Consider the following 115,343-nt stretch of genomic DNA (forward strand, 5'->3'; position numbering starts at 1 on the left):
TACGGTACGAGAACCCGCGCCCCGTCCACGCCGGAGGTCCCAGTGAGCGCGCAGCACGACGGCCCGTACGGACCCCTGATCCCCATGCCCGACCTCACGACAGAGGCCCTCCGGGCCGCTGTCGCGAAGATCGCCCCGAGCCGGATCCCAGCTCTCACCCAGCACCTGTTCGAAGCGACGACGAACGCGCAGCAGACCCAGAGTCTGGCCCCGCTTCGGGCGTTCGTTCACTCGTGGGCGGTGTTCGTGGCGATCGAGCGCCATCCAGAGCGCGCCGCTCGCCTGCGGGAGCTGGAGCGGCTCGTGGATGCGGGCGAACAGGATCCGACGAAGGCGATCGCCGAGATCCGCCGCCTCCGGGGGGCGGCCGAGGCCGAGGCCGGTCTGTGACCGACTGGACGTGGGACTACAACCCCGGCGAGGAGTACATCACCGAAGGGCTGCCGCCCGGCGTGGTGGCGGAGGTGGAGCGACTGGCCACCGAACTCGCCGCGCTGGGTCGAGGCGCGACCACGGTAGGCAGGCCCACCGACCGTGAGGGCGGCCTGAGGGAGTTCGACATCCTCGCCGGCCGGGGCTTCATCTCCTTTCTCGCCGTGCCCCGCCAGGAGTGCGTCTACGTCTGCAACGTCACCTGGTACGGCTGAGGTCACGACACCTCGCCCCGGCTGCGCGCGTTGACGTACGCCGTCACCGCACTCAGCCGCTCGGCCGCCGTGGCCTCCCGTACCGCGTCCGGTACGCAGTCCCACTCCCGGCCCCCGCCGATCGGCCTGAGCTGTACGTACGGGCCCACGTGCCCCATGACCGTGCCCAGCCTCCCTGTACGGATGTCGACGGCGTACGACCCCACGGCGGCGCTCACCCCTCCCCCGGCAGCGCGGCGGCCAGCAGCCGGGCCGTTTCGGCGGTACAGCGGCCCAGTTCGATGAGCGCCGGCCGGTCGGTCGGGTCGGCGTACGAGAGCGGGTCGATTCCGAGGGAGGGGAGAATTACTCCCGCGCGGGCGAGCGCGGCCCGCAATTCGGTGACCGCGGATTCGGCGACTTCGAGCTTTGGTGCATTTCCGTTTTTCATGCCTCCAGCGTGGGGATTTCTCCCTACCATCGACAGGGGCGCACGCACTACAACGACGGGGCAGCACAAAGGAGTTAACCCATGGGGAACGGTTCGCGGCAGGCCGCGTGGGAATTCTTCGGGGCGGAACTGAAACGACGGCGCGAGGTGGCCGGGCTGACGCAGGCGGAGCTGGGCCTGCGGGTCTTCGTATCCGGCGGCTACATCGGCCAGTTCGAGCAGGCGATCAGGAAGCCGCAGCGTGATGTGGCCGAACGGATCGACGAGGCGCTGCAAACCGACGGTATTTTCGAGCGGATGTGGCGGAAGCTCATCAACGACTCGCGGTACGCGGAGTATTTCGCGGCGGTTGCGGAGCTGGAGGCGCTGGCGGCGAAGATCTGCGAGTTCGCCCCGGCGGTCGTGCCTGGGCTTCTGCAGACGGCCACATACGCGCGAGCCATCACGAGGGCGTTCAACCCGTTCGCCTCCAGCTCACATATTGAGGAGAAGGTGTCGGCCCGTATGGACCGCGCGCATGTCCTCAACAGCACTACACGGCCCATGCTTTGGGCGATCCTGCATGAGCACGTACTACGCGTCCCGGTTGGCGGACCTGCAGAGATGGCAGAGCAACTGGACCACATCGCAGCGCTCGCACACGACGGCACGGTACTGATGCAGGTGCTTCCGTTCTCAGCCGGAGCGTGCGCCGTGATGACCGGAATGATGACGCTCATGGAGTTCGAGGACGCACCGCCAACTCTCTATACAGAGACGGAGTTTTCGGGGAACCTGCTGGACGATCCGGCCCTGGTTAAGCGGGCACAAGAAGCCTACGATCTACTCAGGGCCGCCGCACTGTCGCCGGAGGTGTCCCTGGCCCTGATCGAATCGGCGGCGGAGGACTACAGACGATGCACGAGTACGACCTGAGCACCGCTCAGTGGCGCAAGAGCAGCTACAGCAACGGCGACGGTGGCAGCTGCGTCGAGGTCGCGTACGACTTCGCGGGCTCGGCCCAGTGGCGGAAGAGCACGTACAGCGACGGCACCGGCGGCGACTGCGTCGAGGTGCTCGACAACATCCCCGGCGTCGTCCCCGTCCGGGACAGCAAGAACCCCCACGGCCCCGCCCTGATCGTCACCGCCACCGCCTGGGCCGCCTTCGTCGCCGGCATCAAGCGCTGAACCGCACTACCCCCGGTGCGTTCCGCATGCCCGTAGGGGCTTGGCCTCCCTGCCACCGCGGTGCTGCCCCGGCGCGGGTGCGACCGCGCCCTCGGCTGACGCGATTCACATGATGCGGCCGCTGCGGGGCCCCGGTTACTCCCCCGGGAGTACGGGCCGGGCGGCGGCCAGCAGCAGCCTGGCCGTGTCGTCGGCGCACAGTTGCAGCGCGGTCCCGACGGTGGCGAGCACCTCGCGCTCGGCGGGGCTGTACGGGCCGTCGGCGAGGGCGATACGGGCGCCCTGGAGCAGGATCGACTCGCGTCCGGCGGGGGCGAGATGCGGGGCGAGCGGTTCGAGCGCCTCGTGGAGTTCGATGGCGAGGGCGGCTCCGCACGGTTCGGGCGACGCGTCGTACATCCCGGGCAGCCGCCCGGTGTCCGCGGCGAGCGCCTCGATCAGCATGGTGAGCTGGTCCTCGGTGCAGTCCTCGAACCCGGCGGAGCGGACGGTGAGGACGGCTGCCTCCCGGACCGTACGCGAGGACGTGCCGCCGGCCGCGAGTACAGCGAGCGCGACGGTGTGCACGGCGTCGCGGAGCATCGCGGAGAAGCGGGTGGTGGTGGGGTGGTCCAGGGTGTCGGCGCCGAAGTGGGCGTGACAGGCGGCGCACTCGACGACGGGTCCGGCGTGGCCGCGCGGCAGCAGGGGAACGCCGAGGAGGGTGAAGCGCCTGCGGCCGGTGCGCCGCCGGTAGTTGCGGTCGCCTCCGCAGTCGGGGCAGAAGAACTCGCCGTCGCCGACGGTGGTCCAGGTGGTCCGGATGCCCGAGATACGCAGTTTTCGGCCGCTTGGCCCCCGTTCTGGCAGCACATTCCACCTCCATACAGCTCCGGACACCCTTGTCGCGTTGACGTGATGTTAGCCACATCCGTGATGTGACGTCAGCACTGTGGCGGCAGGTTCCTCCGCCGGGGCGCAGACATGGCCGAACCCCGCCCTCCGTGATCGGGGGGCGGGGTCCTGGAGTTGACCTTGAAGCGGGAGGTCAGCGGCGATCAGCGACCGGCGCGGTTGACCGCCGAGACGACCGCCTTCAGCGAGGCACGTGTCGTGTTCGCGTCGATGCCGATGCCCCACAGGACGCGGCCGTCGATGGCGCACTCGATGTACGAGGCCGCCTGGGCGCTCGCGCCCTCGCTCATGGTGTGCTCGGTGTAGTCCAGCAGGCGGGCGTCCACGCCGACCGCGGCCAGCGCGTCGAAGAAGGCCGAGATCGGACCGTTGCCGGTACCGGTCAGCACGGTCTCGGTGCCGTCCACGACCGCCTCGACGGTCAGCGTGTCCGTACCGTCCTTGTCGGTCGTGGTCTGGCCGGAGCGCAGCTGGATCCTGCCCCACGCGTTGTCGGGGTTGGGCAGGTACTCGTCCTGGAAGACGGACCAGATCGCCTTCGGCGTGACCTCGCCGCCCTCGGCGTCGGTCTTGGCCTGAATGATCTTCGAGAACTCGATCTGCATCCGGCGCGGCAGATCCAGCTTGTGGTCGTTCTTCAGGACGTACGCGATACCGCCCTTGCCGGACTGCGAGTTGACCCGGATGACCGCCTCGTACGAGCGGCCGACGTCCTTGGGGTCGATCGGCAGATACGGAACGGCCCACTCGATGTCGTCGACGGTGACGCCCGGGCCCTGGGCGGCCGCGTCGGCCTCCATGGCGTCGAAGCCCTTCTTGATGGCGTCCTGGTGGGAGCCGGAGAAGGCCGTGTAGACCAGGTCGCCCGCGTAGGGGTGGCGCGGGTGGACCTCCATCTGGTTGCAGTACTCGCTCGTCCGGCGGATCTCGTCGATCTGCGAGAAGTCGATCTGCGGGTCGACGCCCTGCGAGAACAGGTTCATGCCCAGGGTCACCAGGTCGACGTTGCCGGTGCGCTCGCCCTGGCCGAACAGGCAGCCCTCGATCCGGTCCGCGCCGGCCATGACCGCCAGTTCGGCGGCGGCGACGGCGGTGCCGCGGTCGTTGTGCGGGTGGACGGACAGGCACACGTACTCGCGGCGCGAGAGGTTCCGGGACATCCACTCGAACCGGTCCGCGTGCGTGGACGGCGTGGAACGCTCCACGGTGGCCGGCAGGTTCAGGATGATCTCGCGGCCCTCCTCGGGCTGCCAGACGTCCATGACCGCCTCGCAGACCTCCAGCGCGAAGTCCAGCTCGGTGTCGGTGAAGATCTCCGGGCTGTACTGGTAGCCGAAGGTGGTCTCGGGGCCCAGGATCTTGTCCGCGTACTCCATCACCGGCCGGGTGCCGTCCACGGCGATCTGCTTGACCTGGTCCTTCGAGCCGCGGAAGACGACCCGGCGGAAGGTGGGCGCGGTGGCGTTGTACAGGTGCACGGTGGCGCGCCGCGCACCGACCAGCGATTCGACGGTGCGCTCGATCAGCTCTTCGCGGGCCTGGGTCAGGACGGAGATGGTCACGTCCTCGGGGATCGCGCCCTGTTCGATGATGGAGCGTACGAAGTTGAAGTCGGTCTCACCGGAGGAGGGGAAGCCGACCTCGATCTCCTTGTAGCCCATGCGCACCAGCAGGTCGAACATCTCGCGCTTGCGGGCGGGGCTCATCGGGTCGATCAGGGCCTGGTTGCCGTCGCGCAGGTCGGTGGAGAGCCAGCGGGGCGCCTTGGTGATGCGGCTGTCCGGCCAGGTGCGGTCGGGGATGTCCACGGCCTCGTACTGGGCGTACTTGTGGACCGGCATCCCGGAGGGCTTCTGGGTGTGGGTCGCGGTGGTGATGGGCGTGGCGCGACCGACAGACGTTTCAGACATTGCGTGGGCTCCTCGTGTGTCCGCTGGGACGGCCGACGGTCGTGAAACCGCAACACCGGACTCCGCGGGGAGGGGGTCGGCCTACGACTACAGACCCTCGCCGCGGCAGCTAAGGAGAAGCAGCCCGAAACGCATGATGTGCCGCAGCCTAGCCGAGCCGCGCTGTCGGCGCGGGGCCGTATCAGTATGCGGGATCACATACAGGTAACGGCCAAAAGGTGACCTATCACTCCATTTGGCTAATCGCTGTCGCAGCTAGTGACAGCGGCATGACCCAGTGCCACATTACGAGCCATGACCTCCCACAGGTTCCACCACCCTGTCTTCTGCACGATCGTGCCGCCCCACCTCCTCGACAAGCTGGCGCGGGCCGACGATCCCGCGCTCGCCGGGCCCGCCCGGCGCACCCTGGTGGCGGACGCCGCCCAGCGCACCAGGCGCCGGCTGACCACCGTCGTGGGCGCCCCGGCCGTGGCCCCGCCGCCCGAGGCCGCCGCCGACGAGCCGCGGCGTTCCATCCACGACGCCGACCACGGGCGCGACCTGCCGGGCCGCAAGGTGCGCGGGGAGGGCGAGGCGCCCGGCCAGGACGCCACCGTCAACCGTGCGTACAACGGTCTCGGCGCGACCTTCGACCTCTTCCTCAAGGCGTACGCGCGCAACTCCATCGACGGCAACGGCCTGCCGCTGGTCGCGACCGTCCACTACGACGAGAGCTACGGCAACGCCTTCTGGGACGGCGAGCAGATGGTCTTCGGCGACGGAGACGGCGAGATCTTCCTCGACTTCACGCTGCCGGTGGACGTCATCGGGCATGAGCTGGCGCACGGCGTCACCCAGTACACGGCGAACCTCACCTACTTCGGGCAGCCGGGCGCGCTCAACGAGTCGGTGTCCGACGTCTTCGGCTCGCTGATCAAGCAGTACACGCTGGACCAGACCGCCACCGAGGCGGACTGGCTGATCGGCGCGGGGCTGCTCGCCGAGCGCGTGAGCGGGGTCGCGCTGCGCTCGATGAAGGCGCCCGGCACGGCGTACGACGACGACGTACTCGGCAAGGATCCGCAGCCCGCGACCATGGACGAGTACGTCCGCACCGGCCGCGACAACGGCGGGGTCCACATCAACTCCGGCATCCCCAACCACGCCTTCTACCTGCTCGCCACCGAGCTCGGCGGCCGGGCCTGGGAGCGGGCGGGGCAGATCTGGTACGACGTGCTGACCGGCGGCGAGCTGCAGGTGGACGCGAGCTTCGCCGAGTTCGCCCGGCTCACGGTCGCCGCGGCGGACACCCGCTACGGGGAGGGCGAGGAGCAGGAGGCGCTGCGCAAGGCCTGGTCTCAGGTGGGTGTCCCGCTCGCCGTGGCGGGATAAGCATGGAGCCATGCGTATCGAGGTAAGGCGTACAGGGGGCTTCGCCGGCATCGAGCGCCGTGCCGAGGTGGACACCTCGGGGCGGCCCGACGCGGACGAGTGGCATGCCCTGGCCGAGGAGGCGGTCTCCGACGGCCGGGCGGTGCCACCGGCTGGGGTGCCGGACGGGTTCTCGTACCAGATCACGGTCGACGGCCGCACAGTCCACTGCGCGGACCCGCGGCTCACGGAGGCGCAGCGGAAGCTGATCACGCGGGTACTGAAAGAGGGTGCCTGACGGGGGCGCGCGGTGTTTGGATGGCCGCCGTGACTCTTGATCAGCTTGCGCGGCTTCAGATGCTCGAACAGTTCTACGACGCCGTCCCGCGGTCCGGCGCGCGGTCCGAGGACTTCGGACCGCTGACCCTCTTCGTACGGGAAGGCCCAGGCTGGCCGTTCTACGCGCGGCCCACGCTCGGGCATCCGGAGGTGGCGACCGCGGCGGACGTGGACCGCGTCCGCGCGCGGCAGCGGGAGCTGTCCATACCCGAGGCTTTCGAGTGGGTGCACGAGACGACTCCCGGACTGCGCAAGGCGGTCGAGGAGTCGGGGCTGACCGTCCACGCGCACCCGCTGATGGTGCTGGCCGATGACGCGCCCGCCCCTGTCGCCGCCCGCGTCGCGGAGTCGTCCGTGTCCGTACGTGTGCTGGGCGCCGAGGACCCGTTCCTGCAGGCCGCGCTGACCGTCCCGCACCTCGCCTTCGCCGTGCCGGGCACCGCAGTCGGCCCCGCGGGCCCGGCGGAGCTGGCCGCGGAGGCGCTGGCACGTGCGGGGGACGGCTCGGTGGAGCAGCTCGCCGGGCGGATCGGGGACGGGCTGACGGTGGTGGCCGCGGCGGTGGAGGACGGCGTGGTGCTCTGCGCCGGCCAGCACAACCCGGTCGGCGGCGTCACCGAGATCGTGGGCGTGGGCACCCTCCCGTCCGCCCGCCGCCGGGGCCTGGCCCTGGCTGTGACGGCGGCGCTGGTGGCGGACGCGCGGGCGCGGGGCATCGGCACGGTGTTCCTGTCGGCGGGCGACGAGGACGTGGCCCGCATCTACGCCCGCCTCGGCTTCCGCCCGGTGGCGACGGCCCTGATCGCGGAACCGGCGGAGTAGGCGGGTGGAGTAGGCCGCCTGGCGAACGCCGGCCTGCACGGGCACAAGTACGCCCTTGACGCGACTGTCGCCGAAGTCGCCCTCCGGCAGGCCGGGCCAGTCGCCATGCTGGCCTCGGACCTCGACGACATGTCGAAGCTCTGCGGCGGCCGGGTCCGGCTCGTCGCCCTCTGAGAGACGCCCGAACGAGAGGTTCTGGCGGCACTCTTGACACTCCGTCAGACTGCTCGCGACCATCCCGGGATGACGCCACGCCCCCGCCCTCCGCCCGGCCTCCGCTGCCGCCCTTTCCCGAGGACTTCCTCTGGGGCGTGTCCACCTCCGCCCATCAGATCGAGGGCGCGGTCGACGAGGACGGCCGCGGGCCCTCGTCCTGGGACGCGTTCACCGCGCAACCCGGCCGGGTCAAGGACGGCAGTACGGCGGCCGTCGCCACCGACCACTACCGCCGCTACCGCGAGGACGTCGCGCTCATCCACGGCCTCGGCGTCGGCGCGTACCGCTTCTCCGTCTCCTGGTCCCGGGTGGTCCCGGCCGGGACCGGGCCGGTCAACCAGGCAGGGCTCGACTTCTACGACCGTCTCGTCGACGAGCTGTGCGCGTACGGCATCCGCCCGGCCCCCACCCTGTTCCACTGGGACACCCCGCAGGAACTGGAAGAGTCCGGCGGCTGGCTGGTCCGCGACACGGCGTACCGCTTCGCGGAGTACGCGGACGCCGTCGCCGCCCGGCTCGCCGACCGCGTCGGCCTGTGGATCACCATCAACGAACCAGCCGAAGTCACCCTGCTCGGTTACGCGCTGGGCGAGCACGCGCCGGGCCGCCGACTACTCTTCGACGCCCTGCCCGCCGCCCATCACCAGCTCCTCGGCCACGGCCTGGCCGTGCAGGCGCTGCGCGCCCACGGGGCCACGCGGATCGGCATCGCGAACTCTCACAGCCCGGTGCGCGCCGCCTCTCCCGCGACGGCGGACAGGGAGGCCGCGGACCTCTACGACATGCTCACCAACCGGATGTTCGCCGACCCGGTGCTGCTCGGCCGCTACCCCGACGACGGACTCGCGGCCCTGCTGCCGGGCCCGGTCGACGCCGACCTGAAGGTGATCTCCGAGCCGCTCGACCGGTACGGGATCAACTACTACCAGCCAATGCTGATCGGCGCGCCGAACGCCGAGGCCGGCGAGTTCGCGGGGATCGGCCTGCCCGCCGAACTCCCCTTCTCGATCCGGGAGATCGAGGGCCGGCCGCGTACCGCCTTCGGCTGGCCGGTCGCCCCCGAGGGCCTGGCCGAGCAGCTCACCCTGCTCCGGCAGCGGTACGGCGACCGGCTGCCGCCCGTGGTCGTCACCGAGAACGGCTGCAGTTACGACGGCATCGACGACCAGGAGCGGATCACCTACCTCGACGGGCACCTGCGGGCCCTGCACGGGGCGATGGCGGCGGGCGCCGATGTCCGCGGCTATTTCGTCTGGTCCCTGCTGGACAACTTCGAGTGGGCCGAAGGCTATGCGCAGCGCTTCGGGCTGGTCCACGTCGACTACGACACGCTCGTCCGCACGCCGAAGGCCTCGTACCACTGGCTGCGCGAGGCGCTGCGTGGCCTCCGCGACTGAGGACGGTGCGGCGGCCGCGCGTGATGCCGGCGCCCTCGCGGAGCCCACCGAACGGGTCGGCCGGGGCTGGACCGCTGCCCTCTCCCTCGCCAACGGCGGGATCTGGGTGGGCTGGTTCGGGCCGATCCAGATCCTCCTCGCGCTCCAGGCCGCGGAACTCCACCCGGCCGGAATGTCCAAGGAGACCCTGCTGGCCTGGGTGACGGGCGTCGGCGCGGCCGTCTCGCTCGTCGCGAACCCGTTCTTCGGCGCCCTGTCCGACCGCACGGCCGGCCGCTTCGGCCGCCGTACGCCGTGGATCGCGGCCGGCACGGTGGGCGGCGCGGCCGGGTTGGTGCTGCTGTCCGGCGCGGACAGCGTCGCCGCCCTGCTGGGCGGCTGGTGCCTGGTGCAGCTCGCGCTGAACGCCGCGTTCGCCGCCGTGACGGCCGCCGTTCCGGACCGGGTGCCGTACGGCCGGCGCGGCTGGGTCGGCGGCTGGCTCGGGCTTGCCCAGATGCTGGGAGTGGTGGCCGGGACGGGCCTGGCGACCGCCGCCGGGGGGATTACGGCGGGCTATCTGGCGTGCGCGGCCTTCACGGTGCTGGCCGCCGTCCCGTATCTCCTCCTGGGGAGGGACCTGCCGCTCGCGCGGCGGCCGCCGTTCACCTGGCGCGGCTTCGCCAGGGGATTCTGGATCAGACCGCGGGCGTACCCCGATCTGGGCTGGGCCTGGCTGACCCGTTTCCTGATAAACCTGGGCAACGCGGTGGCGCTGCTGTATCTGCTGTACTACCTGCGCGACGTACTGCACTACGGCGGCGAGGACGGCAAGCCGGAGGACGGGGTACTGACCCTGACCGCCGTCAACGCGGTGATGGTGCTGGTCACGGTCGTCGTGGGCGGGATCTGGTCGGACCGTACGGGCCGCCGCAAGCCGTTCGTGCTGTGGTCGGGCGTACTGATCGCCGCCGCCACCGGGCTGCTGGCGTTCTGGCAGACCTGGGCGGGCGCGGTGACCGCGGCGGTGCTGCTCGGCATCGGCTTCGGGGTCTTCACCGCGGTGGACTTCGCGCTGATGACCCAGGTGCTGCCGGCCGCGGCGGACCGGGGCAAGGACCTCGGCGTGATCAACATCGCCAACGCGCTCCCCCAGGTCCTGGCCCCGGCGATCGCCGCCCCGATCGTCACGCACCTGGGCGGCTACTCCGTGCTGTACACGGTGGCGGCACTACTGGGCCTGGCGGGCGCGGTGCTGGTGCACCGCATCCACGGCGTGGACTAGGGGGTGTCCCCTAGGCCCGGGACCGTTTCCCCCGTGCCCACTCTCGCACCGCTCGGCCCCAAGGGGCCTCACCGGCTTCGAGCGGCCGCGCCGACCCCCGGCCGACGGTGACCGTCTCGCTCAGAAACCGAACTTGCGCAGCTGCTTCGCGACCACGTCCCCGTGCCACCCTCGCACCGCTCGGCCCCAGGTGGCCTCACCGGCTTCGAGCGGCCGCGCCGACCCCCGGCCGACGGTGACCGTCTCGCTCAGAAACCGAACTTGCGCAGCTGCTTCGCGACCACGTCCCCGTGCCACCCTCGCACCGCTCGGCCCCAGGTGGCCTCACCGGCTTCGAGCGGCCGCGCCGGCCCCCGGCCGGCGGTGACCGTCTCGCTCAGAAGCCGAGCTTGCGCAGCTGCTTCGGGTCCCGCTGCCAGTCCTTGGCGACCTTGACGTGCAGGTCGAGGAAGACGGGCGTACCGAGGAGTGCCTCGATGTGCTTGCGCGACTTCATCCCGACCTCCTTCAGCCGGGAGCCCTTCGGGCCGATGATGATGCCCTTCTGGCTGGGGCGCTCGATGTAGACGTTGGCGTGGATGTCCAGCAGCGGCCTGTCGGCCGGGCGGTTCTCGCGCGGGAGCATCTCCTCCACGACGACAGCGATGGAGTGCGGCAGCTCGTCCCGTACGCCTTCGAGCGCGGCCTCGCGGATCAGCTCGGCGACCATGACCATCTCGGGCTCGTCGGTGAGGTCGCCCTCCGGGTAGAGCGGCGGGCTCTCCGGGAGCAGCGGGGCGATCAGGTCGGCCAGCAGGGAGATCTGCTTGTCGCCGACGGCTGAGACCGGGACGATCTCAGCCCACTCGAAGCCCAGCTCGCCGGCCAGCCGGTCGATGGCGATGAGCTGCTCGGCGAGCTGCTTGGAGTCGACGAGGTCGGTCTTGGTGACGATCGCGATCTTGGGGGTCTTCTTGATCCCCGCAAGCTCCTTGGCGATGAACTTGTCACCCGGGCCGAGCTTCTGGTCGGCCGGCAGGCAGAAGCCGATGACGTCGACCTCGGCCCAGGTGGTCCGTACGACGTCGTTGAGCCGCTCGCCGAGCAGCGTGCGCGGCTTGTGCAGGCCGGGGGTGTCGACCAGCACTAGCTGCGCGTCGGGCCGGTGCACGATGCCGCGCACGGTGTGCCGGGTGGTCTGCGGACGGGTGGAGGTGATCGCGACCTTCGTCCCCACCAGTGCGTTGGTCAGGGTCGACTTGCCCGCGTTGGGCCGGCCGACGAAGCACGCGAAGCCCGCGCGGTGCGTGGTCGCGTCGGGCTCGGGTGTGGACGAGGAAGGAGCGCTCATGCGCCCCATTCTCCCCGATCCCCGGACGGCCGCCGACCAGCGGGCCCGCGGGGCGCCCCGGCGCGAGGGCAGGGCGGCGCGAAGCAGGACGCGCCCCCGCAGCTCGCCCCCGCCCGACTGCGCGCGCAGCGCCCTGGCGTAGGCACGGGTTCCGGTTGCCGTCAGGACACCGCTGCCCGGCGGCGGCGCCTGCGCCGCGACGCTTCCAGGCAGGCTCCCGTCGCTACGGCCGCGTACAGCACGCCGAGGGCGCCGCCCGCCAGCTCCACCCAGTCGACGGCCCGGCCGGCCGTGACCGCCCTGGTTTGCGCGGCGGCCATCCAGAGGCCCGTGCCGATGACGACCGCGCCGGCCGCCCGGTGCGCGATCCGGGCCGGGCCCTGGTGGCCGTACGCCTTCAGCAGCTCGTGCGCGGCGAATCCGACGAGTGCGAACGGCCAGATACCGATCGCCCGTATCTCGCCGCCGGTAGCGGGCTCCATCAGGCCGGCCACGCCGGCCACCGTGCCGCCGACCAGCATCACCCAGGCTGCGATCCGGTCGAAGCCCATCAGCCCGCGGTGACCGTGACCTTGAGGCCGCCGTCCGGGCCGGCCAGCAGTACCGGGGTGTCCGGGCCGCCCAGGTCCCGGACCGCCGCGCGGTCGGCGTCCGACGGCGTGTCCGCGTCGGTCACCACCGCCGCGGCCTCCAGCGACTCGGCGCCGCTCGCCACCGCCATCGCGACCGCGGTCTGCAACGCGCTTAGCTTCAGCGAGTCCAGCTCGACGGTCCCGGCGACGTACGTACGCCCCGTCCCGTCGCGCACCGCCGCGCCCTCGGGCACGCCGTTACGGGCGCGGGCGCTGCGCGCCAGCGTGATGATCTTGCGGTCCTCGGGGCCGATCTCGGTGCTCTGGGTCATGTGCCGAGCATAAGGAGCGGCCAGCCGTGATCCACCAGACACCCCACCCCTAACCCGCCAGGGGATACATCGCGCCGCGCCGCCCCTCCGGCGAGCACAGCCACTCCAGCTTCGCCGCCGTGTCCACCTGCGGCAGCGGGGTGTGCAGCACGATCGTGAGATAGGGGCGGGCCGGTACGCGCAGCTGCGTGGACTCCACGAACAGCGGGCCCACCAGCGGGTGCTCCATCTCCTTGGCCAGCTGGCCGCCGGGCGCGATGTCCCGCCCCGCCCACAACTCCGCGAACTCGGGGCTGCGTTCCTTCGCCTCCGCGATGACCGACTGGAAGCCCTCGTCGTCGGGGCACTCCGAACAGGCCGCCCGGAACTGGGCCACGACCTGGCTCGCCACCTGCTGCCAGCTCTTCGCACGGGCGCGGTAGAGCGGATCGGTGAAGAACGCGATCAGGCAGTTCTGCGAGATCTCGGTCCGCATCCCGAGGGCCAGCGAGGCCGCGTCGTTGTACAGCACGGTGTTCCAGTACGCGTCCATGATGTGCGCCGGGAATGGCATCCATGCGTCGATCAACCGGTGCAGGCCCGCGCACATGTCCGCGTCGCCCGGACATCCCCTGAGCGCGGGGCCTGCGCCTACGGGCGGTCCAGGCGCAGGCGTTCCGCCTTCGGCAGGCCCGCCACCACCAGGTCGTACGAGTCCTCGATCATCTCCCGGACCATCCGGTCCGGCAGCGATCCGTCCAGCGTCACCGTGTTCCAGTGCCGCTTGTTCAGGTGGTAGCCCGGCACGATCGCCGGGTGCTCGGCGCGCAGCTGTACCGCGAGGTCCGGCTCGCACTTGAGGGAGACCGTCAGCGGCTGCTCCTCCAGCGCGCTGAGGGCGAACATCTTCCCGCACACCTTGAACACGGAGTGTTCCGGCGTGAACGGGAACTCCTCGGCCGTGCCGTTCAGTTCGAGGCAGAACGCCCTGAGCTCACCCGGGGTCATCCGGCCGGCTCCACCAGCACCGTGACGATCTTGTTGCGGCGGCCGGCCGGGGACTCCGCGGTCAGCCGAAGCGATCGGCCGTCGGGGAGTTCGACCGCCGCCGACGCGCCCGCGATCGGGACCTTGCCCAGCGCCTTCGCCAGCAGACCGCCGACCGTCTCCACATCCTCGTCGTCGAGTTCGTCCAGGCCGTACAGCTCGCCGAGGTCGCCGATGTCGAGGCGCGCGGTGACCCGGTAGCGCTCGTCGCCCAGCTCCTCCACGGGCGGGAGTTCACGGTCGTACTCGTCCGTGATCTCGCCGACGATCTCCTCGAGGATGTCCTCGATCGTGACGATGCCGGCGGTGCCGCCGTACTCGTCGATGACGACGGCGACGTGGTTGCGGTCCTGCTGCATCTCGCGCAGCAGATCGCCCGCGTTCTTGGTGTCCGGGACGAACGCGGCCGGCCGCATCGCCGTGGAGACGGCCTCGGCCTCGGCGTCGCGGTTGATGTGCGTCCTGCGCACCAGGTCCTTGAGGTAGACGATGCCGACGACGTCGTCCTCGTTCTCCCCGGTGACGGGGATCCGCGAGAAGCCGGACCGCAGCGCGAGGGTCAGCGCCTGCCGGATCGTCTTGTAGCGCTCGATGCAGACCAGGTCGGTGCGGGGGACCATGACTTCGCGGACGAGCGTGTCGCCCAGCTCGAAGACGGAGTGCACCATGCGTCGCTCGTCGTCCTCGATCAGCGACTCCTGCTCGGCGAGGTCGACCATCGCCCGCAGCTCGGCCTCGCTGGCGAAGGGGCCCTTACGGAAACCCTTGCCGGGCGTCAGGGCGTTGCCGAGAAGGATCAGCAGCTGCGGGACCGGGCCCATGATCCTCGCGAGCGGCAGCAGTACGTGCGCGGCCGCCGTGGCGGTGTTCATCGGGTGCTGGCGGCCGATGGTGCGCGGGGAGACCCCCACCGCCACGTAACTGACGAGGACCATCACACCGATGGCGACGAGCAGCGCCGTCCAGGTCTCCTCGAACTCCTCGAGGCAGGCGTACGTGACCAGCACGCCCGCCGCCATCTCGCTCGCGACCCGCACCAGCAGCGCGACGTTGAGGTAGCGGGTCGGGTCGGCCGCGACCTGCGCGAGCTTCGCCGCGCCGCGCCGCCCGGACCGCACCGCCTCCTCGGCCCGGAAGCTGGAGACGCGGGCGATGCCCGCCTCCGCACACGCCGCCAGCCAGGCGACGACGACCAGCGCGACCGCGCCCAGGATGAGTTGGACGCTCACGAGACGGTGGGCGCCGGGGAGGGCCCGGTCAGGCCGTGCTCGGCCCGCCAGCCGTCGACGATCGCCGCCTGCAGGCCGAACATCTCGGCCTTCTCGTCCGGCTCCTCGTGGTCGTAACCGAGGAGGTGCAGCACCCCGTGGACGGTCAGGAGCTGGAGCTCCTCGTCCATGGAGTGCTGCGTCGCCGCTTCCTCGCCCTGCTTCTTGGCGACCTCCGGGCAGAGCACGATGTCACCGAGGAGCCCCTGCGGGGGCTCCTCGTCGTCCTTGGCCGGCGGGCGCAGCTCGTCCATCGGGAAGGACATGACGTCCGTCGGGCCTGGCAGGTCCATCCACTGGATGTGCAGCTGCTCCATGGCGGCCTCGTCCACGACGATCACCGACAGCTCGGAGAGGGGGTGGATACGCATCCGCGTGAGCGCGTAGCGGGCGATGTCGAGGATCGCCTGCTCGTCGACCTCGGTCCCGGACTCGTTGTTGACGTCGATCGACATGGTGCCGGCTTGTCTGCTCTCGTTGGATGTCACAGCCCGTTGAGGGTGTCGAACTGCTCGTACGCGTCGACGATACGGCCGACGAGCTTGTGCCGGACCACATCATGGGACGTGAGCCGGGAGAAGTGCACATCCTCGACGCCTTCCAGGATCCCCTGGACCTGGCGCAGACCGCTCTTCGTGCCGCCCGGCAGGTCGACCTGGGTGACGTCACCCGTGACGACGATCTTCGAGTCGAAGCCCAGCCGGGTGAGGAACATCTTCATCTGCTCGGCGCTGGTGTTCTGCGCCTCGTCGAGGATGATGAACGCGTCGTTGAGCGTATTGTGCGTCAGCAGGTAGTCCTCGGTGACATAGAGCGAGTCGGCGGCAGCCACTTGGATGCACACCGCCTCCTCACGGCCCGCGGGTTCGATGCTGTCGATGAAGCGCATCGGCCGACCACCGCCCCCGGCCTCCCGGTACTTCTCAAGTTTGCGCGAAAGCCGGAAGGGCTCCATGCCCGCAGGCAGCCGGATGTCGAGAACATGCGCGTCACGCCGGTAGTGGACGTCATGGCCGTGGGCCTTCCCGGGCGTCCGGCCTTCCGCCGCCCTGCGGCGGCTGTACGCGACGCCTCCCAGTGACTGGACCAGCGCGATGACGTCGTCACGGAGCAGGATCGATGTCGTCGTGTACTGGATGCGGCATGTTCGGCCGGCCTGGGCCACTGGTCCTCCGTCCGAGTCAAGGAGACCCTGGAGCAAGGCCAGCCGAACCTCCGCGGCGTTGTGGAGGTAGTCGTCCGGCACGAACTTTGAGCATGACCTCGTACCGAGCAAGTCCAGAGCCCGCAGCGTGCGCGTGACCGGATTCTCCAGCGTGACGACATCGCCGGGTGCCCTCACCCGGTTGAGGGTGTAGTTCACCCGGTCCTTCCACCGCACGGAGACGCCGGGCAGTGCTGTTTCCAGCGCGGAGGCGAGTTCCAGGTCATCGGTGGCGAACGAGGGCGTGGTGCTGCCCGTCAAACAGCCATCGCCGAGCAGCAGGCCCAGCGCGTAGGGGTCCATGGGGACTTCGCGCCCCGGGAAGCACACCGGCTTGCTCAGCAGCGGCAGCTCGTACCTGCGGGCGTGGGCGGCACGGAGGTTCCCGATCATTTCGTTGGTCTCGAGGACCCGCCAGGGCTTGTCACGACGGCGATCCGATGCCGTCCTGACCGTCCACAGGTGGTCGCCACAGCAGAGCGTCGAAGACCCGTCCTGGGCCGTGACGCGGTAGATGTCCTTCTCGCCTTGCGGGTAAACGCCCAGGACGGGCGTTGGCTCGCCGTTCGATCCGACGACCAGGTCGCCGACCTCCAGGTCTCCGATGGGACGGAAGCCGTCCGGCGTCAGCACCTTGGTAAAGACAGGCTGCGCACGGCCTCGCATGTACGCCAGCGGCGCGACCTCGATCGTGCCCGACGCCATCAGACGCGGGATCGAGTCGGGGTCGACCATGTCGTGCAGCGCGTCGTAGAGCGGCCGCAGATACGGGTCGATCTTCTCGTAGAGCGTGCCGGGCAGGAAGCCGAGCCGCTCCCCCGCCTCGACGGCGGGCCGGGTCAGGATGATCCGGGTGACCTGCTTGGACTGCAGGGCCTGGACCGCCTTGGCCATGGCGAGATAGGTCTTTCCGGTACCGGCGGGCCCGATGCCGAAGACGATCGTGTGCTTGTCGATCGCGTCGACGTACCGCTTCTGGTTCAGGGTCTTGGGGCGGATGGTGCGGCCACGGCTGGAGAGGATGTTCTGCGTGAGCACCTCGGCGGGTGTCTCGTCCGGGCCGTTTCCGTTCTCGCTCGCCTTGAGCATGGCGATCGAGCGTTCCACTGCGTCCTCCGTCATCGGCTGTCCGGTGCGGAGCACCAGCATCATCTCGTCGAACAGGCGCTGGATCAGGGCCACTTCGGCCGCTTCACCGGCCGCGCTGACCTGGTTTCCCCGGACGTGGATGTCGGTGGCCGGGAACGCCTTCTCGATCACGCGCAACAGGGCGTCACCCGAGCCGAGGACCGTCACCATGGGGTGCTTGGCGGGGACGGTGAAGTGGGCTCGTGCCTGCCCCTGCGCGGGGCTGTGGTCTGTGGGTGTCTGAGTCATGGGCCGGCTCTGTGGCCTGCACATACCTCCCGTTGCAGGGTTCTCGCTGCTCGGGAACCTCTGGAATACCAAGAGTACGACGCGCCACGGACAAGACCGAGGGGTTTTACCGGCGGGGGATGGTTGCGCGATGTGCCGGCAGCCGATTACGCGGAGTGGCGGCGTGCGATTACGCGGGGTGTCGGAAGCCGATCGTCGGCACCGCCCGGCGCAGCGGCCACGGCCGGCCGTCCGCGGGCAGCAGGTCCTCCAGGAAGACATAGCGCCGCAGCGCCTCCGGGTCCCCGCCCGGCAGCGAGCGCACCTGCTGCCACCAACCGGCCACCTCGGCCCAGCCGGGCGCCGACAGCGAGCCGCCGAACTCCTGCACCGACAGCGCGGCGGTGAGCCCCGCGAAGGCCAGCCGGTCGGCGAGCGGCCAGCCGGCCAGCGTCCCGGTCAGGAACCCGGCGACGAAGACGTCCCCCGCGCCCGTGGGGTCGAGGGCCTCCACCAGGATCGCGGGCACCTCGGCGGTCTCGCCGCTCGCCCCGTCCACGGCGTACGCGCCCTCCGCACCCAGCGTGACCACGGCCAGCGGCACCTTGTCGGCCAGCGCCCGGGCGGCGGCGCGCGGGCAGTCGGTGCGGGTGTAGCGCATCGCCTCCTCCGCGTTGGGCAGGAACGCCTCGCAGTGCTGGAGGTCGGCGAGGCCCGCGAGGTCCCAGCGACCGGTCTCGTCCCAGCCGACATCGGCGAAGACCCGGGCGCCGCGCCGGGCGGCGGAGGCGATCCACTCCTCATGGCGGCCGGGCACGAGCGAGGCGACCGCGGCCCGCGCACGGGGCGGGCAGTCCGGGAAGGGGCCGGAGCCGGGCGGCGGCGGGGCCTCGTGGCCGTGCGAGACCATGGTGCGCTCGCCCTCGTACGCCATGGAGACGGTGACCGGCGAGTGCCAGCCGGGGACGACGCGCGAGCGGGCCAGGTCGATGCCCTCGCCCTGCTCCAGGGCGTCCCAGCAGTATTCGCCGTAGTGGTCGTCACCGAAGGCCGCGGCCAGCGAGGTGTGCAGCCCCAGCCGGGACAGGGCGGTGGCCATGTTCGCGACTCCGCCGGGGCTGGAGCCCATGCCGCGCGCCCAGGACTCGGTGCCGCGGACGGGGGCGCTGTCGAGGCCGGTGAAGATGATGTCGAGGAAGACCGTGCCGGTCAGGAAGACGTCGCAGTCGGGGTCCTCCGGCGCGCGCAGCCCGCCGAGGGGGTCGAGGGCGGCGCGGTCGAGAGCGGCGCGGTCCGACTCCTGTCCATCGCGAGTGATCACGGCGTGCTCCCCGTTCCTGGTGGAGAAAATGGCCAGTTTTACCCTCGCGCAACCGGCCCAAACAAATTGTGACTCATGTCACGCCCTGGCCTCTCTTTTCCTCAACTCCACGCGCTTGATACAACTTGGGCCGCGTTCCTGTCATCGGCAGCCGCTCCTCCCCCCTTTTTCCGGGTTTCCCGGGATTCGCCCGTTCATCACGCATGCCCTCAGGAACGTCCGGTGTTCTCGCGCCCGCACTCGCGTCCCCCGTCGCACTCGCGCCCGCACGCGGCCTGGCCGCTGGTCGCCGTCTTCACCGCCGGCTACCTCGCCGCGTACCTCCTCCCCACCGTCGTCGGCCGCCTCGACGACAGCCTCGGGCTCACCCCTTCCCAGGCCGGCCTCGTCGGCTCCACCCTGCTGCTGTGTTCGGCCACGGCGGGCTTCACGCTCCCCTCGCGGGTGGAGCGGTACGGGCCCCGGCACCTGGCCCGCCTCGGCCTGCTGCTGGCGATGGCCGGATACGGGAGCGCCGCGCTGACCTGCTGTCCCGGCCGCTGGCCCGACCACTGTCCCGGCCGCTGGCCCGACACCGTACGGCTCCGGAGACGGCTGCGGCTCCGTCGGCGGCCGGTCAGCCGAAGTCGTACGCCTCCACCTCGGCGAGGTAACGCGCCCGGCGTTCCTCGTCGTGGTCGAGGAACGCCGCCAGGAAGGAGTTGCGGGCCAGCGCGCGCAGTTCCTCGTTGCCGAGCCCGAGTGCCTCGTGGACGGCGTAGAACGTCTCGCCGACGTACCCGCCGAAGTAGGCGGGGTCGTCGGAGTTGACGGTGACCAGCAGGCCGGCCTCCATCATCGACCGCAGCGGATGCTCCTCCAGCGTGTCGATGGCGCGCAGCCGTACGTTCGACACCGGGCAGAGCGTGAGCGGCACCCGGTCCCGCACCAGCCGCTCCACCAGCTCCGGGTCCTCCATCGAGCGCAGCCCGTGGTCGATCCGTTCGACACCGAGCACGTCCAGGGCCTGCCAGATGTACGCGGGCGGCCCCTCCTCCCCCGCGTGTGCGACCCGCCGCAGCCCGAGGGCGGCAGCGGACTCGTACACCTCGTGGAACTTCGACGGCGGGTGGCCGGCCTCCGCCGAGTCCAGGCCGACGCCCGCGATCCGGTGCAGATACGGCCTCGCGGCGTCCAGCGTGCTCGTCGCGGATTCGGCGGACTCGTCACGCAGGAAGCACATGATCAGCTGGGTGGAGACGCCGTACTTCTCCTCGGCGCTGTCCAGCGCGCGGGCCAGGCCCTCGATCACCGTGCCGATGGGGATACCGCGGCCGGTGTGGGCCTGCGGGTCGAAGAAGATCTCTGCGTGCCGTACGCCCTGTTCGGCGGCGCGCGCCAGATAGGCGTCGGCGAGTTCGGTGAAGTCGCGTTCCGTCCGCAGTACGGCGATCAACTCGTAGTACAGGTCGAGGAATGACTGCAGGTCGTCGAAGAGATACGCCTTGCGCAGCTCCGCGCTGTCGGCGTACGGCAGCACAACGCCGTTGCGCCGTGCCAGCGCGAAAGCGTGCTCCGGTTCGAGCGTGCCTTCGATGTGGAGGTGGAGTTCTGCCTTGGGGATGGGCACGGGGGTCTCGCTCACTGGTGGCGTTTGGGGAGGGGGACGCGAAGCAGGTCGCGGGCGACGGTCAGTTCCCCCTCGAAGCCCGCGACGCGCGCCTGCCCCTCGAAGAGGTCAGGGTCGCTGTACCGCTGCGAGAAGTGTGTCAGTACCAGATGCCGTACGCCCGCGTCCCGGGCCGTCCGCGCGGCCTGCCCCACGGTCAGATGCCCGTGGTCGACGGCCAGTTGTTCGTCCTCGTCGAGGAACGTCGACTCGATGACCAGCATGTCGCAGCCCTCGGCGAGTTCGTGGACGCCCGGACAGAGCCGGGTGTCCATGACGAACGCGAAGCGCTGCCCCGGCCGCACCTCGCTCACCTGCTCCAGGGTGACGCCGTCCAGCACGCCCTCCCGCTGCAGCCGTCCGACGGCCGGACCCTTGATGCCGAACGCGGCGAGCCGCTCGGGCAGCATGCGGCGCCCGTCGGGCTCGGTCAGCCGGTAGCCGAAGGACTCGACCGGGTGCGAGAGCATGCGCGCTTCGAGGGTGTACGCGGGTGTGGCGGCCAGCACCCCGTCGGCGGCCACCGGCACCTCGTCCAGCAGCACGGTCTCGCGGTAGGCGGTCGCGTACCGCAGCCGCTCGAAGAAGTGCTGCCCGCTCGCCGGGTAGTGCGCGGCGACAGGATGCGGAACCTGGTCGAGGTTGATGCGCTGGATGACGCCGGCGAGACCGAGGGAGTGGTCGCCGTGGAAGTGGGTGACGCAGATCCGGTTGATGTCGTGCGCGGCGACCCCGGCGCGCAGCATCTGACGCTGGGTACCCTCGCCCGGATCGAAGAGGATGCCCTCGCCGTCCCAGCGCAGCAGGTAGCCGTTGTGGTTGCGGTGCCTGGTGGGGACCTGGCTCGCGGTGCCGAGCACCACCAGTTCTCGTACGGACAAGGTGCTTATCCAGGGGGCCAGTTGAGGCCGCGGCCGCCGAGCAGGTGGGCGTGCGCGTGGAAGACGGTCTGGCCCGCGCCCGTGCCGGTGTTGAAGACGATACGGAAGCCGGTGCCGTCGACCTTCTCCTGCGCGGCGACCTCACCGGCGGCGACCAGCAGGTCGGCGGCGATCTGCGGCTCGGCGGCGGCAAGCGAGGCGGCGTCCGGGTAGTGCACCCGGGGGACGATCAGGACGTGCGTCGGTGCCTGCGGATTGATGTCGCGGAACGCGACGGTGGTCTCGGTCTCCCGCACCAGGGTCGCCGGCACCTCCCCCGTGACGACCTTGCAGAACAGGCAGTCCGCCTGCGGTTCACCCGCCATGCCCGGGCCTCCTCGGAGCGTCGATCAGGCTGTGTCGAATCAGGCTGCGTCGATCATTGCGGCCCATGCTATCCGGCCCACTCCCCTCAGCGCGGTTCGCATACGGTGAGCCCATGCCCCGCAGCGATCACGCCACCCGGCGCCTCGTCGTCGACGACACCACCTATCTGTGGTCGCTGCGCCACAGCCACCCGGCCGGCAACGGGTACGGCGACCACTGCCGGGAGTCGCTCTCGCTGCGCCGCGAGGGCTCGCGGCACCGGCTGCTGCTCGTGTTCCGCAACGGACCGGGCCGGATGGTCTCCAACGGGTGCTGGTACGGCGGCTCGGTGGGCGACACCCAGGGCTATCTGCTGAACCTTCACACACCGGGGGTCGTCCGCAGGTTCGTGGACGAGGTGGCGGCCCGCGGCCTGTGGGACGGCATCCGGGACGCCGAACTCGACGGCCGGCCGCTCTTCTTCGCGCTCCGCGCGCAGGACGAGCCTGCCCCACCCGTCGGCACGGCCTGGTTCGGTCGATGCCGTACGCTCGGCCGACGCGGGCGGCGGCGGCCTGCATCCGGTCCCCCTACCAGGTGGGGCGGGTGGGCCGTGCCCCGTCCGCGGTCGGACAGGGTCAGGACCAGCGGCCCGTACGTCCCAGCAGCAGCGCGGTCGCCGCCGTGCCGGCCGTGGAGGTGCGCAGTACGCTACGGCCCAGGCGGTACGGCTTCGCGCCGGCCTGCGCGAAGGCCGCCAGCTCCTCCGGGGACACCCCGCCCTCGGGGCCCACGACCAGCACGATCGAACCCTGCTCGGGCAGGACGGCGGTGGCCAGCGGCTCGCTGCCCTCCTCGTGCAGGACCGCCGCGAAGTCCGCGGTGGCCAGGAGCGCCGCCACCTGCCTGGTCGTCATCGCGTCCGACACCTCGGGAAAGCGCACCCGCCGCGACTGCTTGCCCGCCTCGCGGACCGCACTGCGCCACTTGGCCAGGGACTTGGCGCCCCGGTCGCCCTTCCACTGGGTGATGCAGCGCGATGCCTGCCACGGCACGACCGCGTCAACGCCCGTCTCCGTCATCGTCTCGACGGCCAGCTCGCCGCGATCGCCCTTGGGCAGGGCCTGGACGACGGTGATGTGCGGTTCCGGGCCGGGCTCCTCACGGATCTCGTGCAGATCCATCACGACGAGCCGGTCCTTGCCCTCGGCGGCCCGGACGATGCCCTCTGCCCACCGGCCGCGGCCGTCCGTCAGGACGACTTCCTCCCCGGCGCGTAGCCGCTTCACCGAGACGGCGTGCCGCCCTTCGGGCCCGTCCAGTACGAACTCCGGTCCGCCCGGGACCTGATCGACTACGAACACGGGGGCGGTCATGACGCCCTCCGCAGCATCAACGCGGCCTGTGCCTCGGCCAGTTCGGCGGCGAGCACCTCCACCAGCTGCCCGGCGGGCAGCTCGCGCGCCATCCGGTGCCCCTGCCCCGCCCACAGCGCCATGCCCTGCGCGTCGCCCGCCTTGGCGGCGGCCTTGCGCAGCCCGGTGGTGAGGTGGTGCACCTGGGGGTAGGCGGCCGGCGCGTACGGGCCGTGCTCGCGCATGAACCGGTTCACCAGACCGCGGGCGGGCCGGCCGGAGAAGGCCCGGGTGAGTTCCGTCCGTACGAACAACGGGTTGGTCAGGGCCTGTTTGTGCAGCACATTCGCTCCGGACTCGGGACAGACGAGAAACGCCGTGCCCAGCTGCGCGGCCTCCGCGCCCGCCGCCAGCACGGCCGCGATCTGCGCGCCGCGCATCAGCGCGCCCGCGGCGATGATCGGCAGCTGTACGCTCTCGCGCACCAGCGACACCAGGGACAGCAGCCCGAAGCCGGACCCGTCCGCCTGCGGGTCGTCCCGGTGCGTCGACTGATGGCCGCCGGCCTCGATGCCCTGCACGCAGAGCGCCGCGGCGCCCTGCCACTGGGCGGTCTTCGCCTCCTCGGCGGAGGTCACGGTGACCACGGTGACGGTGCCGGCCGCGGCGAACGCGTCGAGCACGGCGCGGGCCGGGCAGCCGAAGGTGAAGGACACCACCGGTACGGGGTCCTCGAGGAGGGTGGCCAGCTTGGCGTCGTAGCCGTCCTCGCTGTCCGCGCACGAGTCGGTGTCACCGAGCGGGGTCTCGTACCAGGACGCCTCGCCGGCCAGCTGGTTGCGGTAGACCTCGATGGCGGCGGGGTCCGCGTTGTTGGGCTGCGGCATGAACAGGTTGACGCCGTAGGGCTGGTTGGTGAGCCCGCGCAGCTGTTTGATCTCCTGGTACATGCCGTCCGCGGTTTTGTAACCGGCTGCCAGGAAACCGAGTCCGCCCGCTTCGGACACGGCGGCGGCGAGCTGAGGACAGGAGGCGCCGCCCGCCATGGGGGCCTGCACGATCGGATACCGGCAGAGATCGGTCAGTGCGGAGGACATGACGGCATCGTGCCACGTCCCCCGCACAGCTCCGAATCGAGCATTTCGCCTGGCATAGTCCAGTGCTCAGCGCCCGTTGAACGCGTCCTTCAGGCGCGAGAACAACCCCTGCTGCCCAGGCTGACTGTGCCGTCCCGGGGGCCACCCCCCGGACCCCCGGCCGGAAAGACGGCCAGCGCCTACCTCCCGTTGAACGCGTCCTTCAGGCGCGAGAACAACCCCTGCTGCCCAGGCTGGAACTGGCCGAGAGGCCGTTCCTCGCCGCGCAGTACGGCCAGCTGGCGCAGCAGGTCCTCCTGTTGCGGGTCCAGCTTGCCCGGGGTGGTCACCTCGACGTGCACGATCAGGTCGCCGCGCCCGCCGCCGCGCAGATGCGTGACGCCGCGCTGGTGCAGCGGGATCGACTGGCCGGACTGCGTGCCCGGCCGGATGTCGATCTCCTCCAGCCCGTCCAGCGTTTCGAGCGGGCACTTCGTGCCCAGCGCCGCCGCCGTCATCGGGATGGTCACCGTGCAGTGCAGATCGTCGCCGCGGCGCTGGAAGACCGGGTGCGGCAGCTCGTGGATCTCGACGTACAGGTCGCCGGCGGGGCCGCCGCCGGGGCCGACCTCGCCCTCGCCCGCGAGCTGGATGCGGGTGCCGTTGTCGACACCGGCCGGGATCTTCACGGTGAGCGTGCGGCGGGAGCGGACGCGCCCGTCGCCCGCGCACTCGGGGCACGGGGTCGGCACGACCGTACCGAAGCCCTGGCACTGCGGGCACGGCCGCGAGGTCATGACCTGGCCCAGGAAGGACCGGGTGACCTGCGAGACCTCGCCGCGGCCGCGGCACATGTCACAGGTCTGCGCGGAGGTGCCGGGGGCCGCGCCCTCGCCCGAGCAGGTCGTACAGACGACCGCCGTGTCGACCTGGATGTCCTTGGTCGTGCCGAAGGCCGCCTCGTCCAGCTCGACCTCGAGCCGGATCATCGCGTCCTGGCCGCGCCGGGTGCGGGACCGCGGGCCGCGCTGGGACGCCGTACCGAAGAAGGCGTCCATGATGTCGGAGAAGTTGCCGAAGCCACCCGCTCCGAAGCCGCCCGCGCCACCGCCGCCGGCGGCGGACAGCGGGTCGCCGCCGAGGTCGTAGACCTGCTTCTTCTGCGGGTCCGACAGCACCTCGTAGGCCGCGTTGATCTCCTTGAAACGCTCCTGCGTCTTGGGATCAGGGTTCACATCCGGGTGCAGCTCGCGCGCGAGCCGGCGGAACGCCTTCTTGATCTCGTCCTGCGAAGCGTCCCGGCGCACGCCGAGTACGGCGTAGTAGTCCGTGGCCACTTACGACTCCGCCAGGATCTGTCCGACGTAACGTGCCACTGCGCGTACCGCTCCCATCGTTCCGGGGTAGTCCATGCGGGTCGGTCCGACCACGCCGAGTTTGGCGACTGCCTCGTCGCCCGAACCGTAGCCGACGGCGACGACCGATGTGGACGTCAGCCCTTCATGGGCGTTCTCATGCCCGATACGTACGGTCATTCCCGAGTCCTTGGCCTCGCCGAGCAGCCTGAGGAGCACAACCTGCTCCTCCAGCGCCTCCAGCACCGGCCGGATCGTCAGGGGAAAATCGTGTCCGAAGCGGGTGAGATTGGCGGTTCCGCCGATCATCAGCCGCTCCTCCGTCTCCTCGACGAGTGTTTCGAGGAGCGTCGCGAGTACGGTCGAGACCGTCCCGCGGTCCTCCTGCTCGAAGGAGTCCGGCAGGTCCTGCACCAGCTGGGGCACATCCGCGAAGCGGCGGCCCACGACCCGGCTGTTGAGCCGGGCCCGCAGATCGGCCAGTGACATTTCGCCGAACGGCGCCGGGCAGTCGACCAGGCGCTGCTCGACCCGTCCGGTGTCGGTGATCAGGACCAGCATCAGCCGGGCCGGCGCCAGCGCCAGCAGTTCCACGTGCCGCACCGTCGAGCGGGTCAGCGAGGGGTACTGGACGACGGCGACCTGCCGGGTCAGCTGGGCCAGCAGCCGCACGGTCCGGCCGACGACGTCGTCGAGGTCGACGGCGCCGTCCAGGAAGTTCTGGATGGCCCGCCGCTCGGGCGAGGACAGCGGCTTGACGCCGGCCAGCTTGTCGACGAAGAGCCGGTAGCCCTTGTCGGTCGGGATCCGTCCGGCACTGGTGTGCGGCTGGGCGATGTAGCCCTCGTCCTCCAGGGCCGCCATGTCGTTGCGCACCGTGGCCGGCGAGACGCCGAGGGCGTGCCGCTCGGTGAGCGCCTTGGAGCCGACGGGCTCCTCGGTGCCGACATAGTCCTGGACGATGGCGCGCAGCACCTCGAGTCTGCGTTCGCTGAGCATCCGCGCACACCTCCAGCTGTGGTCCTCGGTCGGACAGTCCCGGGCTTGGCACTCGCTGTGTTCGAGTGCCAGCGTTCTCCCGGCCAGTGTACGGCGGGTGGATACACCGCTAGCAAGGGCGGCCCGTCACGCTACCGTGCGACGCCCCTGCTCAGCAGGCGCGGGTGGGCGCCGTTCGACTAGCGTCGCGGTATGGACGTCAGTTGGGAAGAGCTGGGCTGGGAGCGGCTTGCGGCGGGGGTCGGGCGGCGCCGTATGCCGGGCTGGGACTGCACGATCGGTCTGGTGGCGGGGGACGACGCGGCGCTCATGGTGGACGCGGGTTCGTCCCTGCGCGAGGGCGCCGAACTACGTACTCAGGCACAGCGGCTGCTGGGCCGCAGGGTGACGCACCTCGCACTCACCCATCCCCATTTCGACCATGTGCTGGGGGCGGCCGTGTTCTCCGGGGTGGAGGTGTACGGCGCGGTCGGGCTGGACTCCGTACTCGCTGCGGAGCGCGACGAGATCTGCGCGACGGCGGTACGGGAGGGGCTGCCGCGCGCCGAGGCCGTGGAGGCTGCGGATCTGCTGGTGCGGCCGCAGCACGCGGTGTGCGGCGAGTGGACGCTCGAACTGGGCGGTCTGCAGGTGCTGCTCGCGAATGTCGGCCCCGGTCACAGCGGCCACGACCTGGTGGTGCTGGTGCCGGGCGCTCCGGACACTCCCGGCACTCCTGGCTCGCGGGAGATCGTGTTCTGCAGCGACCTGGTGGAGGAGTCGGGTGAGCCCCAGGCGGGCCCGGACGCGGTGCCGTCGCGTTGGCCGGCCGCGCTGGACCGGTTGTTGGACCTGGGCGGCGAGGACGCGATGTACGTACCGGGGCACGGTTCGGTGGTGGATGCCCGTTTCGTCCGTGCCCAGCGTGATGCGCTGGCGGCGCGTTTCGGCGTGTCGCCGCGCTGACCCTCCCCTTCTTCCTACTGTCTGTCGAATGCGCAGCCGACAGACAGGGCGACAGTACGGGCCCGACCTGACCCCGCCGTGGAAGAAGACCGCCCCCGCCCCCGAGGTCCCGGCCGAGGCGGGTCTCGTCGTCGAGGAGGCCACGACAGGCTTCTGCGGGGCGGTGATCCGGTGCGAGAAGACCGCCCAGGGGCCGACGGTCACCCTGGAGGACCGCTTCGGCAAACACCGGGTCTTCCCGATGGAACCGCGCGGCTTCCTGTTGGAGGGCCGTACGGTCACGCTCGTCCGCCCCTCGTCGGCCGCCCCGCGCACGCCTGCCCGTACCGCCTCCGGGTCGATCGCCGTCCCAGGGGCACGGGCGAGGGTGGCGCGAGCGGGCCGTATCTACGTGGAAGGCCGCCACGACGCCGAACTGGTGGAGCGGGTCTGGGGCGACGACCTGCGCATCGAGGGCGTGGTGGTGGAGTACCTGGAGGGCATCGACGACCTCCCGGCGATCGTCGCCGACTTCGCCCCAGGGCCGGACGCCCGCCTCGGTGTCCTGGTGGACCACCTGGTCCCGGGCTCGAAGGAGTCCCGTATCGCGGCGCAGGTCACGGACGCGGACCTGCTGGTCGTCGGGCACCCGTACATCGACGTGTGGGAGGCGGTGAAGCCGTCCTCGGTGGGCATCCCCCGCTGGCCGAAGGTCCCGCGAGGCGAGGACTGGAAGACGGGCATCTGCCGGGCACTGGGCTGGCCGCAGAACACGGGCGCGGCGTGGCAGCGCATCCTGTCGTCGGTACACAGCTACCGGGACGTGGAGCCTGCGCTGCTGGGCCGGGTGGAAGAACTGATCGACTTCGTCACGACGCCGGCCGACTAGTCCACGAGGTCGCGGACCACTCCGTCCGCCAGCAGCCGGCCCCGGAGGGTGAGGACCGCGCGGCCCTCGGCGTACGGGCCGGGTTCCAGGAGGCCGTCGGCCAGGGCGCGGCGCGCCGCCGCCAGGCCCGCCGGGGCCAGCAGGGACAGCGGGCAGCCCTCGCGGAGCCGCAGCTCCAGCAGGATGCGTTCCACGCGGCGGTCCTCCGCCGGGAGGACCTCGCGGCCGGCGCCCGGGGAGCGGCCCTCCGCCAGCGCCGCCGCGTACGCGCCCGGGTGCTTGACGTTCCACCACCGCACGCCGCCCACATGGCTGTGCGCGCCAGGCCCCGCGCCCCACCAGTCCGCGCCGCGCCAGTACAGCTCGTTGTGCAGGCAGCGGCCGACGTCGGAGGTGGCCCAGTTCGACACCTCGTACCACTCGAAGCCCGCCGCGGACAGCGCCTCGTCCGCGATCAGATAGCGGTCGGCGTGCACGTCGTCGTCGGTCATCGGCACCTCGCCGCGCCGGATGCGGCGCGCCAGCTGCGTCCCCTCCTCAACGATCAGCGCGTACGCGCTGACGTGGTCGGGGCCCGCCCCGATCGCCGCGTCCAGGGACGCCCGCCAGTCGTCGTCGCTCTCACCCGGCGTCCCGTAGATCAGGTCGAGGTTCACATGGTCGAAGCCAGCGGCCCGCGCCTCGGCGACGCACGCCTCCGGCCGCCCGGGGGTGTGCGTGCGGTCAAGGATCTTCAGTACGTGCTGCTTCGCGCTCTGCATGCCGAAGGACACCCGGTTGAAGCCGCCGGCCCGCAACCGGGCCAGGTACGCGGGGTCGACCGACTCCGGGTTGGCCTCGGTCGTGATCTCCGCGTCGGCGGCGAGTCCGAACTCGTCGCGGATCGCCGCCAGCATCGCCACGAGGTCGTCTGCCGCCAGCAGGGTCGGCGTGCCGCCTCCGACGAAGACCGTCCGTACTTCCCGCGGGTCGTCGCCGAGCACCTTGCGGGCGAGGCGGACCTCGTCGACGAGCGTGTCGGCGTAGTTGTCGCGGGACGCCAGCACGCCGCCCGAGCCACGCAGCTCGGTCGCGGTGTACGTGTTGAAGTCGCAGTAGCCGCAGCGCGTGGCGCAGTACGGCACATGCAGGTAGAAACCGAGCGGCCGGTCCCTCGCCCCCTCCAGGGCATGCCGCGGCAGCGCCCCGTCGTGGGGCACGGGCTCACCGTCGGGCAGTGCAGAAGGCATGCCCCTATTGTCCAGCACGCGAGGGAGCGCCCCTACCGCGCGCGGGCGGGGTCGTGGGGACCCCACCCGCGGCAGGCGGGTCACGCCTCGCGCGTGCCCGCGTACATCTCGTCGATCAGGTGCTTGTACTCGCGCTCGACGACCGGCCGCTTCAGCTTCAGGCTGGGCGTCAGCTCGCCGTGCTCGATGTCCAGATCGCGCGGCAGCAGCTTGAACTTCTTGATCGTCTGCCAGCGCTGCAGGCTCTCGTTGAGCCGCTTCACATAGCTCGCGATGAGCGCCTCCGCCTCCGGGTGGGCCACCACCTCGGCGTATGACTTGCCGTCCAGGCCGTGGTCCTTGGCCCAGCCCAGGATGGCCGCCTCGTCGAGAGCGATCAGCGCGGTGCAGAAGTTACGGTCCGCGCCGTGCACCAGGATGTTGGAGACGAACGGGCACACCGCCTTGAACTGGCCCTCGACCTCGGCCGGCGAGATGTACTTGCCGCCCGACGTCTTGATCAGGTCCTTCTTGCGGTCGGTGATCCGCAGGTAGCCGTCCGCCGACAGCTCGCCGATGTCGCCGGTGTGGAACCAGCCGTCGGACTCCAGGACTTCGGCGGTCTTCTCGGGCAGCCGGTGGTAGCCCTCCATGATGCCGGGGCCGCGCAGCAGGATCTCGCCGTCGTCCGCGATCCGCACCTCGGTGCCGGGCAGCGGCTTGCCGACCGTACCGGTGCGGTAGGCCTCGCCCGGGTTGACGAAGGACGCGGCGCTGGACTCCGTCAGGCCGTAGCCCTCCAGGATGTGGATGCCGGCGCCGGAGAAGAAGTAGCCGATGTCGGGCGCGAGCGCGGCGGAGCCGGAGACGGCGGCGCGCAGCCGGCCGCCGAAGGCGTCGCGGAGCTTGGAGTAGACGAGGGCGTCGGCGACCTTGTGCTTGGTGCTGAGCCCGAAGGGGGCGGTGGCCGTGCCGGTGCGGCGGAAGTTGTCCTGGGAGACCTTCGCGTACTCGCGAGCGACCTCGGCGGCCCACAGGAAGATCTTGTACTTGGCGCCGCCGGCGGCCCGTGCCTTGGCCGCGACCCCGTTGTAGACCTTCTCGAAGATGCGCGGCACGGCCGCCATGTACGTCGGCTGCACCACCGGAAGGTTCTCGATGATCTTGTCGACCCGGCCGTCGACGGCGGTGACGTGTCCGACCTCGATCTGCCCGGAGGTCAGCACCTTGCCGAAGACGTGCGCGAGCGGCAGCCAGAGGTACTGGACGTCGTCCTTGGTGGCCAGGCCGGTCGCCGCGATGGCCTTCGCCATGTACGACCAGTTGTCGTGCGGCAGCCGCACGCCCTTGGGCTTGCCGGTGGTGCCCGAGGTGTAGATGAGGGTGGCGAGCTGGTCGGCGGTGATGGCCTTGACCCGGTCCCGGACGGCTTCCGGGTGCTTCGCCAGGTACTCGGTGCCGCGCGCCTCCAGATCGGCGAGCGAGAGCACCCACCCCTCCGGGTCGCCCTCGGCCGGCTCGGCGCCGGCCGGGTCGATCACGACGACGTGGGCGAGCTTCGGCAGGTCGGCCCGCTTCTCGCGCGCCTTGGCCAGCTGGCCGGCGTCCTCCGCGATCAGCACCCGGCTGTCGGAGTCCGAGAGGATGTACGCGGACTCCTCGGCGTTGGTGCTGGGGTAGACCGTGGTGGTCGCGGCGCCGGCGCACATCACGCCCAGGTCCGCGAGGATCCACTCGACCCGCGTGTTGGAGGCGAGCGCGATGCGCTCCTCCGGCTGGACGCCCAGGTCGATGAGGCCGGCGGCGATGGCGAACACGCGCTCGGCGGCCTGCCCCCAACTCAGCGACTTCCAGTCGTCGGGCCCCTGCGCGGAGGCGGCCGGCACCGGATAGCGGTAGGCCTCGGCGTCGGGCGTCGCCGCCACGCGCTCGAGGAAGAGGGTCGCCACGGAGGGCGGCCGGGTCTCGATCAAGGTCTGGGTGTCGCTCACGAAATCCTCCGGGCCCGCGACAGTGCATACGACTGGCTGGTGCAGGTTGTTTAACTGGCGAGTAACCTTCGAGCGTGATCAGAGTAGAGCGCACATGGCCGTCGCGTAAGAGGCTGCGGGACGCCGCTTGATAACGAACGGGCCCCTGCGCAGCGGCGCAGAGACCCGTTCGATGTAACGGCCAGGTATCCCCCCGGCCACTCCTGTTACTTGCTGTCGCTTCCCGCGTACTGCCTGCGTTACTTCTTGCGTTACTTCTTGCGCTACTTCTTGCCCTTGCCGCCGCCGGAGTCGTCACTGGAGAGCACCGCGATGAAGGCATCCTGCGGCACCTCCACGGAGCCGACCATCTTCATCCGCTTCTTGCCTTCCTTCTGCTTCTCCAGCAGCTTCCGCTTACGGGAGATGTCACCGCCGTAGCACTTGGCGAGGACGTCCTTGCGGATGGCGCGGATCGTCTCGCGGGCGATGACCCGCGAGCCGATGGCGGCCTGGATGGGCACCTCGAAGGCCTGGCGCGGGATGAGTTCCCTGAGCTTGGCGACAAGCCGCACGCCGTACGCGTACGCCGCGTCCTTGTGCGTGATGGCGGAGAAGGCGTCGACCTTGTCGCCGTGCAGCAGGATGTCGACCTTGACGAGCTGGGCGGTCTGCTCACCGGTGGGCTCGTAGTCGAGCGAGGCGTAACCACGGGTCTTGGACTTCAGCTGGTCGAAGAAGTCGAAGACGATCTCCGCGAGGGGGAGGGTGTAGCGGATCTCGACGCGGTCCTCGGAGAGGTAGTCCATGCCCAGCAGCACACCGCGGCGGGTCTGGCACAGCTCCATGATCGAGCCGATGAACTCGCTGGGCGCGAGGATCGTGGCCCGCACGACCGGCTCGTACACCTCGGAGATCTTGCCCTCGGGGAACTCGCTCGGGTTGGTGACGACGTGCTCGCTCCTGTCCTCCATGGTCACGCGGTAGACCACGTTGGGAGCGGTGGCGATCAGGTCGAGCCCGAACTCGCGCTCCAGGCGCTCCCGGATCACGTCGAGGTGCAGGAGGCCGAGGAAGCCCACGCGGAAGCCGAAGCCGAGCGCGGCCGAGGTCTCCGGCTCGTACACCAGGGCGGCGTCGTTGAGCTGCAGCTTGTCCAGGGCCTCGCGCAGGTCCGGATAGTCCGAACCGTCCAGCGGGTAGAGGCCGGAGAACACCATCGGCTTGGGGTCCTTGTAACCGCCGAGCGCTTCGGTGGCACCCTTGCTCAGGGTGGTGATGGTGTCACCGACCTTGGACTGCCTGACGTCCTTCACACCCGTGATGATGTAGCCGACCTCGCCGACGCCGACGCCGTCGGAGGGCGTCATCTCCGGCGCGGAGACGCCGATCTCCAGCAGCTCATGGGTGGCGCCGGTGGACATCATGCGGATGCGCTCGCGCTTGTTGAGCTGGCCGTCGACAACTCGTACGTACGTCACGACGCCGCGGTAGGAGTCGTACACCGAGTCGAAGATCATCGCGCGGGCGGGGGCGTCCTGGACGCCGACCGGGGCCGGGACGTCGCGGACCACGCGGTCCAGCAGGGCCTCCACGCCGAGACCGGTCTTGGCGGAGACCTTGAGCACGTCGGAGGGGTCGCAGCCGATGAGGTTCGCCAGCTCCTCGGAGAACTTCTCGGGCTGCGCGGCCGGGAGGTCGATCTTGTTCAGCACCGGCACGATGGCGAGATCGTTCTCCATCGCCAGGTAGAGGTTGGCGAGGGTCTGCGCCTCGATGCCCTGGGCGGCGTCGACCAGCAGGACCGTGCCCTCGCAGGCCGCGAGCGAGCGGGACACCTCGTACGTGAAGTCCACGTGGCCAGGGGTGTCGATCATGTTGAGGATGTGGGTCTTGCCCTCACCCTCACCCGTGGTGGGCGCCCAGGGCAGACGTACCGCCTGGGACTTGATCGTGATGCCGCGCTCGCGCTCGATGTCCATACGGTCGAGGTACTGAGCGCGCATCTGCCGCTGGTCGACCACACCGGTCAGCTGAAGCATCCGGTCGGCAAGCGTGGACTTGCCGTGGTCGATGTGCGCGATGATGCAGAAATTGCGGATCAGCGCCGGGTCGGTACGGCTCGGCTCGGGCACGTGGGTAGGAGTCGCGGGCACGCAGGGTCCTGATTCTTGAGACGCCGGGCGTCTCGTCTCGGGCGATGTCGGATCGATACGTAGGCTCCATGGTCCCACGGCTGCGGTCCTGAGCCCGGTTTGGGCCGGTAGCGGGGCTACTGGTACCGTGGGCAGCTGTGCCTCGTGCCCTCTCAGTACGAGGCACTCATCGAAATCCAACGAACCTGAGAAGGCTCTTTCGTGGCGAACATCAAGTCCCAGATCAAGCGGAACAAGACGAACGAGAAGGCGCGCCTGCGCAACAAGGCCGTCAAGTCCTCGCTCAAGACCGCGATCCGCAAGGCCCGTGAGGCCGCTGCCGCAGGCGACGTCGAGAAGGCCACTGTGGCCGCTCGCGCGGCCTCGCAGAAGCTCGACAAGGCTGTCAGCAAGGGCGTCATCCACAAGAACGCCGCTGCCAACAAGAAGTCGGCCCTCGCCAAGCGCGTCGGCAGCCTCGCCGCCTGAACGACTGTGATCGACGGGGCTCTCTGAGCCCCACCAGTCCGCCCGGACCCAGCGGCCCCTCTACCGCTCCGGAACGACACCCCGTGCCGCACACGGCCTGCGTTCGCCACGCGGGTGCGGCACACCAAGCACCGAGCCGAGGCCCCGCTTCCGTCCTTCCCCAGGACGTGAGGCGGGGCCTTCGGCGTACGCAGGTATCCGCGCCGGGGCCGGGGCCCGCGGGGCGCTGGTGCGGAGGGTTCGCGCGGCGCCGAAGTGGGGCGGGGGCCCCCGGCGCCGGGCGGGGCCGGGCACGCGCGGCGCTGGGCGCTGGCGCTGGCGCAGGGCCGGGGGCACGCGCGGGGCGCCGGGCCGGGGCACGCGCGGCGCCGGGGCCGGCGCTCGGCGCCGGCTGGGGCGGGGCCCGCGTGGTTGGGGCGGGGCCCGCGTGGTTGGGGGGACCAGCGCTGCGGGCCGCACGCACCGGCCGGGGGCTCAGCGGCCGGCTCGGGCTGCTCTTGCCACTGCCACTACCGCCTTTTCCAGCGCGTACTCGGGGTCGTCTCCCCCGCCCTTCACACCCGCGTCCGCCTCGGCGACAGCCGTGAGGGCCGCTGCCACCCCGTCCGCCGACCAGCCGCGCATCTGCTGCCGGACCCGGTCGATCTTCCACGGCGGCATGCCAAGATCCCGGGCGAGATCGCCGGGCCGGGCGCCGCGGGGGGCCGACGCGAGTTTGCCGATGGCCCGTACGCCCTGGGCCAGCGCGCTTGTGATCAGGACAGGGGCCACCCCGGTGGCCAGCGACCAGCGCAGCGCCTCCAGGGCCTCCGCCGCCCGGCCCTCGACCGCGCGGTCGGCCACCGTGAAGCTGGAGGCTTCGGCCCGGCCGGTGTAGTAGCGGCCGACGACAGCCTCGTCGATCGTGCCCTCGACGTCCGCCACCAGCTGGGTGACCGCACTGGCCAGCTCCCGCAGATCGCTGCCGATCGCGTCGACCAGCGTCTGGCTCGCCTCGGGCGTCGCGGACCTTCCGAGCGCGCGGAACTCCGACCGTACGAACGCCAGCCGGTCCGCCGGCTTGGTCATCTTGGGGCAGGCGACCTCGCGCGCCCCCGCTTTGCGTGCCGCGTCCAGCAGCCCCTTCCCCTTGGCGCCGCCGGCGTGCAGCAGGACGAGGGTGATCTCCTCGGCGGGCGCGCCGAGGTAGGACTTCACGTCCTTGATCGTGTCTGCCGAGAGGTCCTGCGCGTTGCGGACGATGACGACCTTGCGCTCCGCGAAGAGCGACGGGCTGGTCAGCTCGGCCAGGGAGCCGGGCTGCAGCTGGTCGGGGGTGAGGTCGCGCACGTCGGTGTCCGCGTCCGCCGCGCGGGCGGCCGCCACCACCTGCTGAACGGCGCGGTCCAGCAGCAGGTCTTCCTGCCCCACGGCGAGGGTGAGGGGAGCGAGCGGATCGTCGGTCGAATTCTTCCTGGTGGCCATCGCGGACCAGCATCCCACGCCGCACTGACAGTCCCGGGCAGTCCTTGCCGTAGCGGAGAATGGTCCGGTGAATGACGCGAGACATGTACTGGTGCTGCCCGACCGCGATGCCGCGGAGGAGGTCGCCGAGGAGCTGGCCGGCCGCTTCGGGCTCCCCGAACAGCCTCAGCTCGTGCGCGACGCACTGGCCGGCGAGGACGATGCCGAGGACGCGCAGTGGCTGGTCGTGGTGGAGGACCCGGCGGGCCGGCTCGACTCAGCGGCGCTGGACGCGTTCGCCGCGGAGCACGAGGGATGGCTCGAGGCGCCTTAGCTTAGCCGGTCCGGCGGGTGGGAGGCGGGTCAGCCGGCCGATACCTCCGGCACGCGGTCGAGCGTGATCCCGAAGTGGTCCCGGTACGCGGCCAGCACACCGGCATCGCCGCGCACCGCCTCCTCGGTGCGCTCACCGGCGACCGTCGTCACCAGCGTGCGGCCGCTGAGCGTGATCCGGCCCTCGTCGGTGAGCCGGGAGCAGACGAGGGACTGCGTGAAGTGGGAGGCGGGCGAGGTGCGGTGGTACCAGGCGCCCGCCTCGAAATCCGCGAGCGCGCACGGTCGTTGGTCGAGTCGGTACTGCGGCTTGCCGTCGCGCAGCACGTCGAAATCCCCGTCGGCCGCCTCGACGATACGGAACGTCCCGCCCGGATCCTCCTGGTCCCCGCGTTCCCCGATCGCCAGCGGATAGTGGCTGTGGTCGCCGAACCCCACGTCGGCGAGCCAGACGCCGTCGTCCGGGTCCGGTGCCACGACCCGCAGGGCGAGATGGTCGTACGGGATTCCCAGCCGGCCGTCCGGAGTGTGCACGCGGGCCTGCAGCCGGGTCACCCGGTAGCCGAGCGCCTCCAGCAACACCGCGAACGCTCCGTTGAGTTCGTAGCAGAAGCCGCCCCGCCGACCGTCCACGATCTTGTCGAGAAGCGGCTTCTCCTCCAGAACGATGTCCTCCCCGAGGTGGATCGAGAGATTCTCGAAGGGCACGGTTCGCAGGTGACGCAGCTGGAGATCGCGCAGCGCCGCGGCGTCGGGGTGCGCGGGGCGCTCGGCGCCGATCCGCCGGAGGTAGGCCTCGGTCCGTCTGGTGTCCATGTCTCAGTGTCCCCGGTCATCCCTCCGTCCACCATGATCCATCGGTCCTGGGACCAGCGCCCGAGGCGGCCCGCACCGGACGCCCCCTAGCGTGCCCGGCATGACGACTTACGCGCCGGCGCGCAGCCGGGACCAGCGCAGGCAGGACGTCCACGAACGGCTGGCGAAGGACGAGGACGCCTGGGTCGCCACCGCGGCCGCGGACGGCGACCCGTGTCTCGTTCCGCTGTCGTTCGTCTGGCACGCGGGCACCCTGCTGATGTGCACCCGGCGGACCAACCCGACGGCACGGAACCTGACACCGAGCGGCCCGGTGCGCGTCACCCTCGGGCACACCCGTGACGTCGTGCTGGTCGAGGGTACGGCGGAGACCGTGGCCGGCAGGGAGCTGCCCGCCGAAGCCGCCGACGCGTTCGCGGCGAAGCTCCGCTGGGATCCGCGCGACCGGGAGCCCTGGGTGTACGTACGGATCACGCCGCACGTGGTCAAGGCCTGGCAGGAGGAGAACGAGCTGGCCGGGCGGGAGTTGATGCGCGACGGGGTCTGGCTCGACTGATCCGACGGCCCGAGGTCAGCGCCCGCAGACCCGGCCCCGCCCCCGTCACCGCGATCGCCCCGTCGGTGTCCGTGCGCAGTACCGCCGCCCCCTGGACGCGCAGCGCGGCGATCGTACGGGGTGAGGGATGGCCGTACGTGTTGTCCTCGCCCACCGGGATCAGCGCCAGCCGCGGCCGGGCCCGCCGCAGCAGCCCGGGGTCCTGATGGGCCGAGCCGTGGTGGGCGACCTTGAGGACATCCACGGCCGGCAGCGCCGGATGCGCCCGCAACAGGGCCTGCTGCGCGGGAGGTTCGAGGTCGCCCAGGAGCAGCAGGGTGAGCCCCGCGATGCGGACGAGCAGGGTGACGCTGGTGTCGTTCGGCCCCTCGGGCACCGGCTCGGGCGGGGCCGGCGGCCACAGCACCCGCCAGTCGAGCGGCCCGGCCCGGCGGCGCTCCCCCGGGCCCGCGCGGATGACGGGAACACGCGCGGCGGCGGCGGTCCTGCGGACGAACGCGGCCTGGTCGGGTGGTTCGTCCCGCACCGTTGTCTGGATCACGCCGACGCTGCGCCCGCGCAACACGCCGGGGAGGCCCGCCACATGGTCGGCGTGGAAATGGGTGAGCAGCAGCAGCGGAACGCGGGTGATGCCCAGAGTCCGCAGACAGCGGTCGACGAGGACCGGGTCCGGCCCCGCGTCGACCACGACGGCGGTCCCGTCCCCCGCCGCGAGCACAGAAGCATCCCCCTGCCCGACGTCGCACATCGCGTACCGCCAGCCCGGCGGCGGCCAGCCGGTGATCACCCGGGTGAGCGGCGCGGGCCGTAGTACCGCGAGGACGAGCAGCAGCGCGGCCGCGACGCAGAGCCAGGGGCTGCGCGGCAGCCACCGGGCCACCAGAACCCCGACGGCGGTCATCGCGGCCAGCAGCAGCCCGCCCTGCCAGCCGCCCGGCCACTGGGCCTCCGCGCCGGGCAGCGCCGCCCCGGTACGGGCGACCTTCGCGATCCACCCGGCCGGCCAGCCGGCGCACCAGGCCAGGGCCTCGGCGGTCGGCATCGCCACCGGAGCGGCCGCCAGGGCGGCGAACCCGAGCACGGTCGCGGGCCCCGCGGCCAGTTCGGCGAGCAGGTTGCAGGGGATGGCGACCAGGCTCACCCGGGCGGCCAGCACCACGACGACCGGCGCGCACACCGCTTGTGCGGCCGACGCCGCGGCCAGCACTTCGGCCGCCCTCGGTGGCATCCCGCGCCGCTGGAGGGCGGCGCTCCACCGGGGGGCGAGGGTGAGCAGCGCGCCGGTGGCCAGTACGGAGAGCAGAAAGCCGTAACTGCGCGCCAGCCAGGGGTCGTACAGGACGAGCAGGAGTACGGCACCGGCCAGGGCGGGGATCAGCGATCTGCGGCGGCCCGTGCCGATGGCGAGCAGGGTGATCGCCCCGCAGGCCGCGGCCCGCACCACGCTCGGCTCCGGCCTGCAGACGACGACGAACGCCAGGGTCAGTGCGCCGCCGCAGAGCGCGGTGGCACGCAGCGAGATGCCCAGACGCGGTGCGAGCCCCCGCCGTTCGGCCCGCAGAGCGGTACCGGGCGGCCCGATGAGCAGGGCGAGCACGATGGTGAGGTTGGATCCGGAAACGGCGAGCAGGTGCACCAGGTCGGTGGCCTTGAAGGCTTCCTGAAGGTCGGGCGGGACGCGGGAGGTGTCACCGACGACGAGCCCCGGCAGCAGCGCCCGGGCATCGGGGGCGAGTCCGTCAGTAGCCTCCCGCAGACCTGCCCGCAGACCTCCGGCCGTGCGTTGGAGCCGGGTGGGCGGCGAGACGACGTCGGGCGGTACGCCTGGCGGTGCCCGCAGCACGGCCGCGATGCGGGCACTGCCGGGGAGAGGAGGCGCGAGCCGGGCCGCCACCCGCAGCCCGGTGGACGGCAGCACCCGCCGCCAGGCCGGCGCGTCCGCGATCACCATGACCGGCGTACGGGTGGCGGTGACCGTGCCGTCCGGCCCTGTGACGCGGGTGACTTCGGCATCCAGGACGACGGCCGCCGGAGCGGCGCCGCTGCCCGGTGCCCGGGGCCGGATGGGGCGCGGATCGGAGGTCACCGTCACCTCGGCGACCACATGCGCATGCCGGTCCGCGAGCCCCGGCACCGGCCCCCGGCGCAGGTCTGCGGTGTGCAGCGCCGCAGCCGTCGCGGCGGCCGCGCCGCACAGCAGAACCGCGGCGGCCGAGGTGACATTCAGCCGCCACCCGCCGATACCCACCCCGCCGCGCCGAGCATCGGCGGCACGCTCCGGTGAACGCCCGACTCTGCCCACGCGGATCCGCCGCAGCCGGCTGCCCGCCCATGCGGCACCGCCCCCGCCCGTCGCAGACGCGCCCGCAGACACCCGGCCGGGATGCCCGTCGGCGAAGGACCGCCCCGCGGAAGCGGCCACGGGACCGTCCCGAAGATGGGTTGGCTGCGCACCGCCCATCCCCTGTACACCCCGGAGCGCGCCGACCGTCCGCCCGCCGCGCGAGGACCGCCCCGCACCCACAGCCAACCGGCCGCCCCCGCCGCGGGAGGGCCCCGCAGCACCCAGCACCCGTACGCCCCGAGGCGCGCCGACCGTCCGCCCGCCGGACGAGGACCGTCCCACACCCACGGCCAGCTGGCCGCTCCCGAGACGGGGAGGCCCCGCACCCAGCGTCCGTACGCCCGGCAGCGCGCCGACCGACGGTCCGCCGGACCACGACCTCCCGGCACCCACCGGGCCGCCCCGGCGACGGGAGAGCCCCGCAGCACGCAGGGCTCTTGCACCCCGCAACGCGCCGGACGAAAACCGCCTCGAGCCCTGCACCCCGAGGCGGCTGCCGCGGTGGGTTGGGCGCGCGTTGCGCAGCAGGGGGGCGGCCAGTAGTGCGGCCGCCGCTGCCAGGGAGGTGAGTACGGCCGTCGTCGTCCAGTGTGTGGGGGCGGTCGTTGCCAGGGCCGCCGCTGCCCAGGCGGCCAGGGCCGGCGGTACCAGGCGCAGATCCGCTGGGCCTTCCTGGCGCGGGTGCGAGGCGCCGAGCCGGTGACCGGATGCTGCGTGCACGACCGGACGGCGCAGAACACTGCTCGGGACCGGGTCCGCGGCCCGGTTCCGGTTCCGGTTCATGGCTGTACCAGCTTGTGAAGATCCGCGAACCGGCCGTCGCCGATCCCTTCCACCTGGCGCAGCTCTTCGACCGAGCGGAAGCCGCCGTGCTCGGTGCGGTAGTCGATGATGTGCTGCGCCAGCACCGGACCGACGCCCGGCAGCGTGTCGAGCTGCTCCACCGAGGCCGAGTTGAGGCTGACCGGCCCGGCGGCGGGCGCTCCGCCTCCCGGCCCCACGGCAGGTGGCGGCTGCGGTCCTCCGACCACCACCTGCTCGCCGTCGGTGAGCACCCGGGCCCGGTTGAGCCCCGTGGTGTCCGTGCCGGCCCGGACACCCCCGGCGGCCCGAAGTGCGTCGGCGACCCGGGAACCGGCCGGCAGCCGCTGGATGCCCGGTGCGCGGACCTTGCCGCTCACGTCCACGACGATGCGCCCGGCCGACGGGGTCGGCGCGGCCCCCGGCGACGGCGCAGGCCGTGGGAGCGCCGCCGGTCCCGCCTCCACGCGCTCGGGGGCGCGCACCGGTTCCGGCCGCCCCACCCAGAAGTGCTGGGCGGCGAAGACCGCGGCCGCCACGAGGACGACGGCCAGCGCGGCGAGGGTCCTCGGTTCGAGGCCGCACCGCACCTGCATCCACAGCGGAAGCCGCTCCCGCACGGCAAGCCGCACCCGAGCCCGCCGCCCCGCATCGCCCGGCCGGACCGCAGGCATCGGCGGCGCCGCCCGAGTGCCCCGCGACGCCCCGGCCGCCCGAAGCGCAGCCACCGGTAACGGAGTGCTCGGCGTGGTCCCACTCCGCGGCCGGGCCCGCGCCGCCGACGCCCGCGCAGCCGACGCCCGCGGGGCGCCGTCCAGCAGAGCTTCCGCGCGGCGGCGCGTGGCCGCCGCGGCCCGGGTGGTGTGCCGGCGCCGCTCACTGCGGCGGCGGCGGGCCCGGCCGTCCGAAGCGGGGGCGCGGCCCGGGCCACTGGTTACGGTGTGTGATCGGAGAGCCATGCCACAAGACAGTAGGCATCTCCGCCCAATCCTGCCGGGCAGGCTCAATTCCGGTGGACAACAGGGCAGTTGTGGATAACTCGACCACCCTCGCGGCACCCCACAGCCCTCAGCGAGGCGAGATCACGGCTCCCAGCAGCCCCGGCCCCGTGTGCGCCCCGATCACCGCGCCCACCTCGCTCACATGCAGATCGACGAGGCCCGGTACGCGCTCACCCAGCCGTGCCGCCAACCGCTCCGCGCGCTCGGGGGCCGCCAGGTGATGCACGGCGATGTCCACGCTGCTCGCCCCCGCCCGCTCGACCGCGATCTCTTCCAGCCTGGCGATCGCCTTCGACGCCGTGCGCACCTTCTCCAGCATCTCGATCCGGCCGCCATCGAGCGTGAGCAGCGGCTTGACCGCCAGCGCGGACCCCAGCAGCGCCTGCGCGGCGCCGATCCGGCCGCCGCGCCGCAGGTAGTCGAGGGTGTCCACGTAGAAGTACGCGGAGGTGCCCGCGGCGCGCTTCTCCGCGGCCGCCACCGCCTCGTCGACCGTGCCGCCCGCCTCCGCGGTCTCCGCGGCCGCGAGCGCGCAGAAGCCCAGCGCCATAGCGACCATGCCGGTGTCCACCACCCGCACCGGCACGGGGGCGGTCCGGGCGGCGAGCACCGCGGCGTCGTAGGTGCCGGAGAACTCGGCCGACAGGTGGAGTGAGACGATGCCGGTCGCACCCGCCTCCGCCGCGGCCCTGTATGCCTGTACGAAGACCTCGTGGCTCGGCCGCGACGTGGTGACGGACCGGCGCTTCTGCAGGGCCACGGCCAGCGAGCGGGCCGAGATCTCGGTGCCCTCCTCGAGGGCCTCACCGCCGAGTACAACGGTCAGCGGCACGGAGGTGATGCCGTGCCGCTCCATCGTCTGCGGCGGCAGGTAGGCCGTGGAATCGGTGACGATCGCGACATGGCGGGACATGAGCGGGAGGTTACCCGCCACGACGGCCGGACGGCAGTGCGGCCCCGCCCCAACCGGTCAGTAACGGTCCAGAAGGATCAGGAAGACCCCGGAAACGGCGAGTAACGGTCAAGTGGTGCTCTCCGGACGCGCCGTCTTCTGCCACGGGTACTCGGTCTGCCGCAGCGGGTCCGGCCCGGTCAGCGCCTGCGGGTCGGCCAGCGTCGGCGTAACGGGCGGGGGCGCGGGCGCCGTTGCGGCCCCAGCTCCCGCCCCAGACGCGGCCCCGGCCCCAGCCCCAGCCCCAGGAGCAGGAGCAGGAGCAGGAGCAGGATCCTCCGGCCAGGTCTGCGCCCCGGCCGCCGCCCGCACGTCCGCCTCCGCCGGTGACGGCTCCGGCCAGGAGCCCTTCGACCAGTCCCGCAGCGCCCCCGACTCCACCTCGATCTGCGCGCTGAGCGCCGTCAGGTCGTCGTCCGCGAACTGCCGCGCCCGGTCCCTCGCCGCCCACCGAAGCGAGTCCGCGGCATGCACGATCCGCTCCGTGCGCTCGCGCAGATCGGACATCCGCTCGGCGACCCGCGCCCGGTCCGGTTCCCGCTCCAGGTGCTTGAGTTCGTCGTCCAGCTCGTGTCCATGTGCGCTGAGCCGCTGGAAGAGACCGATCGACTCCGACAGCGAGGCGTCCTGCCGTACGCCCTCGTTCAGGGCGTTCTGGGTGGATCTCATCGACGTACGCAGCGAGAGCCGCAGCTGTGCGAGCTCCCCCGCCAGACCGCCCTGCCCATAGCTCTTCGCCCGCAGCGTCGTCTCCTCGACCGTGCGGCGCGCCTGGCTGATCGTCCGGTCCACACCGCGCTTGGCGGCCCCGACCGCCTTGACGCTCATATACACCCCCAGGCCGACGAAGGCTACGAAGAGCAGCGTCAGGATGAGGATCGCGTGTTCCATGAGCGCCCCTTCGATTCGGTTTCCGTCCCCTCTACCGTAAACGGAACGGGCAGGTTGGGGGTTCCATCAGAACCCCCAACCTGCCCGTAGGGGAAAGCACCTACCGCAAACCGAAGCAGGAACGTGCGCAGGAAACTCACACAGGAACCTACGCAGGAACCTACGCAGGAACGATGTTCACCAGCTTCGGCGCCCGCACGATCACCTTGCGGATCCCCGCGCCACCCAGCGCCGCGACCACGGCCTCGTCGGCCACCGCCAGCCGCTCCAGCTCGTCGTCACCGATGCTCGGCGACACCTCCAGCCGCGCCCTGACCTTGCCCTTGACCTGCACGACACAGGTCACCGTCTCGTCCACGACATACGCCGGGTCGGCCACCGGGAAGTCCTGGTGGACCACCGAGCCGGTGTGGCCCAGCTTGCGCCACAGCTCCTCGGCGATGTGCGGGGCCAGCGGGGCGATCAGCAGCACCAGCTGCTCGGCGACCCCACGGGACAGCGGACCGCCGACCTTGGTCAGGTGGTTGTTCAGCTCGGTGATCTTGGCGATGGCCGTATTGAAGCGCAGCCCCGCCAGGTCCTGGCCGGCCCCGTCGATCGCCTTGTGCAGCGCACGCAGCGTCGCCTCGTCCGGCTCGGTGTCGACGACGGTGACCTCGCCGGTCGCCTCATCGACGACATTGCGCCACAGCCGCTGCAGCAGCCGGTACTGGCCGACCACGGCCCGGGTGTCCCACGGCCGGGAGACGTCCAGCGGGCCCATCGCCATCTCGTACAGCCGCAGCGTGTCCGCGCCATATTCGGCGCAGATCTCGTCCGGGGTGACGGCGTTCTTCAGGGACTTGCCCATCTTGCCCAGCTCGCGCTTGACCGGCCCGCTCTCGAAGTAGAACTTCCCGTCGCGCTCCTCGACCTCGGTCGCGGTGACCGGGAAGCCGCGGGCGTCCCGGTAGACGAACGCCTGGATCATGCCCTGGTTGTACAGCTTGTGGAACGGCTCGGCCGAGGAGACGTGCCCCAGGTCGAACAGCACCTTGGACCAGAACCGCGCGTACAGCAGGTGCAGTACGGCGTGCTCGGCACCGCCGACGTACAGGTCGACGCCGCCGTGCGGCTGCCCCTCGCGCGGTCCCATCCAGTACCGCTCGATGTCGGGGCCGACCAGCTTCTCGCTGTTGTGCGGGTCCAGGTAGCGCAGCTCGTACCAGCACGAACCGGCCCAGTTCGGCATGGTGTTGGTCTCGCGGCGGTAGCGCCGCACGCCCGCGCCGTCGCCCAGGTCCAGCTCGACGTCGACCCAGTCCTCATTGCGGGACAGCGGGGTCTCCGGCGACGTGTCGGCGTCGTCCGCGTCGAAGGTGCGCGGCGAGTAGTCGTCGACCTCCGGCAGCTCCAGCGGCAGCATCGACTCGGGCAGGGCGTGCGCGACGCCGTCCTCGTCGTACACGATCGGGAAGGGCTCGCCCCAGTAGCGCTGCCGGCTGAACAGCCAGTCGCGCAGCCGGAAGTTGACCGTCCCTTCGCCGATGCCGCGCGCCACCAGCCACTCGGTGATCTTCGCCTTGGCCTCGGCGACCTCCAGGCCGTTCAGCGAGATGTCGTCGTTGGCGGAGTTGATCGCCGGGCCCTGCCCGGTGAAGGCCTCGCCCTCCCAGCCCTCCGGCGGCTGGACGGTACGAATGATGGGCAGCTCGAAGGCCTCCGCGAACTCCCAGTCACGCTCGTCCTGGCCGGGGACAGCCATGATGGCGCCGGTGCCGTAGCCCATCAGGACGTAGTCGGCGACGAAGACCGGGATCCGGCCGCCGGTGACCGGGTTCAGGGCGTAGGCGCCGGTGAAGACACCGGTCTTGTCCTTGTGTTCGGTCTGCCGCTCGACATCGCTCTTCGTCTGGGCCTGCTTGCGGTACGCGGCAGCGGCCTCGGCCGGGGTGGCGGCGCCGCCGGTCCAGGCCTCCTTGGTGTCCGTCGGCCACTCGGCCGGCAGGATGGAGTCGATCAGACCGTGTTCGGGTGCCAGCACCATGTAGGTGGCGCCGAACAAGGTGTCGGGGCGGGTGGTGAACACCGTGATCTGCCCGGCGTCGTCGCCCTCGTGGCCCTCGACCGGGCTGTGGCCCTCGACCGAGAAGTGGACGCGCGCGCCCTCGCTCCGCCCGATCCAGTTGCGCTGCTGCAGCTTGATGGCCTCGGGCCAGTCCAGCGCCTCCAGGTCGTCCAGCAGCCGGTCCGCGTAGGCGGTGATGCGCATGTTCCACTGGCGCAGCTTGGCCTTGAAGACGGGGAAGTTGCCGCGCTCGGAGCGACCGTCCGAGGTGACCTCCTCGTTGGCCAGTACGGTGCCCAGGCCCGGGCACCAGTTGACCGGCGCGTCGGAGGCGTACGCCAGCCGGTACTCGCCCAGAACGTCGGCACGCTCGAGGGCGCTCAGCTCACTCCACGCGCGCCCGCTCCACACGCGCCCACCGGGAACAGCGCGCTCGCCACTCTCGAACTGCGCCACCAGCTCGTCGATCGGCCGCGCGCGCTTCGCCTCCTCGTCGTACCAGGAGTTGAAGATCTGCACGAAGATCCACTGGGTCCACTTGTAGTAGTCCGGGTCGATCGTCGCGAAGGACCGGCGCTTGTCGTGGCCCAGGCCCAGCCGCCGCAGCTGGACCTTCATGTTCTCGATGTTGGCCTCGGTGGACACCCGCGGATGGGTACCGGTCTGTACGGCGTACTGCTCGGCCGGCAGGCCGAAGGCGTCGAAGCCCAGCGTGTGCAGGACGTTGTGACCGGTCATCCGCTGGTGGCGGGCGAAGACGTCGGTGGCGATGTACCCCAGCGGGTGGCCGACGTGCAGGCCCGCGCCCGAGGGGTACGGGAACATGTCCATGATGAACTTCTTGGGCCGCGCGGCGACCTCTGCGTCACCCGCCAGGTCGCCACTGGGGTTGGGCGCCTCGTACGTGCCCTCGGCGTCCCAGAAGTCCTGCCAGCGTGCCTCGATGTCGGCGGCCATGGCCGCCGTGTAGCGGTGCGCTGCGGCCACCTCTGTAGCAGCGGAATTCATCTCGCTCATGATCCTTAAAGCTCCATCGATCGTCTCTGCCGGCGGGCCGTGACCACAACCGAGCTGCGACCACAACCAAATGAAAAAACCCCTCGCACAGGAGGGGACGCCGCGCCGATTCCGACCGGGTGTTCACCGGTCAGGACTGATCAGCGCGGCTCGCTAAGCAGAAGGCGTACGGCACGCATGGCGTCAGGGTACCGCAGGGCCCGGAGACGTTGCACGGAGTAGTCGCCCGGTGGAACTTCCGCCCTGGTTACCCCGCGTATCGGACGCTATCGGGGCAACCGCCAAGCACATGTTCCCCTTGACTGCTCTGCAAAAGCTCAAATCGCCTACTGCCTGGTATGGCTCGACCTAGCATGCCGATTCGGGACCGCTTTCCCGGAGCATTCGGAGTCGCACCCCATGAACCCTCATCGCAAGATCCGCTCGACCCGCGCTGTACCCCCCGTGAGCCGCAATCCGCGTATCGCCACATTGGTGGCGGCGGTGCTGCTCATCCCCCTCATCGCCGTCGTCGGGAGCGACGATTTCCGCCTCGCGCTCGACTTCACCACCGGCGTGCTCTCCCTGGTGTCACTCACCGCATCGGTCGCCTGGGGCCTGCTCGCCACCGACCGGCTGCTGCTGTCTCCCCGACACCGGCTGGTGGCCCAGGGCATCCACCGGACGACCGCGATCGCCTCGCTCGGCTTCCTGCTGCTGCACGCGTCGGTCAAGGTGTCGCTCGGGCATGCCTCGCTGCTCGGCGCCCTGATCCCCTTCGGGCTGGGCCTCACCGGCACAGCCGGCCTGATCGGCCTCGGCTCGCTGGCCGGCTATCTGATGGTCGTCGCGGCAACCACCGGCGCACTGCGCCGCGCGTTCGCCACCCCGGGCCGGATCGCCGGCCGCTGGCGGGCCTTCCACATGCTCGCCTACCCCGCGTGGTGCGCCGCCCTGATGCACGGGATGTACGCGGGCCGCCCCGCCGCCACCTGGGTGGTGGTCATGTACTCGCTCTGCCTGGCGGGTGTCGTCGGCGTCGTCGCCGTACGCCTGCTTCCGGCGCCGGTCCAGCGGGACCTGGCCGACCGCGTGACCGCGCTGGTCAAGCCCGGCAACGTACCGGCGGAGGCGCCCTTGCAGCCGATTACCCCGCAGCCCATGGCGCCACGTGCGGAACGTGCGGAACGCGCCGCGATGCCGCCGTTGCAGCGGATGCCCGCACCGATGCCACCGCTGTACGAGGCCCCGCCGCGGCCCCCGGCCAGGCTCACCGCGGGCGCCGACACCGGGATCTCGGCGGCCTACCGCGCCGTCTCCGCGTCGGCGGGCACCGGGCAGATCCCCCGGACCGAGAGCACCGGGCAGATCCCGCTGGCCGAGCGCATTCCGATGACCGAGGAGCTGCCCGTCGTACCTCCCGCACCCGACTACGCCCCACGATCCCAGCCGGGCGGCCGCTGGCCCGCGCCGTCCCCTCCCCCGCCCGCTCCCGTCCGCGCTCCGGACGAGACCGAACCCCTGCCGGGACCCTTCCAGCCGCCCCCGGCCGGTGAACCCTGGCACGCACCCGCAGGAGAACGACCTTGAACGCCCCCCTTCCCGATGTGCCCGAAGTCCGCGTGGTCGGCCTCCCCCAGCTGACGACCGGCTTCGACCTCGTCGAGCGGCTCGATCTCTCCATGCATCTCAAAGTGCACGGTCCGCTGGAGCCGGTGACCGGGGAGCGCCTGGCCCAGCTCGCCGAAGCGATATCCCTGCGCGGCCGCGGCGGCGCGGGCTTCCCCTTCGACCAGAAGCTGCGCGCGGTGGCCAAGGCCGCGATCCGCCGCGGGGTCCGTCCGGTCGTGGTCGTCAACGGCAGCGAGGGCGAGCCGCCGTGCCGCAAGGACACGGTCATGCTCAACCGCGCCCCGCACCTGATCCTGGACGGCGCCCTGCTCGCCGCCGAGGCGCTCGGCGCCCGGCAGCTGATCGTCGGTGTCACCCGTAACTCCACCGAGGCGTCCATCCGCGCCGCGCTGGCCGAGCGCGGCCTCTCCGACCGGCCGACCCGGCGCGGGAACCAGCTGCGCGCCCGGGTCGTACGCACCCCCGAGCGCATGGTCTCCGGCGAGGCGTCGTCGCTGATCCGCGCCATCAACGGCGGCCCTGCGCTGCCTCCCGGCCGCCGTGAGCGCGCCTCCGAGTCCGGTGTGGGCGGCCTGCCGACACTGCTGTCCAACGCCGAGACGTTCGCGCAGCTCGCCGTCGCCGCCCGGATCGGCACCGACCGCTACGGCAACACCGGCCTGCCCGGCGAGCCCGGCACCGTACTGCTCACCCTCTCCGGCGCGGTCGCCCGCCCAATGGTCGTCGAGGTGCCCACCGGCGTTCCGCTGCGTTACGTGCTCCAGCTGGCCGGCGCCCCGCCGCTGCCGCAGGGCGTGCTGACCGGCGGCTACCACGGCAACTGGATCGACGCGGTCTCCGCGCACGGCGCGGTCATCTCCCGCGAGTCCTTCTCCTCCGTCGGAGGCGCGCTGGGCGCGGGCGCGATCCTGCCGATCGGCCCCGAGACCTGCCCGCTCGGCGAGGCGCAGCGCGTCGCGAACTGGCTGGCCGCCGAGACCGCGGGCCAGTGCGGTCCCTGCCGGCTCGGCCTGCCGGCCGCCGCCGGGGGCCTGTCGGACGTACTGAACGGTGGCGGCCAGGCTGCCCTGGAGGCCCTGCGCGAGGTCATGCAGGCGGTCCGCGGCCGCGGCGCGTGCAAGCACCCCGACGGCTCGGTGCGCTTCTTCATGTCGACGCTGTCGGCGTTCACGGACGACCTGGCCGCGCACGTACTGGCCGGCGGCTGCGGACGCGAGACGACGGGCGTACTGCCCCTGCCCGCCCCGGGTTACGAGGAGGAGGGCATCCCCACCGGCGAGAAGATCGCCGTGGACTGGACGCTGTGCAAGGGCCACGGCCTGTGCGCGGACATCGTTCCGGAGCTGATCCGGCTCGGCCCCGACGGCTACCCGGCGCTCGCGGACGCGGCGGTGCCGATGCACCTGCAGGGACGCGCGGAGCGGGCGGTGGCCCGGTGCCCCGCACTGGCCCTGCGCATCGAAGCGGCACCGCCCGAGCGCCCCGCGCGCCCGGCACTGCCGCGTAGCGACCGGAAGGCCCTTGGCAGCGGCCAGGGTTGACGGACACACGAGAAGCGGGCCACCCGATCCGGGTGGCCCGCTTCTGATTTCCTTCTGTGGAGCTAAGGAGAATTGAACTCCTGACCTCCTGCATGCCATGCAGGCGCTCTACCAACTGAGCTATAGCCCCTCGCTGTGGTCCGCCCGGTTTCCCCGGCGGCGACGCCAACATTACACGGTCTTCCCGATGCTCCACCAAATCGTTTCCGGTGGGTACAGATTCGGACGCTACTGTCTGCGTTCGTGACCATGACCATGACCGTGATCGCGCGGACCGCCGCGCGCCGGGCTCTTGCCGAGCGCCCCGTCCTCGTCGCCGCCTCGGCCTGCCTGGTGTCCTTCGTGGTCTTCTGGGCCGCCCAGCGCGCGGCCCACGTCTCGATGATCGACCTGTCGGTGTACCGGGCCGAGGGGGAGGCCGTCCGGGCCGGCGCGGATCTCTACGCGATGCGTACGACCAGCGCGAACCTGCCGACGACCTATCCGCCCTTCGCGGCCCTGCTGTTCACGCCCCTCACGCTGCTCGGGGTCCCGGAGATGCGGGCCCTGGCCACCGCCGGAAACCTCCTCCTGGTCGTCGCACTCGCACATCTCTCGCTGCGCCTTGTGGGCCGGGACCGGCCGGGGGCAGCGCTGTGGACCGCCGCCGCCGCGGTCTGGTGCGAGCCGGTGTGGACGACCCTGCGGTACGGGCAGGTCAACCTGCTGCTGACGGTGGCGGTGCTGTGGGACTTCACCCGCCGGGACGGCCATCGCTGGGCGGGCGCCGGTATCGGCCTGGCCGCCGCGGTCAAACTCACACCCGCCCTGTTCGCCGTCCTCGTGCTGGCGGTGGGGCTCGTACGGGCGGCCCGGCAGCGAACCTGGAACCCCTGGCTCCGGCAGGCCACGGTGGCCGCCGCGGCCTTCGCGACTGCGACGGTCGCTGCCGCCGTCGTCCTCCCCCACGACTCCCGCCGCTACTGGACCGAGATGGTGTTCGCCGCGAGCCGGGTCGGCCACGCCGAGGACACGGCCAACCAGTCGCTGCGCGGGGTGCTGGCCCGGCTGCTGCACACCGGCGATCCGGGGATGTGGTGGACGGCGGCTGCCGGCCTGGCCGGGGTGGCTGGGCTCGCAGTCGCGGTGGCGGCGGCGCTGCGCGGCGACCCGGCCGGCGCGGTGGTCGGCTGCGCGGCGACAGCGCTGCTGATCAGCCCGGTCTCCTGGTCGCACCACTGGGTGTGGTGCGTGCCGATGCTGATACTGCTGGGCGCGCGGGCACGTACATCCTGGGTGGGCTGCATGGCCCTGGTCTTCTGCTCGTACGCGCTGTGGTGGATCCCACACGGTCCAGAACGTCCTGAACTCGCCCTCGACGCCGGCCAGATGGCACTCTCGGCCCTCTACTCGCTCGCGGCGGCCGGCCTGCTGTTCACGCTGTGGCGAACGAATAGAACCGCTTGAGCGTGCAGTGTTCGTCGAGCAGCCGGCCGTAGATCGGCTCCCCTTCGAGCTCCCGGTAGGTCTCGATGGGGTCGCCCTTTATGATCAGCGCCCGCGCGCACTCCTCGCACCAGTACTGAAAGTCCGGGTTGATCGGTTCCATGTCCCGGACGATCGGGGTACCGCTGCCGCACCAATCGCATTTACGCCTGTGTGCACCCATGCGTCAGCTCCAGCTGTGGCCGCAGGCCGTGCACACGTAGGAGATCCCCCCGTTGTCGCCGAGCACTTGGGCCACATGGCCGGAACCGCAGGACGGGCACTTGAGGCGGGTGCGGGCCGCCGCTCTGCCGAGCAGGTGGCGGACCTCCTCGAGGATGCTCGCGGGCATCACACTTCCCTCCCGTTCAGGCCGTCGTCCCCCTCCGGCGGTCCGATTCTGCCATGGCGCCGCAAGGGGGTCAGCGGGGTCGCCGTAGGAGACCGGCCACAGCACCGAAGATCGCCGCCACCGCCAGCGCGAGGGCGCACACCACCAGCGCGTCGGCGGACCCATGCGCCCCCGGCGCATCCAGCCGGTTCAGGAACAATGTCCCGAATATCGCCACCCGGTCAGCTGACCGAGCTGAGTGACCGTCACCAGCAGGCCGCCGGCATCCGCCGCGTCCTCCTGCCGTACGGCCGCCGGCGCGCCCGTGAGCGTGGGGCTGTACGCCAGTGCCAGACCGGCGAGAAACCGCCGGGGACGAGAGCCCGTTGCCACCCTGCGGGCCGGCGCCGCCAGGTCAGCCCCACCGCGCCGAAGACGACGGGGGTCGGCGCGAAGGTCAGCCCGGCGCGCAACGCGCTGAAGCCGAGGCCGCCATGTCGCTGCGCAGGCGCAGGCCCTGACAGCGGGACACGTCCGGGAGGCCTGTCCGGAACTACAGGATCCCGCCCCCCACGTGTGGGGGACGGGATCCGATTGTGGAGCTAAGGAGAATTGAACTCCTGACCTCCTGCATGCCATGCAGGCGCTCTACCAACTGAGCTATAGCCCCGCTGTTCGCTGTGTCTTCGGCGTTTCCGCGCTGCGAACAAGAAGAACCTTAGCCTGCGCCCAGCCAGAAAGTGAAATCCGGTCCGGGCATCTCAGTCGTCGTCGCCGAGCACCGGCTCCGGCAGCGTCCCGGCGTTGTGCTCCAGCAGCCGCCAGCCGCGCGCGCCCTGGCCCAGTACCGACCAGCAGCAGTTCGACAGGCCGCCGAGGCTCTCCCAGTGCGCGGAGTCCAGACCGAGGAGGCGCCCGATCGTCGTACGGATCGTGCCGCCGTGGCTGACTATCACCAGCGTGCCGTTCTCCGGCAGCTTCTCGGCATGGCTCAGCACGACGGGGGCGGCCCGGTCGGCCACCTCGGTCTCCAGTTCGCCGCCGCCGCGCCGCACGGGCTCGCCGCGCTTCCACGCCGTGTACTGCTCGCCGTACTGCCCGAGGATCTCCTCGTGGGTCAGCCCCTGCCAGGCGCCGGCGTACGTCTCGCGCAGGGCGGAGTCGTGCGCGACGTCCAGGCCGGTGACGGCGGCCAGCTCGGCCGCGGTGGCGGCCGCCCGCTTGAGGTCGGAGGCGACGATCGCGTCCGGCCTCAGCGAGGCGAGCAGCCGGGCGGACCGGCGGGCCTGGGCCACCCCGGTGTCGGTCAGCGCGATGTCCGTGGATCCCTGGAAGCGGCGCTCCAGGTTCCAGGAGGTCTGGCCGTGCCGCCACAGGACGATCCGGCGGCCGGTGCCGCCCTTGGTGCCGTTCAGCTCAGCTCACCGTCCAGATCGCCCTGGTGCAGCCGGGCGTGCTCCTCGGCCTTGCCGCGGGTCTTGAGGGCGTCATCGGGCAGCGGCAGCTCGGGGCAGTCCTTCCAGAGGCGCTCGAGGGCGTAGAAGACCCGCTCCTCGCTGTGCTGCACGTGCACGACGATGTCGACGTAGTCGAGCAGGATCCAGCGGGCGTCGCGGTCGCCCTCGCGGCGCACCGGCTTGGCGCCGAGCTCCTTCTGGAGCCGCTCCTCGATCTCGTCGACGATCGACTTGACCTGGCGGTCGTTGGGGGCCGAGGCGAGCAGGAATGCATCGGTGATCGACAGCACATCGCTGACGTCGTACGCGATGATGTCGTGCGCGAGCCGGTCGGCTGCTGCCTGGGCGGCGGCCTTGATGAGCTCGATGGAGCGGTCCGTGGCGGTCACAAGCCATGCTTTCGGGTCGGCGGTCAGATCACCTCAAGGGTCTCATGTACCGCCGACACCTCCCGCAGGTCCGAAGCGACCTTGATCACCGGGCCGTGACCGTGGAGGCCTTGATCACCGGGCCCGATCACCGGGCCTCGATCACTTGGCCTTGTAGTCCGTGCCCAGCACGACCGTGACATCCGCGTTCGTGGTGCCCTCGGCCTTCTTCACCGAGTCCACCGGCAGCCCCAGCGTCTTGGCCACCTCCACGGCCTTCGCCTGCTGCGCCGCGTCCCGGTACGTGACCTGCGAGGACGCCTGCGCCGTGGCCTTCCCGCCGTCCACGAAGGTGTAGCCGCCATTGACCAGCGCGACGCGGGCGTCGCCGGCCGCGGACCCGCTGCCGGTGGCGTCCTTCAGACCGACGCGCACGGCGGATCCCGGCTCGGGGCTCTTGACCGTGCCGCCGAGGACGTCCTTGACCACCCCGGACGTCGCCTCTTCGCTGAGCGAGCCGTCGTCCTGGACGGGCAGCACCGCGGTCTTGTAGTCGCCGATCTTGGCGTGCTCGGCGAGCTTGGCCAGCGAGGCGCCGAGGTCCTTCTCGGTCAGCGAGGGGTCCAGGATCTGCGCCAGGGTCTGCACGGTGATCGTCGCGGTCGCCGGGTCGTCCGGGATCTTCCGCAGGACGCCGTACATGACCTGGCCGAACCGCTGCAGCTGCTTCACCTCCGCCTCGCCCGGCTCGCGGTACGTGGCGTACGCGACGGCCATCGGGCCGCTCAGCGTCTGGGCCGCGCCTTTCTTGACCTCGGGCGTGCCGGCCTTCTTGTCCGCGGGCACCGCCGCGTCCGTGTCGATGTCGATGTTGCCGACCTGCTCGACGAGGTTCTCCAGGTACGGGGTGTCGAGCCGCCAGGTGCCGCCGATGCTGGTCCCGAGCACGGTGTCCAGCGAGTCGCGCGTGCCGGCGAGGCCGTCGTCGTCGACCGACTTCCCGAGGGTCGTGGCGGTGCCGTCGTCGGAGGTCACGGCGAGGGAGTTCGGGAGCAGGACGGTGGTGCCCTGCTTGGTCGTGGCGTTGTCGACGAGCAGCGCCGTGGAGGTGCCGCCCTTCTTGGTGTTGTGCAGATGCACCACGATCACATCGCGCTTCTGCGGTCCCGTCGCGGCGGTCTGCCTCTTGCCCTCGGACCCGGCGAGGCCGGGGAGCAGGCCCGCGTACCAGAGGTAGCCGACACCGCCCGCGACCACCAGGGCGAGGACGACAGCCAGGGCGACGACCCGGTTGCGGCCGCGGCGCTTGGCCTCCTCGCGCCGCTCGGTACGGCTCTCGGTGAACTTCAGCCAGTCGATGACGTCTTCGGAGTCCTCGTCCGGCTCCTCGATGAACGAGAACTGCTCGGTCCGGTACTCCTGGTCCGAGCGGCGCGGCTCGGGCACCGACGGGGCAGGTCCCGGATCAGGGCCCCGGACCGGCTCCGGCGCGGGGGCCTGCTGCGGGATCCACTGCTGCGTGGTGTCGACGGCCTGCTGCCGGCCGGTGGAATAGTCGTACCCGTAGTCCTGCTGGGGGGCGTACTGCTGGCCGGCGTACGGGTCGTAGGCGCCCTGCTGGGGCTGCTGGGGCGCGGGGGCCTGCTGACCGTACGGGTCGTATCCGTACCCCTGCTGCTGCTGTTGCTGCTGCTGGGCGTACGGGTCGTACTGCTGGTACACCGGCTGCCCGTACTCGTCGTACCCGACGAACCGCGGCTGTGGCTGCTGGGCGTACGGGTCCTGCGGCGCGTACGGGTCCTGTCGGTCGTTCACCGGTGCCCCTCTCCGTGCTTTCTCGTGCTCCCCGTACGGCCCGAACCGGCCGGGACGTCAGTCGCCCCGGTACAGCTCGCGCTTGTCGATGTAGCGCACCACACCGTCCGGCACCAGATACCAGACCGGATCGCCCTGCGCGACCCGGGCCCGGCAGTCCGTCGAGGAGATGGCCAGCGCCGGCACCTCCACCAGGGAGACTCCGCCCTCGGGCAGCCCGTCGTCCGTCAGCAGGTGCCCGGGACGGGTCACGCCGATGAAGTGGGCGAGCGAGAACAGCTCCTCGGCGTTCCGCCAGGTGAGGATCTGGGACAGCGCGTCGGCGCCGGTGATGAAGAAAAGATCGGCGTCGCCGCTGAGGGAGCGCAAGTCCCTGAGCGTATCGATCGTGTAGGTGGGTCCGGCGCGGTCGATGTCGATGCGGCTCACCGAGAACTGCGGATTGGACGCGGTGGCGATAACCGTCATGAGGTAACGGTCCTCGGCCGGCGACACCGTCTTGTGGGTCTTCTGCCACGGCTGCCCGGTCGGTACGAAAACCACCTCGTCCAGGTGGAACAGCGCGGCCACCTCACTGGCGGCCACCAGGTGGCCGTGGTGGATCGGGTCGAATGTCCCGCCCATCACGCCGAGTCGGCGCTTGACCGGACCGGTAGGCACTTCCTGCTCTCCCATGCGTGCAGAGCCTACTGGCCCGGCCGAGCGGCCCTGCCTCAGCGGTCGCGGTTGAAGCGGGTGGTGATCCACAGCAGGAGCAGGAGCGCGAAGAGCGCGCCGCCGCCGGTGAGGTACGGGCTGAGGCTGGCGTGTTCGCCGCCGTGCTCGCCGCCTTCGGAGGCAAGGGTGACCAGGCTGTGGGCAGTGCTCGTGAGGCTCATCTTCGGCAGGACCTATCGGGAGTCGGGAGTCGGAGCGGAGTCTTCGCGCACATCGTATGCGTGCGCTCCGGGCACGCTCACGCCGACTCAGTCGTTGTCGGGTTATCCGCGCAGCAGACAGGGGGACACATCCCATGACAGACAGCAGTCACGACAACGTGCCGAGCCGCAATCGCCGACGGTTCACCGGCATCTCCTCACGCGCGTACGAACACCCCGCGGACCGCTCTGCCCTGGTGGCCCTGCGTAGGCTCACCGGGTTCGACACGGTCTTCAAGACACTCAGTGGACTGCTGCCGGAGCGGAGTCTGAGACTGCTCTTCCTCTCCGACTCGGTCCGGGTGAGCGACGCGCAGTTCGCCCACCTCAACACCATGCTGCAGGACGCCTGTTACATCCTGGACCTGGAGAAGGTCCCCCCGATGTACGTCACGCAGAACCCCCAGCCGAACGCCATGTGCATCGGGCTCGACGAGCCGATCATCGTGGTCACCACGGGTCTGGTGGAGCTGCTCGACGAGGAGGAGATGCGCGCGGTCGTGGGCCATGAGGTGGGCCACGCCCTCTCCGGGCATTCGGTCTACCGCACGATTCTGCTGTTCCTCACCAACCTCGCCCTCAAGGTCGCCTGGATCCCGCTGGGCAATGTCGCGATCATGGCGATCGTCACCGCGCTGCGCGAGTGGTTCCGCAAGTCGGAGCTCTCGGCCGACCGGGCCGGGCTGCTGGTCGGCCAGGACCTCCAGGCGTCGATGCGCGGCCTGATGAAGATCGCCGGCGGCAACCATCTGCACGAGATGAACGTGGACGCGTTCCTGGCGCAGGCCGAGGAGTACGAGGCCGGGGGCGACCTGCGCGACTCCGTACTGAAGATCCTCAATGTGCTGCCGCGGACGCACCCCTTCACCACCGTGCGGGCCGCCGAGCTGAAGAAGTGGGCGGAGAGCCGCGACTACCAGCGAATCATGGACGGCCACTACCCGCGCCGGGACGAGGACCCGGAGACGTCCGTCTCCGACTCCTTCCGCCAGTCCGCCGCGCACTACGCGGACACGGTGCGCACCAGCAAGGACCCGCTGATGAAGCTGGTGGGCGACATCGCCGGGGGCGCCGGCGACCTGGGCGGCAAGCTGCGCGACCGGTTCACGGCCGCCGGCCGCAACGGCAGCGACACCGCCGACGGCCAGGGCGGGACCGGGGCATCCGGGGCTGCGGGAGCTACGGACGGGGACGGTCCGGGGTCGGCATAGCGTCGTCGGCCAGCGAGCCGCACAGCGCGGCCGTGGCCCGGCCGGTCGCATACGGATCCGTACCGGCCGGGCCCTCGGACGTCGCCTTCCGGCCCGGCAGCAGCGGCTGGAAGTGGCTGGAAGGATCGGGCGCGCATGCCTGCGGGCCGGCCTGTACGTACGACAGGTGCAGCTCGGCCCGGTGTGTCCGCAGGTCGTCCCGGTCGAAGCGCAGATGCAGCTCGCGCCGGACGGTGAACAGCGAGGCGCCGTCGGCCCGCCCCGGGCCGGCGCCGGCCTCCCACACGGCGTAGACGAAGGTGTGGTCGGTAACCACTTCGATCATGTCGGGGCCGGCCTCCGAGAAGCGCATGGTGCCCCGCACCCGCACCTCGGGATCGGCGAGCGCGATCTTCGCCGGGGCGAAGCGGACCAGCCAGCCGGTCGCCGCGTGCCTTCCGTCGTCGGCCGGGGAGTTGAGGCTGCGGTCGAACTGCGCCACCTGGTCCGGGTCGAGCAGGACCCGGACCGGCCGGTCCGTGCCGCCGCTGAGCACATCCGGGTCGAGGGAGGACTCCACGAGGTAGTCCTTGGCGGTGGACAGCGCGGTCGCCACCTGGCTGTCCGAGAAGTGCGCGGTGCGCCGCACGGCCGGCAGGGTGATGCCGGCCGCGCCGACCCGGAACTGCGCGGCCGGGCTGTGCGCGAAGAGGTCGGCGGGCGTGCCGCCAGGCACGGTCCCCTCGGGCGCGAGAGGGATCACGGTCATGCGGAGCGGTTCGGCCCGGTCGGCGGGCGGTGGCGCGTACGGGTGCCGCATGCCCATGTAGATCGCCATACCGAAGGCAAGCGCGATCACGAGGACCAGGGCCAGCGCCTGGGTGGGACCCCGCCTGCCCGCCCAGACGGGGCGGCTGCGGACCGCCGGGGCGTGGTCCGTGATGCGCTCCTGCGCCGAATACTCCTGAAGCCGGGCAGCACGTACGAACGACTCGTCGAAGACAACGGATCGGTATTCGTCCTCGCCGCCCGCCGGGACGCCCTCGGGTGTCCCCTCAGGTGGGTCTCCAGGCCCTGCCATACTTTCAGGGTAGGTCGGCGGGGGCCGGCGTAAACGCACTGCTTCACAGCAACTTGCTGTCAGGGCGTCCGTGGCTCCGCGGACACGGCGGGTGCGGCGGGTGCGGCGGGTGCGGAGTATTCCGCGGAGGCCGAGGGGTCGGTCGTGGCGGGCGGCGGGATCTGGTCCTGCCGGTTGGCGGCGGCGCCGCGGTATACGGCCGTGAAGGCCAGCGCGACCATTCCGATGCCCATCAGCAGGGCGAGTATCCAGGCCACCGGCCGGTGCCAGCGGGCCGGACCACGGTACGGGCGCAGGGCGCCGCCATGGCTGCCGTACGGGCCGTAGGCGTCGTCGTCCGGTCCCGTCGGGCAGTGTTCGTCGTCGGTGTACCGGCCGTAGCCGTACTCACCGGCGGCATCCGGCCCGTAGCCCTCGTCGCAGAGGTCCTCGTCGGCTGCGAGGCCGCGGGCCCTGGCCCGGGCCGCCTCGGCCTCGGCACGCGCCTGCGCGGCGGCCAGGAGCCGCTCGACGGCGGTCGGTTCGTGGACCTCGGCATTCCGCACGAAGTCCTCGTCGAACACCACGGAGGCGAAGTCGTCTTCCGCGCCCCCGCGGTCGTCGTCGGGCTCCCAGCCGTCCTGGAACGGCTTGCCCCCCACGTCGTCCGGCACGCGACCAGAGTAGACCTGGGGGCACGCTTTGGGCAGGGAGAGCGGCAATTCGCGTGCTCACCCTCCGGCGACGGTCGTCACCTTACGTGACCGTCGCCCGTGACGATGTACTTCGTCGAGGTCAGCTCGGGCAGGCCCATCGGACCGCGCGCGTGCAGCTTCTGCGTCGAGATGCCGATTTCGGCGCCGAAACCGAACTGGCCACCGTCCGTGAAACGCGTGGACGCGTTCACCGCGACCGTCGTGGAGTCGACCAACTGGGTGAACCGGCGGGCCGCGGCCTGCGAGCTGGTGACGATCGCCTCGGTGTGCCCGGACGTCCACTGCCGGATGTGGCCGACCGCCGCGTCCAGCGAGTCGACCACGGCGGCCGCGATGTCGTACGAGAGGTACTCGGTCTCCCAGTCCTCGGCGGTGGCGGGCACGACGGTGGCCTTGGAGCCCTCGCCGTACGCCAGCACCCGCTTGTCGCCGTGCACGGTCACCCCGGCCTCGGCGAGCGCGTCCAGGGCGCGCGGCAGGAACGTCCCGGCGATGTCCTGGTGGACGAGGAGCGTCTCGGCGGCGTTGCAGACGCTCGGCCGTTGCGCTTTGGAGTTGACCAGGATCTCCACGGCCATGTCGAGGTCGGCCTGCGCGTCCACGTACACATGGCAGTTCCCGGTGCCGGTCTCGATCACTGGGACGGTGGACTCCTCCACGACGGTACGGATCAGCGAGGCGCCGCCGCGCGGGATCAGAACGTCCACCAGGCCGCGGGCGCGCATCAGCTCACGCACCGAGTCGCGGCTCTCGCCCGGGACGAGCTGCACGGCGTCGGCCGGCAGCCCGGCCCCGGCGACGGCGTCGCGCAGCACCGTCATCAGGGCGGCGTTCGAGGAGTACGCCGAGGACGAACCGCGCAGCAGAACCGCGTTGCCCGACTTCAGGCAGAGGGCGGCGGCGTCGACGGTGACGTTGGGCCGGGCCTCGTAGATGATCCCGACCACGCCCAGCGGGACCCGCACCTGGCGCAGGTCGATGCCGTTGGGCAGGGTCGATCCGCGGACGACCTCACCGACCGGGTCGGGCAGGGCCACCACGTCCCGGACGTCGGCGGCGATCGCCCGGATCCGCTCCGGCGTCAGCGTCAGCCGGTCGATGACCGTCTCGCTGGTCCCGGCCTCGCGGGCGCGCGTCACGTCCACGGCGTTGGCCTCGACGATCTCGTCCGTCCGCGCCTCGAGCGCGTCGGCGATCGCCAGCAGCGCGGCGTCCTTGGCGGACCGCGGGAGTGGCGCGATCTCGGCGGACGCGGCGCGGGCCCGGTGAGCGGCCTGGATGACCGGGGACTGATCGTCGGCAGGAGTGAGCGAGGTCATGCTCGAAGAGTAATGCGGCCCGGACGCACGTCCGGCACGTATCCCACTCCCCGAGACGGGCGCGGGCAGGGCTGGGGCCCTTCGTTTGGATCAGGCCGGATCAGGGAGCGGGGTCTGGTGCCGTGCATCGCAAGGCGGAGGAAGGAGCCATGGCGGAGCCATGGCAACTGACGACAACGCGGCGAGGTGCGGTGCCAGACCCCGCGAGCCCGGCAAGATCCGAACGAAAGGTCCTAGGGCTCCCGGTCAGGCTGGGGCACTCCCGGTCAGAAGGGGTGGACCCCCACCGGTGCGGCCGGCGGCGGGCCGTAGCCCTCGGCGATGCGCTGGTGGTAGGTCTCGCGGTCGATGACCTCCAGGCCCACGATCTCCCACGGCGGCAGCTTCGCCGTGGACCGGTGCTCGCCCCACAGCCGCAGCGCCACCGCCGCGGCGTCGTGCAGGTCGCGCGCCTCTTCCCAGTAACGGATCTCCGCATGGTCGTTGGCGTACCTGCTGGTGAGCAGAAAGGGGTGGTCGTGAGCGAGCTGTTCCAGCCCGCGCCTGACCTCCTTCAGTGGTGTCTCCGCACCGGAGACGCTGAGCGTGATGTGCCACAGTCTGGACGCGTGGAGCTCCTTCCCACGGGAATCGGCCGGCTGTCGGCCTGCCTCGAAACTCGTCCCGGCTCCGACACTGGTCAGTGCACGCTCGTCCTCCCCCACAGCCCTGAAGGCGTGGGAGGTGCCCCCGTCCCGGGGCGTTGCCCCTGGGCGCGCTCGTCTCACCGGCGGCCTCCTGTTGAACGCTCATTGCTGTTCTGCGGCTGTTCTGCGTGTTCTGCCCCGCAACAAAGTTGACCAGCCCGCGGCCCGGCGCGTGGCGGTTTTGCCGAAGCTCTCCGTGTGAAGGCAGGACTTTCGGCCGTTTCGGGGAATTCCGGGGTGTCAGGGCTGCAGAAGTACCAGATCGTCGCGGTGTACGACCTCGCGTTCGTACTCAGGACCGAGTTCACGCGCCAGCTCCCGCGTCGACCGGCCGATCAGCTGCGGGATCTCCTTGGCGTCGAAGTTGACCAGCCCACGGGCGACGGCCCGTCCCGTGGTGTCTCGCAGTTCGACCGGGTCGCCCGCCACGAACTCGCCCTCCACCGCAGCGATCCCGGCGGGCAGCAGCGAGGTGCGGCGCTCCACGACCGCGCGGACCGCCCCGTCGTCCAGCGTGAGATGCCCCTGCGGGGTGGAGGCGTGCGCGAGCCACAGCAGACGGTCGGCGGAGCGCCGGCCGGTGCGGTGGAAGTACGTACCGGTGGCGCGGCCGGCGAGCGCGTCCGCGGCCCGGACGGCGGAGGTGAGGACCACCGGGATTCCCGCGGCGGCGGCGATCCGGGCCGCCTCGACCTTGGTGACCATGCCGCCGGTGCCGACCCCGGCCTTGCCCGCGCTGCCGATGGTGACGTGCTCGATGTCCTCGGGGCCGCGCACCTCGTCGATCCTGGACGTGCCGGGGATGCTCGGGTCTCCGTCGTACAGCCCGTCGACGTCGGAGAGCAGCACCAGCAGGTCGGCCCGGACCAGATGGGCGACGAGGGCCGCCAGCCGGTCGTTGTCGCCGAAGCGGATCTCGTCGGTGGCGACGGTGTCGTTCTCGTTCACGACCGGCAGGGCGCCCATGTCCAGCAGCTGGTCCAGCGTCCGGTAGGCGTTGCGGTAGTGCGCGCGGCGGCTGGTGTCGTCGGTGGTCAGCAGCACCTGGCCGACGCGTACGCCGTACCGCGCGAAGGAGGCCGTGTAGCGGGCCACGAGCAACCCCTGCCCGACGCTGGCCGCCGCCTGCTGCCGGGCCAGGTCCTTGGGCCGGCGGCGCAGGCCGAGGGGGGCGAGACCGGCGGCGATGGCTCCGCTGGAGACGAGCACGATCTCCTTCTCGCCGCCGCTGCGCGCCTTGGCCAGTACGTCGACGAGGGCGTCCACCCGGTCGGCGTCGAGTCCGCCGGAGGCCGTGGTGAGGGAGGACGAACCGACCTTGACCACGATCCTGCGGGCGTTCGTCACGCCCTGCCTTGCCGCTGACACGTAGGTCCCCAATTTGCTCGCCCGGCTGTCCCCGCTGTTGCCGGCAAATCTACGCGAGCCGCCGCGGGCCCCGCCTGCGCATTCCGCCCCGTGGACGGCTGCGGGGGCGCGCGGCCCGGGCCGCGTACGGAGACCCGTACAGCTGCGTACGGAACTGCGGACTCGGTCCCTTTCGCGTGAATGTCGCGGGGCGGCCATTTCCGGTGCCAGGTACCTGACGTTTACCAGCGAGTCCCCTCCGCGTAACCGGCTGCTTGGAGCCCCCGGCCTTGAACCCCGTACAACTCCTTGCCCCTGCCGTCCTTGCGGCATCCTTCGCCCTGCAGGTCGTGGGAGCTCTCACCCCCAACGCTCCGCTGCTCGTCGCCTCGACGCTGACCGGCCTGGCCGCCGATCTCGCGCTGCACCGCTGGCAGCGCGAGCTGGTCAACCTGTTCGCCCGGCTCCGCGCCGATGTCACGGTCCGTCAAGTGCTCCGGGACTTCCTCCTGGTATCCGGCCTGCTGAGCACCGGGGAGCAGCACCGGGGCGCGGCCTCGCTGCCGCTGGTTTTCGGCCTGCTCGCGTGCTACCTCCTGCATTTCGCCTGCCTGGGCGCCGCGGCGCTGGTCCGGCGCAGCCGCACCCTCCCCGTCGTCACCCGCAACATCGACGCCTCCGCGCTGCGGCTGATCCCCGCTCCCCCGGCGCTGCTGCTGCGCCGGCCGGGGCCGCGGATGCTGTGGTTCTGCCTGCCGTCCACGGCGGGACTGCTGCTGGCGGCCACGGCGGGGGTGCCGCACTTCGGAGCCGCCGGGATCGCGGTCTCGCTGGGGCTGGCGCTGACGGCGCTGGCCGAGCTGCTGGCGCATCTGCTGCCGGGCCGCCGCGCGGCGGGCGAGGCGGAGGTGCTGGCCTGGTTCGACCGGTGGCTGGAGGACTACCGCCCCACGGTCGGCATGTACTTCTCCGGCGGCGCCACTTCCGCGTACCAGGCGAACATGTGGCTCGGCCCGCTGGCCGGCCTGGGCGGCCGCCCGGTGATCGTGCTGCGCGAGCGCTTCATGGTGCAGAAGATCGCCGCGACGGACATCCCGATCGTGTGCATCCCCAGGGTGGCGCATCTGATGCGCCTGGAGCACTCCACCCTGAAGGTCCTGATCCATCCCGCGAACTCCGGCAGGACCTCACAGGTACTGCGCATCCCCACGATCAAGCACGCCTTCGTCAACCACGGCGAGAGTGACAAGCTCTCCAGCTGCAATCCGTACGCGAAGGCGTACGACGAGGTGTGGGTGGCCGGGCCCGCCGCGCGCGAGCGGTACGCGCAGGCCGACGTCGGTATCGACGACAAGGACGTGGTCGAGATCGGCCGCCCGCAGCTGGCCGCGATCAGCCCCTACGCGGGCCCGCCCGCCGGCGGCCGGATCACCGTGCTGTACGCCCCCACCTGGGAGGGCTGGACGGAGGACCCCGGCAACACGTCGGTGATCCTGGCCGGCGAGAACCTGGTGCGCGCCCTGCTCGCGGACCCTGGCGTACGGCTGCTCTACAAGCCGCACCCGATGACCGGCTCGGTGGACAAGCGCGCCGCGGCCGCTGACGCGCGTATCCGCGAACTCGTCCGCGAGGCGAACGGACGGCGCGCCGGTTCGCGTACGCCGTCGAAGGCGGCCGCCGCCGAACTCACCCGGCTCGCTTCGGCGTTGGACGCGCTCAGCGACGCCTCGTTCCACGACGACTCGGACGCCGCGGAGCGGATGAGGCTCCAGGGCGTCCCCGTCGCGGACAACGCATTGGCGGTGGAACGGGCCACCGAGGCGTGGGAGTCGGCCTTCTGGGCGTCCGCGCCCGCAGGGGAGCATCAGGTGATCACAGGGCCGCAGCCGAGCCTTTACTCCTGTTTCAACCAGGCGGACCTGCTGATCAGCGATGTGTCGAGCGTCGTCTCCGATTATCTGGCGAGCGAGAAGCCGTATGCGGTGGCCAACACCAGCGGGCTGCCGGAGGCGGAGTTCAGGGCGGCCTTCCCGACCGTACGCGCGGCGACGATCCTGCCGCCCGACGCCGCGGGTACGGCCGCGCTGCTGGCGTCGGTACGCGATCCCGCGCAGGACGGACTCCGGTCGGCCCGCGCCGAGTTGAAGGAGTACCTGCTCGGCCCGGCGCAGGCCGCCCCGGCGGTCCGTTTCCGCCGGGCGGCCCTCGCGCTCAGCGCCAGCGCGACGACCCACCGGGCGCGGATGGCTCAGCGCGGCGAGGCGTTGATCCCCGCGCAGCAGACGGACCGGGCGGACGCGGCGAGTCCTTCCGTACGGTCGTGAGCCGCGACAGGCTCGGCGGCAGGCGCACCGGGGTACGCGAGGACCCCACTGCCCGGCAGCGGGGTCCTCGGCTTCGGATCAGGCTTCGGCTTCGGTCTTGGACCGGCCGGCCGACGGCCGGGACGTCCCGCGCGAGCGCTGCGCTGGTATCCCGCCCGGCTCGGACTGCCGCTGATCCAGCCGCCGGTTGCGGGCCTCGGCCCGGTCGGCCAGCGAGCGTACGGCGGCGTTGAACCGTTCGATGGAGGTCGGCTCGTCCGGACCGAGCAGGTACGCCTTCAGCTCGCGCCGCGCGGCGGCCGGCCTGTCGGCGCCGGCGTCGAAGACCGCGGCAAGCAACTCGTCCGTCTCCTCGGCGCTGTTGGAGAGGATGACCGCAGCGCGCACAGCGGTGTTCTGCCGCTTGAACTCCTCGGCGCCCACCTGCGCGGAGTCCGTGACCGCGTACGGCTTGCCGCTCGCGATGAAGTCCGACACCACGCTGGAGATGTCGGAGACCATGCCGTCCGATTCGTTGAAACAGTCGTACAGGCGCGGCTCGTTGCCGGTGATGACCCGGTGCTCCCACCAGCCGAACGACCGCCAGTACGCGGCGTTCCAGGCGTCCCGCAGCTCGGCCACCTCGGCCTCGCGCACCGGGTCCGCCAGCGTGTCGCGCGAGGTCTCCGCCTCGTCGCTGCCCGGCCTGGCCCGGCCGCTCATCTCCCCCAGTTCGGCCTCGATCCGGACCAGTTCGGCTCTGGCGGCCGCCTGGTCCGCCTGCAGCTGCGCCGCCTGGGCCTGCCAGCGCGGGTCGACGGCACGCTCCAGCGCGGCCTTCTCCACCATGGACTTGATCCGCAGGTGCGCGGCCTTGGCCTTGGCGCTGCGGGTGCCGGTGAACGGGTGCGGCTTGTAGAGGACCCGGACCGGGGTCTCGGCGTTCAGCAGCCGCCGCACGATGTTCTCGCCGGCCAGGATCAGGGAGGTGTTGCCCGGGTTGTCGTCCCAGCCCTCCCAGGTGGGGGCGTACAGCACGGTCGGGACGGGGTTCTTGGGCTCGCCCGTCCACGGCTTTATGGGCGCCAGCTGCGGGCGTCCGACCTCGACGATGTCCTCGTCGCGGATTCCGACGTCGGCGAGCGCGTACCGGTCGCGGCCTGCGCAGCCCGCGGTCCACACCTCGTCGTACACTTTGCTGAACGGGTTGATGCTGGCGATCTTGTCGCTGTCGCCGTGGCCGATGAAGACGTGCTTCATGTGCGGCATGCGCAGCAGGTGGATGTTCTTGCCGACGTTGGCGGGATACAGCGCCACGCGTACCGACGACAGGTCCATCTGCATCACGTGCACGCTGCCGGGCACACAGATCACCGGGACCGCGGTCGAGTGGAGCTGGGCGATCAGGTTCGCCTCGCGTACGACGATCAGCGGCCGGCCCTCGACCTTGGCCATGGTGTCGAGCCACATGTTGACCTGGTACGCCGCTTCCTTGGCGCCGGAGAAGTACAGCATCGTCGTCGGCTGGTAGTCGCGCAGCCAGTCGTCCAGTGCCCTGAGTACGACGGGAGCCGGAGGAACGATCCGGCACTTTCGCAGATGCGGAACGAGCGCGAGCGTGTAGAGCGCGGCGAGGACCACGGTGACGCCCATGCCGAGGTAGCCGATGAGGTCCACACCGGCCGCGACCGCGACCAGGATGCCGAAGACCGCCGGTATGTCGAGGTGGAGCATCTTCTCGGAGGACCGGTTCATCAACAGGTAGGGCGGGGAGTCGGGGATTCCCAGCGGCGTCAGGTCGATGTTGCGCGTGGCGATCGGCATGCTGCGGCGCAGCCGGATGAGCGTGGCCAGCGCGCCGTGCGGTGCCTGGACGGCGAAGAGGATCAGGAAGCACGCCACCGTGGCGTAGAAGAGCGGGTCCTCCGCCTGGTCCATCCGGGCCAGCAGCAGGATCAGCATCAGCTGGCGCAGCAGGAACCGCATCGGCAGCCCGGCTCGCACCTTGGCGAGTCGGTTGAGCAGGTAGCTGCCGCGCCGGCTCAGATACCGGTCCGCGGCGTACGTCACTACGGCGGCCACCGCGAAGAACCAGAGGTTGGGAATCAGCGCGGCGAGCATGAGGCAGGGGAAGCCCAGCCCGAGGAGGGCTGCGGCGACCAGCTCGGAGACGCTGCCCACGCGGGCCAGACGGATGGCGGTCGAAATCAAGAGCCTGCTCCTGCCGGTTGTTACTGTCGGACGGGGATCGTGAAGACGGATTTACACATCCTCTTGCCGGTCGAGAACCGACGCGAGCGCCTGTTCGAAACCGGTGGCTTCGGAAGCCTCCCGCGTCGGGTCCTGCTGCCGTACGTCGACGACATGGCCGGTGAGGTCGGAGAGCAGCACATCCAGGGACGTCCTGGCGACCGCTTCGGAGGAGAGCAGGGAACCGGCGGGCTCGGCGCCGAATGCCTTGGTGCGCATGGGAGTTGCGGTGCGCTCGGGGTTCACGCAGTTGACCCGGATCCCGTCGCCCGCCCACTCGTCCGAGAGCGCCTGGGTGAGGTTCACCATGGCGGCCTTGGTCGAGGAGTAGAGGCTGTACTCGGCGCGTCCGCGCGTATAACTGCTGGACGTGTAGAGAAGCAACTGGCCCTTTGTTTCGGCCAGGTATTTGTAGGATGCACGGGCAATGTGGACCGGGGCCAGATAATTGACCTTCAGTGCTTCCTCGATGGTTGCGTTGTCGGTCTCTGCCAGCTTTCCTATACGCAGGACGCCCGCTGTGTTGATGACGTAATCGATACGCCCGGTCTCGGCGTACGCCTGCGCCAGCGCGTCGTCCACGTGCTCCGGGTTCTCGACATGGGTGCCGGTGGTGGAACGGCCCAGCGCGAAGACCCTGGCGCCGTACTGCTCCGCCAGCTCGGCGATGTCCGCGCCGATGCCGTACGAGCCGCCGAACACGACCAGCGTGCGGCCGGCCAGCAGCTCCCGGTAGGCGGTCTCGTCGGCCTGGCGCGGGGCGGCGGAGGAGGCCAGCTGGAAGAGCTTGTCCGCAATGAACACGTCGACCGGCTGGGTCACCTTCATGTTGTACTCGTCGCCCGCGACGACGTAGATCGGCACGTCCGGCAGGTACTTCAGTACGACCGAACAGTCGTCCGTCGCCTGGAAGTTTGGGTCGCCGGCCGCGACTTCGTAGGCCCGGCGGATCGTGGAGAGCTTGAAGGCCTGCGGGGTCTGGCCGCGGCGCAGCCGGGAGCGGTCCGGCACGTCGGCGATGAACTCGCCGTCCTCGCCGTGGGTGCGGGTCACGATGATCGTGTCCGCGGACGGGATGGCGACGTCGACGGCCTGGTAGCGCTCGAGGGCGTCGACACAGTCCTGGATCACTCGCTGTGACAGAAGCGGACGCACAGCGTCATGGAAGAGGACGTTGCGGTCCTCGCCCTCGGCGAGCCCCTCGCCGAGGGCGGCGATGGCGCGCTCGGTGGTCTCGTTCCGGGTCGAGCCACCCTCGATGATCCGGGTCACCTTGGTCAGGCCGGCCCGCGCGACGATCCGCTCCACTTCGGGCACGAACCCCGGAGCCATCAGCACGATCACGTCGTCGATGGACTCGGCCTGCTCGAAGCTCGCCAGCGTGTGCTCGATGACAGCCTTCCCGGCGATCTTGAGCAGCTGCTTGGGTATCGCGAGCCCGACACGCTGACCGGTACCACCGGCGAGCACGACCGCTGTGGTGCGGGGCTTGGCTTCGTGCGGCACAGACACAGACGACCTCTACGTTGCGTTGACTGGGGGACGGGGGGATCGTCGCACTCAGCGTGACGGTCCCGCAAGGCGGACGTCCACCGCCCCACACCCCCGCGAAACCCTCTGTTCACCGTGTGGCCAGGGAACTTGGAGGGGCACGGAGAGACTCCGTCGGTGACCGATCCCACAGACGCCGAAGCGCGCCCGAGCGGTACGCCGGCCACCTGCAACCCCAGTGGTAGAGCGGGCCTTGGCCTGCTGCGGCGGCGTTCCGGAGGGCTCGCGGACGGCCCCGCGCAGCAGGCCCCACGACCTCTTGCCGCACCGGCCGGGAGCAGCGCGGAGGTACGGCGCGGTCCTGTCGACTACGCCGGGCGAGAACCGGCCGATCTTCACCGGCTTCTCACCCGGCGTGTACCGGAGTCACAGGTTCCACACCGCTCCCACCCTCACCGGGCGGACTTTGACGACACCCTTAGAACGGGTCGAAGTCGTCGAATTCGCGCTGCGCCTCGTCGCGCTCCGCGTCCCGGTCCCGCCGGCGCTGCGCGGCGGGCCGCGGGGCCTCCAGACGGTGGTCCTCGCCGCGTCGGCCGAGCATCTCGGCGCCGGCCATCATCGTCGGCTCCCAGTCGAAGACGACCGCGTTGTCCTCGGCACCGATGGCCACACCGTCGCCCGCCCGGGCACCGGCCTTCATCAGGGCTTCCTCGACGCCGAGGCGGTTGAGGCGGTCGGCGAGGTAGCCGACGGCCTCGTCGTTGTTGAAGTCGGTCTGGCGGACCCAGCGCTCGGGCTTCTCGCCCCGGACGCGGTAGAGACCGTCCTCCTCCTGCGTGACCGTGAAGCCCGCGTCGTCCACGGCCTTCGGGCGGATGACGATCCGGGTCGCCTCCTCCTTCGGCTTGGCGGCGCGCGCCTCGGCGACGATGCCGGCCAGCGCGAAGGAGAACTCCTTCAGGCCGGTCCTGGCGACCGCGGACACCTCGAAGACCTGGTAGCCGCGTTCCTCCAGGTCCGGGCGGATCATGTCCGCGAGGTCCTGGCCGTCCGGGATGTCGATCTTGTTGAGTACGACGATCCGGGGCCGGTCGTCGAGTCCGCCGTACTGCTTCAGCTCCTCCTCGATCACATCGAGGTCGGTGACCGGGTCGCGGTCGGACTCGAGGGTGGCCGTGTCCAGTACGTGTACGAGGACCGAGCAGCGCTCGACGTGCCGCAGGAACTCCAGGCCCAGGCCCTTGCCCTGGCTGGCGCCCGGGATCAGACCGGGTACGTCGGCGATCGTGTAGACGGTCGAGCCGGCGGTGACGACGCCCAGGTTCGGCACCAGGGTGGTGAAGGGATAGTCCGCGATCTTCGGCTTGGCGGCGGACAGTACCGAGATCAGCGAGGACTTGCCCGCGCTCGGGTATCCGACCAGAGCGACGTCGGCGACGGTCTTGAGCTCCAGGACGACGTCCCGGGCCTCACCCGGCTCGCCCAGCAGCGCGAAGCCGGGGGCTTTGCGGCGGGCGGAGGCGAGGGCCGCGTTGCCGAGGCCGCCGCGGCCGCCCTGGCCCGCGACGAAGGTGGTGCCCTGGCCGACCAGGTCGGCCAGTACGTTGCCGTGCTGGTCCAGCACGACGGTGCCGTCGGGGACCGGCAGGACCAGGTCCTGGCCGTCCTTGCCGGAACGGTTGTCGCCGGCGCCGGGCTGGCCGTTGGTGGCCTTGCGGTGCGGGCTGTGGTGGTAGTCCAGCAGCGTGGTGACGGACTGGTCGACGACCAGGGTCACGTCTCCGCCGCGCCCGCCGTTGCCCCCGTCGGGGCCGCCGAGCGGCTTGAACTTCTCACGGTGTACGGAGGCGCAGCCGTGGCCTCCGTTACCCGCGCCGACATGCAGTTCGACGCGGTCCACGAAGGTGGTCATGGGTGTGCCTCCATTACGTACGGAAATGTCTCACTCAGTAACACGCCGAGGGCGGACCCGCTTCCCCGGTCACCGGGAAAGCTGCGATCCGCCCTCGGAAGGTGCTGTGCCGTTCTACGAACGCCGAGTTCAGCCGGCGATCGGAACGATGTTCACGACCTTGCGGCCACGGTGCGTACCGAACTGCACCGCACCGGGCAGCAGCGCGAACAGCGTGTCGTCGCCGCCACGGCCGACGCCCGTGCCCGGGTGGAAGTGGGTGCCGCGCTGGCGGACCAGGATCTCACCGGCGTTGACGGCCTGGCCGCCGAAGCGCTTGACGCCGAGCCGCTGAGCGTTGGAATCGCGCCCGTTCCGGGTGGACGATGCGCCCTTCTTGTGTGCCATCTCTCCTCAGTCCCTTACTTCGCAGCCGCGGGAATACCGGTGACCTTGATCGCCGTGTACTGCTGACGGTGACCCTGGCGACGGCGGTAGCCGGTCTTGTTCTTGTAGCGAAGGATGTCGATCTTCGCGCCCTTGTGGTGGTCCACGACCTCGGCCGTGACCTTGATCCCGGCCAGCACCCACGGGTCGCTGGTTACGGCCTCGCCGTCGACAACGAGCAGGGTCGAGAGCTCGACCGTGTCGCCAACCTTGGCAGTGGAAATCTTGTCAACCTCAACGATGTCGCCGACAGCAACCTTGTGCTGGCGACCACCGCTGCGCACGATGGCGTACACGCGGAACTCACTCTCGCTCGGAACCGGAACCCCTGATGCCAGCCGCTCGCACAGGACAGAGCCTGCGACGATCCGGAGTGGATGAGCGGCCTCTCCCGGCGGGCCGGGAGGGAGTTGCTCAGAGGTGTGACGCATAGGGAAACACGCCGAGGGTCAAGGCTACGGGCCCCCGCGCGGGGGGTCAAACCGGGTCCCCGTGATCCCGCGGCTGCCGGATGCCTCCGGACACTTGCCGTCGCGCCGCTAGACTGCTTACGGTCCGTGTTCCCGCCTCGATCGTGGAGCTGACCGGTGCCCCTACCCCGAATATCCGACGAACGACTCGCCACCGTCGCCCGCTGGGCGAGCGACCGGCAGGCGCGTTCGGAACGGTCCTCCGCCATGGAATGGCTTCTGGGCCTCTCGGGTCGGCACATCCAGGATGCCCGTCTCAAGGCCGACGTGCTCGTCGCGGCCGCCGAGGCCCAACTGACCCGCGGCCGCGCGCCACGCCACCTGACCGACGCCTGTGCGGCCGAGCTGGCTTGCGCCGACGCGCTCTACCGCGAGGGTGCGACGACGGCCGCGACCCGGTCGCTGTCCAAGGCCCTGCTGCTGGCGTTCCACCGCGTCGCGCAGGTGGACCGGCTGACCTCGCCGCTGTCGGACGCTCCGCGCGAGTTCACCGCATTCCTGCGCGACAGCGCCACCGCCCGTGCGGTCGCCGCACCCCGGGGCCGCAGCGCTCCGGCCGCTCCGCGCCCCGCCGGTCGCGCTTTGCGGCTGCTCGTCGTGACGCACGCCAATGCCAACTTCCTCCGCCTGATCACCGAGCGCTACGAGCAGCATCCCGATGTCGAGCTGCGGTATCTGGACCTCGCCTCGGACCCTGTCCTGGCACCGCTCGCCAAGGGCCTCCAGCGGATGACGGAGCTGCCGCTGGGCAGCCGGGCGGCGTACGGCGCCGAGGTCGAGGCCGCGCTGCGCCCGTATCTGGACTGGGCCGACACGGCCTTCGTCGAGTGGTGCGCCGGCGCCGCCGCGTTTCTGACGCTGGTCGACCCCGGCACCACCCGGGTCGTGCTCCGGCTCCACAGGTACGAGACGTTCACGTACTGGCCCCACGTCATGGACTTCTCCCGGGTGGACGACCTGATCTTCATCTCGGAGCACATGCGCGAGCTGACCACCACCGTGCTGCCCCGGCTGCTGGAGGCCGACGCGCCCCGGCTGCACACCATGGACAACGCCGTGGATCTCGGGCGCTTCGCACGGCCGAAGCAGGCGGCTGCCCGCTTCACCGTCGGCCTGGTGGGCATCGGGCAGATCGCCAAGGACCCGCGCTGGGCCCTGGAGGTACTGCGGCGGCTGCGCGCCCAGGACGAGCGCTACCGCCTGGTGGATGGTCGGCGGCGGTATGAACCCGGAGTCCAGCGAGGCGGCCAGGGCGTACCACGCCGAGCTGGAGCGGGAGGTCGTCGCCCTCGAGGAATCCGGTGCGGTCAGCCGGCTCGGCCCGAGTGACGACGTGCCCGGCGTGCTGACCGGCATCGGGGTGATCCTCAGCAGTTCCGTACGGGAGGGCTGCCACGTCGGGCTGATGGAGGGCGCGGCCGCCGGCGCCGTTCCCGTGGTCCGGGACTGGCCGTTCGTGGCCGGGCGCCCGAACAGCGCGCGCACGCTCTTCCCCGGCGACTGGGTCGTCGCCACCCCGCAGGAGGCGGCGGAGCGCATCCTCGCCGTCACGGCCTCTGAGGAACGGTGGCTCAAGGAGGGCAGCCTGGCCTCCGAGCACGCGCTGCCCCAGTGGGACTGGCCGGTGGTGCGCCAGACGTACGACCGACTGCTGCTCGGCGACGGCGGCTGATGTCCGGGCGCCCGGCGGCGGGCCGTATGCTCGCTCGTCGAGGATGACGTAGGAAAGGTTCGACAGTGAGCTACAGGATTCAGCCCACCGCTCAGGTTCACGAGAGCGCGGAACTCGGTGACGGAACCTCCGTGTGGGAACTCGCGCAGATCCGCGAGAACGCCCGGCTCGGCGAGGGCTGTGTCATCGGCCGCGGCGCGTACGTCGGTACGGGCGTGCAGATCGGCAACAACGTCAAGCTGCAGAACTACGCCCTGGTGTACGAGCCCGCCGAGCTGGCCGACGGTGTCTTCGTCGGACCGGCCGTGGTCCTCACCAATGACCACAACCCGCGCTCCGTCGACCCCGACGGCAAGCAGAAGCGCGGCGGCGACTGGGAGGCCGTCGGCGTCAAGGTCGCCGAGGGCGCCTCGCTGGGCGCGCGTTCCGTGTGCGTGGCCCCGGTCCGTATCGGCCGCTGGTCCATGGTCGCCGCCGGCGCCGTGGTGACGAAGGACGTCCCGGACTTCGGGCTGGTCGTCGGCGTCCCGGCCCGCCGTATCGGCTGGGTCGGCCGCGCCGGTGTCCGGCTGGTCGAGCGCGAGGGGGAGCCCGGTGTCTGGGTGTGCCCGCAGACGGACACGGTGTACGACGAGAAGGACGGCGCTCTGACGGAGCGCTAACCCCGCAAAGTCCCGCAAGACGGGCGAACGGCCGGACCTCCGAGGTCCGGCCGTTCGCCTGTCTGCGCGGAATCGGGAACCCAAAGGCGCGTTATGCCCTCTTCCGGCCCGAAAGATCGCGCGGGGGGCCGTGCGAGCAGGATCCTGACGGATCGTCAGGCCGAAGCAGAGGTAGTCCATATGCCAACCCTGTCCCGTCGAAGAGCCATCGGAGTGCTGGGCCTCGTCGGCGTCGCGGCGCACTCGCTGCGGGACAACGCCGTCGGCGAAGTCCCGGCGGTCCGTCCCGTCGTCCGGGAGGAGAACGCGCAACCGGGCTCCCGCGCCTGGGAGATGGGCCACGAGGGCACGCGCAAGGCGCAGGACACCGAGGGGCAGATCCAGGGCTACGCGTCGGCGACGTCCGTCTCTCCCGGCGACACGCTCGACTTCCACGTCTCCGTTTCCACGTCTCCGTGCGCCACGCCCAGGACTTCACCGTCGCGGTCTTCCGGCTGGGGCACTACGGGGGCGAAGGCGCGCGGCAGCTCACCACCAGCCCGCCGCTCGCCGGCACACCGCGGCCGGTCCCCGCCGCCGCGCCGGAGACCGGCACCACAGCCTGCGACTGGCCCGTCTCCTGGTCGCTCGACATCCCCGCCGACTGGGTGTCCGGGATATTCCTGGCGGTCTTCACCGCCGCGGACGGCCACCGCAGTTACACGCCCTTCGTCGTACGGGACACCTCGCGCCCCTCGGACCTGCTCGTCGTGCTGCCGTTCACCACGTACCAGGCGTACAACATGTGGCCGGAGGACGGCCGTACCGGCAAGAACCTCTACCGCGGCCAGCTGGACGGCAAGGTCGGCGGATTCGACGAGCGCGCGGTCGAGGTCTCCTTCGACCGCCCGTACGCGCAGGCGGGCCTCCCCCGCTGGTTCAACCTGGACACCACGCTCGCCGGCTGGGTGGAGCAGGGCGGGTACGACGTGACGTACGCCACCAGCGTCGACCTCCACGAAGGCCGGATCGACCCGTCGCGGCATCGCGCGATCATCTTCCCCGGACATGACGAGTACTGGTCGCGGGCCATGCGCAACGTCGCGGAGGACGCGGTGAAGGAAGGCACCCATCTCGCCTTCCTCGCCGCCAACAACATCTACTTCCACATACGCCTGGAGCCGGCCGCCGACGGCCGCGCCAACCGCATCGTCGCCTGCTACAAGTCGGATGCCGACCTGGGCCGGGACATCAACGGCCAGACCGGCAGGTGGCGGGATCTCGGCCGCTTCGGCCGGGCCGCGGAACAGGGCCTGCTCGGCGTGCAGTACAACGGCATACTCAGTCCGCCCGCGCCGCTCGTGGTCCGCTCGCCCGGCCACTGGTTCTGGGCCGGGACCGGACTGCGCGACGGTGACGAGATACCAGGACTCGTCGCGGTCGAGGCGGACGGCTACGACCCCGAATACCCGCTGCCCTCCCGTGTGACGCGCACGCTGCTCTCGGAGTCCCCTTACATGGACCGGAAAGGCCGCGGCCGGCGCGTCCAGAACTCCGGCCTGTACGAGACGGAGCAGGGCGCCCTGGTCTTCGCCGCGGGCACCTTCCACTGGCCGCTCGCTCTGGGCGCACCGGGGCACACCGACAAACGTGTTCAGACCGCCACGCGAAATCTTCTCACCCATATGCTCCGCGACACCGGACGATAGAACGGATTTCGCGCCCATGGCTGGGATTCTGGCGGGCACCGGGCAGGTACGGCTCCTGTAGAATGGCCCGCGCCACATCACGACGAAGGGTTTCATCGCCACTATGTCGCTCGGATCTCGGGGACGCCGCCCACGCGTGCTTTACCTCGCGTACTATTTTCCGCCCAGTCGCGCCAGCGGTGTATTCAGAGCTCGGGCCACCGCGAATCACCTCGCCGAGGCGGGATGGGACGTAACCGTCTACACCGCACCACGCGAGTTCTTCGAGAAGTATCTGAAGAACGCGTGCGACCCCTCCCTCGAAGAGACGATCGACCCGCGCGTGACCGTTGAGCGACCGGCGATGTCCTATTATCACTGGGAGAAGGACGTCCGGCAATTCGGAAAGCTTCGCAGGAACTTTCCGACCCTCGCCGCCACGATGTACAACCTCTTCCAGAGCAAAGTATTTCCCGAGCACTACCTGACCTGGATTCCCCAGGTCGTCAAGCGCGCTCTGAAGGCACATCGCAAGAATCGCTTCGACCTGATCGTCGCCACCGGTAACCCCTTCGCGTCCTTCGCCGCGGCTCAGTTCCTGGGGAAGCGGCTGGGGATTCCGTACGCGGTCGACTACCGGGACTCCTGGACGTTCAACCAGTTCACGGAGAAACTCAAGTTTCCCGAGTCCAGCAAGGCCTTCCAGTGGGAGGCCAAGGTCCTGCGTGACGCGGCCGAAATCGTGTTCGTCAACGACGGCATGCGGCAGTGGCACATCGACCGCTATCCGTACGCGCGCGACAAGATGACGGTGGTGCCGAACGGCTGGGAGCCCGAACTCTTCGGGGACCAGGAATTCGTACCGCCGGTCAAGGACCGACCCCTGCGCTTCGGTTACCTCGGCACGGTGACGTCGTACCTTCCGCTCGAGGAACTCTTCGACGGATGGCGCCTGGCGCGTCAGCATCCGCTGCTCCAGGACGCCGAACTGGCCATACACGGTCACCTCGGTTTCTTCCCGCACGACGCGGCGCCGCTGCTCGAACGCCTGCCTCTCGAAGAGGACATCGGCGTGAGTTACGCGGGCGCCTTCGACAAGGCGTCCGCCAAGTCGGTGTACAACGAAACCGATGCACTGGTGTTCTGCGTCCCCGGCGCCCGCTATGTGACGTCGGGCAAGGTGTTCGAGTACATGGCCTCCGGAAAGCCGATCGTGTCGGTGCACCGGCCGGACATCGCGGCCGTCGATGTACTGACCGACTATCCGCTGTGGTTCGCCGGCAGCGAGCTGACCGCCGAGCATGTGGCCAAGTCGTTCATCGCGGCGGCGGAAGCGGCCCACGACCTCGACCGCGATCAGTACCAGCGGGCCGTCGAGCACGCCCACCATTACACCCGGGAGGCCACTCTCGGCCCGTGGGAACAGCGACTTCGCAGCCTGGTGGAGGAGGCCCGGTGAATACCCCGAACACTCACGTCCTGTATCTCGCACTCGGCGAGTACCGGGTCGCGGCCACCCAGGCACACGTTAAGTCGCTGGCCGATTCCGGACGGCGGGTCGTCCTGGTCATTCCGGACAACGACCTGTGGTCGCAGGCACCGGACCTTCCGGACGTCGAGATCGTGCGGCTGAAGCCCGGCAAGCGCGGATCCGTCCACAAGGCCGCCCGGAAACTCCTCGCGGACAAGGCCGGCCCGCTCGCCGCGGCCGATCTCCTTGTCGCGGGCGACGCGCATGCGCTGCCCGTCGCCTGGGCCGCACTGCGCAAGCGCCCCGGTCTGCCGCTGCGCCTCGAGCCGTACGAGACCGACGGACGGCTGACCGAGCCCGCCGGTCTCGCGGTGCTCACCCCCTGGTACCCCTCGCCCAACAACCCGTTCGCCGGCGCGTTCGTCCGGTCGTCCACCGAGGCGGTCCACGGGCGTTTCGAACGCGTGTCGATCCTGCACACCGAGGACTGGGCGGGCAAGGCCGGCCCGGCCCTGCGGGACGCGATCATGGCCACCGCGGACCGGCTGGTCGGCGCGCCCGAACTCGTGCCCGTACTCGACACCGACGAAGGCGTCCTGACCAGGGTGCCGGTTCCGCTGATCGCCCGCGGCCAGTACGCCGACTGGGTCACCGCCCAGGAGCGGATGCTCCGCAAGGCCCTGCCGACCGGGTATATCGAGGCCCCGGTCATACACGCTCACACCGCCATCTACGGCGGCGTACTGGCGATGCGGCTCAGCAGGCCCGGTGCCCGGATCGTGGTGACCGAGCACGCCACCTTCCTCGACAAGATCTTCAAGCAGCCGGCCGCACGCGAGCTGTACGAGCAGGTCGTCGACCGCGCGGACGAATTCCTGTGCGTCGGCAGCGAGCTGCGCTCGAAGATCATCGCCGAGTTCCCGCGCTTCCGGGACAAGATCCGGATCGTCCCCAACGTCGTGAACTTCGAGCAGTTCACCGCCGGGCCCCAGCGGTCTGCCAACCTGCTCCGGTGGCTCTACCTCGGCCGTCTGATCGAGCACAAGGGCGTACGGACCCTTCTCGAAGCCTTCGCGGAGGTCGCCGAGAGGGAGCCCGAGGCCACCCTGACGATGGTCGGCTCCGGAAAGCTGGAGGAGGCGCTGCGCGCCCGGGGCGAGGAACTCGGTCTGGGAGAGCGGTTCCGGATCCTCCCGCCGGTACCCCCCGAGGACGTCAACGCGCTGATGCACCAGCACGATCTGCTGGTGCACGCGAGCCACTACGAGACGTTCGGCATGACGATCGTCGAGGCCATCGCCGCCGGGCTGCCCGTGCTGGTCACCCGCAGCTGCGGTCCGGAGGAGACGCTGGACGGCATCGAGCACCTGGCCGGCGCTCTGGTGGACGTCAGCGACGACCCCCGGGTGCTCTCCGGCGCGTACTGGCAACTGCGCGACCGGGTGGGTGAGCTGGATCTGCCGGGTGCCCGTGCGGCCCTGCTGGCCCGCTACTGCCGCGACGTGGTCGGCGACCGGCTCATGGAGCTGTACGAGGACCGGGCCCCGGCCGTCGCCCCCGCCGTCGCTCCGGCAGTCGCCCTCGCCGAGCCCGCCGGGAAGCCGGAGCAGACGCCGGCAGCACCGGTCAGCAGCGCGGAAGTCCCGGCGTCCGCCGAGGAGTCCGGTGCCTATACGGCCGGCCACGTGCCCGGCCGGGTGGTGCTGCTCGCCCTCACCCCGGCCCGGCCGCGCCGGGTCTCCGACTTCGCGAACTTCCTGGCCGCCCGGGGGGTCGCCGTCGACCTGGTGACGGCCAGACAAGGGGTCTGGGCACAGACCGGGCTCGACCCGAGCGTACGGATCATCAGCATCGAGACGGCGGAGCGGTATCTGCGCATCCCGCGCGGGGAGCGTTTCCTGGTCTACCGCGCGCCCCGCGGGGTGCTGACCCGCGCCGCCCGGGTGGCGACCCGTCCCCGCGGCACGATCGCGCCGGAGCTCGCGGTGGCGGCGGCGAGCCGGGGTCACAAGCGGCTGGCCGACGCCTTCCACAAGCGGGTCTTCCAGCGCGGCTACAAGGTGCTCCGGCCCACGATCCTGTCCCGTATCGCCAAGCGCGACGCGCTCCCGCAGTTGCGGCTCGACCAGACGGACCATGTGTTCGTCTGCGACGTGAACTCGACGACGGCAGGCTGGCGGATCGCCCGGGCCTATCCGCACCTGCCGGTGACCAACAGCATGGACACCGAGCTGTTCGCGCACCTGCCCGTGGTTGACCAGGATTCAGCTCCGGAAGCGGCAGGCGAACGGTGAAGGTCATCAGTATCGTCGGGGCACGCCCTCAGTTGGTGAAGCTAGCTCCCGTGGCAGCCGCCTTCGCGCAGACTGCCCATCGGCACCTGATCGTGCACACGGGCCAGCACTACGACGCGGATCTCTCGGACGTCTTCTTCTCAGGGCTGGGGATCCCTGATCCGGACATTCACCTCGGGGCCGGGTCGGGCAGTCACGGGGTCCAGACCGGTGCGGTGCTCTCCGCTCTGGACCCGGTGCTGTCCGCAGAGCGGCCGGACTGGGTACTCGTCTACGGCGACACCAATTCGACGTTGGCCGGTGCACTGTCCGCGGTGAAACAGCACCTGCCTGTCGCCCATCTCGAGGCCGGACTACGCTCGTTCAACCGTCGCATGCCGGAGGAGCACAACCGCGTGCTCACCGATCACTGTGCCGACCTGCTGCTGGCGCCCACCGAGGAGGCGATGCGGCACCTGGCCAACGAGGGTCTCGCACACCGGTCCGAGCTCGCCGGTGACGTGATGGTCGACATCTGTCTGAAGGTCCGGGACGCGGTCCTCGCCGACGCGGGGCCGCTGCCGTCGCTTCCCGACGGGATCGATCCAGCGCAGCCGTTCCTGCTGGCGACCCTGCATCGGCCCGACAACACCGACGACCCGGCCCGGCTGTCTGCCATCCTCGCGACGCTGGCACGACTCCCTGTCCCGGTAGCTCTCCTGGCCCACCCGCGTCTCGTCGCGCGCGCCGAGCAGCACGGCATCAAGCTGGAGCAGGGGGCGGTGCGCGTCGGCACGCCGCTCCCCTACGCCGGACTCATAGCGGCCGTACTCGCCTCCTCCGGAGTGGTCACCGACTCCGGTGGCCTGCAGAAAGAGGCCTTCCTCCTCGGCCGGGCCTGCACCACCGTGCGCCCGGAGACGGAGTGGATCGAGACGCTAGAAGACGGCTGGAACGCCTTGGTCCCCAGCCCGCAGGACTTGACTCCCACCGAATGGGCCACGATCGCCACCCGCCCGGCCCCCGCTGCCGCACGTGCCACCCCGTACGGAGACGGCCGGGCCGCTCAACGGGTCGTCCAGCTGATGGAACGAGCCGGCGGTCTTCAGCCGTAAGAAAGCGGACAGCTCCCTGGCCGGGAAGGGCCGGGGAGCTGTCCGAGGTACATCAGAAGATCACGAGAGATCGGCGAGCAACCGTTCGTACAGGGCGACGTACCTCTCGGTCTGAGCCTCCCAGCTCCACTCGTCCAGCATTCCGGGACGGTCGTACGGCCTGCGGAACCGCTCCCTGTCGCCCAGGACCGCTTCCACCGCACGGGCCAGGTCCTTGGTGTCCTCTGAACGGAAGACCAAGCCATTGCCCACCCGGCCGACCTCGTCGGCCATGGCCTTCACATCGCTGACCACCACGGGCAGACGAGCCTGCATGAACTCGAAGAACTTGGTGCTCAGCGCGACTTCGTGGTTGACCGGCCCCTTCCGGAGGGGGTGTACCCCGATGTCCGCCGTGGACAGGAAGCCCACCAGGACGTCGTACGGGACGTATGGCATGAAGTGCACTCGGTCACTCGCGCCAACCTTCGCGGCCTTCTTCCTGAGCGATGCCACGTAGGCCCCATCGAGGTTGTTGGTCACGAAGGCCGCGTGCGTGTGCGGAAGGAACTCCAGCGCTTCCACGAGGGTGAGCAGGCCGCGCTGCGGACCGGCGGCACCGCAGTAGACCGCGAGCTGTACCTCGGCGCTCAGGCCGCACGCCGCACGCACGTCGCGCGCACCGCTCTCCGTCGCCCATGCCGCGTTCTCGCTCGCCACCAGCTTGGGCGGAGCGTTCAGCGTCACTTCCGGACGCTCGACAAGGCTGTGTGATGCTTCGAGCATCTCGGCCAGTGCGGGCGAGACGGTGACGACGGCGTCCGCGTACCCGATGTGCTCACGCTCATAGCCGATCTGGGCCGCGAGCCACTTCTTGCCCGGCGCGTTCAGGCCGGGGACGAACTCGTGGGCGTCGTAGACGAGCCTGATGGTGCGGCCCGACCGGCGGGCACGGGCGACATAGCGCGCCGCTACACCGATCATCCGGAAGTCATGGGCGTGGATCAGATCCGGCTTCAGCCGGTCGATCTCCGCCTGGTAACTGATCTCGTAACGGTAGGGAAGCGGGTCCAGCCGCCGCCACGCCCGGTCCCCCATCAAGGCGGTCCAGACGCGGGCCTCGATGTCTTCGAGGGTTCCGTCGTGCTTCACCCGGGCGCCCAGCGCGACAGGCGTCTGCTTGGCCCGCGCCTCGATGAAGTCGCGACGCACCTTGGCTGCCACCCGCTGCACGACGAACGGCAGGCCGCGCGTGGTAGGACCCGCGGCGGATATGCCCGTGCGCGCTGCGGCGCCGATGCTACCGACCTGCAGTTCGGCGCGATCAACCTCGATCTGGTTGCGCTTGAACTCGGACCGGGCCTTCGACGGATACGCGAGGGGATAACGCAGCCGGTGCAGCCGCAGGCGCAGCGTCTTCCTAGCCACCAGGTGCTTCAGCGGAATCCGGTGAACCTGCGCCTGACCGATCTCATACTCGTCAGCCCCCGCGACCGGCGCCTTCCCCAGGAGGTGGACTTCCCATCCCGCATCGGCCATCGCCCGGGCGCTCTTCTGTACCCGCGAGTCGCCATCGATCGTGTTGTCCACGAGCATGACGACGCGTCCGGGACGCTTCGCTGGAGTCACTTCACTTCCTCGATTCGTCGGAAGGCGCCGAACAGCGGTTCAGCCACCGATGACGACGCGGCGGACACCTTCCCAGCGGGCCGGGTCCGTGGTGCGGCGGCCGTCGACCAGGACGCGGACGCCCGGCAGGTCGGAGGCGGCCAGCTCGCGGTACTCCGCGTGGTCGGCCTGCAGGATCGCCGCGGTGACGGCCTGGCCCTCGTGCGGGACGAGACCGTGCGCGACAAGCTCCTCGGCCGTGTACATCGGGTCGGAGACGAACGGCACCGCGCCGCGCGCCTTGAGCGCCTCGACGGTCGGGAAGACGCCGGAGAAGGCCGTCTCCTTCACACCGCCGCGGTACGCCGCGCCGAGCACCAGGACACCCACACCGTCCAGGTCGCCGTAGGCGGCGGCCAGCAGGTCGACTGCGTACGCCGGCATCGCGGCGTTGGCCTCACGGGCCGAGCGCACGACGGTCGCCTCCGGGTCGTTCCACAGGTACATCCGCGGGTAGATCGGGATGCAGTGGCCGCCGACTGCGATGCCGGGCTGGTGGATGTGGCTGTACGGCTGGCTGTTGCAGGCCTCGATGACCTTCTTGACGTCGATGTCGTTCCTGTCGGCGAACCGGGCGAACTGGTTCGCCAGACCGATGTTGACGTCGCGGTACGTGGTCTCGGCCAGCTTCGCCAGCTCGGACGCCTCCGCGGTGCCCAGGTCCCACACGCCGTTGGGCTGCGCGAGGTCGGCGCGCTCGTCGAAGTCGAGAACCTGCTCGTAGAACTCGACACCGTGCTGCGCCGACGCCTCGTCGATACCGCCGACGAGCTTCGGGTAGCGGCGCAGGTCCGCGAAGACGCGGCCGGTCAGCACCCGCTCCGGGCTGAAGACGAGGTGGAAGTCCTTGCCGGCGGTCAGGCCGGAGCCCTGCTCCAGCATCGGCGCCCAGCGGGTGCGGGTGGTGCCGACGGGCAGCGTGGTCTCGTACGACACCAGGGTGCCGGGCTTGAGACCCGCGGCGATCGCCTTGGTCGCGGAGTCCATCCAGCCGAAGTCCGGCACGCCCTCGCCGTCGACGAACAGCGGCACGACGACCACGACGGCGTCGGACTGGGCGACAGCGGCGGCGGTGTCCGTCGTCGCGGAGAGCAGACCGGCGCCGACGGTCTCCTTGAGCAGACGGTCGAGGTCGTGCTCGCCCGGGAAGGGCTCGGTGCCGGCGTTGACCAGCTCGACGACCTTCTCGTTGACGTCGGCGCCGATCACGCGGTGGCCCTTGGCGGCGAACTGCACGGCGAGCGGCAGGCCGATCTTGCCGAGAGCGACTACACAGATATTCATCGGGTTACTTTCCTCTTCAACCGGGACAGCTGGCGCCGGATTCGTACGCGGGTGGCGGGCTTGGGCTCCCACAGCGGAGCGGTCGTGATCGTCAGCCACCCTCTGGGGTTCGCGTTGGCGTGGATGCGATACGGGTGGTCGCGCCGCCAGCGGCGGGCCAGCGGCAGGGGCATCCCCTGGGTCTTGACCGGGATCTCGTATGTCGAGCCGGCCACGTCGAGATAGACCCGCACACCGAGCTTCGCCTTGCGGCGCTCGACCGGGATCCGGGCATGCAGGACCGCGCCGTCGGCATCCGTCTCACGGGTCAACTCCCCTACCACGGACGGGAGTTCGTTCCCCGCGGACAGACACCTGCCGGCGGCTGTGGTCGCGGTCCTGGGCAGCTCGCCGGGGACCAGCCGCACGACCGGGTTGCCGATGTCGCCGGCGGCCCGGATCCGTACGGAGACGGCGACGGAAATCTCGCCGTCCTCCTGCTCCCAGCCCGCCGAGACCAGCCGCACCGCGTCCGCGACCGCCTTGGGCTCCGGGTTCAGGATCTCGAACGTGCGGTCCGGCAGACCGAGTTCGTCCCGGAAGCCCGGGTAGCGGACGTACGCCCGCCCGTCCTCGATCAGCAGCGGCGGGGCGCCGCGCTCGGCCTCCGAGCTGATCGCCCGGACCAGCTCGGCCACGGCTCCGCGCCGGGCCAGGCTGATCCTGACCCGCCGCTTGACATCAATGGCATCGCGGACCGCGTCCGTGAAGTACGCGTCCGCCAGTTCGCGGATGCCGTCGCAGACTTCCTGCTGTACCTGCGGATCAAGGAGAAGGAAGTCGTCCTGGACGAGCTTGGGGATCTCCCAGGTGAAGTGCCGCTCGAAGACGGCGTCCTGCTTGGGGCCGGCCTCGATGAGCCCGGCCGCGAACTTCATGATCTCCGCCGTGCAGCGCAGCCGGACCAGATGGTCCGAGCGGTACGTGATGTTGCTCGCGTCGCCGCGCTTGACCGCGTAGTAGTACTTGTAGTCCGCGAGCACGGACACCTTCCGGGCCCGGATGCAGGCCTCGAGGGTGAACGGCATGTCGCTGCCGACCGGAAGGTCCTCGGGGAAGCGCAGCTTGTGCTGCTCCACGAGGTCCCGGCGGAAGAGCTTGATGTTGGCCAGCGTGAACGGCAGCGCCGAGTCGTACAGGCTGATGTCCGGGTCGGACTTCTGGAACAGCGCCTGATGCGCGTAACGCCCGTTGGTGCCGACCATCCTGCCGATCACCACGTCGGACTCGTGCTCGTCGGCGTAGGCGACCATCCGCTCCAGCGCCTCGGTGCCGAGGTAGTCGTCCGCGCCGATGAAGAAGACGAAACGCCCGGTGGCCACCTCCAGGGCCCGGTTGCTCGGAGCAGCCGGGCCACCGGAGTTGGCCTGGTGGATCACCTTGAAGGTGCCCGGATAGCGCGCGGCGAAGCGGTCGAGCTCCTTGCCGCTCTTGTCGGTCGACCCGTCGTCGACCGCTACGATCTCGAGCCGCTCCAGCCCGATGCTCTGCTTGACGAGCGACTTCAGACAGTCCGTCAGGTAGGGCATCGTGTTGTAGACGGCCACGATGACCGTGACGTCCGGCGTTCTGGTCATACCCCCGCCCCGTCGGCGACTTCCTGCTGTCCGGCCGCTTCGGCCACCACTCGCTCGCTGCCGGGCACCAGGCGCGTGTAGACGCGGTCCAGGTTCTCCGCCTGCGCCTCCCAGGTCCACTGCTCCAGCAGCCCCGGGGTGTCGTACACGTCCCGGTACTTATTGGGGTCGGCCAGCACGGCCTTCACCGCGCGGGTGTAGTCCTCCACATCCTCGGCCTTGAAGACCTCGCCCTGTCCGGTCTCCGCGACCATCGCGCCCATCGTCTTCACATCACTCACGACGAACGGCAGCCGTGCGTGCGAGTACTCGAAGAACTTGGTGATCAGGGCGATCTCGTGGTTCGGCCAGTGGTGGATCGGAATGACGCCGATGTCCGCCGCCGAGAGGAACGGGACGACCTGGTAGTGCGGCACGTACGGCAGGATGTGCAGCCGGTCGCGCACACCCAGCTCCTCGGCCCGCCGCGCCAGGCCCTTCATGTACTCCGAGTTGGGCCGCAGCACGACGAACGCCACATGCAGCTCGGACAGTTGCGGCAGCGACTCGACCATGATGTCGAGGCCGCGCTGCGGGGCCGCCGCACCGCTGTACACGGAGAGCGGGACGTCCGGGCCGATGCCGCACAGCTCGCGCAGGTCCGGAACCGGCTCCGCGGCCTGCTCGGGCGACACCTCCTCCTCGGGCGCGTTGAGCACGATCGACGGCTTCTCGCTGAGGTTGTGCCCCTCGGCGAGCATGTCCGCGAGCGTGTCGGAGACGGTCAGCACGGCGTCGGCGTACTTCGAGTACTCGCGCTCATGCCCGATCTGGGCCACGTGCCAGCGCGGGTGCGGGTCCCACGGCTTGATGCCCGAGACCAACTCGTGCGCGTCCCACACCAGCTTGACGTCACGGCCCGTGGCGCGGCCCCGGAGAGCCGCGCGGGCGCCGACGCCGAGCATGCGGAAGTCGTTGGCGTGGATCAGGTCGGGCTCGAGCGCGTCGAGGACCTTGCCGTACGCCAGCTCCAGGTCCCACAGGTACGGGTCGAGCTTGCGCCAGGCCCGGTCGCCCATGACCCGCAGCCAGAAGGCCGTGGTCAACCGGTCGAGGGTGGAGTCCATCTGCTTGCGGCGCTGCTCGAGCGCGTTCGTCTGCCGGACGCGCGCCCCGACCCAGCGGCTCTGCACCTTGGCCGCCACACGCGGCACGGCCAGCCGGAGCTTGGTCACGGCCGAACCCTGCTGCTGGGCCAGGATGAGCCGCATGTTGAGGTCGACCCGCCAGGCCCTGGCCTTCTGCCGGCGGTACGCGGCGAGCGGACCCACCGGGTAGGCCAGCGGCGAGCGGAGCACGGCACGACGGTACTCGTGCCGGCGCCGCTGCATCGGGCCGGGCACGCGCAGCAGCCTGACCTCCGCGTCACCGAGCTGCCAGCTCTGGCCCTTCCTGGTGGGCGACTTGCCGAGGAGGACGACCTCCCAGCCGGCCGCCGCCGCGGAGCGCGCTTCCTTCTGGACGCGCGAGTCGCCGTTCACGCCGTTGTCGACGAGCATGACGACGCGACCGCGGGTGCCTCGCTGCTGGCTCGGGATACGGTCAGGCTCCATCTGCCGCAAGCGCCTCTCTGTCCAGGGCCACGGTGAGTCCGTTCTTCGCCGATTCCAGCACGGCCGCGGCGACTTCCACCGTACGCAGACCTTCACGCAGTGTGGAGATGTTGCTCGGCTTGCCCTGCACGGCGTCGCGGAAGTTCTCGTGCTCGACCAGCAGCGGCTCACGCTTCGGGATCGCGTACCGGATCATGTCGCCCTCGGCGACACCGCGGAAGGCCTGCAGGGCCTCCCACTCGGTCTCCTGAGCGGCGTTCGAGTAGAACGTGAGGTCCGCGGTGAGGGTGTCGGCGATGAAGCAGCCGCGCTCGCCGGTGACCGAGGTGAATCGCTCCTTCAGCGGGCTCAGCCAGTTCACGAGGTGGTTGACCATCGTGCCGTCGGCGAGCTGGCCGACGGCCGCGACCATGTCCTCGTGCGGGCGGCCGCTCTTGGACACCGTGTGGGCCGCGATGGACACGTAGTCCTGGCCGGTCACCCACGCGGTGAGGTCGATGTCGTGGGTGGCGAGGTCCTTGACCACGCCGACATCGGCGATGCGGTGCGGGAAGGGGCCCTGGCGGCGGGTGACCACCTGGAAGACCTCGCCCAGTTCGCCGGCTTCGAGCCGCTTGCGCAGGCTCTGCAGCGCCGGGTTGAAGCGCTCGATGTGGCCGACGCCGGCCACCAGGCCGCGGGTCTCGAACGCCTCGACGAGACGGCGTGCGCCCTCGACGGTGTCCGCGACCGGCTTCTCGATCAGCGCGCAGACACCGGCCTCGGCCAGCTTCAGGCCGACTTCCTCGTGCAGGGCGGTCGGGCAGGCGACGACGACGTAGTCGACACCGAGCGCCAGCAGCTCCTCGACGGTGGACAGGACGGGCGCGCCGCCCGCGGCACCGAACTTGTCGCCCATCGGGTCGACGACGCCGACCAGCTGTACGCCTTCGAGGCTCGCGAGCACACGGGCGTGGTGACGCCCCATCGAGCCGAGGCCGATCAGACCGGCCCGCAGTCCAGCGGAAGTCACAGGTTCTCTCCAAGCGCGTTCACGGCGGCGGCAATGCGTTCCAGGTCACCCTCGGTGAGCGAGGGGTGGATCGGAAGCGAGACGACTTCGGCGGCTGCCCGCTCGGTCTCGGGCAGGTCCCAGGTGCGGCCGGCCTTCTGGTCCGGCTCCCAGTACGGCTTCAGCCGGTGGATGGGGGTCGGGTAGTACACAGCGTTGCCGATGCCCGCCTCGGTCAGCTGCTGCATCGCGGCGTCCCGGTCACCCTGCACCCGGACGGTGTACTGGTGGTAAATGTGGCGTGCACCCTCGGCGACCGGCGGGGTGACCACGCTCGACGTGGTGATGGCCTGGTCGAGGTACGCGGCGTTGGCGCGGCGCTGCTCGGTCCAGCCGTTCAGCTTCGACAGCTGTACGCGGCCGACGGCGGCGGCGACATCCGTCATCCGCATGTTGGCGCCGACGATCTCGTTGGCGTACCGCTGCTCCATGCCCTGGTTGCGCAGCAGGCGCAGGGTGCGCGCGACCTCGGCGTCGCCGGTGGAGATCATGCCGCCCTCGAGGGAGTGCATGTTCTTCGTCGGGTAGAAGCTGAAGGTGCCGCCCGAGCCGAAGGCGCCGACGGGGGTGCCGTTCAGGGCCGCGGCGTGCGCCTGGCAGGCGTCCTCGACGACGGCGAGCTTGTGCTTGGCGGCGATGGGCATCAGCTTGTCCATCGCGGCCGGGTGGCCGTACAGGTGGACCGGCATGATCGCGGCGGTGCGCGGGGTGATGGCGGCCTCGACGGCGGCCGGGTCGAGTCCGAAGCTGCCGGGCTCGATGTCGGCGAAGACGACATCGGCGCCGACCAGGCGGACCGCGTTCGCCGAGGCGGCGAACGAGAACGACGGGACGATGACCTCGTCGCCCGGGCCGATACCCAGGGCCAGCAGCAGCAGGTGCAGCGCGGAGGTACCCGAGTTCACGGCCACGCAGTGGCGTCCGTCGACCAGCTCGGAGAAGCCCTCCTCGAAGGCGGCCACCTCCGGACCCTGCACGACGCGACCGGTGCGCAGTACGCGTACCGCGGCCTCGATCTCTTCTTCACCGATCACCGGGCGCGCAGCAGGGATCGGCTGCTCGTTGACGCTCGACATGGACGTCCTCCTTCAGCACCGCAAGAGCTCTATGTGTGGCAGAGGTCTGGGGTGCGGACGTCTCTCGAGGCCGCGCTGTTCCCCTCCGGCACAAAGCCGACGCCCTACCGAGGAATTTCAGGACCGGTTCGTCCCGGACCGGGACCGGTTCGCCGACGGCAGTCTCCGTGGGGAGGTGCGAGTCGGCAACGACCGGCGTCACATTATCAGGAATTTCATGGGGCAAATCGCGGGTTGCAAACGCGTAAAGGCAACGATTCCGCCACGGAAAAGCGGTCCGCCCCGGTCAATCGAGGGCGGACCGCTTCCCCGCTCAGTCCTGTGTCGAAACCGACACCGACGACTGCGCCTGCTGCTGCGTGGCGACGGTCTTCTTCGTCGCCTTCTTGGCGGTCGTTTTCTTGGCCGCGGTCTTCTTGGCGGCCGTCTTCTTGGTCACAGCCTTCTTCGCCGTGGCCTTCTTGGCCGTCTTGCGTGCCGTCTTCTTCGCCCCGGCGGCCTCCGCCTCCGGCTCGGGCTGCTGCGCCTCGGGCTCGGGCTGCGACTCGGACGCCACCACGACGACGGCCTCGGCGGCACCGGCCGGCGAACCGGCGGGCGCGGTGACCTTGCGGGTCACCCGGCGCCGCGCGCGGGGCGCGGCCGGCTCCGGCTGCTCCGGCGCCTCCGGCTGCTCCGGCACCTCGGCGACCGCGACCGGGGCAGCGACCGGAGCCGGTGCCTCGATGACGATCTCGGCGGCGGCCTCGGGGGCCGCCTCCTCCGCCGGCTTCGGGGAACCTGCCGGTGCCGTGGCCTTACGGGTGGCCCGGCGACGGGTCCGGCCCTGCGGCGCGGCCTCCTCGACGACGGCCTCCACGGGCGCGGCCACGGGGACCTCGGCCGGGGCGGCCTCGACGACCGGCTCCGGCTCGGAGACCCGTACGGCCTCGGACGCGGGCGCGGGCACCGGCTCCTCCGTCGGCTCGGCCGACTTCGGCGCACCGGCGGGCGCGGTCGCCTTACGGGTCGCCCGGCGGCGCGAACGGCCCCGCCCGCCGACCAGACCCGCGGCGGCCTCGGCTTCCTCGACGCTGTTGAACAGCTCCTCGTCCATCGAGAACTCCGGCTCGGGCAGCGCCACCGGAACAGCCGCCTCGGCGGCGACCTCGGCCTCGGACTCTGCCTCCGCCTCGGTGTCCGCCGTCACGAACTCGTGCTCGTGCGCCTGCTCCGGCACACCGCCACGGGCGCGCTTCTTGGCACGCTTGCCGCCGCCCCCGCCACCGGCGGCAGTCGGCTGCTCCATGTGCACGATCACGCCACGGCCGTTGCAGTGCACGCAGGTCTCGGAGAACGACTCCAGCAGACCCTGGCCGACCCGCTTACGGGTCATCTGGACCAGGCCCAGCGAAGTGACCTCGGCCACCTGGTGCTTCGTACGGTCACGGCCCAGGCACTCCAGCATGCGCCGCAGCACCAGATCCCGGTTGGACTCCAGCACCATGTCGATGAAGTCGACGACGACGATGCCGCCCAGGTCGCGCAGCCGCAGCTGGCGCACGATCTCCTCGGCCGCCTCCAGGTTGTTCCTGGTGACGGTCTCCTCGAGGTTGCCGCCCTGGCCGGTGAACTTGCCGGTGTTGACGTCGATCACGACCATGGCTTCGGTCTTGTCGATCACCAGCGAGCCGCCGCTCGGCAGCCAGACCTTGCGGTCCAGCGCCTTCATCAGCTGCTCGTCGATCCGGTACGTGGCGAAGACGTCGACCTCGGAGGTCCACCGGGACAGCCGGTCGGTCAGGTCCGGGGCGACATGGTTGACGTAACCGTGGATCGTCTCCCACGCCTCGTCACCGCTGACGATGACCTTGGTGAAGTCCTCGTTGAAGATGTCGCGCACGACGCGGACGGTCATGTCCGGCTCGCCGTACAGCAGCGTCGGCGCGCTCGAGGCGCCACCGCTCTTCGACTTCTTCTGGATGTCCTCCCACTGCTGCTGCAGCCGCTCGACGTCGCGGCGCAGCTCGTCCTCGCTCGCGCCCTCCGCGGCGGTACGGACGATGACGCCCGCGTCCTCGGGGACGATCTTCTTGAGGATGGTCTTCAGACGCGCACGCTCGGTGTCGGGCAGCTTGCGGCTGATGCCGGTCATCGAGCCCTCGGGCACGTAGACCAGGTAGCGGCCGGGCAGCGAGACCTGACTGGTGAGGCGGGCGCCCTTGTGGCCGATCGGGTCCTTCGTCACCTGGACGAGGACCGACTGGCCGGACTTGAGCGCGGACTCGATACGGCGCGGCCCGTTGGCCATGCCCAGCGCCTCGAAGTTGACCTCACCGGCGTACAGGACGGCGTTGCGGCCCTTGCCGATGTCGATGAACGCGGCCTCCATGGACGGCAGTACGTTCTGCACCTTGCCCAGGTAGACGTTGCCGACGTAGCTGGTGGCCTGCTCCTTGTTGACGTAGTGCTCGACGAGCACGTCGTCCTCGAGGACGCCGATCTGGGTGCGCTCGCCGCTCTGGCGGACGACCATGACGCGCTCGACGGCCTCGCGGCGCGCCAGGAACTCCGCCTCGGTGATGATCGGCACCCGGCGGCGGCCCTGCTCGCGGCCCTCGCGGCGGCGCTGCTTCTTCGCCTCCAGACGGGTCGAGCCCTTGATGGACTGCACCTCGTCGGACGGCTCTTCGCTCTTACGGGACGGACGCGGCTCGCGGACCTTGACGACCGTACGCTCCGGGTCGTCGGCGCCGGCACCGGTCTCAGCCTCGGGACCGGCGTCACCGCTGCGGCGGCGACGACGACGGCGACGACGGCTGGAAGCCGACCCGAGCCCGGAGGAACCCTCGTCCTCGTGCTCGTCGTGCTCCTCTTCGTCCTGGTCGGCAGCGCCCTCGGCGTCCTCCCCCTCCTCGCCCTCGCCGGCCTCGTCCAGCTCGGCGGACTCGCCACGGCGACGGCGGCGGCCACCACGGCGGCGGCGGCGCGCGCGGCGGTCGCCGGACTCGTCGGTGTCCTCGTCCTCGGCGCGCTCGTCCTCGACGGACTCCTCGGCCTCCGCGGGCGCTTCGACCTCGGCGCGCTCGGCGACGGGCTCCGGCTCGACCGCACCACCACGACGGCGGCGACGGCGCGAGGCGGCCTGCGGCGCGGGGGCCGCCGCCTCCTCTTCCTCCGGCTCGGCGCGCTCCGCCGCCTCGGCGGCAGCGGCGGCGGCCGCGGTCTCGGGGGTCTGGAACACCGGCTCGGCGAAGACCGGCGCCTGGAACACGGCCACGGTCGGGCGCGTCGCACGGCGGCGCGAACGCCCGGGCGCGCTCTCCTCCGCCTCGGCCTCGGCCGGGGCGGCGGGCTGCGGAGCAGGGGTCACCGGCTGGCGCGTCGCACGGCGGCGGCCACGGCCCTGCGGCGCGTCGACGGCGTCGGCCACGGTGACGGCTTCGCCCTCGGGCTCGGCGGCGCGGCGGCGACGGCGGCTGCGCGTCCCCTCCTCGGCGGCCGGCTCCTCGGCGGCCGGCTCCTCGGCGATCTCGGCGGCGATCTCGGCAGCGGCGTCCGCGGGCAGACGCTCGCCGTCCTCGTCCACGGCCTCGTCCTCTGCGGCGGGTACCTCGGCCTGCGGGGCGGTCGCCTTGCGGGTGGCACGACGACGCGTACGGGCCGGGGCGGCCGGCTCGGTCGCGGCCTCGGCGGCCGTCACGACCTCGGCCTCCGCGTCAGGCATCGTCTCGCTCTCGGCGGCCTGCGGTGCACCGGCGGGCGCGGTCGCCTTACGGGTCGCCCGACGGCGCGTACGCGCCGGGACGGCCGGCTCGGTCTCGACCTCAGCGGCCGCTACCTCGCTCTGGGCGGCTGCGGCTGCTGCGGGGGCACCCGTCTCGTCGGCCTCGGCCTCGGGGCCCTTGGGCGCACCGGCCGGAGCTGTCGCCTTACGGGTCGCCCGACGGCGCGTACGCGCCGGGACGGCCGGCTCGGTCGCGGCCTCGGCAGGGGTCACGACCTCGGCCGCAGCGGCAGCCTCGGCCTCCGCGTCGGGCGCGGTCTCGGCGGCGGCCGGCGCACCTGAGGGCGCGGTCGCCTTACGGGTGGCGCGACGGCGCGTACGGGCCGCCGGAGCGGCCTCGGTCTCGGCCTCGTTGCCGGCGGCGGCATCCGCCGCCTCCGGTGCCGCTGCTGCCCCGGGCCCGTTCTCGGCCGCGACCGGCGGTCCCGCGGGGCGGGACGCCGCGCGGCGGCGGCGCGGAGGCAGCGTGTCGCTGGGGCTGTTGTCTACGGCGCTGTTGTGCACCGGCTCATTGGATTCGTTCGGCTCAAGCATGCGGGCGGTTCTCCCGTCGCGCTCCCGGGCGCCACGCCTGTTTCCGGTCCGTCACGGTCCGCGTGATAAACGCGGAACCGCCGTCCGGGGCGCGGGCGCCGCACGGGAGCTGTTGTCTAGCTCGCCGGTTCCGTACGCGACATGCGTACGGCCTGGCGAAAGTCTTCAGGTCAGTGCGCTGCCCGACCCAGGTGGCTCCCGAGTACCAGGGCTGCGCCAACGACGACCGCTTTTACGCGGAACCTTCCGGCGCCTTCGCGGCGGCGAGTCCGGCGGCCTTGGGTGGGGCGGCCGTGACTGCCTCGCGGTCGGGCGCGAGCGGGTCGGTCACCGTGCCGGACTCCTCGTCGAAGAGCCCCTGCGCCAGCCTGGTCACCGCTGCGGGGACCGGCGGCGCCAGGTCGGCCACAGCTCGGAGACCGGACAGGACGTCGTCGGGTCGCACGGCAGGTGTCAGGTGCCGTACTACCAGCCGCAGTATCGCACAGGCGTCGTCCACCGGCCTATCAGCCTGGGGAGGAAGCGCCTCCAGACCCGCTACCGCGCCTCGCGCGTCGAAGCTGCGCATGCCGTTCTTGGTGCGGCGCTGGACCTCGACGGTCTCGGCGGCCAGGAAGGTCTCCACGGCCCGTTCGGCGTCCGCGAGCGGGACACCGTCCAGGCGCAGCTCCCAGACGGAGGCGGTCAGCCGGTCGGCGAGTCCCGAGGTCCGGGCCTCGACGGCGTCGGTGATGTCGAGCCCGTCCGGCAGCGACTCGTCGAGCAGCTCGCGCAGCTTGTCGGGGTCGCGGGCCTCGGTGAGGGCGATCTCCAGGTACTCGGCCTCGCTGCCCGTGCCGGTGGGTGCGGCATTGGCGTACGACACCTTGGGGTGCGGGGTGAAACCGGCCGAGTACGCCATGGGCACCTCGGCTCGGCGCAGCGCCCGCTCGAAAGCGCGCTGGAAGTCACGGTGGCTGGTGAACCGGAGGCGGCCGCGCTTGGTGTAGCGCAACCGGACGCGCTGCACTGCCGGTGCGGGCGGCGGGCCTTCGGGCTGTCGCTTGCCCAGTGGTTCTTCTCCTCGGTGTGGGGCGGCGCGCTCGCGCGCCGCCCTCGGGACGTCAGGACGGTGCCGCCTCGGCGTCGCCCCGTCCGGCTCACCCCCGCATGTGCGGAGAGATCTCAGGAGCGGGCGCCGCGCCGGCGACAAGTCGTTGCACTACCCAGAGTACGCGCCGGGGGCCGTACCGGTTCCACGGCCATGGGCCGGGACTCCCCGCCTCACGTCTCAGTGGATCGATCCCGGCGCAGCAAGCCACTGGGTTCTGAGGCCGATGTGCTCGGCGACGGTCTCGAAGTCGCGGTCGTAGTGCAGCACCGTGAGGCGGTGGTGCATGGCCGTGGCGGCGACAAGCAGGTCAACGAGGCCCGCGGAGCGTCCGCAGCCGGCCTCCACCAGGAGGCGCTGCATCTCGAGAACCGACAACCAGGCGTCTTCCGGGACGACATGCCATGCATAGAGGTCCCCGAACGCCTCGCGCATCTCCCTGTAGTGAGCGGCCGACTTCGCCGAGTACAGCGCTTCCACCTCGGTCGCCGCACACATGCCGATGCGCCCCGCAGTGAGCGCGGACTTCCACATCGCCAGCGGTTCAGGCCGCATGATCCGGTGCGCCGCCGACGTGTCGATCAGGAAGCCAGCACCTCCTGGGTCTTCCACGTCTTGCGCACCTCCTCCTTGAAGCCGGGCTCGCGCCCCTTGTCGAAAGCACCTTCTTCATCGAGCTTGATGAGCTTCGCCAGAGCCCGCTCACGACGGACGCGTGCTCCTATTTCCTCGAGCGCCGCGTTGACGGTGTCCTTCTTCGTCTTGGTGCCGAGCGCCTGGGCCGCGAGCGCCAGAGCTTCCTCGTTGATGTCGATCACGGTCTTGGCCACCCGGACCACCTCCCTGAGTATTCATAAGCACGCACCTCAGGATATCCGTGACACCGCACTGCAGAAACCTTCCATCACGCCTCGAATAAACATGCCCCCCACCGATCCCGGTGGGGGGCATGCTCGTGGAGGGCTCAGGCGACGGTCACTTCACGACTGTCAGCGGCAGCAGTTTCTTGCCCGTCGGACCGATTTGAATATCCAGGTCGAGCTGAGGGCAGACGCCGCAGTCGAAGCACGGGGTCCAGCGGCAGTCCTCGACCTCGGTCTCGTCGAGTGAGTCCTGCCAGTCCTCCCAGAGCCAGTCCTTGTCGAGACCGGAGTCCAGGTGGTCCCAGGGCAGGACCTCCTCGTACGTACGCTCACGCGTCGTGTACCAGGCCACGTCCACGCCGAACTCGGGCAGCGTCTTGTCGGCGGCCTCCATCCAGCGGTCGTACGAGAAATGCTCACGCCAGCCGTCGAAGCGGCCGCCCGACTCGTAGACGGCGCGGATGACCGAGCCGATGCGGCGGTCACCGCGCGAGAGCAGGCCCTCGACGATGCCCGGCTTGCCGTCGTGGTAGCGGAAGCCGATGGAGCGGCCGTACTTCTTGTCGCCGCGGATCTTGTCGCGGAGCTTCTCCAGGCGGGCGTCCGTCTCCTCGGCGGAGAGCTGCGGGGCCCACTGGAACGGGGTGTGCGGCTTGGGCACGAAGCCGCCGATCGACACCGTGCAGCGGATGTCGTTCTGGCCGGAGACCTTGCGGCCCTCGGCGATGACCTTGACCGCCATGTCGCCGATCTGGAGCACGTCCTCGTCGGTCTCGGTCGGCAGGCCGCACATGAAGTACAGCTTCACCTGGCGCCAGCCGTTGCCGTACGCGGTGGAGACCGTTCGGATCAGGTCCTCCTCCGAGACCATCTTGTTGATGACCTTGCGCATGCGCTCGGAGCCGCCCTCGGGGGCGAAGGTGAGACCGGAGCGACGGCCGTTCCTCGTCAGCTCGTTCGCCAGGTCGACGTTGAACGCGTCCACGCGGGTGGAGGGCAGCGAGAGGCCGATCTTGTCTTCCTCGTACCGGTCCGCGAGGCCCTTGGCGATGTCGCCGATCTCGCTGTGGTCCGCGGAGGACAGCGAGAGCAGGCCGACCTCCTCGAAGCCGGTCGCCTTCAGACCTCGGTCGACCATGTCGCCGATGCCGGTGATGCTTCGCTCCCGTACGGGGCGCGTGATCATGCCGGCCTGGCAGAAACGGCAGCCGCGGGTGCAGCCGCGGAAGATCTCGACGGACATCCGCTCATGGACGGTCTCCGCGAGCGGGACCAGCGGCTGCTTCGGGTAGGGCCACTCATCGAGGTCCATGACGGTGTGCTTGGACACGCGCCACGGCACGCCGGACCTGTTCGGTACGACACGGGCGATGCGGCCGTCCGGCAGGTACTCGACGTCGTAGAAGCGCGGGACGTAGACACTGCCGGTCTTCGCGAGGCGGAAGAGGACCTCGTCACGTCCGCCCGGACGGCCCTCGGCCTTCCAGGTGCGGATGATCTCGGTCATGTCGAGGACGGCCTGCTCGCCGTCGCCGATGACCGCGCAGTCGATGAAGTCCGCGATCGGCTCGGGGTTGAAGGCGGCATGGCCGCCCGCGAGCACGATCGGGTCGTCGATCGTCCGGTCCTTGGAGTCCAGCGGAATGCCCGCCAGGTCCAGGGCCGTGAGCATGTTGGTGTAGCCGAGCTCGGTGGAGAAGGAGAGCCCGAAGACGTCGAAAGCCTTCACCGGGCGGTGCGAGTCGACAGTGAACTGCGGGACCTGGTGTGTGCGCATCAGCTCCTCGAGGTCCGGCCACACGCTGTACGTGCGCTCGGCGAGGACACCCTCGCGCTCGTTGAGCACCTCGTAGAGGATCATGACGCCCTGGTTGGGCAGCCCGACCTCGTACGCGTCCGGGTACATGAGTGCCCAGCGGACGTCGCAGCTCTCCCACGGCTTGACGGTGGAATTCAGCTCACCGCCGACGTACTGAATGGGCTTCTGCACGTGCGGGAGCAGAGCTTCGAGCTGTGGGAAGACCGTCTCGGCAGACATCTCGCGAACCTTCGTGAGCTGGCAGGGGGCGACTCACAAGCGTAACCCGATTGAGAGCCGCCCCCGGCACGGTGATCGACGGTCGCCTTGAGGCCCGGTACACCCCCGAATGGGCGGGGAAGCCCGTGCATGGATAAAACGACCGCCACCCCGAGCGGTTACGCCGTGAGCCCGTCGCGCAGCGCCGGCCGGGATGCCTTTGCCCACACCTCCGGCAGCTCCCGCTCGCGCTCCACCGCCTGTGCCTCCTCGTGTCCGTACAGCAGGCCCCAGGTGAAGGCGCTCTCGCCCGCCGCCTGCGCCTCGATGGCGAGGGTCCGCAGGGACTCGCGGGCCACCACGCTGTCCTGGTGGTCGCCGAGCAGGGTCTGTACGGACTTCATCCGCTTGGCGAACCGCCTCGCGGGCTTGCCCAGCGCCGGGTCCGCCAGTTCGGCGGCGTAGCGGGCGCGCTTGGCCGCCTTGCGGGCCTCGTGCATCGCCACGTCGCGCTCCTCGCCCGGGTCGAGGGCGAGCGCGTGCTCGACCCGGCCGGCCAGCCGGTCGTAGTCCCCCAGCACCGCCTTCGGGAGCAGCTTGTGCGGGGACCGGGAGGCGGCGGAGCGCAGCGGCGGGTCGGCGAGCAGGACGTCCAGCGACTCCAGCAGCGCGAGGTACCGCTTGCTGTCCAGTACATCGAGGGTCTTGCGGCGGGAGCCGGAGCGGCGGGACACGGTCCAGATCCGCAGCCGGGCGGCGACGGGGCCGAGCAGAAGCGTTCCGGGCACCTCGGCGATCCGGGACTCCAGCCGCTCGGTGAGTACCTCCAGGTCCCGGTCGACGCCCAGCTCCGCGCCGAGCCACTTGAGTTCGTCGCCGAGGGGGTCGGTGACGGTCCGGTCGAGGACCTTGCGGTACGTCTTGAAGGCGCTGCGCAGCCGGCGGGTGGCGACCCGCATCTGGTGTACGGAGTCGGGCAGGTCCCGCCGGACGGCGGGGTCGTGCGCGACGATCGACGCGACCTGCTCCCGGAGGTAGCCGAGGACGTGGCTCGCGGACGTGTTCTGGCCGGCTCCGCCGGTCGGCTTCGCGGGGGCCGCCTTGCCGCGCGGCTCGGTCTCGGCGAGGGCGCGGGCCAGCTTGGACGGGGCGTCCGAGACCCGCGCGCCCGCCTTGCGGAGCTTCTTCTCCACCGCGTCGAGGAACGCGGGGTCGCCGCCGTCCGCGAGTTCGACCTCGATCTCGGTCCATTCGGCCGTGCCACCGCCGGGTACGAGGCGTTCCGCGCGGACCGTGTCGGTGCTCAGTTCGGCGAGCAGCGTGCCGTCCCCGTCGACCAGGTGGAGGACGTCGCGGGAGGACAGCAGGCGTACGAGCGGGACGAGTTCGGTGTCACGGACCCGGGAGCGTACGAGGCCGAGGAGGTCGCGCGGCACCGCCTCCCCCGCGGTCCCGGCGGTGAGCGGGGCGCGGATCTCGTCGCGTACGCCCGGCGCCACCGGCAGCTTGAGGTGCCAGCCCTCGTCGGATCCGCCGGTTCTGCGGCGCAGCGTGATGGAGTCGGCGGCGAGCCGCCGGCCCGGGGTGTCGTAGTAGGTGGCGTCGAGCTCCATGACGCCCTGGTCGACTACGGCCGCCACCCCGGCCACCCGGGTCAGGTCGGGCAGCCGGGTCCGGCCGTCGGCCGCTGTGAACTCGAATTTCCGCTCGATCTCGCGCTTCGTGTCCGCCATAGACCGAATTTAGTCGCGAATGACTTCCCTTTGCAGGTCTACGCCGACATCGGACGTTGTACGCGGATGGACTGCAGCAGTCCGATCGCCACCCAGACCGCGAACATCGAGGATCCGCCGTACGAGACGAACGGCAGCGGAAGGCCCGCCACCGGCATGATGCCGAGCGTCATGCCGATGTTCTCGAAGGACTGGAAGGCGAACCAGGCGATGATCCCGGCGGCGACGACCGTGCCGTACAGCTCGGTCGTCTCGCGGGCGATCCGGCAGGCGCGCCACAGCACCACGCCCAGCAGCAGCAGGATCAGTCCCGCGCCCAGGAAGCCGAGCTCCTCCCCCGCGACGGTGAAGACGAAGTCGGTCTGCTGCTCGGGGACGAACTGGCCGGTGGTCTGCGAGCCCTTGAACAGGCCCGTGCCGGTGAGGCCGCCGGAGCCGATCGCGATCCGCGCCTGGTTGGTGTTGTAACCGACGCCGGCCGGGTCGAGCTCCGGGTTGGCGAAGGCGGCGAAGCGGTTGATCTGGTACTCGTCGAGCACGCCGAGCTGCCAGACCAGGACGGCGCCGATCGCACCCGTGCCGAGCAGGCCGAAGACCCAGCGGTTGGAGGCGCCCGAGGCGAGCAGGACACCGAGGACGATCACCGCCATCACCATGACCGAGCCGAGGTCCGGCATCAGCATGACGATCGCCATGGGCAGGACCGCGAGGGCGAGGGCCTTGACGACGGTGCGGTGGTCGGGATGGAGCTGGTCGCCGGCGTCGACCCGGGACGCCAGGAGCATCGCCATGCCCAGGATGATCGTGATCTTGACGAATTCGGACGGCTGGAGCGAGAAGCCGCCGCCGATCACGATCCACGCGTGCGCGCCGTTGATCGTCGCGCCGAGCGGGGTGAGGACCAGCAGCACGAGTACGACCGAGAGCCCGTACAGGACCGGGACCGCTCCCCGCAGGGTGCGGTGCCCGAGCCAGATCGTGCCGATCATCAGCGCCAGGCCGATGCCGGTGTTCAGGGCGTGCCGGAAGAAGAAGTAGTACGGGTCGCCCTGGTTGAGCTGGGTCCGGTTGCGGGTCGCGGACCACACCAGCAGCGAGCCGACGGCGGACAGTGCCAGCGACGAGAAGAGCAGCGGCCAGTCGAGCCTGCGCATCACCGAGTCACGGGCGGTGAGCTTGGACCAGACGCCGCGGTCGGGGGTGTACCGCGAGACGGAGAAGCCGTGGGTGCCGGCCATCAGTCCCTCCTCCCGACCGCGATCTGCTGCTTGTTCTCGTCCTCGGGCTTCGCCGGCACGTACGGCCTGATCTGCGGCGCGTAGATCGAACCGTCCTTCTCGATCTTCGGCAGGGCCTGCTGGGGCTGGGGCAGCAGCGCCTTCTTGAGGTCCTGCTTGCCTTCCTTGTCCAGGCCGTACAGCTCGTCGTAGATGTTGCGCACGAACGGACCGGAGGCCCCGGAACCCGTACCACCCTGGGAGATCGTCATCACGATCGTGTAGTCGTCGGTGTAGGTGGCGAACCAGGATGTCGTCTGCTTGCCGTAGACCTCGGCCGTACCGGTCTTGGCGTGCATCGGGATCTTGTCCTGCGGCCAGCCGCCGAATCGCCAGGCGGCGGTACCGCGGGTCGCGACTCCCGCGAGGGCATCGTCTATCAGCTTGCGCGTCTTGGCGTCCATCGGCAGCTTGCCGTGCGACTTGGGCTTGATCTCCTGGACCGTCTTGCCGTCCGGGCTGATGATCGCCTTGCCGACGCTCGGGTTGTACATCGTGCCGCCGTTGGAGATGGCGGCGTAGATGGTGGCCATCTGGATCGGGGTGACCAGCGTGTCGCCCTGGCCGATCGAGTAGTTGACGGAGTCACCGGCGCGCATCTTCATGCCTTCGAGGCAGTTCTCGTAGGCGAGCAGTTCGACGTAGGTGCCGCCCCTCTTGCCCTGCTTGCACCAGCTGTCCTTGTTGGCCGCCCAGAAGTCCTTCTTCCACTGGCGGTCGGGGACGCGGCCGGTGACCTCGTTGGGGAGGTCGATGCCGGTCTCCGCGCCGAGGCCGAACTGGTGGGCGGTCTTGTAGAACCAGTCCGCCGGGTTCTTCTTGGGCTTGTTGCCGCCGTCCTTCTGCCACTGCTGGTGGGCGAGGCCGTAGTAGACGGTGTCGCAGGAGACTTCGAGGGCCTTGCCGAGGCTGATGCTGCCGTGCCCCTGGGACTCGAAGTTCTTGAAGACCTGGCCGCCGACGGAGTACGAGCTGGGGCACGGGTAGCGGCCGTTGAAGTCGTAGCCCGCGTTGACCGCGGCGGTGGTGGGGACGACCTTGAAGATCGAGCCGGGGGCCGCCTGCCCCTGGATGGCACGGTTCAGCAGCGGGTAGTTGGATGCCTTGCTGGTGAGCCTGGCGTAGTCCTTGCCGGAGATCCCGCCGACCCAGGCGTTCGGGTCGTACGTCGGGTTGGAGGCCATCGCCACCACGCGGCCGGTCTTCGACTCCAGGACGACGACGGCGCCCGCGTCGGCCTTGTAGTTCGTGTTGGTGTTGCGGTCGTGCTGCTTGCGGGCTTCCTTCATGGCGGCGTCGAGCTGGTACTCGGCGACCGCCTGCACCCGCGCGTCGATGCTGGTGACGACGTGGGCACCGGGCTCGGCCGCGTCGTTGTTGGCCTCGCCAATGACCCGGCCCAGGTTGTCCACCTCGTACCGGGTGACGCCTGCCTTGCCGCGCAGCTCGCTGTCGTACGTCCGCTCCAGGCCGGAGCGGCCGATCTGGTCCGAGCGCAGCAGCGGCGAGCGGGTGTGCTCGGCCTTCTTGATCTCTTCGTCGGTGACCGGGGAAAGGTAGCCGAGGACCTGGGCGGTGTTGGACTTGCCGGGCGCGGGGTAGCGGCGCACGGCGGTGGGCTCCGCGGTGATGCCGGGGAAGTCCTCGGCGCGCTCGCGGATCTGCAGCGCCTGCTGCGTGGTGGCCTCGTCGGTGACCGGGATCGGCTGGTACGGCGAGCCGTTCCAGCAGGGCTGCGGGGTCTTGGAGTCGCACAGCCGGACCTTGTCCGCGACGTCCTTGGGCTTCATGTCCAGGACTTCGGCGAGGCGGCCGAGCACGGCCTTCCCGTCGTCCTTCATCTTCATCAGCTCGGTGCGGCTGGCGGAGACGACGAGGCGGGTCTCGTTGTCGGCGAGCGGGACGCCGCGGGCATCGAGGATCGAGCCGCGTACGGCGGGCTGGACGACCTGCTGGACATGGTTGTTCTTGGCCTCGTCGGTGTACTCCTCGCCGTTGCGGATCTGGAGGTACCAGAGGCGCCCGCCGAGGGTGAGGAGGAGGGAGTAGACGAGGACCTGGATGGCGACGAGCCGGATCTGGACCCGTGTGGTGCGACCCGTCTCGGGAATGTTGCTCACAGCCTCTTGACCCCCTTGATACGTCCTGCCCTGGCCGCCCTGCTCTTCGCCGCCCTGATCCGCAGGCCGCCGCGCTGGTTGCCGATACGCAGCCCGGTGCCCGAGGAGAGCCAGCCGGACGCGACATCGGTGCCGGCGCCGCCGCCCTTCTGGGTCTCGGCGAGCGGATCGTTCTCGGCGCGTCTCGCCAGGGCAATGATCAGCGGCACGGTGAAGGGGGCGAGCACCAGGTCGTACACGACCGCGGTGAACAGCAGCCCGGTGAGGCCGACATGACGGGCGGCGGTGTCACCGACCAAGGCGCCCACTCCCGCGTACAGCAGCGTCGAGCCGATCGCCGCGGCGACCACCACGGCCATCGGCCCGGTGGCGGAGCGCAGCCGCCCGGTCTCCGGCTTGGCGAGGCCCGCCAGATAGCCGGTCACGCAGAGGACGAGCGCGTAGCGGCCCGCGGCGTGGTCGGCCGGCGGAGCGAGGTCGGAGAGCAGTCCCGCGCCGAAGCCGATGAGGGCGCCGCTGACGTGTCCGTACACGAGCGCGAGGCCCAGGACGGTGAGAAGCACCAGGTCGGGGACGGCGCCGGGGAGTTGGAGCCGGGCCAGCACGGTCACCTGGACGACCAGAGCGACGACCAGCAGGGTGGTCGAGAGCAGGATCCGGTTGAAGCGCATGAGGTTCAGCTCCTACTGCTCGGTGCCGTCGGCCGGGGCGTTCGCCGAGGGGGTGACCGTGACAGTGACCGTGGGCGTGGGCTTCGGCGGGGCAGGCTTGGGCGGCAGGACCATGTCGCGAGGGTCCTCGCGCGGCGGCTGGACGACGATGCCGACGACGTCGAGCCGGCTGAAGCCGACGTACGGGCGGACCATGACGGTCCGGGTCAGGTCGCCGCCGGCCGGGTCGACGCGGATGATCTCGCCGATCGGGACGCCCGGCACGAACGGCCTTGCGCCGCGTGAGCCGAAGGTCACCAGGCGGTCGCCCTTCTTGACCTTGGCCTTGCCGTTGAGCAGCTGGACCCGCAGCGCGCGGTCGCCCTGGCCGGTGGCGAAGCCGAGTTCGCCGGTGTTCTCCAGGCGGGTGCCGACGGTGAAGTCGGGGTCGTTGGCGAGGAGGACGGTGGCGGTGTTCGGGCCGACGGTGGTGACGCGGCCGACGAGCCCGTCGCCGTTGAGGACGGTCATGTCGCGTCTGATGCCGTCGTTGCTGCCGGCGTCGATGGTGACGGTCCAGGAGAAGCCCTGGGCCGCTCCTATCGCGATGACCTCGGCGCCCTTGATTCCGTACTGCCCGGCGCCGGCCTTCTTGAGCATGTTGTCGAGCTCGCGGACGCGGCTGCGGTTGCGGTCGTCGCTGCCGAGCCTGGCCTTCAGCGCGGCGTTCTCCCGCTCCAGCTCGGTGATCCGGTTGTGGCGCTCACCGGAGTCGCGTACCGCCCCTATGGCGTTGCCGACCGGGTCGACCGCGGAGGCGACCCCGTTCTCGACCGGGCCGAACACCGTGGCGGCGGCCTGCCGGGCACCGTCGACCGGTGACTCCTCTCCGCCGCGGATGTCCACCGTGATCAGTGCGAACGCGATGGCGATCAGCAGCACCAGGAGCAGCCGGCTCTCTCGTGTGTCCCTCACGTGCGGCGGCCGTGCCTTCCTCGTCGAAATTACTGTGCGTGTATATCAACGATCCGCCGTACGGGAAGTCAGGCCCCGTACGGCGGATTCAGGGTGAATCGTCACGTGAACCGTCGCTGCGGGTCACCTACGGGGCTGAGCGTCCAGCACCTGCTGGAGCGCCTCGAACTCCTCCACGCACTTGCCGGACCCGAGTGCCACCGAGTCCAGCGGATCCTCCGCGATGTGGATCGGCATACCCGTCTCGCGGCGCAGCCGCTCGTCCAGGCCGCGCAGCAGTGCGCCGCCGCCGGTGAGGACGATGCCGCGGTCCATGACGTCGCCGGAGAGCTCGGGTGGGCACTTGTCGAGCGTGGTCTTGACCGCGTCGACGATCGCGTTGACCGGCTCCTCGATGGCCTTGCGGACCTCGGCGGCTGAGATGACCACGGTCTTGGGCAGACCGGAGACCAGGTCACGGCCGCGGATCTCGGTGTGCTCGTCCTTGTCCAGGTCGAACGCCGAGCCGATGGTGATCTTGATCTGTTCGGCCGTGCGCTCACCGAGAAGGAGGGAGTACTCCTTCTTGATGTGCTGGATGATCGCGTTGTCCAGCTCGTCGCCGGCCACCCTGATCGACTGAGCGGTAACGATTCCGCCGAGCGAGATGACGGCCACCTCGGTGGTCCCGCCGCCGATGTCCACCACCATGTTGCCGGTTGCCTCGTGGACCGGCAGGCCCGCGCCGATCGCCGCGGCCATCGGCTCCTCGATGATGTGCACCTGGCGGGCGCCGGCCTGGGTGGATGCCTCGATGACGGCGCGGCGCTCGACCCCGGTGATACCGGAGGGGACGCAGACGACGACACGCGGGCGCGCCAGATAGCGACGCTTGTGGATCTTCAGGATGAAGTAGCGGAGCATACGCTCGGTGATCTCGAAGTCGGCGATGACGCCGTCCTTGAGCGGCCGGACCGCGACGATGTTGCCGGGCGTGCGGCCGATCATCTTCTTCGCCTCGGAGCCGACCGCGAGGATTCCGCCGGTGTTCGTGTTGATGGCGACGACGGACGGCTCGTTGAGGACGATTCCCCGGCCCCTGACGTACACCAGCGTATTGGCGGTCCCGAGGTCGATCGCCATGTCACGGCCGATGAACGACATGTTGTTCCCCATGGAGATACGTCTGGCCTTCCCAGGTGGAGCTGCGGGCTTGTAGGTCGGCGAGGTGGGTGTGTGGGTGAAGGACCATCGTAGTGCCGCAGGTGCGACACCGCGCGAGGGGACTCCGTCAAAGTCTGCGGAACACGTACCCGCCCCAGTAATGGTGACGTTGCGTCGGGTCGATGCGTTCCCGGGATCGCCGTACGTATACCGAAGGGCGACCGAAATTAATTCGGTCGCCCCAGGTGGTGAGCGCTATATGGCTGATGCCTCGTCAGAACATGGCTCAGGAAAAGGAGGGGAAGAACAGCTTCAGCTCGCGCTCCGCGGACTCCTCGGAGTCCGAGGCGTGGATCAGGTTCTCCCGGACGATGGTGCCGAAATCGCCACGGATCGAGCCGGGCGCGGCGGCGATCGGGTCGGTCGGGCCGGCCAGCGCACGCACGCCCTCGATGACCCGCTCGCCCTCGACCACCAGGGCGACGACCGGCCCGGAGGACATGAAGTCCACCAGCGGCTCGTAGAAGGGCTTGCCCTTGTGCTCTCCGTAGTGCGCCTCGAGGGTGTCCTGGTCCAGCGTGCGCAGCTCCAGCGCGGGGATGGTCCAGTTCGCCTTGCGCTCGATCCGGCCGATGATCTCGCCGATCAGGCCGCGGCGTACGGCATCGGGCTTGAGCAGGACGAGGGTGCGCTGGCTCACGGTGCGAGCTCCTTTGTACGTACGTCGGTGAGCGGGTGCTCCGACGCCGAGGCTACAGGGCCGAATGGCGGAACGGTCACGCAGCGTCAGGCGCTACGCAGCGTCAGGCCCGGCGGACGCCTGGGCCTCGGCATGGGCGGCCCAGCGCGCCTTCGCCTCGTCGATCTGCCGCCCGTAGTGCACCGAGGCCCACCACAGCGCCGCGAAGACCGCGCCGAGGATGAACATCTCGGTGACGACGAACCCGCTAGCGATCAACCCGATCTGGAGCGCCCAGCCGGTCTGCACCGCGCCGGGGCGGCTCAGCATCCCGCAGAGCAGGACGGACAGCAGCATCCCGATGCCGCACACCGTCCAGACCGTGGCCGCGGACAGATCGCCCTTCATGGCGACCAGTCCCGCGAAGCCGATGACGAAGAACTCGCCGATGAGCGTGCTCGCACACAGCGTTCGCATGGGTCAGGCCCTCCTCAGGAGCAGCCGGGCCTCGCCGACCGTGATCACGGAACCGGTGACCAGCACGCCCGCTCCGGCGTACTCGGCCTCCTCCTCGGCGAGGGTGATCGCCGCCTCCAGTGCGTCGTCGAGCCGCGACTCGACCTGCACCCGGTCCGGGCCGAAGACCTCGACGGCGATCGCCGCGAGCTTGTCGGAGTCCATCGACCGGTGGCTGGAGTTCTGGGTGACGACGACCTCGGCGAAGATCGGCTCGAAGGCCTCGAAGAGCCCCTTCACATCCTTGCCGTCGCTCGCACCGACCACCCCGACGAGGCGGCTGAACCCGAACGCCTCGGTGACCGCCTCCGCCGTGGCGCGGGCACCGGCCGGGTTGTGCGCGGCATCGAGGATCACGGTCGGACTGCTCCGTACGACCTCCAGACGGCCCGGCGAGACCACCGAGGCGAACGCCTTGCGGACCGTGTCGACGTCCAGCGAGCGGGGCTGCTCCGCGCCGATGCCGAAGAACGCCTCGACCGCGGCGAGGGCCACCGCGGCGTTCTGCGCCATGTGCGCGCCGTGCAGCGGCAGGAAGATGTCCTCGTACTCGCCGCCGAGTCCGCGCAGCGTCAACTGCTGGCCGCCCACCGCGACCTCGCGCGAGACCACGCCGAACTCCATGCCGGCCCGGGCCACCGTGGCGTCCACCTCGACGGCCTTCTTGAGCAGCACCTGCGCGGCGTCCACCGGCTGCTGCGCGAGGATCACGGTCGACCCCTGCTTGATGATGCCGCCCTTCTCCTCCGCGATCTCGCCGGGAGTGGAGCCGAGGCGCTCGGTGTGGTCCAGGTCGATCGGGGTGACCACGGCGACCGACGCGTCGATGACGTTCGTCGCGTCCCAACTGCCGCCCATGCCGACCTCGACGACGGCGACGTCCACCGGGGCGTCCGCGAACGCCGCGTACGCCATGCCGGTCAGTACCTCGAAGAACGACAGCCGGTACTGCTCCCCGACGTCGACCATCTCCACGTACGGGTAGATGTCGCGGTACGCCTCGACGAACCGGGCGGCGTCGATCGGTGCCCCGTCCAGGCTGATCCGCTCGGTGATCGACTGGACGTGCGGGCTCGTGTACCGCCCGGTGCGCAGCTCGAAGGCACTGAGCAGCGTCTCGATCATGCGGGCGGTGCTGGTCTTGCCGTTGGTGCCGGTGATGTGGATCGAGGGGTACGCGTGCTGCGGCTCGCCCAGCACGTCCATCAGCGCCGCGATGCGCGTCACCGACGGCTCCAGCTTGGTCTCGCCCCAGCGGCCCGCGAGCTCGTTCTCCACCTCCCGCAGCGCCTTGTCGACCTCCGGGTCCTGCGGGCGGGCGGGCACGGGGTCGCCCTGCGGCGGCCCGGCCTGGGTGCGCAGCGTGCGGCTCCCGGCCTCGATCACCCCCAGGTCGGGATCACGGTCGGTTGCGGCTTCGACGATCTCGTCGAAGCGGTCGGTGGGGTCGGGCTGCTCACTCACAAGGCCAGTCTACGGAGAACCACCGACAGGACGGCCTACCGCCCTGCCGAAGCGGGGGGCGGGGGCGGGGCGGGGGCCGGGAGCGGGCCCGGGCCGCCGGCCGGGCAGGGCGTGGTCTGTCGGGTCGAGGCCGGGGGCGGGGGCGGGGGGGGCGGGGGCGAGGGCCCAAAGCCCGACGGCCCCCGGACCGGTGTGCGGTCCAGGGGACCTCGGGTTCGTTTCGCAGGCGCTGGGGAGTGCCGTCAAAGTAGCGTCGTCTGCCCGCGGGGCGGGCCGGACGTCGCCCGGCCGGGGACTTTGACGACAGGACCCAGGGGCGGTCAGGCCTGCGGCAGGCTCTCCAGCTGCGCCTGGATACGGGCGATGTCCGCCTCCGACTTGGCCAGCCGCCCGCGGATCTTGTCCACGACGTTGTCCGGGGCCTTCGCGAGGAACGCCTCGTTGCCGAGCTTGCCCTCCGCCTGGGAGCGCTCCTTCTCCGCCGCGGCAAGGTCCTTGGCCAGCCGCTTGCGCTCGGCCGCGACGTCGATCGTCCCGGACAGGTCCAGGGCGACGGTCGCGCCGGCGACCGGCAGGGTCGCAGTGGCGCTGAAGCCCTCGCCCTCGGGCTGCAGACGCAGCAGCTGGCGGATGGCCGCCTCATGCGCCGCGAGCTCCGTACCGGACAGGTCCAGGCGGGCCGGGACCTTCTGGCCCGGCTGCAGACCCTGGTCGGCGCGGAACCGGCGGACCTCGGTGATCACCTGCTGGAGGTTCCCGATCTCCCGCTCGGCGGCGGTGTCACGGAAGCCGCTGTCCTTCGGCCAGTCGGCGATCACGACGGACTCGCGGCCGGTGAGCGTGGTCCACAGCGTCTCGGTGACGAAGGGGACGACCGGATGGAGCAGCCTGAGCGTCACGTCGAGGACTTCACCCAGCACCCGTCCGGAGACCCGCGCCTGCTCGCCGCCCTCGAAGAACGTCGTCTTGGACAGCTCGACGTACCAGTCGAAGACCTCGTCCCAGGCGAAGTGGTAGAGCGCGTCGGCGAGCTTCGCGAACTGGTAGTCGTCGTAGTACGCGTCGACTTCCGCGACCGTGGCGTTCAGCCGCGACAGGATCCACCGGTCGGTCGCCGACAGCTCCTCGACGGGCGGCAGTTCACCCTCGACCGTCGCACCGTTCATCAGCGCGAAGCGCGTCGCGTTCCAGATCTTGTTGGCGAAGTTGCGGGAGGCCTGGACCCAGTCCTCGCCGATCGGCACGTCGGTGCCGGGGTTGGCGCCCTTGGCGAGGGTGAAGCGGACGGCGTCGGAGCCGTACGCGTCCATCCAGTCCAGCGGGTCGACGGCGGTGCCGGAGGACTTCGACATCTTCTTGCCGAACTGGTCGCGGACCAGCCCCGTGAGCGCGATCGTGTGGAACGGCGGCTCGCCATCCATCGCGTACAGGCCGAACATCATCATCCGGGCGACCCAGAAGAAGATGATGTCGTGGCCGGTGAGCAGGACGTCGGTCGCGTAGAACTTCTCGAGATCCGGGGTCTGTTCCGGCCAGCCAAGGGTCGAGAACGGCCACAGGCCCGAGGAGAACCAGGTGTCCAGGACATCCGGGTCCTGCGTCCAGCCTTCGCCGGCGGGCGGCTGCTCGTCGGGGCCGACGCAGACGACCTCGCCCTCCGGCCCGTACCAGACGGGGATCCGGTGACCCCACCACAGCTGGCGCGAGATGCACCAGTCGTGCATGTTGTCGACCCAGTCGAAGTACCGCTTCGACATGTCCTGCGGGTGGATCTGGACCTTGCCGTCGCGGACCGCGTCACCGGCGGCCTTCGCCAGCGGCTCGACCTTGACCCACCACTGCATGGACAGGCGCGGCTCAAGCGTCGTCTTGCAGCGCGAACAGTGCCCGACGGAGTGCGTGTACGGCCGCTTCTCGGCGACGATGCGGCCCTCGGCGCGCAGCGCGCCGACGATCGTGGAGCGAGCCTCGAAGCGGTCCAGACCCTGGAAGGGGCCGTGGACGGTGATGACACCGCGCTCGTCCATGACGGTCAACGACTCGAGGTTGTGCCGCTGGCCGATGGCGAAGTCGTTCGGGTCGTGCGCCGGGGTCACCTTGACCGCACCGGTCCCGAACTCCGGGTCCACGTGCGTGTCGGCGACGACCGGAATACTGCGGTTGGTCAGCGGCAGCTTGATCTGCTTGCCGATGAGGCGCGCGTACCGCTCGTCGTCCGGGTGCACGGCGACGGCCGTGTCACCGAGCATCGTCTCGGCCCGCGTGGTCGCGACGACGAGCGTGTCCGCACCCTCGCCGTACTTGATCGAGACCAGCTCGCCGTCGTCGTCCTGGTACTCCACCTCGATGTCCGAGATGGCCGTCAGACAGCGGGGGCACCAGTTGATGATGCGCTCGGCGCGGTAGATCAGCTCGTCGTCGTACAGCTTCTTGAAGATGGTCTGGACGGCCTTGGACAGCCCCTCGTCCATGGTGAAGCGCTCGCGCGACCAGTCGACACCGTCGCCGAGGCGGCGCATCTGACCGAGGATCCTGCCGCCGTACTCTTCCTTCCAGTCCCACACGCGCTCGACGAAGGCATCCCGGCCGAGGTCGTGGCGGGAGACGCCCTCGTTGGCGAGCTCGCGCTCGACGACGTTCTGGGTGGCGATACCGGCGTGGTCCATGCCGGGCAGCCACAGCGACTCGTACCCCTGCATCCGCTTGCGGCGGGTGAGGGCGTCCATGAGCGTGTGCTGGAAGGCGTGCCCGAGATGCAGGCTGCCGGTGACGTTCGGCGGCGGGATGACGATGGTGTACGCGGGCTTCTCGCTCTTGGGGTCCGCCGCGAAGTAACCGCGCTCTACCCAGCGCTCGTACAGCTTCCCCTCTACCTGGGCCGGCGCGTACTGGGTCGGCAAGCTTTGAGTAGGCACCGTGGGAGTGGATGCTGGCGTCTGCTGAGTGTTCTCGGTCACGAGCCACAGTTTAGAGGTGTCACAGGGCCGTACTGAAACGGGAATGTCCGTAACGCTGTGGCCCCCGGCGCCCCGCGATCCATCCGCTTCCGACAGGATGTTCGGAACACATAAGTATCTGGAGGGGAACCAGGAATGAGCTACAACCAGCCGGGCCCGTACGGTGGGCAGCAGCCGCAGCAGCCCGGACCGTACGGTCAGCCGGGTCCTTACGGTCAGCCGCAGGGCCAGCCGGGCCCGTACGGCCAGCAGCCGCAGGCCCCCCAGCCCGGCTACGGCTACCCCCAGCAGGCCCCGCAGGGCGTCCCGCCGCAGCAGCCGGGCTACGGCTACCCGCAGCAGGGCGGCTACAGCCAGCCCCAGCAGCCGGGCCCGTACGGCCAGCAGCCCCAGCCCCCGTACGGCCAGGTCCCGCCGCCGCCCGCGGCCCCGAAGAAGAAGACGGGCGGCCTGATCATCGGCGCGGTGGTGGTAGCGCTCGCGGTGATCGGCGGAGGGGTGTACTTCCTGACCGGCCGCGGGGGCAACGGTGCCGTCGCCGATGACACCAAGGGATACAAGCTCGTCGCGCCGGAGACGGTCGGGGAGTACAAGAAGAACCCTTCGAAGAAGTCCGACCCGTTCACCGACAAGGACAAGAAGGAAGCCGAAGCGCTGGGAGTCAAGAACGCCACGGAGGAGACCGCCGAGTACAAGAGCGGCAGCGAGGCCGATCCCCTCAAGGGCAAGGTGCTGACCCTGGGCGGCCTGTGGGGCGAGATCGAGGACCCCGAGAAGGCAATCGACGGCTCCTTCACCTTGGTGGCGGAAGGCGATGACGACGAGAAGGACAAGGACGTCACAGTTGAACTCGTCGGCAGCCCCAAGGCAGTCGAGCCGGCCGGGTTCGAAGGCGCTCTGATGAAGTGCCAGAGCGCCAAGCTCATCCCCGTCAAATCGTCAGACAACCCGGTGTCGAAGGAATTCGTGATCCCCATGTGCATCTGGGCCGACCACAGCACCCTCGGCGTGGTGAACGCCATCGACATGGAGCAGCTCTTCGGCACCGGCAAGGGCTTCACACAGGACCAGGTCGCCGAGCTGACGGCCAAGCTCTACAACACGTCTCGCACCAAGGTCTGAGGCAACAGCCCAGGGGCGCCCGGCCAGTTCACTGGCCGGGCGCCCCTTCTGCTTGCGTACAGCGGGAGTTACGCCGACTTCTCGTGTCGCTCGCCCTTGCCCAGGATCCTCGGCACCAGCGTCGGGTTCACGTTCGAGCGGACCACGTCCGCCGTGATGACCACGCGGGCCACGTCCTTGCGGGACGGCACCTCGTACATCACCGACATCAGCACCTCCTCCATGATCGCGCGCAGACCCCGCGCGCCCGTCTGGCGGAGGATCGCCTGGTCCGCGATCGCTTCGAGCGCCTCGCGCTCGAAGTCCAGCTCCACGCCGTCGAGTTCGAACAGCCGCTGGTACTGCTTCACCAGCGCGTTGCGCGGCTCGACCAGGATCTGGAGCAGGGCTTCCCGGTCCAGGTTGTGTACGGACGTGATGACCGGGAGGCGACCGATGAACTCGGGGATCATCCCGAACTTCACCAGGTCCTCCGGCATGACCTCCTGGAACTGGTCGCTCGCCTCGATCTCCCGCTTGGAACGGATCGTCGCGCCGAAGCCGATGCCCTTCGCGCCCGCCCGCGACTCGATGATCTTCTCGAGGCCGGCGAAGGCGCCGCCCACGATGAAGAGCACGTTCGTCGTGTCGATCTGGATGAACTCCTGGTGCGGGTGCTTGCGTCCGCCCTGCGGGGGGACCGAAGCGGTCGTGCCCTCAAGGATCTTGAGCAGCGCCTGCTGGACGCCCTCACCGCTCACGTCACGCGTGATCGACGGGTTCTCGCTCTTACGGGCGACCTTGTCGATCTCGTCGATGTAGATGATGCCGGTCTCGGCCTTCTTGACGTCGTAGTCCGCGGCCTGGATCAGCTTCAGCAGAATGTTCTCGACGTCCTCACCGACATAGCCGGCCTCCGTCAGCGCCGTCGCGTCGGCAATGGCGAAAGGGACGTTGAGCATGCGGGCCAGCGTCTGGGCGAGCAGCGTCTTGCCGGACCCGGTGGGCCCGAGCAGCAGGATGTTGGACTTGGCGAGTTCGATCGCGTCGTCCCGGGACGTGCCACCGCCGTTCTCACCGGCCTGGACGCGCTTGTAGTGGTTGTACACCGCTACCGAGAGGGCCTTCTTCGCGGGCTCCTGCCCTACGACGTACCCCTCGAGGAACTCGTAGATCTCCCGCGGCTTTGGGAGTTCCTCCCACCGCACCTCGGAGGTCTCTGCGAGCTCCTCCTCGATGATCTCGTTGCAGAGGTCGATGCACTCGTCGCAGATGTACACACCGGGGCCTGCGATGAGCTTCTTCACCTGCTTCTGGCTCTTTCCGCAGAACGAGCACTTGAGCAGGTCGCCGCCGTCACCGATGCGTGCCACGAGGTGCTTCCCCTTCGCCTGGGAGACGCCTGGTTCAGCGGCTCCTGGTGCCTCATATCCGACGGTACCTTGCCGGGGCCCCCGTTCGGGCCCCCCTTGGCGTGGTTCACATTGACGTGAATCACTCCGAATCACACCAAGGGGTGGCAAGTCCTTGGGCAGCTGGTCAGCCGAGCGTTGCGCCGGTGCTCTTGCGCGTGGAGACGATCTGGTCGACCAGACCGTACGCAAGGGCCTCTTCAGCGGTGAGGATCTTGTCGCGCTCGATGTCGTCGCGGATCTTCTCGATCGGCGTCGTGGAGTGCTTGGCCAGCATCTCCTCGAGCTGCGCACGCATCCGCAGGATCTCGTTGGCCGCGATCTCCAGGTCGGACAGCTGCTCCCGGCCGGTCTGGCTGGACGGCTGGTGGATCAGCACACGCGCGTTGGGCAGAGCCATCCGCTTACCGGGCGTACCGGCGGCGAGCAGGATGGCCGCGGCGGAGGCCGCTTGGCCCATGCAGACCGTCTGGATGTCCGGCTTCACGAACTGCATCGTGTCGTAGATCGCCGTCAGCGCGGTGAACGAGCCACCGGGGCTGTTGATGTAGATCGAGATGTCGCGGTCCGGGTCCATCGACTCCAGGCACAGCAGCTGCGCCATGACGTCGTTGGCGGAGGCGTCATCGATCTGCACGCCGAGGAAGATCACGCGCTCCTCGAAGAGCTTCGCGTACGGGTCGTACTCACGCACGCCCTGCGAGGTGCGCTCCACGAAGCGCGGCACGATGTAGCGGTTGTCCACCTGCGGCCCGGTGTACAGGCCGCTGGCGCTGAGAGAAAAGTCGTTCATGTCGGTGTTCACCATCCTGGTGGCGTTCTGTCGGCTGTCGGGCTCGGCTGCGAAGCGGTGGTCCGGGGGCCGGGATCAGGCCCCGGTGCCGCCGCCGCCCGGAACGCCTGCGGCGTTGGTGATGATCTGGTCGATGATGCCGTACTCCTTGGCCTCCTCGGCGGAGAACCAACGGTCACGGTCACCGTCGCGGATGATCGTCTCCTCGGTCTGGCCGGTGTGGTGCGCGGTGATCTCCGCCATGCGCTTCTTGGTACGCAGCAGCTGCTCGGCCTGGATCTTGATGTCCGAAGCGGTGCCGCCGAGGCCCGCGGAGCCCTGGTGCATGAGGATGTCCGTGTTGGGCAGCGCGAAGCGCTTGCCCGCGGTGCCCGCGGTGAGCAGGAACTGGCCCATCGAGGCGGCGAGGCCCATACCGATGGTGACCACGTCGTTCGGGATGTACTGCATGGTGTCGTAGACCGCCATGCCGGCCGTCACCGAGCCACCGGGGCTGTTGATGTAGAGGTAGATGTCCTTGTCCGGGTCGGCGGACAGGAGAAGCAGCTGCGCCGTGATCTTGTTGGCGATGTCATCGTCGACGGGCTGGCCGAGGAAGATGATCCGCTCGCCGAGCAGCCGACTGTAGACCTGGTCGCCGAGGCCACCACCAATGGACGGCTCGCCGGCGGCGGAAGGCATCAGATTCGTCACGTATCCACCTGCTCGTCTCTGACGGCTACGGCCGTCTCAGCGTCTTCGTTCTGGGGCGCGGGGGCCGGCTGCCGCACTGGCGTGAAACCGGCTTCCGGGTACTTCCGTGCCCTCGTATTCATGGACCCTAACGCGCAGGTAGGACAACGCCATCCCGGTTCCCGAACTGTTCGCTCGGAGCGCAAGGTGCGGGCCTTCGTATACGTACGACAAGAGGCCCGGACGCGCACGCGACCGGGCCTCTTTACGTTGAATCCTGCTGAGGCTCAGGCCTCGTTCTTGCCTTCGGTGACGTCACCCTCGGTGGCGTCACCCTCCGTGGCGGCCTCGGCCGTCTCGGTCTGGGCCTCGTCCTCGTCCTCGTCGTCCAGGTCGACGACCTCACCGTTGGTGTCGACGACCTTGGCGGCCTCGACGACCACGGCGAGCGCCTTGCCGCGGGCGACCTCGCCGACGAGCATCGGCACCTGGCCACCCTCGACGACGGCCTGGGCGAACTGGTCGGGGCTCATGCCGGAGGAGGCAGCACGCCGCATGAGGTGCTCGGTGAGCTCCTCCTGGTTGACGTTCAGCTTCTCCTTGTTGACGAGCTCGTCCAGGACGAACTGCGTCTTGATGCCCTTGACCGCCTGCTCCTTGGTCTCGGCGTCGAACTCCTCGACCGTCTTGCCCTGGATCTCGAGGTACTTCTCGATGTCCAGGCCCATCTGGCCGAGCTGGTGGTGCTCCAGGTTGTGCTTGCGCGTGTTGACCTCTTCCTCGAGGAGCTTCTCGGGGATCGGCACCTCGATGAGCTTCAGCAGCTCCTCGAGCACACGCTCCTGGGCCTGCGTGGCCTGGTCGTACTGCTTCATGTTCTCCAGGCGCTTGCGGCTGTCCGCCTTGAGCTCCTCGAGGGTGTCGAACTCGCTCGCCAGCTGGGCGAAGTCGTCGTCGAGCTCCGGCAGCTCACGCGCGGCGACCGCGGTGACCTTGACCGTGACCTCGGCGTCCTTGCCCTCGGCGCTGCCGCCCTTGAGCTGGGAGGTGAAGGTGGCCTCGCCGCCGGCCTCCAGGCCGGTGACGGCCTCGTCGATGCCGTCGAGCAGCTCGCCGGAGCCGATGGTGTACGAGACACCGCTCGCGACACCGTCCGGCAGGACCTCGCCGTCGACCTTGGCCTCGAGGTCGATCGTCACGACGTCGCCCTCGGCCGCGGCGCGCTCGACCGGGTTGGTGGAGGCGAAGCGCTCACGGAGCTGCTCCACCGACTTCTCGACGTCCTCGTCGGTGACCTCGACGGCGTCGACGGTCACCTCGATGCCCGAGTAGTCCGGGATCTCGATCGCCGGGCGGATGTCCACCTCGGCGGTGAAGGCGAGCAGCTCGCCGTCCTTCAGCTCGGTGATGTCGACCTCGGGCTGGCCGAGGACGTTGAGCTCACCCTCGTTGA

General features: G+C 70.5%; 98 protein-coding genes, 2 tRNA genes and 4 pseudogenes (1 of these 104 running past the window's edge). 29 read left to right on the forward strand and 75 right to left on the reverse strand.

All coding sequences use genetic code 11. The features are described 5' to 3' along the window. The first annotated feature begins 84 nt into the window (after window positions 1–84). Together NLX86_RS05615 and NLX86_RS05620 are read left to right on the forward strand one after the other, a co-directional pair. Complete coding sequence (locus NLX86_RS05615) at window positions 85–390, forward strand: hypothetical protein (protein ID WP_254370466.1); 306 nt, start codon at window positions 85–87, stop codon at window positions 388–390. Further along, on the forward strand, window positions 387–647 hold the full coding sequence (locus NLX86_RS05620) for a hypothetical protein (RefSeq protein ID WP_254370467.1): 261 nt from the start codon (window positions 387–389) through the stop codon (window positions 645–647). Before NLX86_RS05615 ends, NLX86_RS05620 begins: the two co-directional genes overlap by 4 nt. A gap of 2 nt (window positions 648–649) precedes the next feature. Here the strand turns inward: NLX86_RS05620 and NLX86_RS05625 are convergent, their stop codons facing one another. Together NLX86_RS05625 and NLX86_RS05630 are read right to left on the reverse strand one after the other, a co-directional pair. Then, on the reverse strand, window positions 650–865 hold the full coding sequence (locus tag NLX86_RS05625; protein ID WP_254370468.1) for a hypothetical protein: 216 nt from the start codon (window positions 863–865) through the stop codon (window positions 650–652). Further along, window positions 862–1,077, reverse strand: coding sequence for a hypothetical protein (locus NLX86_RS05630; RefSeq protein WP_254370469.1), 216 nt, complete (start codon window positions 1,075–1,077; stop codon window positions 862–864). Before NLX86_RS05630 ends, NLX86_RS05625 begins: the two co-directional genes overlap by 4 nt. 81 nt (window positions 1,078–1,158) lie before the next feature. On the opposite strand from NLX86_RS05630, the gene NLX86_RS05635 reads away from it, so the two are divergent. Together NLX86_RS05635 and NLX86_RS05640 are read left to right on the forward strand one after the other, a co-directional pair. Then, entirely contained in the window at window positions 1,159–1,992 is an 834-nt protein-coding gene (locus tag NLX86_RS05635) for a helix-turn-helix transcriptional regulator (protein WP_254370470.1), read from the forward strand. Further along, window positions 1,974–2,246 (forward strand): DUF397 domain-containing protein, encoded by a 273-nt coding sequence (locus tag NLX86_RS05640; protein WP_254370471.1) that lies wholly within the window; start codon window positions 1,974–1,976, stop codon window positions 2,244–2,246. Before NLX86_RS05635 ends, NLX86_RS05640 begins: the two co-directional genes overlap by 19 nt. Before the next feature lie 135 nt (window positions 2,247–2,381). Here NLX86_RS05640 and NLX86_RS05645 read toward each other — a convergent pair whose 3' ends face one another. Both NLX86_RS05645 and leuA read right to left on the reverse strand, forming a co-directional pair. Beyond that, the gene (locus tag NLX86_RS05645; protein ID WP_254370472.1) at window positions 2,382–3,098 is read right to left on the reverse strand and encodes a TerB family tellurite resistance protein; all 717 of its coding nucleotides are present in this window, start codon (window positions 3,096–3,098) and stop codon (window positions 2,382–2,384) included. A gap of 185 nt (window positions 3,099–3,283) precedes the next feature. Beyond that, complete coding sequence (gene leuA, locus NLX86_RS05650; protein ID WP_254370473.1) at window positions 3,284–5,050, reverse strand: 2-isopropylmalate synthase; 1,767 nt, start codon at window positions 5,048–5,050, stop codon at window positions 3,284–3,286. Between the two features lie 294 nt (window positions 5,051–5,344). Between leuA and NLX86_RS05655 the strand changes: the two genes are divergently transcribed. The 6 genes and pseudogenes from NLX86_RS05655 (at window position 5,345) to NLX86_RS05680 (ending at window position 10,441) form a co-directional block, all read left to right on the forward strand. Then, entirely contained in the window at window positions 5,345–6,424 is a 1,080-nt protein-coding gene (locus NLX86_RS05655; RefSeq protein ID WP_254370474.1) for a M4 family metallopeptidase, read from the forward strand. Window positions 6,425–6,434: 10 nt separating this feature from the next. Continuing rightward, complete coding sequence (locus NLX86_RS05660; protein WP_254370475.1) at window positions 6,435–6,701, forward strand: protealysin inhibitor emfourin; 267 nt, start codon at window positions 6,435–6,437, stop codon at window positions 6,699–6,701. 59 nt (window positions 6,702–6,760) lie between these two features. Further along, a complete protein-coding gene (locus tag NLX86_RS05665; protein WP_254370690.1) occupies window positions 6,761–7,564 on the forward strand; it encodes a GNAT family N-acetyltransferase in 804 nt (267 codons plus the stop codon). Window positions 7,565–7,582: 18 nt separating this feature from the next. Further along, window positions 7,583–7,738, forward strand: a pseudogene (locus NLX86_RS05670) (DNA-binding protein); the annotation flags it as partial. A gap of 104 nt (window positions 7,739–7,842) precedes the next feature. Beyond that, on the forward strand, window positions 7,843–9,177 hold the full coding sequence (locus NLX86_RS05675) for a GH1 family beta-glucosidase (protein ID WP_254370691.1): 1,335 nt from the start codon (window positions 7,843–7,845) through the stop codon (window positions 9,175–9,177). Beyond that, window positions 9,161–10,441, forward strand: a complete 1,281-nt coding sequence (locus NLX86_RS05680) for an MFS transporter (protein ID WP_254370476.1) — start codon at window positions 9,161–9,163, stop codon at window positions 10,439–10,441. Before NLX86_RS05675 ends, NLX86_RS05680 begins: the two co-directional genes overlap by 17 nt. 376 nt (window positions 10,442–10,817) lie before the next feature. Here the strand turns inward: NLX86_RS05680 and era are convergent, their stop codons facing one another. From era to NLX86_RS05725, 9 genes and pseudogenes are all read right to left on the reverse strand, one after another. Further along, the gene (gene era / locus NLX86_RS05685; protein ID WP_254370477.1) at window positions 10,818–11,780 is read right to left on the reverse strand and encodes a GTPase Era; all 963 of its coding nucleotides are present in this window, start codon (window positions 11,778–11,780) and stop codon (window positions 10,818–10,820) included. Between the two features lie 152 nt (window positions 11,781–11,932). Beyond that, window positions 11,933–12,322: a hypothetical protein gene (locus tag NLX86_RS05690; RefSeq protein ID WP_254370478.1), complete on the reverse strand. Its 390-nt coding sequence runs from the start codon at window positions 12,320–12,322 to the stop codon at window positions 11,933–11,935. Next, window positions 12,322–12,675, reverse strand: coding sequence for a cytidine deaminase (locus NLX86_RS05695; protein ID WP_254370479.1), 354 nt, complete (start codon window positions 12,673–12,675; stop codon window positions 12,322–12,324). Before NLX86_RS05695 ends, NLX86_RS05690 begins: the two co-directional genes overlap by 1 nt. A 49-nt stretch (window positions 12,676–12,724) precedes the next feature. Then, window positions 12,725–13,297 (reverse strand): annotated as a pseudogene (locus NLX86_RS05700) (XRE family transcriptional regulator); the annotation flags it as partial. An 8-nt stretch (window positions 13,298–13,305) separates the two neighbouring features. Then, window positions 13,306–13,662: an MmcQ/YjbR family DNA-binding protein gene (locus NLX86_RS05705; RefSeq protein WP_254370480.1), complete on the reverse strand. Its 357-nt coding sequence runs from the start codon at window positions 13,660–13,662 to the stop codon at window positions 13,306–13,308. Further along, the gene (locus NLX86_RS05710; RefSeq protein WP_254370481.1) at window positions 13,659–14,930 is read right to left on the reverse strand and encodes a hemolysin family protein; all 1,272 of its coding nucleotides are present in this window, start codon (window positions 14,928–14,930) and stop codon (window positions 13,659–13,661) included. Before NLX86_RS05710 ends, NLX86_RS05705 begins: the two co-directional genes overlap by 4 nt. Continuing rightward, complete coding sequence (gene ybeY, locus NLX86_RS05715; RefSeq protein ID WP_254370692.1) at window positions 14,927–15,424, reverse strand: rRNA maturation RNase YbeY; 498 nt, start codon at window positions 15,422–15,424, stop codon at window positions 14,927–14,929. The genes NLX86_RS05710 and ybeY overlap by 4 nt, the downstream gene beginning before the upstream one ends. Window positions 15,425–15,453: 29 nt before the next feature. Next, a complete protein-coding gene (locus NLX86_RS05720) occupies window positions 15,454–17,550 on the reverse strand; it encodes a PhoH family protein (protein WP_254370482.1) in 2,097 nt (698 codons plus the stop codon). A gap of 169 nt (window positions 17,551–17,719) precedes the next feature. Next, a complete protein-coding gene (locus NLX86_RS05725) occupies window positions 17,720–18,847 on the reverse strand; it encodes a carbohydrate kinase family protein (RefSeq protein ID WP_374213842.1) in 1,128 nt (375 codons plus the stop codon). A gap of 225 nt (window positions 18,848–19,072) precedes the next feature. On the opposite strand from NLX86_RS05725, the pseudogene NLX86_RS05730 reads away from it, so the two are divergent. Further along, window positions 19,073–19,372, forward strand: a pseudogene (locus NLX86_RS05730) (hypothetical protein); the annotation flags it as partial. A 94-nt stretch (window positions 19,373–19,466) separates the two neighbouring features. On the opposite strand, the gene NLX86_RS05735 reads toward NLX86_RS05730, so the two are convergent. The 7 genes from NLX86_RS05735 to hrcA all read right to left on the reverse strand — a co-directional run bounded on the left by NLX86_RS05735 (window position 19,467) and on the right by hrcA (window position 26,509). Then, window positions 19,467–20,459 (reverse strand): adenosine deaminase, encoded by a 993-nt coding sequence (locus tag NLX86_RS05735; RefSeq protein WP_254370693.1) that lies wholly within the window; start codon window positions 20,457–20,459, stop codon window positions 19,467–19,469. 11 nt (window positions 20,460–20,470) lie between these two features. After that, window positions 20,471–21,379 (reverse strand): ribonuclease Z, encoded by a 909-nt coding sequence (locus tag NLX86_RS05740; RefSeq protein WP_254370484.1) that lies wholly within the window; start codon window positions 21,377–21,379, stop codon window positions 20,471–20,473. Window positions 21,380–21,384: 5 nt separating this feature from the next. Next, complete coding sequence (locus NLX86_RS05745; protein ID WP_254370485.1) at window positions 21,385–21,744, reverse strand: histidine triad nucleotide-binding protein; 360 nt, start codon at window positions 21,742–21,744, stop codon at window positions 21,385–21,387. A gap of 618 nt (window positions 21,745–22,362) precedes the next feature. Beyond that, window positions 22,363–23,100: a 16S rRNA (uracil(1498)-N(3))-methyltransferase gene (locus tag NLX86_RS05750; protein WP_254370486.1), complete on the reverse strand. Its 738-nt coding sequence runs from the start codon at window positions 23,098–23,100 to the stop codon at window positions 22,363–22,365. Further along, on the reverse strand, window positions 23,097–24,176 hold the full coding sequence (locus NLX86_RS05755) for a nitronate monooxygenase (RefSeq protein WP_254370487.1): 1,080 nt from the start codon (window positions 24,174–24,176) through the stop codon (window positions 23,097–23,099). The genes NLX86_RS05750 and NLX86_RS05755 overlap by 4 nt, the downstream gene beginning before the upstream one ends. Before the next feature lie 179 nt (window positions 24,177–24,355). After that, on the reverse strand, window positions 24,356–25,492 hold the full coding sequence (dnaJ, locus tag NLX86_RS05760) for a molecular chaperone DnaJ (RefSeq protein ID WP_254370488.1): 1,137 nt from the start codon (window positions 25,490–25,492) through the stop codon (window positions 24,356–24,358). Beyond that, window positions 25,493–26,509: a heat-inducible transcriptional repressor HrcA gene (gene hrcA / locus NLX86_RS05765; protein WP_254370489.1), complete on the reverse strand. Its 1,017-nt coding sequence runs from the start codon at window positions 26,507–26,509 to the stop codon at window positions 25,493–25,495. A gap of 192 nt (window positions 26,510–26,701) precedes the next feature. Here hrcA and NLX86_RS05770 point away from each other — a divergent pair, with 192 nt between their 5' ends. After that, complete coding sequence (locus NLX86_RS05770; protein ID WP_254370490.1) at window positions 26,702–27,454, forward strand: MBL fold metallo-hydrolase; 753 nt, start codon at window positions 26,702–26,704, stop codon at window positions 27,452–27,454. Window positions 27,455–27,482: 28 nt separating this feature from the next. After that, entirely contained in the window at window positions 27,483–28,322 is an 840-nt protein-coding gene (locus NLX86_RS05775; RefSeq protein WP_254370491.1) for a DUF3097 domain-containing protein, read from the forward strand. On the opposite strand, the gene hemW is transcribed toward NLX86_RS05775, so the two are convergent. The 3 genes from hemW to lepA form a co-directional block, all read right to left on the reverse strand. Further along, complete coding sequence (gene hemW / locus NLX86_RS05780; RefSeq protein WP_254370492.1) at window positions 28,319–29,551, reverse strand: radical SAM family heme chaperone HemW; 1,233 nt, start codon at window positions 29,549–29,551, stop codon at window positions 28,319–28,321. The two genes, NLX86_RS05775 and hemW, sit on opposite strands and share 4 nt — an antisense overlap. 80 nt (window positions 29,552–29,631) lie before the next feature. Then, window positions 29,632–31,521 (reverse strand): AMP-dependent synthetase/ligase, encoded by a 1,890-nt coding sequence (locus tag NLX86_RS05785; RefSeq protein WP_254370493.1) that lies wholly within the window; start codon window positions 31,519–31,521, stop codon window positions 29,632–29,634. A gap of 263 nt (window positions 31,522–31,784) precedes the next feature. After that, on the reverse strand, window positions 31,785–33,656 hold the full coding sequence (gene lepA / locus NLX86_RS05790; protein WP_254370494.1) for a translation elongation factor 4: 1,872 nt from the start codon (window positions 33,654–33,656) through the stop codon (window positions 31,785–31,787). Between the two features lie 201 nt (window positions 33,657–33,857). Here lepA and rpsT point away from each other — a divergent pair, with 201 nt between their 5' ends. Beyond that, on the forward strand, window positions 33,858–34,124 hold the full coding sequence (gene rpsT / locus NLX86_RS05795; protein ID WP_254370495.1) for a 30S ribosomal protein S20: 267 nt from the start codon (window positions 33,858–33,860) through the stop codon (window positions 34,122–34,124). A gap of 474 nt (window positions 34,125–34,598) precedes the next feature. On the opposite strand, the gene holA is transcribed toward rpsT, so the two are convergent. Beyond that, window positions 34,599–35,588, reverse strand: a complete 990-nt coding sequence (holA, locus tag NLX86_RS05800; RefSeq protein WP_254370496.1) for a DNA polymerase III subunit delta — start codon at window positions 35,586–35,588, stop codon at window positions 34,599–34,601. A gap of 67 nt (window positions 35,589–35,655) precedes the next feature. On the opposite strand from holA, the gene NLX86_RS05805 reads away from it, so the two are divergent. After that, window positions 35,656–35,901, forward strand: a complete 246-nt coding sequence (locus NLX86_RS05805; protein WP_254370497.1) for a hypothetical protein — start codon at window positions 35,656–35,658, stop codon at window positions 35,899–35,901. A 29-nt stretch (window positions 35,902–35,930) separates the two neighbouring features. Here the strand turns inward: NLX86_RS05805 and NLX86_RS05810 are convergent, their stop codons facing one another. Continuing rightward, complete coding sequence (locus NLX86_RS05810; RefSeq protein ID WP_254370498.1) at window positions 35,931–36,716, reverse strand: arylamine N-acetyltransferase; 786 nt, start codon at window positions 36,714–36,716, stop codon at window positions 35,931–35,933. A 100-nt stretch (window positions 36,717–36,816) separates the two neighbouring features. Here NLX86_RS05810 and NLX86_RS05815 point away from each other — a divergent pair, with 100 nt between their 5' ends. After that, entirely contained in the window at window positions 36,817–37,272 is a 456-nt protein-coding gene (locus NLX86_RS05815) for a pyridoxamine 5'-phosphate oxidase family protein (RefSeq protein WP_254370499.1), read from the forward strand. Here the strand turns inward: NLX86_RS05815 and NLX86_RS05820 are convergent. From NLX86_RS05820 to leuS, 5 genes are all read right to left on the reverse strand, one after another. Then, the gene (locus NLX86_RS05820; RefSeq protein ID WP_254370500.1) at window positions 37,202–39,733 is read right to left on the reverse strand and encodes a ComEC/Rec2 family competence protein; all 2,532 of its coding nucleotides are present in this window, start codon (window positions 39,731–39,733) and stop codon (window positions 37,202–37,204) included. The genes NLX86_RS05815 and NLX86_RS05820 overlap by 71 nt on opposite strands. Before the next feature lie 662 nt (window positions 39,734–40,395). After that, complete coding sequence (locus tag NLX86_RS05825) at window positions 40,396–41,037, reverse strand: helix-hairpin-helix domain-containing protein (protein ID WP_374213836.1); 642 nt, start codon at window positions 41,035–41,037, stop codon at window positions 40,396–40,398. Between the two features lie 448 nt (window positions 41,038–41,485). After that, window positions 41,486–42,331 carry a DegV family protein gene (locus NLX86_RS05830; RefSeq protein WP_254370502.1) on the reverse strand — a complete coding sequence of 282 codons (846 nt, stop codon included), beginning with the start codon at window positions 42,329–42,331 and terminating at the stop codon, window positions 41,486–41,488. 108 nt (window positions 42,332–42,439) lie between these two features. Beyond that, window positions 42,440–43,261, reverse strand: a complete 822-nt coding sequence (locus NLX86_RS05835; RefSeq protein WP_254370503.1) for a hypothetical protein — start codon at window positions 43,259–43,261, stop codon at window positions 42,440–42,442. A gap of 160 nt (window positions 43,262–43,421) precedes the next feature. Then, complete coding sequence (leuS, locus tag NLX86_RS05840; protein ID WP_254370504.1) at window positions 43,422–46,325, reverse strand: leucine--tRNA ligase; 2,904 nt, start codon at window positions 46,323–46,325, stop codon at window positions 43,422–43,424. 399 nt (window positions 46,326–46,724) lie between these two features. Between leuS and NLX86_RS05845 the strand changes: the two genes are divergently transcribed. Beyond that, on the forward strand, window positions 46,725–47,894 hold the full coding sequence (locus NLX86_RS05845; protein ID WP_254370505.1) for a hypothetical protein: 1,170 nt from the start codon (window positions 46,725–46,727) through the stop codon (window positions 47,892–47,894). After that, on the forward strand, window positions 47,891–49,477 hold the full coding sequence (locus NLX86_RS05850) for an NADH-quinone oxidoreductase subunit NuoF family protein (RefSeq protein ID WP_254370506.1): 1,587 nt from the start codon (window positions 47,891–47,893) through the stop codon (window positions 49,475–49,477). The genes NLX86_RS05845 and NLX86_RS05850 overlap by 4 nt, the downstream gene beginning before the upstream one ends. A 57-nt stretch (window positions 49,478–49,534) precedes the next feature. Here NLX86_RS05850 and NLX86_RS05855 read toward each other — a convergent pair. Further along, window positions 49,535–49,607 (reverse strand) — tRNA-Ala (locus NLX86_RS05855). Between the two features lie 119 nt (window positions 49,608–49,726). Between NLX86_RS05855 and NLX86_RS05860 the strand changes: the two genes are divergently transcribed. Beyond that, window positions 49,727–50,923: a glycosyltransferase 87 family protein gene (locus tag NLX86_RS05860; protein WP_254370694.1), complete on the forward strand. Its 1,197-nt coding sequence runs from the start codon at window positions 49,727–49,729 to the stop codon at window positions 50,921–50,923. Here NLX86_RS05860 and NLX86_RS05865 read toward each other — a convergent pair. From NLX86_RS05865 to NLX86_RS05905, 9 genes and pseudogenes are all read right to left on the reverse strand, one after another. After that, window positions 50,892–51,125, reverse strand: coding sequence for a hypothetical protein (locus NLX86_RS05865; RefSeq protein WP_254370507.1), 234 nt, complete (start codon window positions 51,123–51,125; stop codon window positions 50,892–50,894). The genes NLX86_RS05860 and NLX86_RS05865 overlap by 32 nt on opposite strands. A gap of 3 nt (window positions 51,126–51,128) precedes the next feature. Further along, on the reverse strand, window positions 51,129–51,293 hold the full coding sequence (locus NLX86_RS05870; protein WP_254370508.1) for a hypothetical protein: 165 nt from the start codon (window positions 51,291–51,293) through the stop codon (window positions 51,129–51,131). Between the two features lie 70 nt (window positions 51,294–51,363). Next, a pseudogene (locus NLX86_RS05875) lies at window positions 51,364–51,766 on the reverse strand (MFS transporter); the annotation flags it as partial. Window positions 51,767–51,869: 103 nt separating this feature from the next. Next, window positions 51,870–51,942, reverse strand: a tRNA-Ala gene (locus NLX86_RS05880). Between the two features lie 91 nt (window positions 51,943–52,033). Beyond that, complete coding sequence (locus NLX86_RS05885) at window positions 52,034–52,687, reverse strand: histidine phosphatase family protein (RefSeq protein WP_254370695.1); 654 nt, start codon at window positions 52,685–52,687, stop codon at window positions 52,034–52,036. After that, window positions 52,684–53,118, reverse strand: a complete 435-nt coding sequence (gene rsfS / locus NLX86_RS05890; protein ID WP_254370509.1) for a ribosome silencing factor — start codon at window positions 53,116–53,118, stop codon at window positions 52,684–52,686. The genes NLX86_RS05885 and rsfS overlap by 4 nt, the downstream gene beginning before the upstream one ends. A 141-nt stretch (window positions 53,119–53,259) precedes the next feature. Continuing rightward, window positions 53,260–54,912 (reverse strand): LCP family protein, encoded by a 1,653-nt coding sequence (locus tag NLX86_RS05895; RefSeq protein WP_254370510.1) that lies wholly within the window; start codon window positions 54,910–54,912, stop codon window positions 53,260–53,262. A 57-nt stretch (window positions 54,913–54,969) separates the two neighbouring features. Beyond that, complete coding sequence (gene nadD, locus NLX86_RS05900; RefSeq protein ID WP_254370511.1) at window positions 54,970–55,587, reverse strand: nicotinate-nucleotide adenylyltransferase; 618 nt, start codon at window positions 55,585–55,587, stop codon at window positions 54,970–54,972. A gap of 38 nt (window positions 55,588–55,625) precedes the next feature. Continuing rightward, the gene (locus NLX86_RS05905) at window positions 55,626–55,790 is read right to left on the reverse strand and encodes a hypothetical protein (RefSeq protein WP_254370512.1); all 165 of its coding nucleotides are present in this window, start codon (window positions 55,788–55,790) and stop codon (window positions 55,626–55,628) included. A gap of 134 nt (window positions 55,791–55,924) precedes the next feature. On the opposite strand from NLX86_RS05905, the gene NLX86_RS05910 reads away from it, so the two are divergent. Continuing rightward, the gene (locus NLX86_RS05910; RefSeq protein ID WP_254370513.1) at window positions 55,925–57,040 is read left to right on the forward strand and encodes a M48 family metallopeptidase; all 1,116 of its coding nucleotides are present in this window, start codon (window positions 55,925–55,927) and stop codon (window positions 57,038–57,040) included. On the opposite strand, the gene NLX86_RS05915 is transcribed toward NLX86_RS05910, so the two are convergent. The 5 genes from NLX86_RS05915 to proB form a co-directional block, all read right to left on the reverse strand. Beyond that, on the reverse strand, window positions 57,009–58,100 hold the full coding sequence (locus NLX86_RS05915; RefSeq protein ID WP_254370514.1) for a hypothetical protein: 1,092 nt from the start codon (window positions 58,098–58,100) through the stop codon (window positions 57,009–57,011). The two genes, NLX86_RS05910 and NLX86_RS05915, sit on opposite strands and share 32 nt — an antisense overlap. Before the next feature lie 59 nt (window positions 58,101–58,159). Beyond that, complete coding sequence (locus tag NLX86_RS05920) at window positions 58,160–58,753, reverse strand: hypothetical protein (RefSeq protein WP_254370515.1); 594 nt, start codon at window positions 58,751–58,753, stop codon at window positions 58,160–58,162. Between the two features lie 77 nt (window positions 58,754–58,830). Then, on the reverse strand, window positions 58,831–60,114 hold the full coding sequence (locus tag NLX86_RS05925; RefSeq protein ID WP_254370516.1) for a glutamate-5-semialdehyde dehydrogenase: 1,284 nt from the start codon (window positions 60,112–60,114) through the stop codon (window positions 58,831–58,833). Between the two features lie 266 nt (window positions 60,115–60,380). Continuing rightward, window positions 60,381–60,881, reverse strand: a complete 501-nt coding sequence (locus NLX86_RS05930) for a hypothetical protein (protein WP_374213837.1) — start codon at window positions 60,879–60,881, stop codon at window positions 60,381–60,383. Between the two features lie 159 nt (window positions 60,882–61,040). Then, the gene (proB, locus tag NLX86_RS05935) at window positions 61,041–62,147 is read right to left on the reverse strand and encodes a glutamate 5-kinase (RefSeq protein WP_254370517.1); all 1,107 of its coding nucleotides are present in this window, start codon (window positions 62,145–62,147) and stop codon (window positions 61,041–61,043) included. A 290-nt stretch (window positions 62,148–62,437) separates the two neighbouring features. On the opposite strand from proB, the gene NLX86_RS05940 reads away from it, so the two are divergent. Then, the gene (locus NLX86_RS05940) at window positions 62,438–64,471 is read left to right on the forward strand and encodes a CDP-glycerol glycerophosphotransferase family protein (protein ID WP_254370518.1); all 2,034 of its coding nucleotides are present in this window, start codon (window positions 62,438–62,440) and stop codon (window positions 64,469–64,471) included. Window positions 64,472–64,549: 78 nt separating this feature from the next. Here NLX86_RS05940 and NLX86_RS05945 read toward each other — a convergent pair whose 3' ends face one another. The 5 genes from NLX86_RS05945 to rplU all read right to left on the reverse strand — a co-directional run bounded on the left by NLX86_RS05945 (window position 64,550) and on the right by rplU (window position 70,828). Beyond that, entirely contained in the window at window positions 64,550–66,661 is a 2,112-nt protein-coding gene (locus NLX86_RS05945; protein ID WP_254370519.1) for a hypothetical protein, read from the reverse strand. Between the two features lie 51 nt (window positions 66,662–66,712). Further along, window positions 66,713–68,212: a bifunctional cytidylyltransferase/SDR family oxidoreductase gene (locus tag NLX86_RS05950; RefSeq protein WP_254370520.1), complete on the reverse strand. Its 1,500-nt coding sequence runs from the start codon at window positions 68,210–68,212 to the stop codon at window positions 66,713–66,715. Between the two features lie 457 nt (window positions 68,213–68,669). Beyond that, window positions 68,670–70,106, reverse strand: a complete 1,437-nt coding sequence (gene obgE, locus NLX86_RS05955; RefSeq protein WP_254370521.1) for a GTPase ObgE — start codon at window positions 70,104–70,106, stop codon at window positions 68,670–68,672. 129 nt (window positions 70,107–70,235) lie between these two features. After that, window positions 70,236–70,493, reverse strand: a complete 258-nt coding sequence (rpmA, locus tag NLX86_RS05960; protein ID WP_254370522.1) for a 50S ribosomal protein L27 — start codon at window positions 70,491–70,493, stop codon at window positions 70,236–70,238. Window positions 70,494–70,507: 14 nt separating this feature from the next. Continuing rightward, entirely contained in the window at window positions 70,508–70,828 is a 321-nt protein-coding gene (gene rplU, locus NLX86_RS05965; RefSeq protein WP_030013082.1) for a 50S ribosomal protein L21, read from the reverse strand. A gap of 291 nt (window positions 70,829–71,119) precedes the next feature. On the opposite strand from rplU, the gene NLX86_RS05970 reads away from it, so the two are divergent. From NLX86_RS05970 to wecB, 7 genes are all read left to right on the forward strand, one after another. Beyond that, window positions 71,120–72,331: a hypothetical protein gene (locus NLX86_RS05970; protein ID WP_254370523.1), complete on the forward strand. Its 1,212-nt coding sequence runs from the start codon at window positions 71,120–71,122 to the stop codon at window positions 72,329–72,331. Further along, window positions 72,225–72,674 (forward strand): hypothetical protein, encoded by a 450-nt coding sequence (locus tag NLX86_RS05975; protein ID WP_254370524.1) that lies wholly within the window; start codon window positions 72,225–72,227, stop codon window positions 72,672–72,674. The genes NLX86_RS05970 and NLX86_RS05975 overlap by 107 nt, the downstream gene beginning before the upstream one ends. A 65-nt stretch (window positions 72,675–72,739) precedes the next feature. Then, a complete protein-coding gene (locus tag NLX86_RS05980; protein ID WP_254370525.1) occupies window positions 72,740–73,336 on the forward strand; it encodes an acyltransferase in 597 nt (198 codons plus the stop codon). A 455-nt stretch (window positions 73,337–73,791) separates the two neighbouring features. Continuing rightward, the gene (locus NLX86_RS05985; protein WP_254370526.1) at window positions 73,792–75,024 is read left to right on the forward strand and encodes a N,N-dimethylformamidase beta subunit family domain-containing protein; all 1,233 of its coding nucleotides are present in this window, start codon (window positions 73,792–73,794) and stop codon (window positions 75,022–75,024) included. A gap of 136 nt (window positions 75,025–75,160) precedes the next feature. Further along, complete coding sequence (locus NLX86_RS05990; RefSeq protein WP_254370527.1) at window positions 75,161–76,462, forward strand: glycosyltransferase; 1,302 nt, start codon at window positions 75,161–75,163, stop codon at window positions 76,460–76,462. Then, complete coding sequence (locus NLX86_RS05995) at window positions 76,459–78,768, forward strand: glycosyltransferase (protein ID WP_254370528.1); 2,310 nt, start codon at window positions 76,459–76,461, stop codon at window positions 78,766–78,768. Before NLX86_RS05990 ends, NLX86_RS05995 begins: the two co-directional genes overlap by 4 nt. Next, window positions 78,765–79,862, forward strand: a complete 1,098-nt coding sequence (gene wecB / locus NLX86_RS06000; RefSeq protein ID WP_254370529.1) for a non-hydrolyzing UDP-N-acetylglucosamine 2-epimerase — start codon at window positions 78,765–78,767, stop codon at window positions 79,860–79,862. The genes NLX86_RS05995 and wecB overlap by 4 nt, the downstream gene beginning before the upstream one ends. Before the next feature lie 60 nt (window positions 79,863–79,922). Here the strand turns inward: wecB and NLX86_RS06005 are convergent, their stop codons facing one another. The 21 genes from NLX86_RS06005 to NLX86_RS06105 all read right to left on the reverse strand — a co-directional run bounded on the left by NLX86_RS06005 (window position 79,923) and on the right by NLX86_RS06105 (window position 109,912). After that, on the reverse strand, window positions 79,923–81,470 hold the full coding sequence (locus NLX86_RS06005) for a glycosyltransferase family 4 protein (protein ID WP_254370530.1): 1,548 nt from the start codon (window positions 81,468–81,470) through the stop codon (window positions 79,923–79,925). Window positions 81,471–81,509: 39 nt separating this feature from the next. After that, the gene (locus tag NLX86_RS06010) at window positions 81,510–82,793 is read right to left on the reverse strand and encodes a nucleotide sugar dehydrogenase (protein WP_254370531.1); all 1,284 of its coding nucleotides are present in this window, start codon (window positions 82,791–82,793) and stop codon (window positions 81,510–81,512) included. Continuing rightward, window positions 82,790–84,409 carry a glycosyltransferase gene (locus tag NLX86_RS06015; RefSeq protein ID WP_254370532.1) on the reverse strand — a complete coding sequence of 540 codons (1,620 nt, stop codon included), beginning with the start codon at window positions 84,407–84,409 and terminating at the stop codon, window positions 82,790–82,792. The genes NLX86_RS06010 and NLX86_RS06015 overlap by 4 nt, the downstream gene beginning before the upstream one ends. Beyond that, complete coding sequence (locus NLX86_RS06020; RefSeq protein ID WP_254370533.1) at window positions 84,406–86,001, reverse strand: glycosyltransferase family 4 protein; 1,596 nt, start codon at window positions 85,999–86,001, stop codon at window positions 84,406–84,408. Before NLX86_RS06020 ends, NLX86_RS06015 begins: the two co-directional genes overlap by 4 nt. Continuing rightward, complete coding sequence (locus NLX86_RS06025; protein WP_254370534.1) at window positions 85,991–87,013, reverse strand: Gfo/Idh/MocA family protein; 1,023 nt, start codon at window positions 87,011–87,013, stop codon at window positions 85,991–85,993. Before NLX86_RS06025 ends, NLX86_RS06020 begins: the two co-directional genes overlap by 11 nt. After that, window positions 87,010–88,128 carry a DegT/DnrJ/EryC1/StrS aminotransferase family protein gene (locus NLX86_RS06030; protein ID WP_254370535.1) on the reverse strand — a complete coding sequence of 373 codons (1,119 nt, stop codon included), beginning with the start codon at window positions 88,126–88,128 and terminating at the stop codon, window positions 87,010–87,012. The genes NLX86_RS06025 and NLX86_RS06030 overlap by 4 nt, the downstream gene beginning before the upstream one ends. 313 nt (window positions 88,129–88,441) lie before the next feature. Then, the gene (locus NLX86_RS06035) at window positions 88,442–92,428 is read right to left on the reverse strand and encodes an Rne/Rng family ribonuclease (protein ID WP_254370536.1); all 3,987 of its coding nucleotides are present in this window, start codon (window positions 92,426–92,428) and stop codon (window positions 88,442–88,444) included. Between the two features lie 232 nt (window positions 92,429–92,660). Then, window positions 92,661–93,437: a TIGR03936 family radical SAM-associated protein gene (locus tag NLX86_RS06040; protein ID WP_254370537.1), complete on the reverse strand. Its 777-nt coding sequence runs from the start codon at window positions 93,435–93,437 to the stop codon at window positions 92,661–92,663. A 261-nt stretch (window positions 93,438–93,698) separates the two neighbouring features. Beyond that, window positions 93,699–94,130, reverse strand: coding sequence for a PIN domain nuclease (locus NLX86_RS06045; protein WP_254370538.1), 432 nt, complete (start codon window positions 94,128–94,130; stop codon window positions 93,699–93,701). Continuing rightward, the gene (locus NLX86_RS06050; protein ID WP_254370539.1) at window positions 94,100–94,348 is read right to left on the reverse strand and encodes a type II toxin-antitoxin system VapB family antitoxin; all 249 of its coding nucleotides are present in this window, start codon (window positions 94,346–94,348) and stop codon (window positions 94,100–94,102) included. Before NLX86_RS06050 ends, NLX86_RS06045 begins: the two co-directional genes overlap by 31 nt. Before the next feature lie 145 nt (window positions 94,349–94,493). Beyond that, entirely contained in the window at window positions 94,494–96,419 is a 1,926-nt protein-coding gene (locus NLX86_RS06055) for a TIGR03960 family B12-binding radical SAM protein (RefSeq protein WP_254370540.1), read from the reverse strand. A 158-nt stretch (window positions 96,420–96,577) separates the two neighbouring features. After that, window positions 96,578–98,131, reverse strand: a complete 1,554-nt coding sequence (locus tag NLX86_RS06060; RefSeq protein WP_254370541.1) for a CYTH and CHAD domain-containing protein — start codon at window positions 98,129–98,131, stop codon at window positions 96,578–96,580. A 38-nt stretch (window positions 98,132–98,169) separates the two neighbouring features. Beyond that, window positions 98,170–99,369, reverse strand: a complete 1,200-nt coding sequence (gene rodA / locus NLX86_RS06065) for a rod shape-determining protein RodA (RefSeq protein WP_254370542.1) — start codon at window positions 99,367–99,369, stop codon at window positions 98,170–98,172. Beyond that, window positions 99,369–101,528 carry a penicillin-binding protein 2 gene (gene mrdA, locus NLX86_RS06070; protein WP_254370543.1) on the reverse strand — a complete coding sequence of 720 codons (2,160 nt, stop codon included), beginning with the start codon at window positions 101,526–101,528 and terminating at the stop codon, window positions 99,369–99,371. Before mrdA ends, rodA begins: the two co-directional genes overlap by 1 nt. After that, a complete protein-coding gene (gene mreD / locus NLX86_RS06075; protein ID WP_254370544.1) occupies window positions 101,525–102,199 on the reverse strand; it encodes a rod shape-determining protein MreD in 675 nt (224 codons plus the stop codon). The genes mrdA and mreD overlap by 4 nt, the downstream gene beginning before the upstream one ends. Window positions 102,200–102,211: 12 nt before the next feature. Next, window positions 102,212–103,153 (reverse strand): rod shape-determining protein MreC, encoded by a 942-nt coding sequence (gene mreC, locus NLX86_RS06080; RefSeq protein WP_254370545.1) that lies wholly within the window; start codon window positions 103,151–103,153, stop codon window positions 102,212–102,214. A 123-nt stretch (window positions 103,154–103,276) separates the two neighbouring features. Then, window positions 103,277–104,296: a rod shape-determining protein gene (locus tag NLX86_RS06085; protein WP_254370697.1), complete on the reverse strand. Its 1,020-nt coding sequence runs from the start codon at window positions 104,294–104,296 to the stop codon at window positions 103,277–103,279. 286 nt (window positions 104,297–104,582) lie between these two features. Beyond that, window positions 104,583–104,996 carry a nucleoside-diphosphate kinase gene (ndk, locus tag NLX86_RS06090; protein ID WP_254370546.1) on the reverse strand — a complete coding sequence of 138 codons (414 nt, stop codon included), beginning with the start codon at window positions 104,994–104,996 and terminating at the stop codon, window positions 104,583–104,585. A gap of 93 nt (window positions 104,997–105,089) precedes the next feature. Then, entirely contained in the window at window positions 105,090–105,452 is a 363-nt protein-coding gene (locus NLX86_RS06095; RefSeq protein WP_254370547.1) for a DUF4233 domain-containing protein, read from the reverse strand. A 3-nt stretch (window positions 105,453–105,455) separates the two neighbouring features. Next, on the reverse strand, window positions 105,456–106,955 hold the full coding sequence (locus NLX86_RS06100; RefSeq protein ID WP_254370548.1) for a folylpolyglutamate synthase/dihydrofolate synthase family protein: 1,500 nt from the start codon (window positions 106,953–106,955) through the stop codon (window positions 105,456–105,458). Between the two features lie 320 nt (window positions 106,956–107,275). Further along, window positions 107,276–109,912 carry a valine--tRNA ligase gene (locus NLX86_RS06105; RefSeq protein WP_254370549.1) on the reverse strand — a complete coding sequence of 879 codons (2,637 nt, stop codon included), beginning with the start codon at window positions 109,910–109,912 and terminating at the stop codon, window positions 107,276–107,278. Window positions 109,913–110,047: 135 nt separating this feature from the next. Here NLX86_RS06105 and NLX86_RS06110 point away from each other — a divergent pair, with 135 nt between their 5' ends. Then, the gene (locus NLX86_RS06110; protein WP_254370550.1) at window positions 110,048–111,034 is read left to right on the forward strand and encodes a hypothetical protein; all 987 of its coding nucleotides are present in this window, start codon (window positions 110,048–110,050) and stop codon (window positions 111,032–111,034) included. A gap of 68 nt (window positions 111,035–111,102) precedes the next feature. On the opposite strand, the gene clpX is transcribed toward NLX86_RS06110, so the two are convergent. The 4 genes from clpX to tig all read right to left on the reverse strand — a co-directional run. Then, complete coding sequence (gene clpX / locus NLX86_RS06115) at window positions 111,103–112,386, reverse strand: ATP-dependent Clp protease ATP-binding subunit ClpX (protein ID WP_254370551.1); 1,284 nt, start codon at window positions 112,384–112,386, stop codon at window positions 111,103–111,105. A 166-nt stretch (window positions 112,387–112,552) separates the two neighbouring features. Beyond that, complete coding sequence (locus NLX86_RS06120) at window positions 112,553–113,233, reverse strand: ATP-dependent Clp protease proteolytic subunit (RefSeq protein ID WP_302060992.1); 681 nt, start codon at window positions 113,231–113,233, stop codon at window positions 112,553–112,555. A gap of 60 nt (window positions 113,234–113,293) precedes the next feature. Next, a complete protein-coding gene (locus tag NLX86_RS06125) occupies window positions 113,294–113,899 on the reverse strand; it encodes an ATP-dependent Clp protease proteolytic subunit (protein WP_254370698.1) in 606 nt (201 codons plus the stop codon). A 278-nt stretch (window positions 113,900–114,177) separates the two neighbouring features. After that, a protein-coding gene (gene tig, locus NLX86_RS06130) for a trigger factor (protein ID WP_254370553.1) crosses the window boundary here: on the reverse strand, window positions 114,178–115,343 show its 3' portion. 238 nt of this gene lie beyond the right edge of the window; only the last 1,166 of its 1,404 coding nucleotides appear in the window; its start codon lies off the right edge, out of view; its stop codon occupies window positions 114,178–114,180.

The organism is Streptomyces sp. A3M-1-3 (genome assembly GCF_024213665.1).
In the GTDB taxonomy this organism is placed as follows: domain Bacteria; phylum Actinomycetota; class Actinomycetes; order Streptomycetales; family Streptomycetaceae; genus Streptomyces.

Coding starts and splice junctions, on each gene's coding strand:
- NLX86_RS05820 (WP_254370500.1), bottom strand. CDS start 39,733: ATGGGCGGTGCGCAGCCAACCCATCTTCGGGACGGTCCCGTGGCCGCT.
- hemW (WP_254370492.1), bottom strand. CDS start 29,551: ATGCCTTCTGCACTGCCCGACGGTGAGCCCGTGCCCCACGACGGGGCG.
- ybeY (WP_254370692.1), bottom strand. CDS start 15,424: ATGTCGATCGACGTCAACAACGAGTCCGGGACCGAGGTCGACGAGCAG.
- NLX86_RS05975 (WP_254370524.1), top strand. CDS start 72,225: ATGAACCCGGAGTCCAGCGAGGCGGCCAGGGCGTACCACGCCGAGCTG.
- obgE (WP_254370521.1), bottom strand. CDS start 70,106: ATGACCACCTTCGTGGACCGCGTCGAACTGCATGTCGGCGCGGGTAAC.
- NLX86_RS05745 (WP_254370485.1), bottom strand. CDS start 21,744: ATGGCGGGTGAACCGCAGGCGGACTGCCTGTTCTGCAAGGTCGTCACG.
- NLX86_RS05815 (WP_254370499.1), top strand. CDS start 36,817: ATGACGACTTACGCGCCGGCGCGCAGCCGGGACCAGCGCAGGCAGGAC.
- NLX86_RS06095 (WP_254370547.1), bottom strand. CDS start 105,452: ATGCGAACGCTGTGTGCGAGCACGCTCATCGGCGAGTTCTTCGTCATC.
- NLX86_RS05830 (WP_254370502.1), bottom strand. CDS start 42,331: ATGTCCCGCCATGTCGCGATCGTCACCGATTCCACGGCCTACCTGCCG.
- NLX86_RS06055 (WP_254370540.1), bottom strand. CDS start 96,419: ATGTCTGCCGAGACGGTCTTCCCACAGCTCGAAGCTCTGCTCCCGCAC.
- nadD (WP_254370511.1), bottom strand. CDS start 55,587: ATGGGAGAGCAGGAAGTGCCTACCGGTCCGGTCAAGCGCCGACTCGGC.
- NLX86_RS05905 (WP_254370512.1), bottom strand. CDS start 55,790: ATGAGCCTCACGAGCACTGCCCACAGCCTGGTCACCCTTGCCTCCGAA.
- NLX86_RS06010 (WP_254370531.1), bottom strand. CDS start 82,793: ATGAATATCTGTGTAGTCGCTCTCGGCAAGATCGGCCTGCCGCTCGCC.
- NLX86_RS05910 (WP_254370513.1), top strand. CDS start 55,925: ATGACAGACAGCAGTCACGACAACGTGCCGAGCCGCAATCGCCGACGG.
- era (WP_254370477.1), bottom strand. CDS start 11,780: ATGGGGCGCATGAGCGCTCCTTCCTCGTCCACACCCGAGCCCGACGCG.
- NLX86_RS05870 (WP_254370508.1), bottom strand. CDS start 51,293: ATGCCCGCGAGCATCCTCGAGGAGGTCCGCCACCTGCTCGGCAGAGCG.
- NLX86_RS05690 (WP_254370478.1), bottom strand. CDS start 12,322: ATGGGCTTCGACCGGATCGCAGCCTGGGTGATGCTGGTCGGCGGCACG.
- NLX86_RS05665 (WP_254370690.1), top strand. CDS start 6,761: ATGCTCGAACAGTTCTACGACGCCGTCCCGCGGTCCGGCGCGCGGTCC.
- NLX86_RS05865 (WP_254370507.1), bottom strand. CDS start 51,125: ATGGGTGCACACAGGCGTAAATGCGATTGGTGCGGCAGCGGTACCCCG.
- NLX86_RS06060 (WP_254370541.1), bottom strand. CDS start 98,131: ATGGCGGACACGAAGCGCGAGATCGAGCGGAAATTCGAGTTCACAGCG.
- NLX86_RS05640 (WP_254370471.1), top strand. CDS start 1,974: ATGCACGAGTACGACCTGAGCACCGCTCAGTGGCGCAAGAGCAGCTAC.
- NLX86_RS05705 (WP_254370480.1), bottom strand. CDS start 13,662: ATGACCCCGGGTGAGCTCAGGGCGTTCTGCCTCGAACTGAACGGCACG.
- NLX86_RS05635 (WP_254370470.1), top strand. CDS start 1,159: ATGGGGAACGGTTCGCGGCAGGCCGCGTGGGAATTCTTCGGGGCGGAA.
- leuS (WP_254370504.1), bottom strand. CDS start 46,325: ATGAGCGAGATGAATTCCGCTGCTACAGAGGTGGCCGCAGCGCACCGC.
- NLX86_RS05810 (WP_254370498.1), bottom strand. CDS start 36,716: ATGGACACCAGACGGACCGAGGCCTACCTCCGGCGGATCGGCGCCGAG.
- NLX86_RS05925 (WP_254370516.1), bottom strand. CDS start 60,114: ATGACCTCGCTCACTCCTGCCGACGATCAGTCCCCGGTCATCCAGGCC.
- mreD (WP_254370544.1), bottom strand. CDS start 102,199: ATGCGCTTCAACCGGATCCTGCTCTCGACCACCCTGCTGGTCGTCGCT.
- NLX86_RS06020 (WP_254370533.1), bottom strand. CDS start 86,001: ATGGAGCCTGACCGTATCCCGAGCCAGCAGCGAGGCACCCGCGGTCGC.
- NLX86_RS06110 (WP_254370550.1), top strand. CDS start 110,048: ATGAGCTACAACCAGCCGGGCCCGTACGGTGGGCAGCAGCCGCAGCAG.
- NLX86_RS05630 (WP_254370469.1), bottom strand. CDS start 1,077: ATGAAAAACGGAAATGCACCAAAGCTCGAAGTCGCCGAATCCGCGGTC.
- NLX86_RS05835 (WP_254370503.1), bottom strand. CDS start 43,261: ATGGAACACGCGATCCTCATCCTGACGCTGCTCTTCGTAGCCTTCGTC.
- NLX86_RS06030 (WP_254370535.1), bottom strand. CDS start 88,128: ATGTCGAGCGTCAACGAGCAGCCGATCCCTGCTGCGCGCCCGGTGATC.
- rpmA (WP_254370522.1), bottom strand. CDS start 70,493: ATGGCACACAAGAAGGGCGCATCGTCCACCCGGAACGGGCGCGATTCC.
- leuA (WP_254370473.1), bottom strand. CDS start 5,050: ATGTCTGAAACGTCTGTCGGTCGCGCCACGCCCATCACCACCGCGACC.
- rodA (WP_254370542.1), bottom strand. CDS start 99,369: ATGGCCGGCACCCACGGCTTCTCCGTCTCGCGGTACACCCCCGACCGC.
- hrcA (WP_254370489.1), bottom strand. CDS start 26,509: ATGCTCAGCGAACGCAGACTCGAGGTGCTGCGCGCCATCGTCCAGGAC.
- NLX86_RS05915 (WP_254370514.1), bottom strand. CDS start 58,100: ATGGCAGGGCCTGGAGACCCACCTGAGGGGACACCCGAGGGCGTCCCG.
- NLX86_RS05720 (WP_254370482.1), bottom strand. CDS start 17,550: ATGACTCAGACACCCACAGACCACAGCCCCGCGCAGGGGCAGGCACGA.
- NLX86_RS06085 (WP_254370697.1), bottom strand. CDS start 104,296: ATGTCGTTCATCGGCCGTGACATGGCGATCGACCTCGGGACCGCCAAT.
- NLX86_RS05770 (WP_254370490.1), top strand. CDS start 26,702: ATGGACGTCAGTTGGGAAGAGCTGGGCTGGGAGCGGCTTGCGGCGGGG.
- NLX86_RS06015 (WP_254370532.1), bottom strand. CDS start 84,409: ATGACCAGAACGCCGGACGTCACGGTCATCGTGGCCGTCTACAACACG.
- NLX86_RS05755 (WP_254370487.1), bottom strand. CDS start 24,176: ATGTCCTCCGCACTGACCGATCTCTGCCGGTATCCGATCGTGCAGGCC.
- NLX86_RS05860 (WP_254370694.1), top strand. CDS start 49,727: ATGACCATGACCGTGATCGCGCGGACCGCCGCGCGCCGGGCTCTTGCC.
- NLX86_RS05775 (WP_254370491.1), top strand. CDS start 27,483: ATGCGCAGCCGACAGACAGGGCGACAGTACGGGCCCGACCTGACCCCG.
- NLX86_RS05660 (WP_254370475.1), top strand. CDS start 6,435: ATGCGTATCGAGGTAAGGCGTACAGGGGGCTTCGCCGGCATCGAGCGC.
- NLX86_RS05615 (WP_254370466.1), top strand. CDS start 85: ATGCCCGACCTCACGACAGAGGCCCTCCGGGCCGCTGTCGCGAAGATC.
- NLX86_RS06035 (WP_254370536.1), bottom strand. CDS start 92,428: ATGCTTGAGCCGAACGAATCCAATGAGCCGGTGCACAACAGCGCCGTA.
- NLX86_RS05655 (WP_254370474.1), top strand. CDS start 5,345: ATGACCTCCCACAGGTTCCACCACCCTGTCTTCTGCACGATCGTGCCG.
- NLX86_RS05695 (WP_254370479.1), bottom strand. CDS start 12,675: ATGACCCAGAGCACCGAGATCGGCCCCGAGGACCGCAAGATCATCACG.
- holA (WP_254370496.1), bottom strand. CDS start 35,588: ATGGCCACCAGGAAGAATTCGACCGACGATCCGCTCGCTCCCCTCACC.
- NLX86_RS06120 (WP_302060992.1), bottom strand. CDS start 113,233: ATGGTGAACACCGACATGAACGACTTTTCTCTCAGCGCCAGCGGCCTG.
- NLX86_RS05845 (WP_254370505.1), top strand. CDS start 46,725: ATGAACCCTCATCGCAAGATCCGCTCGACCCGCGCTGTACCCCCCGTG.
- NLX86_RS06125 (WP_254370698.1), bottom strand. CDS start 113,899: ATGCCTTCCGCCGCCGGCGAGCCGTCCATTGGTGGTGGCCTCGGCGAC.
- NLX86_RS05750 (WP_254370486.1), bottom strand. CDS start 23,100: ATGACCGCCCCCGTGTTCGTAGTCGATCAGGTCCCGGGCGGACCGGAG.